The sequence below is a fragment of the Pseudoalteromonas sp. K222D genome (genome assembly GCF_017653575.1).
Lineage (GTDB): Bacteria > Pseudomonadota > Gammaproteobacteria > Enterobacterales > Alteromonadaceae > Pseudoalteromonas > Pseudoalteromonas nigrifaciens.
The window spans coordinates 55,548-138,615 of record NZ_JAGGDL010000003.1 but is presented as its reverse complement, the minus strand read 5'-3'; the positions used below and the strand labels follow the sequence as shown (position 1 = coordinate 138,615).

The following is an 83,068-nucleotide window of genomic DNA, read 5'->3' as shown; positions in this document are numbered from 1 at the left end:
AAAGAAGGCAAATGTGGCGAAGCTAAATGTGGCGCAGATGCAAAAGCTAAAAAAGAAGGCAAATGTGGCGAAGCTAAAAGTGGCGTAGATGCAAAAGCCAAAAAAGAAGGCAAGTGCGGTGAAGGTAAGTGTGGCGGTCATTAAAATTTATTAAAGTAGAATAACTTTACTTCAGGTTAAATACTTTAATACCATATAGAATAAAGGGCCGGTTGGCCCTTTTTGTTGGGAGTGGTTATGACACAAATTATAAATACTGACTTAGGTATGGTTGGTTTAGGCTTACGCAGAGAAATGCTTGACGAGTTACTAATGCATGTACCTAAACAAGTCGATTTTATGGAAGTTGCTCCAGAAAATTGGCTGAAATTAGGTGGGCGTTTTAAAAAACAATTTAAAGCATTAACCAGTGCTAATAGTTTTGCTTGTCATGGCTTATCGCTCTCAATTGGCTCAACTGCGCCAATTGATATTGAATTTGTAAAATCACTAAAAAAGTTTTTTGATGAACATGATGTAAAAATTTACAGCGAGCACTTAAGTTACTGCTCTGGCACTGGGCATATGTACGATTTAATGCCTATTCCGTTTACTTTAGAAGCGATTGCTCATGTAGTGCCGCGTATCAAACAAGTACAAGATATATTAGGGCGCCAAATTGCTATAGAAAATGTGTCTTATTACGCAGCCCCAGGGCAGAAAATGTCAGAGCTGGCGTTTACTAATGCTATTTTAGAGCAAGCTGATTGTAAGCTGTTACTCGATGTGAATAATATTTATGTGAACTCAGTAAACCATGGTTATGACGCCGAAGCCTTTTTAACCGGATTACCTACACAGCGCATTGCTTACGGCCATGTAGCTGGGCATTACAATGAAGCAGATGATCTAATTGTAGATACTCATGGTGCAGATGTAATTGACCCAGTTTGGCAGTTACTCGATAAAGCGTACCAAACTCACGGTGTATTTTCGACGTTGCTCGAGCGAGATTTTAATATACCGACCATTAATGTATTAACCAAAGAGCTAGATATTATTCATAACCTGCAAGCAAAATACCTTGATAAATCATTAATCAAACAGCGAGCTTAATAAGCATGTCTGAACCTAGAGTGCCTGCAAAAGGAGTATTTAGTTATGAGCTTTATTGAAATACAAAACGAATTTATGGCGCATATTCGCAAACCCAGCCAAAATAAAAAGCCGCAAGGGATTGAAGATAGACGCATGGCGATTTACCGCGATTTATTTTTTAATAATATTGTTGGGTTTATTTCGTCAGGTTTTCCGGTGTTAAAAACCTTATACAGCGATAAACAATGGCAAATGCTTATTCGCCGATTTTTTAGTGAATATGATTGTCACTCACCGTATTTTTTAGATATAGCAGGGGAGTTCATTAATTATTTATCAAGTAATTATGAGATGCAAAAATATGATCCGCCATTTATGCTCGAGCTTGCCCATTATGAATGGATTGAATTAGATGTAGCTATTACACAGCAGGCTGAAAATGAGCAACTCATAGCGTCTGATCAGGTTGCTTCTGCGCGTTTGTACTTATCAAGTACTGCACGTAATTTAAGTTACCAATTTGCGGTGCAAACAATAAGTACACAGTTTCAGCCGCAACAACCATCAGCACAGCCAAATTATTTTGTTGTATATCGCGATGGCGATGATGAAGTTCAATTTTTAACAACTAATGCTATGACAGCCTTGTTATTATCGATTATAAGTGAGCATGATGGTTTGATACTCGATACTATTTGCGAGCAAGTAACCCGCCATGCTGTGCAGTTTAGCGCTGCACAAATTGCCCAAGGCGCACTTGTTACTTTACGTGCCATGGCTGAGCTTGGGATTATAGTGACAAAAAATCAAGCTTAAGCTCTTTATAGATTATTTTACATCGTTTATTATGACGCCCTTATGTGTCGTGCTTAATAAAAGGTTGTAAAAATGTCAGATGATAAAGAATTTAAAGATCCGTTCAATGCAGCGTACTTTTTTGGCTTCGTAGCTATATTTGTAGGTATTGGTTGCTTAAATGCAATTGTTGGCTGGTTTGCTGTGTTATCTTAATTATTTATCTCAAGGCTGTTGTTACCAACAGCCTTATTTATAAAACTTCCCCTCGACTGAAACGGTTAAAACACCTTTTATAATAACGTCAAACTCGCAATCAAAGGTCACTTAAGGTTATAATCAGCTGCTTTGTAATATAAACCATTGAGCAGTTAAAATTATGACTCAAGTAACACCAGCAATTATCAAAAACAGCATAACTACTATTGCTGATTACCCTAAAACGGGCATTATGTTTCGCGATGTAACTACACTAATGGCAAACCCAGATGCATTTAAAGCGACTATCGATGCTTTTATTGCTGCATATAAAGATCAGGGCTTTACCAAAATTATTGGTACTGAATCACGAGGTTTTATTTTTGGTGCACCCTTGTCTTATGCTTTGGGTATTCCATTTATTCCAGTGCGTAAGCCTGGCAAACTGCCGCGTGAAGTTGTTCGTCAAGACTACCTACTTGAATATGGCGAAGACACATTAGAACTGCATGTAGATGCTATCGTTCCAGGTGACAAAGTATTGCTTGTGGATGACTTACTAGCAACCGGTGGTACTATTGAAGCAACCATTAAATTAGTGCAAAAATTAGGTGGCGAAGCCACTGATGCAGCATTTGTTGTTTCATTACCAGAGCTTGGTGGTGAAAAGCGTATCGCAAAAATGGGTATTAAAATCCTAAAATTGGTTGAATTCGAAGGCGAGTAATCGATGAGTTATCAGGTTCTAGCGAGAAAATGGCGTCCACAAACCTTTCATGAATTGGTTGGACAGTCTCATGTTAAACAAGCGCTGGTTAATGCGCTAACGCAAAATAGACTGCACCACGCTTATTTATTCACTGGAACCCGAGGTGTGGGTAAAACCACAATAGCGCGTATTTTTGCTAAAAGCTTAAATTGTGATGAAGGCATTTCGGCAAATCCGTGTGGTCAATGTAGTAGCTGTAAAGATATAGAAGCAGGACGTTACATTGACCTACTCGAAATAGATGCAGCTTCGCGCACTAAAGTAGAAGATACTCGCGAAATACTCGATAACGTACAATACGCGCCTACACGGGGCCGTTATAAAGTATACCTAATCGATGAAGTTCACATGCTTTCTAAGCACAGCTTTAATGCGTTACTAAAAACGTTGGAAGAGCCGCCTGAGCACGTGAAATTTTTACTTGCGACTACCGATCCACAAAAGCTACCTGTCACTATATTATCTCGCTGCTTACAATTTAACTTAAATGCGTTATCGCAAAGTGAAATAAAAACTCAGCTTGAACACGTACTGACGCATGAAAAACTGAACTTTGACGACGATGCTTTGCGTATTATTGCCAAAGCCGCAGACGGTAGTATGCGAGATGCACTTAGCTTAACCGATCAAGCTATAGCGCAAACTAATGGTGATATTAACAACCAAGCTGTACAAACTATGCTTGGTTTAATGGACACCCATTATAGCCAAAGTTTACTAGCCGCGTTACTTGCCCAAGATGGCGCAGCGCTAATGAAAGAAGTAGCTAATGTTGCTAGCAGAAATCCTAATTATGTGGCCTTACTAGATGATTTAATTGCATTAACGCATTTGACACAGTTAAGCCAATTAGTGCCTGAAGCTGCCGCCCTTGATGAAACAAATGCCGATTACATCACGCATGTTGCTCAAAATACAAATCCACAGCAAATTCAAATTTACTATCAGCTCCTGTTAAACGGTAAAAAAGATCTACAATGGGCGCCAGAGCCTCGTTTAGGCTTTGAAATGATTATGCTGAGGCTGTTAGCGTTTCAACCAATTGATACACAAAGTCAGCAACCAGTAGCTGTAAATACACAGCCGCTGCAAAGTAATACGACAAAGGCCAGTGCCTTACGTGATATTTTAAATAAAAGTAAACCGCTACCAAGCACAGCTCAAATTAATGATACAACGCAACCACAAATTATTGAGCCAAAACCAGCTGAGGTCGCTAAGCTATCAGAGCCGCAAAACGTAGCGCCCGATCCACTTAATAATAACTCTAGTACAACGCAGCAGGTTTCAACTGCGGTACCAGCAGTTGAGCAAGCAGTAGAGCCAACAATTGTGTCGGCTATGCCAAATGAAGCGGCGAGTGAGCAATTAGTAACTCAGCAACATCAGCATACAAATGACGTTACTGACGAGCAAGCCCAGCGTCAAAGCGAAGATGAAGCCTACTTACAGCAAAGTAATTTAGAGCACTCATTAGCTGCACAGTTTGATGATGTTATTAGTAGTGCGGTTGATCAAGGGTTTAACCCTGCAACAAATACGGCAGCGCAAGCTCAGCAAAGCCAAGCAACAGACACCTCAATTAGCGAACAAGAAGCGCGAGCGCAATCTGCTATTGCACGTATTTTAAGAGATAGAAATATATCGGGTGCGGGTAAGCTCTCAAATGCAAAAGAGACGGAGCAGCAAAATACAGCAAATTTAAGCTCTGCTAACACTCGCCCGAGTCGTTTTACAGCTAATAGCAGTAACAGCAATGAGCAAAATGTTACAACAAATAGCGATGCAATTAATCACAGTAGAGCTAACAATAATGCGCAGCAAACACACGCAGATAATCCGCCGCCGTGGCCTAATGATTTCGCAGGTGAGAGCGAAAAAAAGCCACAGCTCCCACTAGCGGGGAGCCAAAACAAGGCAGCAAGCCAAGCTCAGTTTGAGTCAAAGCCTGAGCGAAAAATAGACTTTAAAGCAAAGCACCAAACAATTACCGAAAATTTAGCCCCTGAGTTACTTGAGCAAATTAACCCGCAAAAAGTACCCGAAGTTGTTGTAGCGCAGCCTAGCATTCCAGCGCCTGATGATTTTCAGAGCCCAATAAGCGAAATTCGCTTTGCGCATCAGCAAGACGAGTGGGCATATTTAATTAAACGCATGGGATTAGGCGGGCGTATGCGCCAGTTTGCGTTGCACTCTATTTTTACTAAGCAAGGCAATAATTTGCATATAGATGTTGATGAATCACAAAAACATTTAGATACGCCCATGCTACGCCAAAGACTTGATGCGGCGTTATCCAGTATTTATGAGCACAATGTAACACTGAGTATTAATTTTGCTAAAGGGGTGATTGATTCGCCTTACTTAATTCAGCAAAAAATTGATGCAGGTCGTCATCAGCAAGCAATAGATGTGATCACCTCAGACGATAATATAGTACAATTTCAGCAGCTATTTAGCGCCGAAATTGACGAAAACAGCATTCAGGCATTGTAATTTATTACAACAGCCCTTATTTAGTAACCTAGTTAATGTATTAAAAAAGAAAGAGAGAAAGTTATGTTTAAAGGTGGAATGGGTAACATGATGAAGCAGGCGCAGCAAATGCAAGATCGCATGCAAAAAGCCCAAGACGAAATTGCAACATTAGAAGTTGTAGGCGAAGCCGGTGCCGGTTTAGTTAAAGTAACTATGCTAGGTAATCACAACGTTCGTCGCGTAGAGCTTGATGAGAGCTTAATGCAAGACGACAAAGACATGATTGAAGACTTACTTGCAGCAGCATGTAACGATGCTGTTCGCCGTGTAGCAGACGAAACACAAGAGCGTATGGGCAAAGTAACTGGCGGTATGCAATTACCACCAGGTATGAAAATGCCGTTTTAAGCCTATATGCAACTTTCAGCTAGTTTAACTCAGCTTATAGAAGCATTGCGTTGTCAGCCGGGCATTGGCCCTAAGTCAGCGCAACGTATTGCTTTTCACTTGCTAGAGCGCGACCGTAAAGGGGGCACTCAACTTGGTAATGCATTGACAAAAGCTATGACGGCGGTTGGTCATTGTGAGTCATGTCGCACCTTTTGCGAGCAGTCGCAGTGCGACATTTGTTTAAGTACTAAACGCCAAGACAGCGGCATATTATGTGTTGTTGAATCGCCAAGCGACGTACTTGCTATAGAGCAAACGGGTCAATATTTAGGGTTGTACTTTGTATTAATGGGGCATTTATCGCCTATTGATGGTATTGGCCCTAAAGAAATTGGCCTAGATGTTTTAGAGACAAAGCTGGCTCAAAGCGGTATAAATGAGGTGATTTTAGCAACCAACCCTACGGTTGAAGGCGAAACCACCGCACATTATATTGCCCAGCTTTGTCATAAATACAAAGTAGGTGCCTCGCGTATTGCCCATGGCATACCGGTAGGTGGTGAGCTTGACTTAGTCGACGGGACAACGTTAATGCATGCCTTTAGTGGCAGACGAGCGGTAACACAAGACTGAACTAGCACGGCTATTTGAATAACTAAATCAGCCCACATAACTTATGTTGTGTGGGCTGATTAATTTTCGCTTTAATTAATAGCATTATAACCGCGTAAGACGCTTAGGATAAATTCTGGTTAAGAGATTTACTCACGTATTGAATCATAGTTATATTTAAGTTTATTATCCGGAGCTCAGGTTACATAGGCTGACTAAGCAACCGCTGAGATTGGATTATAACTAGAGTGACGAACTATACGTTTAATAACTCTCTCTGTTAATAGCAGTGTATCGGTTAACGCGTAATGGTGACGACTTTTCACTTTGGCAATCTGCAAACCTTTAGCAGCAATCATTGCCTCATTAATCTTAGTAAACCCATCAGATTTACCCTGTATATCGCTTGTACGATATACATCGTAACCAAGTAAACTTGTTCCTGCTGCAATACGATCTGCATTTTTATCGATTACTTAACGAGAAAACCCTGTGATCTTTAGTCGCTGGGTAGTTCACCCCATATCCATATGCGCTGCTCGCATTAGCCGTGGCTGAAACTAACGCCACAACGATTGCTGCACTTAATAAGCTATCGTTTTTATCATTTTATACCTTAAGGCTCTATTAGGAGTGCTCAGTGTTTAATGCTTTATTGGTAGGTGCTATCTGGGATGTCATTCGCTTTTACTAGCTGAAAACCTCGAGTAATTTACTGTTTGAGTAAGAACTATACGCACAATGGCATTACGTTCTCGTGAGTAGAGTGTAACAGGCTATTTTTTATAATATTGATCTTTTTAATAATCACTTATAATTTCAGCTGTGTTTGCAAAAAAATTAGTGTAAACAACACCGATACCGTAAATAGCTTGGCTGGAATAAATTAATATCCGTTTAGCTACACAATAAAGATAACCAATTATTGTGGTTCTTTAGGTTTAACTGATGAGCTAGCTTAGCTAGTCGTCGCGTGCGGAGAAAGTTAAATGACTCGATATGGTTTGTCTTTACTATTACTTTTACTTAGTAGTTGTGTTTTGGCTGAGGTTGCCGTTGAAGGACGTATTAAGTTTCAACACATTGAAAATAATGAGCTCTCCGATACTGATTTATCAACCAACTTCGCTCGACTGCTACTTAAGGCAGATTTGCCACTTAGTAATAATAGCTTATTTTATCTCGAAACGATTGCTGCGTATGATTCCTCTTTTGCACAAGGAAAATATTCATTTGAGCATAATGAATTTGATCTGCATCAAGGCTATCTGAGTGTTACAAGCCCTAATCATGCTATTAAATTAGGTCGACAAGTTTGGTCAGTTGCAGACCAAAGGTTGTTAGGTAAGCGCGAAGGTACCAACGTAAGAAGACGCTTCGATGGCGTGATGTATCAAAATAACGTCCTTAACCAGCTGCAAATTAATGCATACCATGGCTATGCTGTGGTTAGCAAAGCAGGCGTGTTTGATGATAAACATTTATCTTCTGAAAGAATAACAGGTGTGTACTTGAGCACAGCTGAATTACTGCTGCACAGCATGTGGTACCGCGATACCACGGCAGAAAATAACGAAAGCAGACACACTATTGAAGCCCAATATCGTAAAAAATTAGGCCGTTTTAGTAGCACTTTTCACGTGGCTCATCAAACCGGCATAGTAAAGAGTGAGCATACTAAAGCATGGTTTGCACAGTTTTCTGGGCTGTATTCTCTCGCAAACTTAAAGTTTGGCCCTACTTTAAGTTATGCAACGGGCGGTGAGGCAGGGCATGAAGATGGATATTTTCGATCTTTATATGCAAAAGCGCCGTATTATTCTGAGGCAGGTATATTTTCTACCACAAATATCAAACATATAGGCGCAAAATTGCAAGCTCAACTTACTGATAAATTTGATATTAGTTTGGATATGCGTCGATTATTTAGAGTGAACGAACAGGGCGATATTTTTGGTCCTGGCAGGAGTCTATTTATTGCTAATGAGCAATTAAAAGGCGCTAAAATTGCCGATACTTATAGCTTAACAACACAGTATTTGTATACAAAAAAAATCTCTTTTGAACTGATTACCAGCTATATAAATATGAGTAACAGAGCGAATTTAGAAAAAGATCAAAGCTTTTTTGTTGAAGCTATGCTGCATTTTGCCTATTAAGTCACACTGATTAACCAATTCATGGGTTATTTTACAGCGACAAATGTTACTATCTGCTTTTAATAAATGGCCCTGTATCAAGTGTTATCCCTAGCAGAGCAGCTAATCAGCGCTCAGCTTTACCGGTGTAATTTACTCACTTTACTTTGAACCAGACACATGCCGCCTAGGTGGCGCTATGTGTTATTAGGAAGACTATGTCTGAATTTCATCACTTAACCCCCTGCGCTATTGATAACTTTGTCGCGCCGCAGTGTGATCAGAGCGTGCAGATTGTTTATCACGATGAAGACATTTTACTGATCAACAAACCCAGTGGTTTGTTGAGTTTGTCGGGTAAAAATCCGCTCAATTGGGATTCTGTGCATTATCGTTTGGTAAATGGGCAAACAGGTATTACGGCTGCGTACCCTGAGGCTAAGTTACCGCATAGGTTAGACTTAGGTACATCAGGCATTATGATTGTGGGATTAAACGCGGCGGCTTCTAAGCACCTAAATAAACAGTTTCAGGCGCGTACAATTAAAAAGCGCTATGTAGCCATGTTACACGGATGGTTAATTGACGACGAAGGGCAAATTAGTGCGTCGATAGCAAAAGATAAACTGCTTTTTCCGCGGGTTAAAATCTGCGAAACCACAGGTAAAACAGCCGTAAGTGAATATAAAGTGCTGCAGCGCCTAACGCAACCACAGCGAACCTTAGTGCAATTTACACCCATTACAGGGCGTACGCACCAATTGCGTATTCACAGCCAGTTTATAGGGCATCCTATTTTAGGGTGCGATTTATATAACAATGCACAAAGCGAGCATATGGCAGCGCGCTTACAGCTTCATGCAAGTGATTTGTATTTTCAGCACCCGGTAAGCAATGAACAAATTCATATGCAATGCGCTGGTACGTTTTAGTTTTAAGACAATATTGGTTAGGACTTTTTTTATTTTTTCCCTTGAAGTTCTAGCAGCTCCCCCCATATTAAGTGCATAACGCAGACACTTTGCAAATTGGAGATATATAAATGACTGCAGCACAAAAAGAAACATTAGGCTTTCAAACAGAAGTAAAACAATTATTAAACTTAATGATTCATTCTCTTTATTCTAATAAAGAAATATTTTTACGTGAACTTGTGTCAAATGCCTCAGATGCAGCAGACAAGTTACGCTTTTTAGCATTATCACAAGGTGATCTGTACCAAGGCGACGCTGACTTACGTGTGCGTATTAGCGCTGACAAAGAAGCTAACACCATTACTATTTCAGATAATGGTATTGGTATGACCCGCGATGAAGTAATTAGCTCTTTAGGGACGATTGCAAAATCGGGTACTGCTGAATTTTTCAAAAACTTAACTGGCGATCAAAGTAAAGACTCGCAGTTAATTGGTCAGTTTGGTGTTGGTTTTTACTCAGCATTTATCGTGGCAGACTTAGTAACGGTTCGCACCCGTAAAGCTGGCGAAACAACTGCTTACGAGTGGGAGTCTCAAGGCGAAGGCGAGTACACGCTGCAAGAAATTGAAAAAGAAGGCCGTGGTACCGACATTATTCTACATCTTCGCGAAGAAGAAAAAGAGTTTGCTGATGAGTGGCGCCTGCGCAGCATAGTGACTAAATACTCGGATCATATTTCGACCCCAGTACAAATGTACAAAGCAGAAGTGCCAGAGTCTGAAGGGGAAGATGGCGAAAAAATCCCAGCAGTACCAGGTGAGTGGGAAAGTATTAACCGTGCTACTGCACTGTGGACTCGTGATAAGTCAGAGCTTTCAGATGACGAATACAAAGAGTTTTATAAGCACGTAAGCCACGATTGGGAAGATCCATTAAGCTGGGCGCATAACAAGGTAGAAGGTAAAACTGAATACACTAGCTTGTTATACATCCCTAAAAAAGCGCCATTCGACTTATGGAATCGTGATCGCCAAAGTGGTTTAAAACTGTACGTACAACGCGTGTTTATTATGGATGACGCTGAACAATTCATGCCAAGTTATTTACGTTTTGTAAAAGGCTTGTTAGATTCAAACGATTTACCACTTAACGTATCTCGCGAAATTCTACAAGACAACAAAGTAACGCAAGCTATTCGTAAAGGGTGTACATCGCGTATTATTAAAATGCTTGAGCGTATGGCTAAAAACAAAGCTGACGATTACCAAGTATTTTGGAATGAATTTGGTCAAGTGATCAAAGAAGGCCCTGCAGAGGATGCAGCTAATAAAGAAGCAATTTGTAAACTATTACGTTTCTCTTCTACGCATACCGATTCAGCAACGCAAGATGTATCGCTTGAGCAATACGTTGAGCGCATGAATGAAGGCCAAGAAAAAATATACTACGTAGTGGCTGATACGTTTACTGCTGCGAAAAACTCTCCGCATTTAGAGATTTTCCGTAAAAAAGGCATTGAAGTATTACTGCTAAGTGACCGTGTAGATGAGTGGATGATGAGCCACTTAACTGAATTTGCTGATAAGCAACTACAATCAATCACCCGTGGTGATTTAGACTTAGGTAAGCTTGACGACGAAGAGACTAAAAAAGCGCAAGAAGAGTCTGAAAAAGAAGTTGCCGGTTTAGTAGAGCGTATTAAAACTGCGTTAGGTGATGAAGTTAAAGAAGTGCGTTTTACGCATCGTTTAACCGACTCTCCAGCATGTGTTGTTAGCGATGACAACGACATGAGTTCACAAATGCAAAAGCTAATGGAATCGGTTGGTCAAGCTGCTCCTGAAGCAAAACCTGTATTTGAGCTAAACCCAGAACATCAACTTGTTAAGCATTTAAATGATGAGCAAGACGAAGATAAGTTTGCACAGTGGTCGCATGTATTACTTGACCAAGCGCTACTTGCAGAGCGTGGCACACTTAAAGACCCTACAGGGTTTGTAACTCGCTTAAATAAACTTATGCTTGAATTAAGCAAATAAGTTTAAAAAATTAAAGATTAAGTTAAAAGGGAACCTAAGTTCCCTTTTTTATACGCTATAAGCCCGCTAATGACTTATCAATTAGTATAAGTTGCTTGAGTATCGGCGGCGCTTATGGAAGAATTCAGGCTTCAAAAAACAAACTATTACTAAGGGACAATGATATGCGCATTATTCTTTTGGGCGCGCCGGGTGCAGGTAAAGGCACTCAAGCTCAGTACTTGATGGATAAATACGGTATTCCACAAATTTCGACTGGTGATATGTTACGTGCAGCAATTAAAGAAGGCACTCCACTGGGTCTTGAAGCAAAAAAAGTAATGGATGCAGGCCAGTTAATTTCTGACGATATTATCATTGGTTTAGTAAAAGAGCGTATTACTAAAGCTGATTGCGAAAATGGTTTTTTATTAGACGGTTTCCCGCGCACCATTCCACAAGCAGATGCGATGAAAGAAAATGGCGTAGTGGTTGATCACGTTATTGAATTTGATGTTGCTGATGAAGTGATTGTTGAGCGTATGGGTGGACGTCGTGTTCATCCAGGTTCTGGTCGTGTTTATCACGTTGTTTATAATCCACCAAAAGTGGCAGATAAAGACAACGAAACAGGTGAAGAGCTTATTATTCGTGCAGACGATACTGAAGAAACAGTACGTAAACGCTTAGGTATTTACCATGAGCAAACTATGCCATTGGTTGATTACTACCAAGCAGAAGCTGCTGCGGGTAACACCCAGTATCATAAGCTAGATGGTACACAAGCTGTTGATGCTATTAGCAAACAGTTAGGTGAGCTATTAGGCTAATTTACAGTCCTTTATTAAATAAAAACCGCTAATGTAAAATTTAGCGGTTTTTTTGTGCAGAGTTTAGGTTAATTTAGAGTGCCTTTAGTTTTTCAATCACGCTGGCGTATTCAGGTTCAGTTGCAAGGTTACTCACTAATTGCTTATAAACCACGTTATGGTTTTTATCTAAAATAAGTACAGCGCGTGTTAGTAGCCCCATATCTTTAATTATAAATCCATACTTCTGACCAAAGTCGTGCCATACCGAATCAGAAAGCACAATTACCTTATCTATGTTCTCAGCTTTGCAAAAACGTTTTTGCGCAAAAGGTAAATCGCTACTAATGGTCAACATGGTTATGTTTGGAAATTGTTGTGCTACTTTTTCGTTAAAGTGTTTAGTTTGTAGGCTGCAAATACCGGTATCTAAACTAGGTACTACGCTAATCAAAACGGCTTGGCCTTTATACGCACTCAATGTAACAGGGGTAAAGTTAGCGTCGACCACTTTAAACTCTGGTGCGCTATCACCTATAGCAACTCCCTCACCTAATAAAGTAACAGGTTTGCCTTGTGCAGAGACTTTGCCTGCATCAAGCGTGTTTTCGGTATAATCGGCAGCAAAAGCCACAGAACTAAATGCACTTAATGCAAAAATTAACGAGCGAAACATAGGGTATTTCCTTTTAGATTCAGGCTGTAATAGCGTTAAGTGTATTATACTGCGAAGTGCTCACCAAGCAGAAGAAGTAGATGCTTTTATTTATTAATCAAAAATTGTAAACAAGGTATACTTTGATATAACATACATATGTAAAAAATATGTATATAAAAAACAATAATTAAACCTTTATTAATGCAATTTGATACCTATAACAGGGTCAAAATAGAGAGAGAATATGTCAACATCGGTACTAATATGTGATGATTCAAAATTAGCTAGACGCCAACTAGCTCGATCTTTACCAGTGGATTGGGATATTAAAATTGAATTTGCGCATGACGGTGTAGATTGTATAAACCAAATAAAAAAAATACAGCCAGAAATTCTTTTTCTTGATTTAAATATGCCGGAAATGGATGGTTATGAAGTACTCATAGCGATACGAGAGCTTGGTCTTAATGTGCTCACTGTGGTGGTTTCTGGCGATATTCAGCCGGCGGCACATGAGCGCGTATTAGAGCTAGGTGCAATTGATTTTATTCAAAAACCTTGCTCCGCAGAAAAGCTAGCCACTATTATTGAACATCATGGCATTAAAGACAAAGCAATGCGAGAGCGCCTTGCGCACTCGTTAGGTGAGCAGGTAGACCCTGATGTGCGAGATATATACCAAGAGCTTACTAACGTGGCCATGGGGCAAGCAGGCGACCTACTCGCAAGGTTACTTAATGTATTTGTTAAGCTGCCCATACCTAATGTTAATATTCTAGAAGTAAATGAGCTTGATATGGCGCTGCGCTCAATTGATAACAGCACCTCAACCTCGGGTATCTGCCAAGGCTTTATAGGCGGCGGTGTATCAGGGGAAGCATTACTACTTTTAAATGACTCGAGCTTTAAAGAAATAGCATCGCTAATGAACTACGACGGTGAGCTCAATGAAAAAGTAGAGCTAGAGCTGTTAATGGATATCAGTAATATACTTATTGGCGCTATTTTAACTGGACTCTCTAAACAACTTGATATGACATTTAGCCAAGGGCATCCCATAGTACTGGGTCAGCATAGAGATGTATCAGAGCTGGTTAAATCTAACAAACCACGTTGGCAACGTACCTTAGCAATCGAGATAAGTTACGGTATTGAAAACCACAATATAAATTGCGATTTGATGTTGTTATTTACCGAAGACTCACTAAAAACTTTGAAGTACAAAGTTGCCTACCTATTAGAAGATTAACGATTATGTCAGCTGATTTAAATATGAATGAAATCCATTGGTTAATGGATATGTTTAATACTGTTGATGTGGGCCTAGTGGTGCTCGACAGAGAATATAAAGTGTGTGTATGGAATGGTTTTATGGAAAATCATTCTGGATTACTGCCAAGCGCAGTTAAACACAAAGACTTATTTGATTTATTTCCCGCAATAGATGAAAAGTGGTTTAGAAGTAAATCTGAATCCGTGTTTGTACTAAAAAACCGCTCGTTTACAATTTGGGAACAGCAACCTTATATCTTTCGTTTTAAAAACTATCGGCCAATTACCGGCAAAGCTGATTATATGTACCAAAATGCCACCTTTATTCCACTAAAAAATACCCGTGGTGATGTTGAGCATATATGTATTATTATTTACGATGTAACAGATGTAGCCGTTAATAAAAAAGAACTCGAACAGTTAAATAAAAAGCTTGAGCAAGTTAGTCAAACCGATAGCTTAACGCAGCTAGCTAACCGAGGGCACTGGGAACATACGTTACGCCAAGAGTTTTTGCGTACTAAACGCAGTGGTGGTTGCAGTACTTTATTAATGTTTGATATTGACCACTTTAAAAAAGTGAACGATGAGTACGGCCACAGTTGTGGTGACGAGGCATTGCGTCATATTGCAAAATTACTAAAAGGCACATTGCGCGAAACAGATATAGCAGGGCGCTACGGTGGTGAAGAATTTGCTATCACCTTACTCGATACTGATAAACAAGGTGCGATGATAATAGCCGAGCGTTTACGTGAACTAATTGCGGCAACCCCGGTGGCTTACAAAGATCAGCTAGTGAGTATGACGGTTAGTATTGGCATTGCCTCTTATAGTAATGAATTTAAAAACCATGAACGCTGGATTGAGGCTGCCGATAAAGCACTTTATAATTCAAAACACAATGGTAGGAATAGTATTACTATGTTTGACGATATAAAAAATGACGCCTAAGCGTCATTTTTTATATCGGTTAGTTAACGCGAGTATGCAGCGTTGCTTAATAAATCTATTATCCATAACCTAGATTATTTACTCCGTGGTATGGCGATAATCATCTATTGGACATTGACTAAGAATAGAAACTTCACCGCTACTCGACTCTTGCTCTAGCTTTACTTTAAATCCCCATAAACGGTAAAGATGTTTAAGTACTTCATCGTGTGAGTTAGCGAGCGGAATATTATTGTGCGGCACATAACGTAATGTAAGAGATCTGTCGCCTCTAATATCAACATTATAGATTTGAATATTAGGCTCGTGATTACTTAAATTATATTGCGCCGATAACGCCTCTCTCACTGCTTTATAGCCATTATCATCATGAATAGCACCTATTTCTAAATGAGGGTTATTTGTATGATCAACAATAGTAAATAATTTAAAGTCACGGATCAGTTTAGGTGATAAAAACTGGCTTATAAAACTTTCATCTTTAAAGTTTTGCATAGCAAAGTGCAGCGTGTCGAGCCAATTACTGCCAGCATACTGCGGGAACCAGCGTTTATCTTCCTCTGTTGGCTGCTCACAAATACGGCGAATGTCTACCATCATATTAAAGCCCAGAGCATAAGGGTTTATACCCGAGTAATATTGGCTATTATAAGGTGGTTGATAAATCACATTAGTGTGGCTTTGTAAAAACTCCATCATAAATGAATCAGTCAATTTTCCTTCGTCATATAAGTGATTCAAAATAGTATAATGCCAAAATGTAGCCCAACCTTCATTCATCACCTGGGTTTGTTTTTGCGGATAAAAATATTGCGATATTTTACGTACAATCCGAATGATTTCACGCTGCCATGACTCTAGCAATGGCGCATTTTTTTCAATAAAGTATAAAATATTTTCTTGTGGCTCTTGTGGAAAATGACGCTCATGCTTTTTAGCTTCTTGTTGTTGAGCTGGAATAGTGCGCCACAACTCGTTTACTTGTGATTGTAGATAGTCTTTTCGTTCTTGCTGGCGCTTTTGTTCTTCAAATAATGAAATACGTTGCGGGCGCTTGTATCTGTCTACGCCGTAATTCATTAGCGCATGACAAGAGTCGAGCAGGGTTTCTACCTCAGTAATACCGTATTTTTCTTCGCAGCGGCTAATGTACTTTTTAGCAAACAGTAGGTAATCGATAATTGAGCCGGCGTCGGTCCAGGTTTTAAATAAGTAATTCCCTTTAAAAAAAGAATTATGCCCATAACAAGCATGCGCCATAACCAGTGCTTGCATGGGCAGGGTGTTTTCTTCCATTAAATAGGCAATACATGGATCGGAGTTAATGACGATTTCGTAGGCTAATCCCATTTGACCGCGTTTATAATTTTGCTCAGTTTGAATAAACTTTTTACCGTATGACCAATGGCTATAGCCTATAGGCATACCAACGCTAGAATAGGCATCCATCATCTGCTCAGCGGTGATCACTTCAATTTGATTAGGGTACGTGTCTAAGCGATAGTGCTGTGCAACACGGGCTATTTCATCACGGTACTGGGCCAATAACTCAAAAGTCCAATCTGGGCCATCACTTATATGTTTATCCTTCATATTTACTACCTCGCTTAGGCTATGCAGCCCCTTGCTGCTGACGACCTTTTTTAAATAGCTCTCTAAAAATAGGGTAAATATCCTCAACGCTTTGAATATGTTGTATGGCAAAATTAGCATGGCTTTGGGTTATGTCTTGATACTCGCGCCATAAACTTTGATGCGCCCGTGTGGTTATTTCTATATAGGCAAAATAGCGCACTGCGTTTAATAATTTATTACGCAAAATTTGTCCACATTGCGGTGTGTCGTCTGCCCAGTTATCACCATCAGACGCTTGCGCGGCATACACATTCCATTGTTCAGAGTTGTAGCGCTCTTTAATTATTTCGTCCATGAGTTTAAGGGCACTCGAAACAATTGTGCCGCCGGTCTCTTGGGAGTAAAAAAACTCTTGTTCGTCAACTTCTTTAGCTTGCGTGTGATGGCGAATATATACCACTTCAATGTCTTTATAGCTGCGTGTTAAAAACTGATATAGCAAAATATAAAAGCGCTTAGCCATGTCTTTTGTGGCCTGATCCATAGAGCCAGACACATCCATAATACAAAACATCACGGCTTTGCTGGTAGGGTGAGGGCGTTTTTCGTAATTACGAAAACGTAAGTCGTAATTATCAATAAAAGGCACTGCCTTAATTTGCTTTTTAATTAGTTCAATTTCACTACTTAACAGCACAATAGCAGCTTTATCAGGATGTGCTTGTGCAAGTAAAATAACTAACTGAGCTTCAAGCTCTGCTAATAAACGCTTTTTACCTGCGCTCATGGCCACACGCCGTGCTAACGAGCCTTTGAGTGAGCGTACAATATCAATATTACTTGGCATACCATCGCTGCAAAAACCAGCGCGATGAGTTTTCATTTGTACTAGTTTGTCGAGCTGATTTTCTTGCAAGTTTGGCAGCTCTAAATCCTCAAACAATAAATCTAAATATTCATCCTTTGAAATCGAAAATACAAATTCGTCTTGGCCTTCTCCCGAGTCGCTCGCTTCACCGCCTCCTGCGCCACCACCTTGCCCACCTTTAGGGCGCTCTACTTTATCGCCAGTAGAGAACTGATCGTTCCCTGGATGTATTTGTTCTCTATTGCCGCCTTTTCCTTGATGAAATGTAGGTTCGCTAATATCGCGTTGCGGAATAGAAATACTCTCTCCCGAACTTGCGTCGGTGACACTGCGTTTATTAATCGCATCAGAAACCGCTTCTTTAATTTGTTTTTTATAGCGCCTAATAAAGCGCTGGCGATTAAGCGTGCTTTTATTCTTTGCGTTTAATCGCCTATCTATAAAATGCGCCATTAATTACCTCCTAAACTACCAATATGAAGGTTATTGCGATTTTCTAACCCGTAAATACCATTCAGATAACAACCGCACTTGTTTTTGTGTGTAGCCTTTTTCGACCATACGATTAACAAAGTCTTCGTGTTTTTGCTGATCCTCGGCAGAGGTTTTGGTATTAAACGAAATAACGGGTAGCAAATCTTCGGTATTAGAGAACATTTTTTTCTCGATCACGGTGCGCAATTTTTCGTAGCTGGTCCACAGTGGGTTTTTACCATTATGGTGCGCTCGAGCCCTAAGCACAAAGTTTACTATTTCGTTACGAAAATCTTTTGGATTAGAAATACCCGCTGGCTTTTCTATTTTTTCAAGTTCTGCATTAAGGGCATCACGGTCAAATAGTTGGCCAGTATCGGGGTCGCGGTATTCTTGATCTTGAATCCAAAAGTCGGCGTAAATAACATAACGGTCAAAAATATTTTGTCCGTATTCAGAGTACGACTCTAAGTATGCGGTTTGCAGCTCCTTACCAATAAACTCCACATATTGCGGAATTAAATAGCCTTTTAAAAAGCTCAAATAACGCTCTTCGGTATCAGATGCAAACTGCTCACGCTCAATTTGTTGTTCTAACACATAAAATAAATGTACTGGATTCGCAGCAACCTCTAGGGTGTCAAAATTAAATACTCGCGATAAAATTTTAAAAGCAAAACGGGTAGAAAGTCCTGTCATACCTTCATCAACCCCAGCATAGTCTCGATACTCTTGATACGATTTAGCTTTAGGATCAGTGTCTTTTAGGGTTTCGCCGTCATACACTCGCATTTTTGAAAAAAGGCTCGAGTTTTCAGGCTCTTTTAATCGTGATAGCGTTGAAAACTGCGCTAAAATTTTAAGTGTTCCCGGGGCGCATGGCGCGTTGTACAACTCACTGTGTTGAAGTAGCTTATCGTAAATTTTAATTTCTTCGGTAACACGTAAGCAATAAGGAACCTTAACAATATATACCCGGTCTAGGAATGCCTCATTGTTTTTATTGTTTTTAAAAGTTTGCCACTCAGATTCGTTAGAGTGGGCTAGTATCATGCCGTTAAAGGGCAGAGCACTAATACCTTCAGTACCGTTGTAGTTACCCTCTTGGGTGGCTGTTAGCAGAGGATGCAGTACCTTAATAGGCGCTTTAAACATCTCAACAAACTCCATTAAGCCCTGGTTTGCTAAACATAAAGATCCAGAGTAGGCGTAAGCATCGGGATCATTTTGTGCAAAATGTTCTAGTTGGCGAATATCTACTTTACCTACTAGTGCCGAAATATCTTGGTTGTTTTCATCCCCAGGCTCAGTTTTGGCAATCCCTATTTGATTTAAAATAGAAGGGTAGCGCTTAACCACTTTAAATTGACTAATGTCGCCGTTAAATTCTTTTAAGCGTTTTCCGGCCCAAGGCGACATAATAGTTTTCAAATAGCGTGGTTTAATGCCGTATTCTTGTTCAAGTAATTTAGCATCTTCAATCGGATCGAATAATGACAGCGGGTGGTCGTTTACAGGGGAGCCTTTAATAGAATAAATGGGTACTTGTTGCATCAAGTATTTCAGTTTTTCGGCAATAGATGATTTACCACCACCAACCGGACCCAATAAATAAAGAATTTGTTTACATTCTTCTAGGCCTTGAGAGGCGTGTTTTAAATAAGAAACAATTTGTTCGATGGCATCTTCCATACCATAAAAATCAGCAAAGGCAGGGTAGCGTGCTACTACACGATTAGAAAATAATCGACTTAAGCGTGCGTCTGTTGCTGTGTCTATCATTTGTGGCTCGCCAATTGCCATTAGTAGACGCTCAGGAGCACTTGCGTAGGCAGATTTGTCGGTTTTACAAATATCTAAAAACTCAGCAATACTGTACTCTTCTTCTTGTCCAGCTTCATATCGTGCTTGGTAATGATCAAAAATCGTCATAAAGACCTCCAAAACCCACTTTAAAAATAGCTTAACTTCTTAAAGTCTAGTCACGATTTTGAATTTTTGTGCAATAAAATTAAAAATTTATATTAAAAATTATGATCTTGACTTTTTAATATAAGAGGTATTTGTACAAGGAGATGGTAATTTACCAAGCATAAAAAAAGACGCCGCAGCGTCTTTTTAAATTTAGCTTTTAAGGGCTAATTAAGCGAAGTTAGCGTTCGCGAATTCCCAGTTAACTAGCGACCAAAAACCTTTAAGGTAATCTGGACGAACGTTACGGTAATCGATGTAGTAAGCGTGTTCCCATAAGTCCACAGTTAGGATTGGAGTAACACCATCATCAGTTAATGGTGTAGCAGCGTTAGAAGTGTTAACTATGTCTAGTGAACCATCAGCTAGTTTAACTAACCAAGTCCAGCTAGAACCAAAGTTATTAACTGCTTTGTCGTTTAATGCTTCTTTAAATGCATCAAAAGAGCCCCATTTAGCATTGATTGCATCAGCAACCGCGCCAGTCGGTGCACCACCGCCATTTGGCGATAAACTGTTCCAGTAGAACGTATGGTTCCAGATTTGTGCAGCGTTGTTAAACACGCCACCGTCTGATGAACATACGATTTCTTCAAGAGATTTGTTTTCAAACTTAGTGCCTGGGATCAAACCATTAAGTTTAACAACATAAGTGTTGTGGTGTTTACCATGATGAAACTCAAGAGTTTCTTTTGAAATATGCGGCTCAAGTGCATCAATTGCATATGGTAGTGACGGTAGTTCAAATGCCATTTTTTATCTCCATCTTCTTTTAGTTAATAGTCCATTTAGTAATACGTAATGCCTGTTGGAACAGGCCAGTTATCTATACCAAACGGGAATATAGTGTTACTATAATTGTTGAGTATTCTACTCAAGTTTTAGCAAACAGCAATGCTATTGCTAAAGACTATTTCAATTGCGGCTTTATTTGCCCATTTTAAGTTATAGATCTATGGTCTCACTGAGTTATTTTCAAGGCCTTAGGTATATTAAATTATCGTCATTTTGAGGTTGTAGATGGAAACCATTGATAAAATTAAACAGCAAATTTCAGAAAACCCAATAATCCTTTTCATGAAAGGATCGCCTAAGTTGCCTAACTGTGGTTTTTCTTCACAAGCATCGCAAGCGTTAATGTCATGTGGTGAACCATTTGCATATGTTGATATTTTACTTAATCCAGACATTCGTGCTGAGCTTCCTGCTTATGCAAATTGGCCTACATTCCCACAGTTATGGGTAGATGGCGAATTAGTTGGTGGTTGTGATATTATCATCGAAATGTTTCAGCGTGGTGAATTACAACCATTAATTACTGAAACAGCAGCTAAATATAAAGAAGCTGACGCAGAATAATATCTCGATAAGCACGCTTTTTAAGGTGTATTGATACAAAATTTTGCTAAAACAATAAAACCACTTTTATAGTGGTTTTATTGTTTTTTATTAATCGTTTCTTATCGATAAATTAATCATTAAAAACTTACCAGCCAAACCAAATTAGACGTGCGTAAATGCTGCAACATTAGCTTTTAGACTTAAAAAGTTGAGTAGCTCAGCAATAAGATACCTACTAAAAGCCAACATCAAAGCACCACATTAAAACGCTTTACCCCACTGTAAGTACTTTATTTATTGCTTGAATAAAATACAGTAATACTTAGTCCATAGAAAAATGATCTAATGAGGGTCTGCCTTTTGCTTTTGCGCGTTTTACACTTAAATAACAGGCTAAATTACATAGTAATTGCAATGTAATTATTACCCCACAAATAATAATAAAATTGTTTAAAGTGGCTGTTGTATTATTCATTATAAAAACCAGCATGACCAATAACTGCCAAATCAATGCTGTATTTAAATAGCGCAATAAAATCTGCTTAAAGTGAGTATGTTTAAAGGTACTCAAAATCAGAAAAACAAGGCTAACTATTAACACTAACCAGCCCGCAGTTAAACAAAAGTAGGCAACTGTATTTTGCATTTTAATCCTTAACTCTTAACCCTACTAACCACATATTAAAATAAACGTATAAAAGTAATATTAAGCGTGTGCCATTATTAGCTCTTTAGCATTTGCTTTTGCTGTTTTACTTATATTATCACCCCCTAATAGGCGTGCTATTTCGTTAACTCTGCCATCTTTGTTTAAAGGCTGCATATGGGTAAAAGTTTCTCCATTTGCTATTTCTTTAGCAACAAAAAACTGTTGATGCGCACTGCTGGCTACTTGCGGTAAATGGGTAACACAAATCACTTGGGTAGACTTACCTAATTGACGCAATAACTTACCAACAGCATAGGCCGTTGGGCCGGAGATCCCCACATCAACTTCATCAAAAATAAGGGTAGGTGTTGTGACTTTTTGCGCAATAATTACCTGAATAGCTAAACTTATACGCGACAGCTCACCACCCGATGCAACCTTTGCTAATGGTTGTAATGGTTGTCCTGGGTTAGTTGATACTAAAAACAATACATTGTCGTAGCCTAAGCTATTTGGTGCGCGTTCGGTTTCTTGAGTTAGGGCAATTTCAAATATGCCGTTTTCCATTGACAGGTTTGCCATGCTGTTACTAATTAAGCGGTTTAGTGTATTAGCATACTCACGGCGGCTTTGGCTTAGCTGTTCACTAGCATGTTGATAATGGCTAAGTGTGTTTTCAATTTCAGATTCTAACTGCTCTAAGCGAGAGCTGTTATTGCTAATAGACTCGAGTTCTTGACTAATAGCTTGATGAAACTCAACCAATGCCTGTGGTTTAATATGGTGTTTACGCGCTAAATCCATAGCGCCGCTTAATCTGTTTTCTACCTCCACCAAGCGAGCAGGATCTAAATCGGCCTGCTCAGTGTAACTGCGCACTTCTCGGCTAGCTTCTTCTACTTGTACTGCGGCCTCTGCAAGCAATGTAGCTACACTTGCTAATGTTTCGTCATATTGTGCCAGCTCAGAAAACTGTTGCGCGCTGTGTTGCAATAACGAACAAGCATTTTGCTCATCACTTTCGTATAAATGCTGTAACTCACGCTGACACGTTTCTAAAATCGTTTGGCTATTACTTAACTTGTAATGCTCAGCTTCTATTTGTTCAAACTCACCTTCTTGTAGGGCAAACTCGTTAAGTTCTGCTACTTGGTATTCTAATAGTTGTTTTTGCGCAGCTTGCTGCTGCTGTTGTTGTTGTAAGTGTTTAAATTCTTTTTGTAAATTAGCAAATTGCTTATAGCTTTGGCTAACGCCACTGACCAAATTATGATGTCCGGCATAGGCATCTAGTAGCTGCAGTTGATGCTCGGCTTTTAACAAGTGTTGGTGGGCATGTTGGCCATGAATCGAAATTAAATACTGGCCAAGCTCTTTTAGTTGCGCTGCTGTTACAGCGCTGCCATTAATGTAGCTTTTGCTGCGGCCATTTTTACACACCACGCGGCGCAATAAACATTCGTTATCGGCGTTACTCAACATATTTTGTTCTAAAAAAGCATGAGCGAGGGGTAAATTACTTAAATCAAATTGCGCGCATACTTCCGCTTTATCTGTGTTTGGGCGCACAGCTGAGGCTTCGGCGCGCTCGCCTAAACATAGCGAAAGGGCATCAATAGCAATCGACTTACCCGCACCCGTTTCACCGGTAATTGCGGTCATGCCGTTTTGCCACTCTGTACTTAAATTACTTACAATTGCGAAATTTTTAATTTCTAAACCAATTAACATACTGTTTATCCATCCAGTCAATTGACTGTTAATTTATACAGTGTTTTGGTTTTTTGCAAATTAAATTTTTATGACTTACGCAATTTCTTCATCTTGAATAATTTTAGAATGGCTATTAGTTTCGCTTGTTTCGTCAGCATTATTAATATTATCAGCGAGTTGTTCTATGTCTTCTGTTTTAATATTAACAATAAGGGCGGGTAAAATAGTTTGATAAAAAGTCTTGTTATATAAAATACCTTGCAAGGGAAGTTCCGCTACAAAGTACTGGATATTATCGACTAAATTTTGAGAAACATTGCTTTGATAAGTTTTAATTAACTCGTTCGACAGTATATTAATAAGTAAATCGGCAGTACTTTCTAACTGGTTTAGGTTTTCATCCGTGTGAGCTTGCACCACAAAAAAATTGCTTACAATGGCTTGTATACGTGGCAGGTATTTGGGTCGGATAAGCTTAGCGTCAAGTAACTCATTGAGCTTTAGCTTTAAGCGAGTATTAACTTGTGATACTCGAGCATTAAAAAGCTTTTTTTTCGCTTCGATTGCTTTTTTACGGTTATTTTCAACAATTAAATAACTAGCTAATAATGTAATTAATAATAATAAAGCAAAAAAAACAATATAAGTCATTGCCGCACAATCCTGATTTGGTTAGCTATTTTATAAAAAATATATTTTGCTCTAAAGCACGATACTTAGCAATAAAATTAGTATAAACGACTGCCCCAATTGAGCTTTTGGCGTAATACGTTGTAATAAGAGTAATTTTTAGGATGAATAAGGCGCAGCTTTTTATCGGCTTTTTTAATGACTACCTCATCACCAGGTAAAACGGCGAGTACCACATGGCTGTCGCAGCTAACTTGCAAACTATCGGTGTTCTCAAGGCTTAGTTTTAAGCGTACTTCGTTATCGGCATCAACTACCAGAGGTCGGCTCGATAAAGTATGTGGAAACATAGGCACTAGCGCTATTGCGTTAAGCTCAGGAGTAAGAATAGGGCCGCCCCCCGATAGTGAATAAGCAGTTGAGCCGGTAGGGGTAGATACAATAAGTCCATCAGAGCGCTGAGAAAACACAAAGTCGTTATTTATAAAGGCTTCAAACTCAATCATATGCGCTACTTTGTCGGCATGTAAAACGGCTTCGTTTACAGCCGAGTTTGCACTTTTAAGTTCGTTATGACGATACACTTCTACTTCGAGTAAGAAGCGCTTTTCTTCAACATACTCACCGCTGAGTACCTGCTCTAAACTGGCTTCGAAACCCTCGGGGTTTAAATCGGTTAAAAACCCAAGGTTGCCTCGGTTTACACCTATAACGGCTATATCAAAGCGTGCTAATACACGCGCTGCGCCAAGCATATTGCCATCGCCACCTACTACAATGGCCAAATCAGCTTGTTCACCTAAGTCGACCAGTTTAACTAACTTATTTTTTGGTATATCAATAAGTTGGCTTCCTGTGCGTTTTTCTACAATAACTGTAAAACCAAGCGCAAGTAAAAATGTATGCAGGCGCTGCAAGGTTGCCGCCGCATCTGGATGATTTGGTTTACCAATAAGGCCGATAGTGCGAAAAGGAGAATCCATAATAAATACACAGCAAGTTTTAATATTTGTAGAGTAACCTAAAACAGAAGTGTTTGAAAATACAGATCGTTAGCAATACTGCAATGAATTAATCTTGCAGCTCATTAATTTACGTGCCGTGTAGCTAATCACTTGAAATTAAGAAGCTCTGCCCCGATATAAAGCACATGAGACAAGATGCAGTAACCATGAAACTAAACCCACGAGATCAACAAATTTTTGCGGCTGTAATGAGCACGTATTGTAATGGTGAAGGTTTACCTGTGCCATCAACAAAAATTGCCAAGCTAAAAGGTATGGCAGTTTGCTCAGCTACAGTACGTAATGCCATGGCACGTTTAGAGAAAGTGGGCTTGCTCTACTCACCCCACACATCAGCGGGGCGCGTGCCAACAGACTACGGATTTGATTATTGGTTTGAGGAATTTTTTGCACTCGCCGACATAGCTAATTACTGGCAACCTGCGCAAACACAATTAGTTGAATTAGCGCATGGTTTAAGTCAGCGTTATCAGGTGTGTTGTTGTGTTGGTTTGCCACAGGTACGCTCGCAACAAGTATTTAGAGTGGAAGTGCTCGATTTTGATTCCACGGATTGGTTAATCTTATTAATAGACAGAGCAGGGCAAAGTCATAACATTTGTATTAATAAGCCCGATGATGCAAGTGATACTGTGCGTTATCAGTTTGCCACGTGGTTAAATACGGTATTTAGCCAACAAACCTTAATAGAAGGCTTGTACCGTATGCAGGCAATGGCTAATACTGCACCGCGTAACTGTCATGATTCACTCAACCAATGGACGCGTGAACTAAGCCAAAAGCTTGGCTCTGATAATAGTATTGTGGTTGGTGAAAACTATTTGTATAAACAAATAGATTGCGAGCAAAGCCTAAACATTGGGGTGTCTTTTTTAAATTTTGTCGAAGACAAGCTAGTATTTAAAAATGGGGTGTCGGTACTTAATACTGAAAACCTGCCTTTTTCAGAGTGTAACGAATTGATTGTGATTAGCTTGCCGTACTTTCAAAATCAAGAATATCAGAGTCGTTTTTGTGTAATTTGTCCAAAATCAGCGCCAATCGAAAAAATAATCCAAGAATTTAAATTAATTGAGACATCTAACTCTTGAATCTTTTAATTCAATCCCCATAATTACCGCAGTTGTAAAGAATTGGAGCACATATTTATGTCTGAGCAGAGACAAAACCCAGAACAAGAAGTAGAACTAAACGAAGACCTAGCAAAAATGGAAGCTGATGTTGAAGCCGCTGTACAAGCAGCAGAAGAACACGCAGAGCAAGAGCAAAGCCCTGAAGCCGAAATTGCAATGTTATATGCAGAGCTTGAAGTAGCAAAGCAAACAATAGCAGATCAAAAAGACGGTGTAGTTCGCGCCGCTGCTGATGTTGAAAACATGCGTCGTCGTGCAGCACAAGATGTAGAAAAAGCACATAAATTTGCACTAGAGAAGTTTGCTAACGAATTACTCCCGGTTATTGATAACTTAGAGCGCGCAATTGAGTTTTCTGATAAAGAAAACGAAACGCTAAAACCTGTGCTAGAAGGTATTAGCATGACGGTAAAAAGCTTTAACGATGCTGTTGCAAAATTTGGCGTTGAAATTGTTAACCCACAGGGTGAGCAGTTTAATCCAGAGTTTCATCAAGCTATGTCAATTCAGCCAAGCAACGATGTATCGCCAAATACAGTATTAGCGGTAATGCAAAAAGGCTACACCTTAAACGGACGTTTATTGCGCCCAGCTATGGTTATGGTATCTAAAGCAGCTGACGCTTAAGTTGTTATTAATGATTTAAAAAATGCCTCAATTTGAGGCATTTTTTTTGCTATTTAAATAGTGAACCAATTGCACTAAAACAGTTAGTATTACAGCACCAAACATCAAGCTTGAAAAAGGCACGGCACTTTTAGCATGTAGTATAGCTAATAGGGGGCCGACCAAAGCACCGCTACCAAAGCGTAACGTACCAATAACTGCGGTTGCTGTGCCTGTATTTGCTTCAAACTTCATTAAAATAAGTGAGTCAGCATTACTGGCTATTATGCCTAAGCTCATCATAAGTGGTGCAATAGCACCAACAATAAAGTAAAGCGACAGCTGCATAATACTAAAAGTAAGTAACGCAGCGCCCGAAAGTAAGCCAAATATTAATCCGTAGTAGAGCATTTTACGAGAGCCAATTCGCGGCACAATACGAGTATTTAAAAAATTCCCAAACATGAGTGCTATAACGTTAAATGCAAACAAAATGCCAAATAACTGCTCTGATACTTTAAATAAGTCTAAATATACAAACGGTACTGAGGTTAAAAAACAAAAAAATCCAAACGATACAAACATAGAGCTTAAAATGTCGGCACGTGCATCTTTGTTACTCAGTATTATTTTATAACTATTAAAAAATAATGGCAGCCCTTTAAGGTCATTTTTAAAAATAGGAATGTCGATTAAATACACATGCACAAAAGCTAAAATAATAAAGCTGTAGGCCGCTAAAATTAAAAAGATGGTAGACCAAACAGAAAACCCTAAAATAAGCGAACCAATTGAAGGTGCAAGTAATGGCGCTACCATCATAATCATCGACACATAAGACATACCTTTGGCGGTGTTTTTTTGGTAAATATGCCTAATTATCCCAGGAACTACCACGGTTGCCGCTGCACCGGTAAATGCCTGTACGGTACGCAAGACCCAAAATGCATATATATCGGTAGTAAAGGCAAGTGCTAATGACGTTATACCAAATAAAGTTAAGCCAATTTTAGCCAATTTACGGCGACCAATTTGATCGGCAATAGGGCCAAAAAATAACATCCCTAATGCATAGCCCGCTAAATAAATACTTAACGATATTTGTACGTTAGGCATACTGGTTTGTAAGTCGCCCGCAATAACTAACATTGCCGGTAAATACATATCAATAGCTAAAGGCGTAATTGCCACAATACTAGCTAGTAAAGGCAATAAAATACGGGTGTTAAAAGACGAAGCCGATGCAGGCATGTATAAACTCAATCATTACTAAACAGGATGTATAGTGTAACAGGGCATGCTGATTGGATAAACTTAGTTTGCCTGCTAAGTTAATTGTAATGGGTAAATAACCTGAGATCCGGATAATAAACCTATCTCGAGCAGCTATTTTCAGCGCTAACTGCGTTGAATTTACTTGCAATAGGCCAGCTATTGACGCGTAAATTTGCCTTATTTTCACTGAAAATCTCTGGCTAGAGAAAATAAAATTAAATATAACTATGATTCAATACGTTAGTAAATCTCTTAACCAGAGTTCAGGTTAAATAAACAACAAAATTTTATTGTTACTTGCTAAAAAGCAATTATTTTAAACTGCGGTGGTATTTGCTATTCTAGCGCTAACAAAAAATATGATTTGAGGGAATATAATGAAAAAACTCGTGATAGCTATATTAGCTACTGCAGTGCTGGCTGGCTGTAAAACATCACCAACAGGGCGCACCCAAATTGCGCTTTATTCTGATCAACAAATGAGTGAAATGGGCACAGCCAGTTTTGCTGAGATGAAAAAAAATCAGCCAATCAATAAAAATCCACAAACTAACGCGTATGTAAATTGTATTGCCGAGCAAGTAGTGGCTGTTTTACCTAAGCAGTACGCTTCGCAAAAATGGGAAGTAGTGGTATTTGAAGACGACTCAGCGAATGCGTTTGCATTACCAGGCGGTTACATTGGTGTGCATACGGGGCTGCTAAAAGTGGCTACTAACCAAGACCAAGTGGCTACAGTGCTTGGCCATGAAGTAGGGCATGTAATTGCAGAGCATTCGAACGAGCGTGTATCGCAAAGCTCAATGCTACAAACCGGCATGCAAATTGGCGGTGCAGCTCTTGAAATGGGTAATGTTGGGTATCGTAACGAAATTATGCAGGGTTTGGGCTTGGGTGCACAATACGGTGTTGTATTGCCGTTTAGTCGTTCGCACGAATCAGAAGCTGACGAAATCGGCTTGGATTTAATGGCGCAAGCTGGTTTTGATCCAAAAGAGTCAGTTACTTTATGGCAAAATATGAGTAAAGCGGGTGGTGGCGCAACACCTGAGTTTTTATCAACTCACCCAGCACCAGCAAGCCGCATTAAAGACTTGCAAGCACAAATGAGCCAAGCTTTAGGTGAGCAAAAAACAGCAAGAGCACAGGGTAAAAACCCACAATGTAAGCTGTAATTTAGTTTAACTACAAATAAAAACCCTGTAAGTAATTTACTTACAGGGTTTTTATATTCAGTGCTAATCTTTATTTATTGAGTAAAGAGCTATTAGGGAGTCCATATAAGACCCTAGTTAAAGCTTAAAAAGTCCACTCAACATGAAGTTGTGGTACCGATTCTGTAACATCAGTGCCAAATTTGTTATGCCAATATTGCCACTCCATCCCTAGCAACAGAGTGTTTTCTTTCATTTCAAGGGCATGGCCTAAATCCCAGGTAATAATAGGCTGCGCTAAAAACCACGCACGCACATCTTGACCAAATTCATTTTCACGCTCAGCAATGTACTCAACATGGCCCTTTACATTAAACTTTTGCGTGCCGATCATAAAAGGGTAATCAAACGCAACATCAAACATCCAGCTATTAGTTTCTATAGGTGCACCACCTTTTGCTACGCCTTCACTGTCATCAATGTAGGCAGTTACCAATGTCTGAAAAAAGTTAAAACCAGGTACATCCCAGCTTAATTTAACACCCGGTAAATATTTCATTACCTTGGCGTCTCCTGCTACGTTAATACCGGCGGTTAAACCAACATCAATTAACGCGCCTGAACCAATCTGTTGGCCGGTAATAGCTGATAGGCTAACGGTTGAATACCATTCGCCATAAAAATCACGGTCTTGAAAACCGTCTTCAAGGTCGTCTTTACTGTAATCAATAAAGAAAAAATTATCGCCGTAATCATAACCAGATGCGTGCTGAATTGAATACACAGCGGTATCTGACTCTTGCTCTGTGAATGGATTTGTTTGCTCGCCATAATTAATGTGTAGAGCAGTACTGCTCCAGTTAGCAGCAATAGCTGAGGTAGATAAAGCGCAAGTGCTTAAACATAAAGCGGGAAGTAATTTTTTTAGTTTCATAATACTAATTAGTGTGACACGCGGGAGCGCTATTATAAGCAAAGGGGAGTGGTTTGTTAATTATTATATTACTGTGTTGTAGCTTAATCACTAAGCTACAACACAGTAACGTTAATTTATGCTTTATTTCTGCGCAGACAAATAACCGCAATAGCACTAAAAGCTAATATAAAACAGTAATAAGAAGAAGTTGATACTTCCCATGGGCTAATTTTAAATGTAGCTCCAAGTAGCAATGCTTGCGCGCCATAAGGCAGGGTCCCTTGCGTTACGCAGGCAAATATATCGAGCAAACTAGCCGAGCGTTTACCAGTAATATTACCATCATCAGCAAGTTTTTTAGCAATTGGGCCGGTAACAATAATAGACACGGTATTATTAGCAATACACATATTGCTGGCCATTACTAACGCCGCTATACCGAGTTGGTCAGCCACTTTTCGATGCCACTTAGCAATCACTTTAGTAATTGCTTGGATTTTTTGCGCTATGTAATCCAGGCCACCATTAAGGCGAATAAACTCAGAAAGACCACCTATAAACATCGACAGCAAAAATATTTCTTGCATGTCGGTAAAGCCTTTATAAATATCTTTTACAAAGCTGGCGCCTTCATAGCTACCAGTAAAGCCCATAAGTGCAGCAAAAACAATACCGCTAAGCAAAACTACAAATACGTTAAAGCCCATTACCGCAAGCACTAAAATAAAGGCATAAGGCAACACTAATAAAATGTCGTAATCTTTGGTTTCAACAACTTGTGCAGCGGGTGTTAAATATAACAACAACGCAATTGTAACAATGGCGGCCGGAATAGCTATTTTAAGGTTTTCTTTAAACTTATCTTTCATTTCACAGCCCTGAGTACGGGTGGCCGCAATAGTGGTATCTGAAATAATCGATAAGTTATCACCAAACATCGCGCCCGATACTATAGTACCGGCCATGAGTGCTGGATCTATGCCGGTTTTAACCGACACTGCATACGCTATAGGGCCAATGGCACCAATAGTTCCCATTGAAGTACCCATGGCGGTGGAAATTACGGCGGCAATTAAAAATAATCCAGGGAGCAATAAAGAAGGTGGAATAATTGACAAACCAGCGTTAACAACCGCATCAACGCCACCTGTGGCACCGGCAACAGCAGAAAACGCACCCGCTAATAAGTAAATTAAACACATGGTAATTATGTTGTTATTACCTACGCCTTTAATAAAGGTTTCGACGCTTTGGTTTATTGAGGTTTTATTTAAAATGAAAGCCAGAATAATGGCGGGTAAAATAGCAACAGGTGCAGGTAATTGATAAAAAGCGTAATCAACCCCTTGTGATTGTAAATATAAGCCTGAGCCTAAAAATATCGCTACAAAGGTAAGTAGGGGAAGCAAAGAAAGTATTGCTTTATTTTTGTTAAATGATGGCTGCATCATATTCCTCGTATTATTGAAAAAAGATCACAGCCAAAAACTCCTCTTTTAGCTGTGTTTAGCGAATCCTCCACTGTACTTAAACTAGGAGACCACTGCGCCCGCAAGCCAAAGACCAAATCGACGCTGAAAAGAAGTTTAAATGTATAGACGGCTAAAGTAAACTGGTATTATTACTTAAATTAAAAGTGTGACCTGACTATTACATGCTATTTAGGTAATATCTAGCCTAGTAAATAGTGTTAATTGACCAATAGTATCTTCGCGCGAGCCACAAGGTGCTGCAAATTAAAATATTAGGTAAGGTAATGACAAAAAATAAAATCGGTGTTTTTGGTGCCAACGGCAGAATGGGCTCAGCCTTATTAGAAGCAGCAAGTACAAAAGAGCATAGTGAACTTGCAGCCGCTTATGTACGCAGTAGTTCACCGTTATTAGGCATTAATGTTAATCAACTCAACAGTGCTGCAGATAAAACAGTAACCTTTAGCGATGAAGCTAATATTACGAATGTTGATGTATTAATTGATTTTACTTTGCCAGCCGGCATGCGCACACATTTACAAACAGCGGTTAAGCAAGGTGTCCCTATGGTAATTGGTACCACCGGGCTAAACGAAGCCGATATGACATTGCTACACGAGGCTGCAAACCATATTCCTATCGTATTTGCGCGCAATTATAGTGTGGGGGTAAATGTATTACTTAATTTAGTGCAAACAGCCGCTACAAAGTTTGGCGATGATATGGATATTGAAATTTTTGAAGCGCATCATCGCCATAAAATAGATGCGCCGTCGGGTACTGCGCTGGCCATTGGCGAAGCCATTGCAGATGCAAAAGGCTGGGATCACGACAAAGTTGCCGTATACGACCGCAGCAAAGTTGAGCAGGCTAAGTCGCAAAATGAAATTGGTTACTCGGTGCTCAGAGGCGGCGACATAGTAGGTGAACACACCGCATACTTCGCAACAATGGGCGAAAGACTCGAATTAACCCATAAAGCAAGCTCAAGAATGACCTTTGCATTAGGTGCTATAAGAGCTGCAGGCTGGTTAATAAATAAACCCGCAGGACTTTATGATATGCAAGATGTGCTAGATTTGAAGTAGTTAACTTGTTCTTTCAGCTGTTTGGGTCTGAATAAAGGTACAAGCAGTTATTTATTATAATTTACTAAATAGCGTTAGATCTAAAAGAAAACTTAATGTAAAATGCAGCCAATTTGCCAAAAATTAATAATCGCGTGTTTCCAATTATACCCAAGTGGCTTGAAAAAAGCGGGGTTCAGTGGGAATAAAGTCGTTTTAAGGCAAGAAAAAATGATTAAGGTTTAAAGCTCGTTATCGGCGTCATTTAACACTGTTTATAAAATAACTTTATCCACAAAAACTCGCTTTAACAATCGCCTGGGTATTGGCGGGGCGTTAAGCATTTTGCTTAGCCTCGTTTTTTACTGTTAGGAGGTTAATTTGACTAAATCCGCTCTGTTAGTCCTAGAAGACGGCACAGTGTTTCGCGGTACTGCAATCGGCGCTGACGGCATGTCAGTAGGTGAAGTAGTATTCAATACGTCTATGACTGGTTATCAAGAAATTTTGACTGACCCATCATACGCGGAACAAATCGTAACTTTGACGTACCCACATATAGGTAATACGGGTACTAATAGCGAAGACGAAGAAGCGAATCAAATATGGGCCAAAGGCCTAGTGATCCGTGATTTGCCACTGCTAGCAAGTAATTTTCGTAGCGAGCAATCGTTAGATGATTACTTAAAACAACGTAATATTTTAGGTATTGCGGACATCGACACCAGAAAGCTAACGCGTATTTTGCGTGATAAAGGCGCTCAAAACGGGTGTATTATAGCCGGTGACGAATTAGACGAAAACAAAGCGCTTCAAGCCGCGCAAGCCTTCCCAGGCTTAAAAGGTATGGATTTAGCAAAAGTAGTCTCAACCAAGGAAATGTTTGAGTGGCGCGAATCAAGCTGGACATTAGGCGAAGGTTTTAAAACCTTAAACGCGGCTGATGAAAAGTTTCATGTTGTTGCCTACGACTTCGGTGTTAAGCGTAATATTTTACGTATGCTTGTAGATCGTGGTTGTAAATTGACTGTAGTACCAGCGCAAACCTCTGCCGCTGACGTACTAGCATTAAACCCTGATGGTATCTTTTTATCTAATGGCCCGGGCGATCCAGCACCGTGTACTTATGCCATTGATGCAATTAAAACCCTTTTAGAAACCGAAATCCCTATTTTTGGTATTTGTTTAGGCCATCAATTATTAGCGCTTGCCTCAGGTGCTAAAACAGTCAAAATGAAGTTTGGCCATCATGGTGCCAACCACCCAGTTAAAGATTTAGAACGTGATGTAGTGATGATCACCGCACAAAACCATGGTTTTGCTGCCGATGAAACTACGCTACCTGATAACCTGCGTGCTACGCACACATCGTTATTTGACGGTACTTTGCAAGGTATTCATCGTACAGATAAGCCAGCGTTTAGCTTCCAAGGTCACCCTGAAGCAAGCCCAGGCCCGCACGATGCCGCCCCATTATTTGATCACTTCATCGATTTGATGCAAGCGCGTAAACACTAATTTAACCGGAGTAATAATGCCAAAACGTACCGACATAAAAAGCATTCTTATCTTAGGCGCAGGCCCAATTGTTATTGGTCAGGCTTGTGAATTTGACTACTCTGGTGCACAAGCGTGTAAAGCACTGAGAGAAGAAGGCTATCGAGTTATATTAGTTAACTCAAACCCAGCAACAATTATGACTGACCCTGATATGGCAGATGCGACGTACATCGAACCAATTCACTGGGAAGTTGTAGAAAAAATTATCGAAAAAGAAAAGCCAGATGCAATCCTACCGACTATGGGTGGGCAAACAGCATTAAACTGTGCGCTTGAATTAGACAAGCACGGCGTATTGGCTAAGCACGGCGTTGAGTTAATTGGCGCAACAGCAGATGCAATCGACAAAGCAGAAAACCGCGAACGTTTCGATACAGCAATGAAAAACATTGGTTTAGAATGCCCACGTGCTGAAATTGCTCATTCAATGGATGAAGCAAGAGACATCATTACTCGCATTGGCTTACCGTGTATTATCAGGCCTTCTTTTACTATGGGCGGCACCGGTGGTGGTGTAGCGTATAACTTAGAAGAGTTTGAAGAAATTTGTGAGCGTGGCTTAGACTTATCGCCAACGAACGAATTGCTAATTGATGAATCACTGATTGGTTGGAAAGAATACGAAACAGAAGTTGTACGTGATAAAAACGACAACTGTATTATTGTTTGTACCATTGAAAACTTTGACCCTATGGGTGTGCACACGGGTGATTCGATCACAGTTGCACCAGCGCAAACATTAACCGACAAAGAATACCAAATTATGCGTAACGCCTCTATGGCGGTATTACGTGAAATTGGTGTTGAAACAGGCGGTTCTAACGTACAGTTCGGTATTAATCCTGAAGATGGCCGTATGGTTATCATTGAGATGAACCCACGCGTATCACGCTCATCAGCATTAGCGTCAAAAGCAACGGGTTTCCCAATTGCTAAAATTGCTGCAAAATTAGCCGTAGGCTACACACTTGACGAACTACAAAATGATATTACTGGCGGTAAAACACCAGCGTCGTTTGAGCCGGCAATTGACTATGTAGTTACAAAAATACCTCGCTTTAACTTTGAAAAATTTGCCGGTGCGAACGACCGTTTAACCACGCAAATGAAATCAGTAGGCGAAGTAATGGCGATTGGTCGTAACCAACAAGAGTCATTACAAAAAGCATTACGTGGCCTTGAAGTGGGTGCAACTGGTTTTAACCCAATTGTGGCGCTTGACGACCCTAAAGCAAAAGAAATTATCATTCGTGAACTACGCGAGCCAGGTGCAGAGCGTATTTGGTATATTGCCGATGCAATGCGCCATGGTATGAGCGTTGAGGATGTTTACGAGCTGACAAAAATTAACCGCTGGTTCTTAGTACAAATAGAAGACATTTTAAAAGACGAAGCAAAAATTAGCGACGTAGGCATGGCAGGCTTAAATGCCGACTTCCTACGCAAGTTAAAGCGTAAAGGTTTTGCTGACCCACGTATTGCAGAAATTGCAGGCGTATCAGAAGCTGAAATTCGTAAAAAGCGTCATTTACTAAACATTCTACCAGTATACAAGCGTGTTGATACCTGTGCTGCAGAGTTTAGTTCAGACACAGCTTACATGTACTCAACTTACGATGAAGAGTGTGAAGCCAACCCAACAACCCGTGACAAAATCATGGTGATTGGTGGCGGTCCTAACCGCATTGGTCAAGGCATTGAGTTTGATTACTGTTGTGTACACGCTTCGCTTGCACTGCGTGAAGACGGTTATGAAACCATTATGGTTAACTGTAACCCTGAAACGGTATCTACCGATTACGACACCTCAGATCGTTTATACTTTGAACCAATTACCCTTGAAGACGTACTAGAAATTGTACGTGTTGAAAAGCCAGTGGGTGTAATTGTGCAGTACGGTGGTCAAACACCGCTTAAATTAGCGCGTGAACTTGAAGCGAATGGCGTGCCAGTTATTGGTACATCGCCAGATGCAATAGACCGTGCAGAAGACCGCGAACGTTTTCAACAATTAGTCGAGCGTTTAAATCTACTGCAACCAGAAAACGCTACGGTAACATCAACTGAAGAAGCAATTTTAAAATCAGTTGAAATTGGCTTTCCATTAGTAGTACGTCCATCGTATGTACTAGGTGGTCGCGCCATGGAAATTGTATACGACGAGCAAGACTTACGTCGCTACATGACCGAAGCAGTACAAGCCTCAAACGAAGCACCAGTATTACTAGACCGCTTTTTAGATAACGCGATTGAAGTTGACGTTGACGCAATTTGCGACGGCGAGCAAGTAATTATTGGCGGTATTATGGAGCACATAGAGCAAGCGGGTGTTCACTCAGGTGACTCAGCATGTTCATTACCGGCTCACACGCTATCGCAAGAAGTACAAGATGTAATGCGCAAGCAAGTTACTGATATGGCACTTGAACTTGGTGTTGTTGGTTTAATGAATACTCAGTTTGCTGTAAAAGATGGCTTAGTGTATTTAATTGAAGTTAACCCACGTGCTGCACGTACCGTACCGTTTGTATCAAAAGCAACCGGTGTTGCACTTGCAAAAGTAGCTGCACGTTGTATGGCGGGTCAGTCTTTGGCAAGCCAAGGTATAACTAAAGAAGTTATTCCTCCATATTACAGCGTAAAAGAAGTTGTTTTACCATTTGCTAAGTTTCAAGGTGTGGATCCAATCCGTGGCCCTGAGATGCGTTCAACCGGTGAAGTGATGGGTGTTGGTGATACTTTCGCCGAAGCGTTCGCAAAAGCACAATTAGGTGCAAGCAATACTTTACCACGCGGTGGTCGCGCGCTATTATCCGTGCGTGATAGCGATAAGCCACGTATTGTTGAACTAGCTAGAATCATGACAGACCTTGGTTTTGAAATAGATGCAACAGGTGGTACAGCTGCTGCACTTGAAAATGCTGACATTGCGGTTCGCCGTGTAAATAAAGTATTTGAAGGGCGCCCGCACATTCTTGATAGAATCAAAAGTGGCGAGTATAGCTATATTGTTAATACCACAGAAGGTCGCCAAGCGATTGAAGATTCGAAGGTGTTACGTCGTGGTGCTTTACAGCACAAAACCAACTATACTACGACCTTAAATGCGGCGTTTGCAAACTGTACAGCAAACCAAGCAGATGACCGTGGGAAGGTGACGTCAGTTCAAGAACTACACCTGCGATTGAACTAAGGAAATGTGCCAAGGCCGTTAAATTGCGGCCTTGGGATTAAGTGAGAAAAAGTATGCAAACAATTCCGATGACAGTTCGTGGTGCAGATTTACTGCGCAAAGAACTTACCGAATTAAAAACAGTTACCCGTCCTAAAATCGTCAGCGATATTGCAGTTGCACGAGAGCATGGTGACTTAAAAGAGAATGCTGAGTATCACGCTGCGCGTGAGCAACAGGGTTTTTGTGAAGGCCGAATTCAAGAAATTGAAGCTAAGCTTTCAAATGTACAAATAATTGATGTAACTAAAATGCCTAATACCGGCAAAGTTATTTTTGGTACAACAGTTACTATTGTCAACGTTGAAACTGATGTTGAAGTTAAATACCAGATTGTTGGTGATGACGAAGCAAGTATTAAAGATAATCGTATTTCGGTTAATTCACCGATCGCACGAGGTTTAATTGGTAAGCAAGCAGATGATGCTGTGAACATTGAAACCCCTAAAGGCACCGTTGAATACGAAATCATCGAGGTTGAGTATATTTAATAACTCACTTTACGCGTAAATAAAAGCCAGTGTATTAATACACTGGCTTTTTTGTTTTAAAGTGTTTAAAAGTGTTAAAACAGCCCTTATAAATTGGCCTTAAAAATTTTACTTTGTTACCATATACAGGCTGCAAATTAAGCAGTTTACTCGGAGATATTTATGAACGATACCGACCATCCCTCTAGATTGAGGGCAGAAAAATAACCCGTATTGGTATTTATCTTCTATAAATCTACCTAAGCGGTAGAGTAATTTTATTCTTTCCTATTTTTCTTCTCTCAGACACCTAGATATAAATAATGAAATTAGCCTTATTAAAGTGCTGATTATAGTTACTAGTACGCTGGTATATTAATCAGTCATATAGTTTCATTATTTGATGGTCGTTACCTTATGCTAATGTGTTTTACTCCTAATAAATGGCTATTAGCTAAGCAGTAGTTTTAACTGTTTGAACGCCATGTTATTAATTTAAATAAAATACAATTAGCCTAGCATTAGCCAATCGGGAGATTCGCCATGACGGTAATGAGCAAAAACTACGTAGAAAATAACCCACACTTTTCTCAAGCAGAAATAGGGGCGGCTAGAAAAGTGTTTTTAGCGCACAGCTATAATAAACAAGTGCACTTATTAACAATAATGGATGTTGAAGAAGCGGTTGCTATTTTACAGCACTGTTCAATTACTTATGTACAAGACTTAATAAGTCGTTTAGAAAAAGACGGTTACGACAAACTCGCTCGACACTATGCGCATCAGTTGGGTTTTATTCACTCAGAAGTTGAAACAGCGCAAAGTTATTTAAATACCTCGGCACTGGGGCATGTGCAGCAGCGTATTGGCTGGATCATAGTATTAGCGTTATTAGGTATAGTGTCTGGGTTAATTATTACTCAATACGAAGACACATTAAGCCAGTTAGTATTGTTGGCAGTGTACATGCCGGTTATTGCGGCTGCGGGCGGTAACACAGGCTCACAAGCGGCTACTTTGGTAATACGGGCGTTAGCAACAGGCGAGCTGAAAAAAAGACAATGGTTTGCTGTATTTCTTAAAGAAAGCCAAATTGCAGTGTGTCTTGCGTTAGCGGTGGCGGGCGTAATGGTTATTCGCATCTTATTTTTTAGCGATGTTAAATCTGCCGGTGGGTTCGATTTAAATATAATTGCGATGGCCATCGCAGTGGCATTGTTTATTCAGGTAACTATTTCTACTACGCTAGGGGGGTTATTACCTATTTTAGCGCGGGCACTTAAGCTAGACCCCGCGGTATTAGTGAGCCCTGTATTGGCATCAATTGTTGATATATCGGGGATGTGGATTTACTTTACCGTAGTTAACTATTTTTTAGAAATTGGTTAAATCAAAAATTTTAGGTTTATATGTTTTGCGCTAATCACTTAACACTCAGTAATTAGCGCAAAACTTAGTTTGAATTTATTCTTGCACATTTCCCCCTCTACCAATTACTTTTAACTAAAATTTCTTTAGGTTATTCATCTGCCATCAATTTGATCTATGCTGATATGGATCAATACGGTTTAACGTCCTCTCAAATAAGGATAAATAATGGCTAATATACTTTACCCGGCACCTTTAAAAGTAGGTTCTAAAATTGCGGTGTGTTCGCTTTCAGAAGGGATCGCGGCTAAATATCATGCTCGTTTAGAGAGTGTAATAAACGGTTTAAAACAGCGTGGCTATGAAGTAATTGAGGGGGCGTTTTTACGGCGCAGCGAAGCAACAGCAGAATTAGCTACCAAAGCCCATGCAGAGCAGTTAATGGGCTTTTTAGTTGACGATAGTATTGATGCAATTATGCCTCCCTTTGGTGGCGAACTTGCGATGGAAATACTGCCGCAACTTGATTTTAATGCTATTAAACAGGCTAAACCCAAATGGCTTGTGGGGTTTTCAGATGTGAGTACTGTGGCCTGTGCACTCACTGCTAAATGCCAATGGGCAACGCTGCATTGTGCCAATTTAATGCAATTGCACCCAAACGAAATAAGCCCGTATTGCTTACAAATATTTGAAACCCTAAGTTATGCAGCAAATAGTGAGTTTACACAGGCACCATCAACACATTATCAAAAAGTAGCCCCCGATTATGCACAGCACCCAGAAGCCTTATTTAATTATACCGAGACGACTCAGTGGCAATGCTTAAATTACTTTGATCAGCGTACTATCGAAATGTCGGGGCGTTTATTTGGAGGCTGCCTAGATACCGTGGGTTTATTACTCGATTCACCATTTTTAGACCTGCATGAATTTAAAAAGCACAGCGCGCCCGAAGGGCTAATTTTATACTTAGAAAATTCAGAGTTAACCCCCACTACTGTAGCGCGATTTTTACTGTCGTTAAAACTAGCCGGTATATTTGACGACATTAACGGCATAATTATCGGCCGCAGTGAAATTACACAAGGCAAAAACCCCGAATTTGACTATCGCCACGCATTAAATGTAGCGCTTGGGGGCTGTATGTTTCCGGTTATTATAGATGCAGATATAGGCCATATTGCACCTAACTTAAATTTAATTAACGGTGCTACTTGCACATTAATTGCCGATATAAACGAAGGCAGAGTAATAAAAGCGTCATTAAATACGTCGCTCTCTTAATTGGCTTTGAATAACGTGTCGGTACAGGGGTATAATAAGCTGGCTTTTATAATTCGTTATTTAAGTACATTCTCAGGGCGGGGCGAAATTCCCCACCGGCGGTATGTTTAATTACTATTTTAATTACATTTGTAGTGTTTAAATAAGCCCGCGAGCGCTTTGTTGTTTTATATAATATCAAAGGTCAGCAGATCTGGTGAGATGCCAGAGCCGACGGTTACAGTCCGGATGAAAGAGAATATGGCTTAAATATAGCGTTAATAGTGCGTGGCTTTTGGCTGTGTGCTATTTATGTTTTTTAATTTAAGTTATTGTTGGTACTTATACTTTAATGCTTTTAGAGTTTATTTTATCGATCCTTTCAGTGTCCTGAATCTATTTATTTTTAATCAGGAATATAATGATGATTCAGTCTCTACTTACTCAATTTGGCGAGCCGTTAACGCGCGTCGAAAATGCCATTACCGCACTACAGCAAGGCCAAGGCGTATTGGTTGTTGATGACGAAAACCGTGAAAACGAAGGTGACTTTGTATTTTCAGCCGAGCATTTAACCACCGCCCAAATGGCTGAGATGATCCGCGAAGGCAGCGGCATTGTGTGTTTATGTATGGGGGAGGAGCGCATAAAACAGCTCGACCTACCGCAAATGGTTACTCATAACACCAGTCAAAACAATACCGCTTACACCATAACCATTGAGGCCAAAGAGGGCGTAACTACAGGCGTTTCTGCAGCCGATAGAGTTACAACGATTAAAGCCGCCACAGCCGACAATGCTAAACCTGAGGATTTATCGCGCCCAGGGCATGTATTTGGCTTAAAAGCTAAAACGGGTGGAGTACTGGTACGCCGTGGTCATACCGAAGCATCTGTAGATTTAATGCAACTTGCGGGTTTAAAGCCGTTTGGCGTTATTTGCGAGCTAACTAACCCCGATGGCTCAATGGCGCGTTTACCTGAGGTGAGCGGTTATGCAAATAAGCATAATATGCCAGTGGTATCGATAGAGGATTTAGTGCAGTACATTCAAATTGCACAACAAAAAGTAAGTTAACTGCAATAAAAAACCCCTGTTTAATTTAATTAAACAGGGGTTTAAATTATTAAAAACGGGCGATAAACGCGATTATAAAACCTGAATTACTTGCTCAGCGTCTAAACGCGATTTAGGTAACTTAGCATTATAGTCCTCAGCGCTATCGTGATAGCCCAGCGCTAATGCGACATCACATACGTAACCATCTAATTCTTTCGCAAAAATTTCACCAAGTAACTGCGCATCTACGCCTTCCATTGGGGTAGAGTCAATGCCTAAACGAGCAGCTGCGTGCATGGTATTACCAAGTGCAATGTAAGTTTGCGCTTTAGTCCAAGTTGCATTATTGCCTTGCTCATCGGTATTCATATCTACAAACGCAAACGCGCCAAAAGCTTGTTCACGGTTTTCGCTTTGCGTGCGACCATTTTTAATATCTGTGTCTATAACGTGTGCGTAATCATCACGGGTATAGTTAGTTTTGTGAGCAAAAAGCACAATATGCGATGCTGTTTTTGCGTGCTTTTGATTAAACTGAAACATATTTGCAAAGCTGTCATGAAAACGTTGCTTAGCTTGATCAGACTCAATAACAATAAACTTCCACGGTTGTGAGTTAATTGATGAAGGCGATAAACGCATAGCTTCATAAATTACGTTAAGGTCGTGATCGCTAATACGTTTAGCTGCATCATAATGTTTGGCCGTGTGGCGTTTTTCTAAATCGCTAATAATAGGGTGAGTCATGGTTTTCTCCGGGTAAATTTAACTTTAAAACAATCATACTTAACAGATAAAAATTAACGATTGGTTAGAGTAATAAGTGCTTAGTGCGAATGGCAGCTAATATACGCTTTGCTTTGTGAAAAATAAACAGCATAATAATTGAAACATTATCAAATAAAAATAGATAATATGCAGATAGACGATCTTAAACTTATTTTAAAAGTTGCAGAATTTAGAAGCATTACTTTAGCCGCAGCAAAATGCGATATGCGCACCGCAACCGCGAGTGCTGCCATTAAACGTGTAGAGTTAGCCCTTGGCAGTGAGCTGTTTATAAGAACAACACGCCACTTACGCCTTTCGGCAGCGGGTGAGCGTTACATTCCTCAGTGTGAGCAAGCACTTGCAGTGCTAGAGCAAGCAAAACAAAACCTCAAAGGCGAACATGATGAAATTGAGGGAGAGCTGCGCGTTGCACTGTCATCAGATTTTGGGCGTAATTTAGTGATCCCCTGGATTGATGAGCTTATGGATAATTATCCTAAACTCAGTTTAAGAACGCATATAAGCGACAGTAACGTTGATTTTTATCGTGATTCGGTGGATATAGCGCTACGTTACGGATCTCCGAGCGATACTAATATGTATGGTTTTAAAATTTGTAACGTACCACGGCTCCTTTGCGCCACTCAAGAATACTTAATAGCACATGGTAGCCCCAATCACCCAGACGAATTGAATCGTCATCAGGGCATGTTTTATCAACTACAAGACATTATAAATAACAGCTGGGAATTTACCGACGGGCAAAGTAAGTTTAAAGTTAAAATGCAAGGTAAGCGTGCCTCTAACGATGGCGATTTAGTTAGGCGCTGGTGCGTTGCAGGTAAGGGGCTGGCGGTTAAGTCAGCGCTCGATATAGCAGATGATTTACTGGCCGATAGGGTGGTTACGGTGATGCCAAATTATCAACATGTTAGCGGTGAGTTATGGCTTATTTGCCCAAGCAGACAATCGATTACTCCCGCGGTGCGTTTACTGCGCGATGTGTGCCGTGAAAAATGCTGCACAATTTTAAAACAGTTAATTGCCAAAGGTATTATTGATAAAAGTGTATTGGACTAGCCATTTATTTACGCTTGATAATTTTAAGTGTAGGGTATAAATATAAGGCTTTAGTTTAAGGTGGTAAATATTAAGTCGGGCAGTTAAATTTAAATAAAGGACTTTTAATAAGGTGTGCTTATGGATTATTTAGTTGCAACCGTATTTTTTGCTGTATCAGCTTCGGTCACTCCTGGGCCAAATAACATCATGCTTATGACCTCAGGGGTAAATTTTGGCGTGCGAAAAAGCTTACCTTTACTACGGGGATCTGTATTGGTTTTGCCTTAATGATACTACTGATTGGCTTAGGCTTTGGGCAATTATTTGCGTTGTTCCCTAATTTGCATTTAATTATTAAGTGCTTAGGAACACTGTACTTGCTGTATTTAGCATGGCTTATTGCTAAATCTGGCAGTGTAAACTCAACAAACAGTCAAACCAAGCCGCTTACTTTTATAAAAGGAGCACTATTTCAGTGGGTAAATGGTAAAGCATGGGTTGTAGCCACTGGCGCTATTGCGGCGTTTACAACCGTTGGCGCAGGTTATTACGGACAAAGTTTTACATTAGCGCTGACGTTTTTGTTGGTTGCTTTTCCGTGTGCAGGAGTATGGTTGTTTTTTGGTACATTATTAAAGCAAGTATTAAAGTCTGAACGTTATAGACGCTACTTTAATTATACTATGTCGGCGTTACTGGTTTTATCGGTAGCACCTGTGGTGAAAGAAATTACGCTGCAGGTATTCTCCCAAGGCGTTTAAACAAAACACCCTGAGAGAAAATTTAAACAATAAGAAGTCAATGGGCCTAGGCTCGACCATTTTTAAAAGTCGGGCGCTACTTCAAACTCTAACTGCTGATGATTAATCGGGTGGCAAAACGATAAGTACTCGGCATGTAAATGTAATCTATTGGCTTTTTCACCGTAGTGATCATCACCAACTATGGGCATATTTAAGCCTAACTTGTGCGCGCAATGTACTCTTAGCTGGTGCGTACGGCCCGTTTTAGGGTAAAGGTGCAAGCGGGTAATATTATCTTTTCGCTCTAACACCTGCCAAGTAGTAAGGGATGCTTTACCGTGTTGATAACACACTAATTGGCGCGGTTTGTCATCAAAATCTAAGCGCAGAGGTAAATCAATTGTGCCACTATTTTCAACTACATTTCCGGCAACTAAAGCAACGTAACGTTTTTCTATGGTACGCTCTATAAACTGTTTTTGCAGGGCTTTATGCGCTCTTTTATTGAGTGCAATAATTAATAACCCTGACGTTGACATATCTAAGCGATGCACAATGAGCGGGCCGGTAGCGTGTGGAAATTGTGTTTTAATGCGCAAATAAACCGAGTCTTCAATATTAACCCCAGGAACGGACAAAAATTCAGCAGGTTTATTGATCACTAATATATCGTGATCTTGGTAAATAATAGTTAAATCTTTACCAATAGCAGGGTTGATCAATAATGGATTTTCTTCTACATGTAAGCCTTTGAGCATATGCCCTAAAATGGGTTGGCATTTACTATAACAAGACGGGTAGTAATGTTTATGATGCCTAATAGCTGATTTAGGCGCAGCGCCCCACCAAAATTCTGCCAAAGCTAAAGGTTTTAAATTATGTTGATACGCATATTGCAATAACTTAGGCGCGGCGCAATCTCCTGCGCCTGCTGGTGGCGTATGCTCAGGCAAGGGTGCAAAAATAGCGTTTAGATCTTTAGTTTCGTTATTAGCATTTAAAAATTGGTATTGCGCAAACAGCTTTTTTTGTAAGCTTTTAGAAAGTGTTTTACGACGTTTTTTTAAGTGTGCAATTTCATCAGTAATATTATTTAGAGCTTGCTGCAGGGTGTCGAGTTTACTTTGCCATTGCTGCTTTAGTGCTTGCAGTTGCTTTTTTTCGACAATACTTTGCCCAGCTAACTGAATTTTTAGCTGCTCAAAGTCAGTTGGGGATAACTGAGTGCTTGCATCAGTGCGTTGTTGTTTACGCATTCGGCGGCTAACTTGCATTACCGCTTGCTGCGCTTCTAACTGCTGCTGATAAGTGGCATTGGCTTGGTTAAATGCGTTATTAAGAGTGCTAAATTGCTCACTATTTTCTAGCTGCTCAATTTGGGCGTTAATATTATTAATAATGCTGCTTTGTGCTAAATACTCAGCATCGTGTAGCTGCATATCGGCCACGGCAGGTACAAAGTTAATTTTACTGCTTACGCTCTCAAGTTGCCCCGAGTAAGCGGCTAAATAACCAAGCTGTTGCTGATTATTTTGCACCACTAGTACGCCAAACATTTTACCCGACTCTTCATTATTAGCTGGGTTTGCCAAGTACTCTAACTGTGTTTCGAGCTGTTGTTGCAACTGCTCGGTTGCTGCTACAGCAATTGCTTTAGGCTCATAGTAAAAAGGAAAAGTAAATTTATCTGGTAGCGCCATGTGATTTACAGGCGCTGAAAATGGCGTAAAGCAAGTAGCAATATTTGGCATGGGCAATATAATAATGAAGTTTTTAACAAGATAATTAGCCAATATAATAACATAGTCGCTGCTATGTCACTAAGTGTGTTGTGTTATTAGTATGTGCCTTAATTGTTTGATGTAACGGGTTGCTGCAAAGCTTTAATTAAATGAGTAGCGCCATTATTTATCGTAATTCGTGTTAAAATATTAGCCCGTTAAAAAATCAATGTTTTAGTGAGCTAGGCTGGGCTTTAATTTTACAAAACGCTAAGCGTTAATATCGTGTGTGTAGCATCAACTAGATTACTAATAAGCAAATGCATTTAAACAGAGGTTATTATGAAAACACAGCCTATGGCGTGTCGGTTAGGCTGTGGGGCATGTTGTATTGCGCCAAGTATTAGCTCGCCCATTCCAGGAATGCCAAACGGTAAAAAGGCCGGAGAGCGTTGTATTCAGCTAGATGAGCGTAATTTATGTAAGTTATTTGGCGACGCTAGTCGGCCAAAAGTGTGCAGCGATTTTAGCGCCACACTGGATGTATGCGGTACAACTAACGCGCAGGCTTTAGCGCTTATTACTGAGCTTGAAGAGTTGACTTAATCCTCGTTTTTAATACACACATATTTACATTTATTTATAAATAAGTGTTTTAAATACTTGAATGCAAAAATTGAAAGCCGCGCTTTTCGCATCAGCAAGCTCAACGCTTACAATTAAAGTACAGGTTTGTGGCTGTTTTTGTAGATGCGAAGCTTGCTTGCGTGACGGGCAAAGCCTGTAAAGTGATTTACTTACAAAGAGGTTAAGAGACGCTGCGCTTTTAGAGAAAGAGATAGACCCGAAATAAGTCCTTATTATTCGAATTTAGGATTATATATTTACTCCCATTATCTGCTCTTTGTACAATAGTGTTTTACTTTAAATAATTGAACTGTGCTTTTCACGTGAGCAAGCCTATCATCTACAACCACCTGGTAAATAATAAGCTTGCTTGTGTAGTGCGCTACCAACTATACGTTGCGCTTAGCGTATATTGCTCGCCCCGTCCAGGAGTGCCCGGGATCTCTTGAAACGATTCATTCCACAGGTTATCTGCGGCCAATGTAATAAATAAGTTTTTAATCTGCGGCGGCATTATTTTTAAGGTTAAATGAGTAAATAACGCATCATCATCGCCACTGCGCAGCGTATTTTCATGTTGTTTGCGCCATTCGTTATCTATACGAAACTCTAAAATATCTGTTGGGTTCCAAATAGCCGCAAGGGTTAGCCTGTGGTCTGGGTAGTTTAATGCGTAAAAGCTGGCATCTATATCGGCTGCGCCATAATTCTCTGATTTTTTTAAAAAGCTATAACTGGCAATAATTTCTGCGTTATCAAAATGCTTAGTTGCAAGAAACTCAACCCCCGAGGTATTAATATCTACCGGATTGGCAAAGCGGGCAGAAGTGGCATCAAAACTATAAGTCCAATCGGTTAAGTTATCATCTTGGCGATAAAAAACAGCAGAGTTAAAGCGCCAACTTTGTCGTTCTAATAATAAGCCCAGCTCGAGGTTTTTAGTACTTTCGCGCTCAAGGTTATAGTTACTTCTAAACAAACCGCCAGTGTCACTGCCGCCAATTGCGGTATAGCCTGCTACTTGGCTTGCCTGTGCATACGATAAATAAACAGTGCGCTCAGTGCCGTCGCTATTTTGTGTATTTAAAGTTATATCACCAATAAGTGAAATTTCAGAATCGTCACGATTGGTATCGTCAAAAGCCGCACCAAGGCGAATAGTAAGGTGTTGATCGCTCTCAAGTGCCATTTGGTACTCTGGCAGCACACTTACTTTATAATAATTACGTGAGGTAAAATTATTTTCAAGCGTGGTCGATTCAATCGAATCATTAATAAATTGCGCAGAATAATTGAGAGCAAAAGACGTGCTGTGCGCATGGCGCCCTGAAAGTGCTAGTGATTTAACGTCGGTTTGATGAAACGCTTCGAACGACATTGGGTTTTCACGAGAATACACATAGTGATCCTCGTGTTTACGATAATATGTAGATACTTCAAACGAGCTCTCGGCGCTATAGTTTTGCTTATGGTTGAGCATAAATAGCTGAGTTTTAAGATCTTCAGTTTCGTTAACCCCAAAAGGAGTATACAAATTTGGCCAACCAAAAAACTTTTCTTGAGAGCCAAAAAACAGATCGGTTTGTGAGTCTGGCCCCACTAATTGAACACGGCTTGAGGCGCGGGTAAAGTCATGATCGCCATAATCAATAGAGCCATCACTTTGTGAGTGAGAAAACTCGCCTTCCACACCCAGCTGCCAATCGGTAATACCATCTAATGGTATATTCACGCCCGCATGCAGGCTTTGTAAATTAAAATCATTGCTACCAACCCCAAGTGATACGCTACCACCTGTACTAATTGGCTTCCAAGCAAACGATACTGTACCAACTGAACTGTTAACGCCATAAAGTGCATTATCTGCTGCGGTGAATATAGCTGGGCCGCGCAGCATTTGCGGCGCTATAGGAATTTCGGCAAAATAATGTCCCGACTGCGGATCGAACAAAGTGGCGCTGCCAACCCTAAAACCAGTATTTTCGAAAATACCACCACGAATGGTTACATCTGCTTGTGCTTCGGCCATATTACGCGATTGCACATCAACACGCGGATCATACTCTAAATTAGAAACCGGTGAGTCGAAAGTGCCCACGGGTTCTTTATTTGCAGTAGGGGAGGCTTCAACCGTTATTTGCTCTATTGCAGTGGCATTTTTAGTTTGCACTTCAGCGTAGGCAAAGTCAGTAACACTGCATAGCAATGTAGGTAATAATACGGGTAATATAAGGCGCGGGGCACGATTCATGTTTTTCTCATTTTTGTATATGTAATTGTGCTAACAATTAAATCCGAAACACCCTGTTAAGGCGTGATAAAGTAGTCAAATAATTGTAATTTGGCTTGGTATTGTATATTAATCTTAAAAAATTGCATTTGATAATCATTCGTAAAGTAGGGTAATTGATTTTATGAGCACAGTACAAACAAACGAAAATTCGCATCTAGAAAGTATTTACTTTGCCGGAGGCTGCCTTTGGGGTGTACAAGAGTTTATTAAGTACTTACCCGGCGTTGTTACCACTGAGGCTGGGCGAGCTAATGGCACAAATAATAATACACAAGGTGAATACGACGGTTATGCCGAGTGCGTGAAAGTAACCTTTGATATAACAGCCGTGACACTCTATAAACTGATTGAATACTTTTTTGAGATTATTGACCCTTACAGTGTTAATAAGCAGGGTAACGATGTTGGTTTAAAATACCGTAGTGCTATTTATAGTAAACAGCAATGTCACTTAACAATTGCAAACGACTATATAAATCAACGCGCTGATGCAGATAAAATAGTGGTACAAGTTCAGTTGCTAACCAATTATGTTCCCAGCGATGCAGAGCACCAAGACCGGTTAACTAATTTTCCCGATGACTATTGTCATATCCCACCTGAGTTATTACATAAATATAAATCGAAATAAAGTTAAAGTCTGCTATATCAATTATGCTAAGAGCAACTGTTTCTCTCATCAGTAAGCTCTGTGGCTATAGTAAAACTTTAATAAAAAACATTCAGCCACAAAAAAGCTCACAAATTGTGAGCTTTTTATGTGCTTTAAAACCTGCCGCTACTTTTGTGGCGGGAAGTTATTTAAAATTTTAGCGACTGTTTTTCTAACCGACAGTTCACGTTGCTCAGGAGATTGGTTTTTCTTTAATCGACCATCTTCAGCGCCGCGCCATACTAACTGGTTTGATTCACGGTCAATAATATCAATAACTAAAGTACCTACTTCGTATTCACGAGCAGATATATCGTTTTGATACCCTAAACCCCACGAGCTCCAACGAGCGCCGTAGCCAATATTAAAAGAACTTACGTCTAGCTCTTTATCTACCGATGCATGGTAGTTTACCAGCACGTCTGCTTGAGCAGGATCGGCTAAGCTCATGCCCATTTTTTGATTAAGCTCACTGCTTATTGCGCTGCGTACACGTTTTTCCATTAACGCATTAATTTGATAATTATTGGTGTCTTTTGTTAAATCTGCATTTTCTACCCACGCAAACGTTTTATAGTTAGCAAAGTTTGCTGACTTGTCGTAATCCCAATCTGCGGTTTGCGTACAAGCAGTTAAAAACGCAAGTGCGGCTACAATAAAAATATTTTTCATACAGTTTACTCCTAATCTTTTTTATAAAATAACACACATTGTTAGGCAGTGTGATATTTAAGCGCTTAACAACAGTTTAGCTGTTATAGCTGAACCATTGATTAATTACTTAATGTTCAACTTCTATCCAGTCTTTTTCGTCTACCCAGTTTTGTGCACCGTCTTTAACTGAGCGAATTGGCACAATATAATCGCAGCTTGTTTGCGGTTTAACTGAGGCAAATATAGGGACGAAGCCAAAGCTAAGCGCGGTTTCAATAATTGCCTTTTGATTTTGCGGATCAATGTCGGCGGCTTCATCTATGTATATAGGTATACGGTATAAATTTTGTTCTTGTGAGCTTAACAAATAGCGAATAAACAACATACCACATAATAACTTAATAGTTATGCGCGTACCGTTTGAACCCGCCGAGTCTATTTTGTCAAAGTGTTCGGTATCGCCTGCGCGATTGACTACTTCAAAACGAATATCAAATAAATCGGTGAGGGTAAGGCCAGCTTTGTCGGAGGCGAGCTTAATTAAATGATCTTTCGCCTCGTTTACTGCGCTTTCGCTATACGGTTCTTGGCTGAGTAAATCCAGCGTGTCCCCTTGCTCAAACTGATGCGAGGTACTAATTATAGTATCTATACTATCAACTAACATTTTGCGCGGTATTACATTAATTTTAAATGCTTGCAGGTTCGAAATACGATGCTGGCTAATGCCTTTATTAAAGCTGTTCATTTCGCGGCGCAGGCGGTCTAAATCTTCGCGTAGGCCTTTAATGGTTGCGGCTACTTCTGTTAGGGCCACACGGCCTTGACGCTCAACGGCATCGCGTTCGTTATCAATGTTATGAAACGCACTAATGAGTTTTTGATACTTACTAAACTCATCGTTTTCGTTATCAAACTTGGTAATACCGGCATTATAAATATGCAAATAGGTATTGCGTACGTTTATCTCAAAGTTACGCAGCTCTTGGCAGTCTTTATTAAAGTGGTGCACTAGGTCGCTTAAATTATCAAAGTCTATTGTTACCTCTATCATGTAAGGGGTAACTTTGCCGCTGTATAAATCAAGCGTGTGATCAATTCGTTCGCTTTTCACTTGGCGCAGACGATCTGATTGGCGATTAATTTGCGCCTGTTTTGATTTAATAATTGAGCGTCTGTCGCTAATTGAGCCGCTATTTTTTTGAATGTCTTGTAGGTAGTCGTCAACCTGATCGCGCTCAGCTAACAACTGCTCTTTTAGCATGGTTTGTGCTTCAGCCGATTGCAGCATAGTGTCAAACTGCTCTAAACGTTTAAGGGCGGCCTCGGCGCTCATTAGTTCATCGTACAAGGTGTCTTTTTCTTTTTGCTTATCGGCCACATTTGCAGCTACATCTCGCTGTTGCTTAAACTCTTTTAAAGCATGCTCAAGGGCACTTAATTGAGCGGTTAGCTGCTCTTTATTTTCGCCGCTTTGCATTTGTACAGGGGAGAGCTTTTTAAGCTTAATACTCGCGCCAGGTAAGCTAAGCACGCCGCCTTTTACGTTTTCGCTTAAGTGCGATAAAAACGCACTAAATGCGTCTTCGTCATCAATGCTTATGTCGCCATTGCTGGTGGTTGCAAACGAGAGCATGTCGGGGTTTAAAATGCGCGAAATTTCTTCCACTTCTTTTAACGACAGCTCTTCGCGCATGCGGGTAAATAAATTAAACTCCAAGTTTTTAAGTTGTAGCTTTAAGCTCTTAATTTGTTTTTGGGTTTCGCTAATACGGTAGTCAAGTGTATGCAGGCTTTGCCCTTGTGCGCTGGTAATAGAGTGTGAAAGCGACTCGTAGTCTTGCTTTAACTGGGTAAGGCTCGTTTTAAGCGTGGCTTTGTTAACCAGTTCAAATTCGTTTTTAAGTGCGTTAAAATCTAAAAACCATTGCTCTATTTGCGTTTGCCTGCGCTCTATATCGCGCGACTGTTGTACGTACAAACTTTGCTTTTGTTCAAACTCGTGTTTTTCGTGTTCTATGTTTTCAAGTGCTATTGCTAGCTCTTCTAGTTGCGACTCTTGGTAGTTGTCAAAATCAATCAGTGCTTGGTCAATTTTTGGCGCATAAGCCGCTAATTTACCTTTTAGAACGGTTTGGTTCTCTAGCATCGACTCAAGCGCCGCTATGGGCTCTTGCATCGATTCAAGGGCGTGCAATTCACGTTTACTACGGTTTACTTTATCGAACGAGCGACGCCACACTTCATAAAAGTCGACCTTAGAGTTAGACATGTGGCGCTCAAATACACGTAGCATAAAGCGTTTTACATCGGCGGCACCGAGTTTATGTAAGTTAAGAATACGGCGAAATATTTCTTTATAAATAGTCGAATCTTGAACGTTATTAAGCGGGATCATTTTTAAGTTGATCTCGTCGTCAAACGGGGTTGCGCCGCCGGTGAGTAGGGCGTTTAGTTCTTGCGCTTTTAACTCTATGGGGTTGTAACCAAGCTGTTTTAAATGGCTGAACAGCTTAGTGTATTTAATAATGGTTTTACCTTGGGTGTACTGCTCTAAATCAAGCTTGCCTTGGTAGCAAAAATATTGATGCGCATAACCGGCAATTTTCCCCAAACCCGCTACACCAATCACTACTGAGCCATGGGGCAAATTTGCTTCAAGCAAAATGTAGGATTGATCTGACGAAAAATAAAACTTTCGGGTTTCGTCTAAATCGTGGCCATCCCATTCGGTTAGGCGTAAATCGTTAATAAGCGGAAATTGCAGGGCATTTATTACTGAGCTTTTACCCGTATTGTTGGGCGCGCAAATAGAGCTGCTTTTATCCAGCGGGATCACACACTTTGCGTAACCTGCGGTATTGAGTAGGGCGAGTTTACTTAGTCCGTATAAATTTTTCATTGCTCGTCCTCTGTTAGGTAGGTTTCTTCGTTTACTTCCATTAAGGCATCTATATAGCGATGGATAGGGGCTTGTAGCATAAAGCCTGCTTCTACTTCGCGTGCCAAACCTAAGCGTACCATGCGCAGGTACACGTCTTTGCGCAGATCTGAACCCGAAAATATCTCTAGTTGATCAAACAAGTGTTTGTTAATTTGCACTAAGGTTTGCATTAACTCTAAATCGTTTACTTCGTCGAACAAGGCGCGCATTGGGTCTTTGCCGGTGTTGGCGTAGTGCTCAATTAAAATATAAATAGTGAGCGCAATAGCACGGGATATTTTGCCCATATTGGGTGTACTTTCGTCGCTGCTAAAGTAATAAAAGCCACGGCTGTCGTGTTTTAGCTCATTACCTAGGGCGCTAAATAGCGCGCTGTACGCGTCTATGTTTTGATCCAGCTCTTGCCACATTAGGTTGTCTTGTTCGCAAATATGATAACCCGCCACTAATTTTTTATTAATTGCTTGTAAGTGGGTAAGCTCGTTTAAGTTTATTTGTGTCATGGTGATTACTCATCTGCCTTACTAGGTGTTTGCGGCTGTGAATTATAGGGATAAAGAGAAAAATACTGACCGGCAATTTTAAAGCGCGCTTTTTCATCGCTTTGGCTTTTTTCAAGCTCGTTGTCACTCACTAATTTTTGATACAAAAACAGCATTTCTTCGGCATCTAAATCGGGGTAACTTTCGTCTAAAAATTGCAGCAATGGTTGCGGCTTTTTACGTTTTGTATTGAAGCGTTTTGCAAAGCTGCTTTTAACATCGTTGTAATCGGGAATATTTGGCGTTTGAAAAGGCGGTACATCTTGCTGATCAGGCAATTGATATTCTTGATGCTCAAACTCAACCAAACTTGCCATATAGGCAACTATATGGCGTTGTTGCCCCAGCGAGTAACGCTGTGCGTCGCTCACAAAATGCGGTTGCACCGCAGTTAGCATGTTGTCTACGCCATTTTTACGCACTAACCCAAGCACTTTTGCAGCTTGGCGGGTAATTAAGTTATTACGGCGTAGTTCTTCACGCAGTGGCATAAGCATGTCGGCACTTTTACGCAGGCTTTCGCGGCCGATTAAATGCATTTCGAGAATACGGGTACGTAATTGCTCTAGCATGCGTTTGTCGGTATATGCTTTACCCGATTGCTCAATACGCTCTATTTGTGTACTAATTTGCTGCTCTATAAGGTTAAAGCAGGCATGAAAATCGCCTCGAATATCAACCATTTCTAGCATTGGCTCTATGTATTCGTCAAACGCTTCTATTACCGCTTTATAACGCTTTTGCAGCGATTGCACCGCGTTATTAGATTTAGCTTGCTCAACAATATTTAAAATGGCGTTTTCGTTGTGTGCGTACAGTTTCATTATTTTGCGCACCCGATCATCCATAATACGGCTAAAACGGCGTAAGTCGTCAAAGTCTTCCACTTCGCCCGCGTTAGCTAAGCGATCGCCAAGGCGGGCTAAATCCTCTACTAATACGCTAATTTCTTGTGCTAAACCTAAATGTTCTTCTTGCAGTAAAAATGTAGCAAAGTCGGCAATGGCACGGTTTATTTCAAGCTGCGAAGATTTCGCTAAAGGAATTATAATATCTTGATTTAACAAGCGATTAGTTTCTTTATAAATACGCTCGTTATGCCATGTAGGTTGTTTTTGTTTAATGGCATTTTGCAAATCTTTAATACTAAAGTCTGCCATTTTAAAACGTTTAAATAATAGCTCTAGCACCCCCCAATGTTCGCTAAGGGTATTTAATAGCTTTTTAGCTGGGATCATAAGGCGTTTATACATCCTAGTATGTTGTTAAATAAGTAGCTAAATAAGCTAGTTATTCGTAATTTTAATAGCGCTGATAGCTATATGGTATTCGTTTTTACAACGATTTAATAATAGTTTTTACCAGGTCATAGTGATAACATCCGCACCGAAAATAGGCACACGAAATGTGCGGCTCTATTTTCTTCATAGGTTCAATTTTTACATTATTCCAAAGGTTGTTCAATTATCATGGTTTCCTCTATTATCCTGACTTTAATAGCGATTGCATTTTTGCTGATCGTTATTGAGGATATAATCCACGTAAACAAAGCTAAAACGACACTTTTTTTTGGTACGCTCTGCTGGATTATCTCTTTTATCTTCCCTATTAATGGGCAAAGCCCTGATACGATTCAATCACTCCTTAATCATAATATTTTAGAAATTGCCTCCTTATGGTTGTTTTTAATGGCGGCAATGACCTTTGTTGCCTATTTAAACTCAAAAGGGTTTATCGAAAATATTGTTAACCGGATTATGCCAAAACGAATTAGCGAACGTAAGTTAATGTTTTTGGTTGGTGTTTTTGCATTTATATTCTCTTCTATTTCCGATAACGTAACCGCTACGCTTATATCTTTAGCGGTGGTTTTATCATTAAAACTTGAAGCCAAAAAGCTAATTAGATACGCCACGCTGATTATCTTTGCGGTTAACTCCGGTGGTGTGTCGTTAATTACCGGCGATGTAACCACGTTAATGATATTTTTAGATGGCAAAGTAACTATTAGCAATTTGTTATTGTTAATTGGGCCAGCATTTGTAAGTGTGATGCTGTTAGCAGCACTATTATCAATAGGCTTAAATGGCCAGCTCGACTTTACTAAAACGAAGCAAAAACGCATTGAAAAAACCGATATTACAATTGCAGTTATCTTCTTATCTACGGTTATTGCTACCTTAACACTGAGTGTTTTATACAGTGTACCGCCATTGCTTACCTTTTTGTTTGGTTTGTCTATGATGTTTTTAGTAGCGCAATTTTTAATGCGCAAAAAAGACATAAACAAAGACATGATAGATTTCATTCGTGAAATAGAATACGACACCTTGTTGTTTTTTGTAGGTGTATTATTACTGGTAGGAGCGCTAAAAGAAGTTGGTATGTTAAGCCACTTTAGCGACCTGTACACAATAATGGCACCTGAATACGCAAACTATTTAATGGGTATATTGTCGGCAGGCGTTGATAACGTACCACTTACAGCCGCGTTATTAAAAGCAGATATAGTAATGACACAACAGCATTGGCTGTCGTTTACCTATGCCACAGGCGTAGGGGGCTCTATGTTAATTATAGGCTCAGCGGCGGGTATTATTGCCATGAGTAAAGTTAAAGAACTGACCTTTATGAACTACTTACGTTTGTCGTTTTATTTATTAATTTGTTACACCGTAGGCTATACCGGCTCCTATTTTATGGCTGGTTTTGTTTAATATTAGTTATTAAAGTGCTTGACAGCTAGATGTCTAAACGATAACTTTCAAAGCCCCAGTAAAGTATTGAGCTTTTCAATATATTGCTGGGGTTTTGTTTTATTAGTGATTGCTGAAATAGCCATTAATACAACATTCAGAAGAGGTGCGATACTTAGGTATTTAATGTGAGGTGACGAACGCCGTTGAGCATTAAAGAGGGAAGTACTCGCCGAGAAAAATAACACGTCGTCGTCGTTATTTTTCGGTTTATGGGGCTGAATCCTCAAAACTGTCACCAATATAGGTGGAGAGCTTCTGGCAGTGAATTTTCTTACCTTATATTTGCTGCCAAGTTCTTCTTGTTTTATTACGGTTTGGATGCCGTGAAAGGAGACGAAATGACAACCCAATCAGTGCCACATGTAGTATTAGGCAACAAATCAAATTATACCGTTGCTAAATTTGGCGGCACCAGCGTAGCTAACTTTGCAGCTATGGATCACAGTAGTAAAATAATAGTAGCAGATAAAAGCGTGCGTATTGTTGCACTAAGCGCCAGCGCAGGAGTCACTAATCATTTAGTTGAGCTGTGTAATAGCAGCCTTAGCGAAGATGAGCGCCAAGCGCATATTAACGGTGTGCTAGCGATTCAGCAGGCTATTTTAGCTGAATTGAGTTTAGATACCGATTTAGAGCAGGGCTTTGCCCAGACGTTAGCGGCATTTGAAAAACTAGCCAGCCAAACGTTACAAACAAAAGCGCTACATGACGAGCTATTAAGTTTTGGCGAGCGATTATCAACTTATTTATTTACCCAAGTGCTGCGCTCAAAAGGTTTAAATGCAATACGCTTTGACGTGCGCCAAGTGCTTAAAACCGACAGTCAATTTGGTAAAGCAACTCCTAATGTTGCAGCTACTGCACAAGCAGCAAGCGCATTACTTATTCCGCTGTTAGACGATCAAGTAATTGTTACACAGGGCTTTATTGGCAGCGACGAGCACGGCCAAACGACCACTTTAGGGCGCGGTGGATCAGACTACAGCGCGGCATTATTGGCCGAGGCTATTCATGCCAAAAGTGTACATATTTGGACTGACGTAGTGGGTATTTTTAGTACCGATCCGCGTTTATGCGTAAAAGCCACGCCTATTGCACGCCTCAGTTTTGATGAAGCTGCCGAAATGGCTACCTTTGGTGCAAAAGTATTGCATCCGGCAACTATTTTACCCGCCAGCCGCAGCCATATTAATGTGTTTGTAGGGTCGAGCCGTGAACCTGAGCGTGGTGGTACTTGGATTGAGCGTGAAAAGTCGCAACTGCCAGGAATTCGCGCAGTAACACAACGTAAAAACCAAATATTACTTACACTTAAAAGCCCAGAAATGCTATTAGCTAGTGGCTTTTTAGCACGAGTATTTACTATTTTAAGTGAGTTTAATATTTCGGTAGATTTAGTGACCACCTCTGAAATTAGCGTAGCAATAACGCTTGATAACGCGCCTAATGCATCGCGCCCAGAGCTTGATCAGGGGTGTTTAGATAAACTTGCTGAGTTTTGCCATGTATCGGTAGAAAATAACTTAACTTTAGTGGCGCTTATTGGCTCAGAAATACAGTTACGCCAGCATGAAATGAACTTAATGCAGGTATTAAGTGACTTTAATATACGGCTAATTTGCCACGGTGCAAGTAAGCATAACTTGTGCTTTTTGGTCGAGCAAGGCGAATCCGACAACGTAGTGCAAGCTATTCATAGCCGACTATTAGAGAGCGATTGCGCGGCCTAATACAGCTAAATTAATAAGAGAGCACTGCCAGTCAGTGCTTTTTTCACTCACTACACTTATATCAAACTTACCCACCACAGCACTGCTGGCATTAAGCTGCGCGCAAGTTAATTCAGTAAACACATTAGGGCTTAGCAACTTGGCAATAGGGCGGCTGGTGGCTTTAGCGAGCGCTTCTTTTAAGGTCCAAATTCTAAAAAAGTGTTTAGCTTGATCCTCTGCATTGGCAGGCTTGGTGATCAGCGCAATTTCATCGGTATGATAAAAATGCTTTGCGAGCTTTTCAAATGGGCGCTTTGTGCTTATTTTTTCAATATCGAAACCAAACTGGGCTTTTGTAGGGTTAAGTGCAGCGCCAACAAAACCATTAGAATGCGATATACAGGTATTAATAACGGTGTGGCTGTTATTAATGTGTAGCGCTAATTTACTTGTTTGTAGGTTAAACTCTGAACTTATATTACACGGCTTAATGCCCGCCATATTAGGGTGCGAGGTTATAACTAAATACTTAAGTAATAATCGCGTGGCTAAATATTCTTGCTTGGCCGATACGCTTTTACGGCGGTTTATTATTTGCAGCTCAAAAGGGCTTAAATAATCAGGAAAATTATATTGGCTTATATCGAGCGTTTTAGCGTCAAACAATAAAATAGGGCTTTTATTGTTACTAAAAGGCTGATTAATTTGCAGGGTGTTTTTAAAGTAAAGTGAACTCATAAACGCTCAAAATAATAATAAAATTTAATACCGATTACCTGCTTGTATGCATAAGCTGAACATATAGTGAGCGGTTGTTAGTTGTTGTGCGCGCTAGGTACATTTTTATTACTAAGGCGCGATGAAATATGGTTTAATTCACAACAGCTAAAATAATAACAGATTTGTAGGTGTATGACACAAGTGCGTGATGGTTTTCAAAGTCGACTTGGTTTTGTATTGGCCGCCGCTGGCGCAGCGGTAGGTTTAGGTAATATATGGGGTTTTCCTACGCAGGCTGCTAATCATGGTGGCGGTGCTTTTTTACTGGTTTACTTTATTGTTATATTTTTACTTGCTTTGCCGGCTTTATATACCGAGCTGTATTTAGGGTATTACGCCCAAGCTAATCCGGTAAAAGCACTTAGGCAAGCATGGCAAAATAAAGCCCCTAAAGTAGGCGCGGCTGCAGGTTATATTGGCCTTGGCGGCGCTATTGTAATGCTTAGCTTTTATTCAATAGTGGCGGGGTGGATGCTGTCGTATGCTATTGAACCCGTAACTACATTTTTAGGCTTTAGCGGCGCTAGCGAATTTTTACACAGCGACTCTGCGCTGCGTAATTTTGTGTTTACCCCACTTATGCTTATTTTAACCGCGAGTATTATTTTAAAAGGGGTTAAATCGGGTATTGAAACCTGGTCACGGCGTTTAATGCCGGTGCTACTAGTATTGCTAATTGGTTTAATTATTTATATTGCAACGCTAGATGGTGCAAGTGATGGCTTTGCAGCGTATTTAATACCTGATTTTAGCCAAATACTCGACCCTAACTTAATTATTGCAGCTATGGGGCAAGCCTTTTTCTCCTTATCGCTAGGTGTGGGCTGTATGATGATTTACGGCTCGTATTTAAAACCCGGTGCTAACTTACCAAAACTGACTGCCAGCGTAGCACTACTCGATACCAGTGTGGCCTTTTTAGCTGGTTTACTCATTGTGCCTGCTATTTATGTGGCGCAGCACAACGGCGTAGAAGTGTTTAGTAACGGTAAATTAATTGGCGAAGGGCAGCTTATTTTTGCCATTTTACCAGCGTTATTCAGCACCATGGGCGATATTGGCTTATTGGTTGGTTTATTGTTTTTTGTATTAATGTCGATAGCCTCGGTTACTTCTACTATATCAACCACCGAAATTCCGGTGGCGTTTTTAGTCGAAAACCACGGCGTTGATCGCACTAAAGCTACGTGGCTGGTTAGTGGCGTAGTGCTAGTGTTTGCCAGCTTAATAATACTTAATTTTGATTGGTTATTTGGCTTGGTTATTATGGTATTTACCCAGTACCAATTACCGTTAATGGGGCTGTTTTACTTTGTTACAGTGGGCTGGTTATGGCAGCGCGGTAACAAATTACACCAAGCAACTAGCGGCGCGCATTACTGGTTTGCTCAGTACATACGTTTTGTTTGCCCAATATTAATGACCTTGGTATTTGCCAATGTGGCATTTAGTAGTTAAGCATTACTGCACGTTATAAATAAAACGGGAGCTTTTGCTCTCGTTTTGCTTTGTTATTTAGCTGTTAGCAATAACTGATTTTCAATTGCCTGCTTTAATGTTTCTGGCTTGGTGCGCGGCGCATAACGAGAAACAAGTTGGCCTTGCGAATTAATTAAAAATTTAGTGAAGTTCCACTTTATTACTCGTCCTTGCGAAATGCCTCTGGTGTGCAGCTTTAAGTAATTAAATAAGGGGTGAGCTTCTGGGCCGTTTACCATTACTTTGGCTAATATTTCAAATGTAGTATTAAATTGCGCTTGATAAAAGCTGTTAATGGCTAAATTATCAAGCGGCTCCTTTTGGCCAAATTGATTGCACGGAAACGCTAAAATGGTAAATCCACTGTTTTTATACTGCTGATACAGCTTTTCTAAAGCGGTTAACTGCGCCGAAAAATGACATTCACTGGCAATATTTACAATAAGTAGCGTTTTGCCTTTTAACTGCTTAAAAGAAAAAAGCGCCTTGTTACAGCATTCTGCATTAAATTGATAAATACTATCCATAGATCACCTACTTAAATTCCTATTAAATAAACTTTATAAAGACTTCATTCGCTTTTTTATCAACCGATTGACATAATCAGGCATGGTTTTTAAGTTATCAGTTTAATAGGTCATTTTTATGTCAATGAAAGTAGCATTTATAGGTTTAGGCGTAATGGGTTACCCAATGGCGGGGCATTTAGCAAAAGCAGGGCACAGTGTGTGCGTTTATAACCGTACTCAAGCTAAAGCTCAAAAATGGGCTAATGAATTTAGCGGCAGCTTTGCAGCCACTCCACGCGAAGCTGTAAACGATGCCGACATTGTATTTATGTGTGTGGGTAACGACGACGATTTACGCTCGGTAGTATATGGCGCAAATGGGGTGTTAGCCGGTATTAAAGCGGGCAGTATTTTGGTCGATCATACTACTACTTCAGCAACTGTGGCACGCGAAGTGGCAGCAAAAGCAGCGTTATTAAAAGTCGACTTTATTGACGCGCCAGTATCGGGTGGCCAAGCTGGCGCCGAAAATGGCGTGCTTACAGTAATGGCTGGTGGCAGCGAAGCTGTATTTGCCAAAGTGCAGCCTGTTATGACGGCATTTAGTCGTTTTAGCCAATTGTTAGGTGGCGTAGGCTCAGGGCAATTATGTAAAATGGTTAATCAAATTTGTATTGCGGGTGCAGTACAGGGCTTAGCCGAAGGCTTACATTTTGCAAAACAAGCAGGGCTTGATGGTGAAAAAGTAATAGAAACTATTTCTAAAGGCGCAGCCGGTTCGTGGCAAATGGAAAACCGTTACAAAACCATGTGGGCAGGGGAATACGACTTTGGTTTTGCAGTTGATTGGATGCGTAAAGACTTAGGCATAGCGCTTAATGAGGCTAAAAATAACGGCGCAACGCTAGCAATGACAGCCACAGTAGATGGGTACTACGCCGACGTGCAAGCATTAGGCGGTGGCCGCTACGATACATCAAGCTTACTTGCACGCATTGAAGCACAGCATAAAAAATAACGTTTACCTTGAGTATATCGTTGTAGACGCCAAGCTTGCGTGATGTGCAAAGCCCGTAAAGTGATTTATTCACCAAGAGGTTAAGAGGCGCTGCGCTTTTAGAGAAAGTGATAGATCTAAAAAGATCATTGTTGGTTTTATGTCTTCTCATTTACTTAAAACAAAAAACGCGACGCTTTAGTTATAAAGCGTCGCGTTTTTGTATGCCTTGTACCAATAAACTTAAAGCAAGCTACATGCTTTGTGCGTAGTTATATAAGGCTTTTAAAATGGTTAGGTTTTTTTCACTGTCGTCGTGCTCATGGGCTAAATTTTCAAGTGTGATCATAAAGTCTTGAGCGTTAATTGAGGGTTGATCTTCCCCGTGCATTAACTTGTTTTGACAATACTGACGCCATTGATCCAGCTCTTGCTGGTTAAGCGTTTGCGGCCAGTTACGAGCGCGGTATCTAAACAATAAAGTATTAAACTTTTTATTTTCAAAATCGAGTTTTAAATCGGCTAAGTCTTCGGGTTTTGCATCGCGAATAATCGCAAATTTAGCTTTATCAGCATGGCTAGTAAAACCATCGTAAAGTAAATAGTCAACGTTAGTTGTTGCGCTGTAATCGCCTTGTTCGTTAAACACCTCAGTTACTTTATCGCGCAACTCGCTATTGGCTTTTAACACCGCCAAGTTTTTTAAACATTGCTCGCGGTCAATGCCTAAACGCGCTGCATTTTCAGGTAATAACGTTTTAGCAGGTGCTAAAATAGGGCACTTGTTTAAATGCACTAGTTTTAATCCTACTGGTAATTCGTCTTCAGCTAAATCAATGCGCTTGGTATATAAACGTTTACGTAATTGCTCAACACTTAAATCAATAAGTACTTGTGGGCTTTGAGTTAAATCAAAACAAATTACGGCATTTTTATTTACCGGATGAAAGCTCATAGGTGCAACCCAGCTAGTACAGCCTTGGGTGGCTGGAATACGTGAGCTGGTATGCACAAGCGGGGTCATGTTAAATACATCAACCAACTCAGCTAAGGCTTTTTTACCACGTAAACTAAAAAAGAAGTTATACAGCTTTGGCTGCTTGTCTTTTATTAGTTTAGCCAGTGCAATAGTAGCGGTTACATCGGACAGTGCATCGTGCGCCGCAGCGTGTTCAATACCGTTGGCAACGGTTAAATGCTCTAACTTAAAGCTTGGGCTGCCGTCTTCTTTTAACGGCCATTCAATGCCCTCTGGGCGCAGCGCATAACAAGCACGTACTAAATCAATAATATCCCAGCGGCTATTGTTGTTTTTATATTCGCGCTCGTACGGGTCGTAAAAGTTACGGTAAAAGCTATAGCGGCTTACTTCGTCATCAAACCGAATACTGTTATAACCGGCAACACAGGTATTTGGCATACTAAATTGTGCATGAATTTTTGCAATAAACTCAGCCTCAACCAAGCCTTTTTTCATCGCCACTTGTGGCGTAATACCGGTAATTAAACACGCCTCAGGATGCGGCAAGTAATCCGCCTGCGGTTTACAGTATTCAATAAGCGGCTCACCAATAATATTCAAATCAAGATCGGTACGAACACCCGCAAACTGGCTCGGCTTATCCTTTTGCGGACTAGCCCCCCAAGTCTCGTAGTCGTGCCAATAGATTGTTGCTTGATTTTGCTCTTGATATGCCATGCGTAAAACCTTGAGTAGTTAACTTTAAAGCGCAAAAAATAGCGCCAAGTTACTAAAATTATGAATTATTTAGATTATGGCATATGGGCGGGGGAGTTTATAGTTTTGGGTGAAAAATGATGTGCTTGCTTTTTAAGCATAAGTGAAGCAAAAAGTAAGTAGAGGGGCTACGACAACTAGATAAATTATATGAGAGTAAATTAATGAATCATCACTAGACTAAAGTCTATAGGTTAGTTTTATTCACCTATCGAGTTTATTTTAATCGTTTGTCGATTTTGTGTTAATTCTCTAAAGTTCAGTTGTCGGCAACAAGCACGACTTAACTAATAGGACTATGACCATGAAATTAACACTTATCAAAACTATCGCTCTTAGCTCACTACTTACATGTTCAGCTGCTGCAATGGCTGAGCAAAGTGATTACAAATTAATGGTTATTGAAACCGCAACTGCACCACAGCAATTAGAACAGTCGTTTAACAGCTGTGCGCTTAACGTTAAGTCAAAAAATTACGCTGAAGCTGAAGCCGTGTGTACACAAGCAATAGCACTATTAAATAATGCACAAGGCTCTAAATTTAAACTACGCCAGCTTACATCGTACGCGTTAAGTAACCGTGGTGTTGCACGTTTAAAAGCAAATAACGAGACTGCTGCAATCGCTGATTTATACGAGGCAGTGCAGCTTAATAAAAACGCACTTGTATCACATAACTTAACGCGCGCTAAACAAGAGCTATCTTTATAAGAAGCATTAAATAGCAAAGATTAAAAAGGGCGATGCCTTTATAAAGTATTATTATTAATTGTGAACAACAAAAAATGCCGCTCATTTTACTGAGCGGCATTTTTGTATTACTAATTTATGTGGTTGCTAGTTTAACCAGCAACGGGTGTACTGCCTGTTGGAATGTCTTTCATGCTTTTAATTAGCATGTAAATACAGGTGGTGGCTAAGCAGCCGCCTAAATAAAGTAAAATACCATCGCTTGCATCAGAGAAGTTGGCTGCAAGCATTGGGCCTAGCACAGAGCCTAGGCTGTAGCTTAAAAGCATGATTTCGGTTGCTGATACAATTTTAGCCATAGGCAAAGAGTCGCAGGCGAGCGTAATGGCAATAGGATAAAGTGCAAAACTTGCTGCCCCTAACACTAAATAGCTAACAACTAAGCCGCTAAAGCTGGTTGTTTGCAATATACCTAACACGCTTGCTGCACCTAAAAAGCAAAACATTGCCATGAGTAAGTTTTTACCCATACGAGTAGATAAGTAACTTACAAGTGGCTGTACTAACATGCCGCCAAGAATAATAATTGCCATTAACAAACCTGTATATTGAGCTTGCTCGCTTTGTGCTGCGATATATACAGGCATTAATCCGTAAATTGGCCCCAGTAATAGCCCCGACGCTAAGCAACCTAATATTGCTGGACGGCTAAGGGTTTTAATTTCTTTTAATGGCAGTTTTTGTAGTTCTTGGCTATCTGGTTGGCCTGATGTAATTAATAACGGTGCTAAAATTGCTAGCAATAATAAACCAACTACAAATAAGTAGGGCACAGCACCTACCGTGCCTAGCGGTGCTATAGCAAGTTGGCCTACTGCGCTGCCGCCATAAAGCGAGGTCATGTAAAGGCCTAAACGTTTAGCACGAGCTTTAGGCGTGTTGGTCATTAATAACCACGATTCAACCACCACAAATACACCTGCAACGGCCATACCGGCAACAAAACGCGCCATTAACCAAACCCCAGCTTTAGGCATAACTAGCTGAGCAAGAACACTTAAAATTAATAAACTAAGAAATAAAATAAAAGCAAACCTGTGGCCTATTTTTACCACTATGCGTTCAATGCATGTAGCGCCAATAAGTAAGCCAAAATAAAATACACTCGCTAGCCATGGGGCAAGATCTACATCGAGTTTAAATGCCGATAGCGATAGCGGGATCAGGCTCATTAAAAAGCCAGAAGCTATAGCAAAAAAAGACAAACCGATAACAGGTGCTAACGGGTTATTTGACTTGCTAGTAGCAACGAATTCTATCATTAGAATTATCCGATTTTAAGGTCATAAATAAACGCTGTTTACCGACTCTGTTTAAGGCGATTATTTAATGTTGGTTGATTTTGCGGCGAATGTAGGACTCTTTTGAAAGGAAGTAAAGTGATTTTTTATTAATCAATGAAAATAAATTTTTAAGTGCACAATTACGTAAAATAAGCGCACAATTGCGACGTGTTTGTGTTTTAAACGTATTAAAATTGTATGGTTTTTGTTATTTTATTTGCTTGGTTTAATGCGATAAGAGCAATAAATTTAAGCTATTGAGCAAACCATTAGTAAGTGTTTTTAAGTTATAAACAGTTGCGGCACAACAAATAAAAGTAACAGCCTTTAAAACGATTACTTTTATGTGTTGTAAACGAGCGGTTTTAATTTATGCAGCTGAGTTAAAACTAAACGTTTGATTACTGCATTAGCAGCGCTAATTGATGATACAAACCAATACCTATTAAAACATTAAACGGAAAGGTAATACCTAAAGAGCACAGCATAGCAAGGCCAATATTCGCTTCTGGAATAGCGGCTTTTATGGCTGCAGGCGCTGCAATGTATGAGGCACTGGCAACTAGGCTCCCTAAAACTACAATTGAACCCATTTCCAGGTGTAAAAGTGTACCGACTGCTACGCCAAGCGTGCCCAAAAATAAAGGGGTAATAATAGCAAATAAAGCTAACTTCCAATGATGCCAAGGCACAGGGCGCAAAGTTTGCGCTGCGGTTAAACCCATTTCAAGTAAAAATAATGCCAGTACAACCTTAAAGCCGTTAGTTAATAAGCTGGTAACTTGGCTACCTTGTTGCGTGCCATACATTATGCCAATAATTACACCGCCAACGAGTAAAATAACGCTTTTATTGGTTAGCGCTTCGTGCCAAACCGCTTTTAAAGACAGCTTTTTAGCTGGCGCACTTTCTTTATTAAATTTTCTATATATTAGCAGGCCAACAATAATGGCCGGCAGCTCTAGCATCACTAAATACAAAGTTACTTCAGCGCCTACAACCAAACTAGACGACTCTGCGTAGGCAAGCGCAACAGCAAATGTACCCGCACTAACAGAGCCATAATGCGCCGCAATACTGGCACTATTAGCATGAGAAAGTGTAATAACGTACTTTAAAATAGGGTACAGCATTAAAGGAATAAGCCCCCCAAGCAGCATAATGGCCCCCATTTCAGGGAGTAGCTGCCAATTTAAATTACCGTGTAAAACCATACCGCCTTTTAAACCAATAGTAAGCATTAGCAGTAAGCTTAGGGTTTCGTAAGTGGCTTTGGGTATAGCAAGATCAGAGTGTATAAGTCCGGCGATTAAACCTAATATAAAAAACATAACAACAATATCGGGCACGGTGTTTCCTAGCTATAAAATTAAGTGGCGCTATTGTAGAGAAAACTTTGTATAGTAAATAATAAAATGAACAGTGGTTATGTATAGATAACTATCTATGAGGTGGGTATGGATTTAAGGCATATATCGTTTAGATTACTAGAAGTGTTTATGAGTGTAGTAAAAACCCGCTCGTTAAGTGAAACAGCAAGGCAGCTTTATTTAACGCAACCTACTGTTTCACTTCAAATAAAGCGCTTACAAGAAGAAATAGGAGAGCCACTAATAACTATGCAACAGCAAAAGTTACAGGTAACCGAGGCTGGCCTTGAGCTATTTAGAACCTGCAAGCAGGTGTTTGCTCATTTTGAAGATTACCAAGATTTTTTAGCCGAATTACGTGGAGGCGAGCGAGGCCGATGTAAAATTGCCATGGTAAATACGGCGCAATATATTTTACCTAAATTACTCGGCCCTTATAGTAATTTGCATCCGCATGTAGAGTTACCGCTGGAAATTGGCAATCGCGAAGAGGTATTAGCTCGCTTTGAGCGTGGAGAAGACGACATTTACGTTTTTAGCCACCCACCATCGTTAGAGCAAGCCCAAGCTGCTCGGTTTTTACATAATCCATTAGAATTTATAGTGCCTAATAATCATCCTCTATTGAATAAAAAAAACGTAACGTTGGCGGACTTAATGCCATATCGCTTTTTACTGCGTGAAAACGGATCTGCCACACGTATGCTATTTGAAAGTGAGCTACAAAGTAGGGGCTTAGTACTTAGCGACGGCGTTAAAATGGCGAGTAACGAAGCCATACGGGTTGCAGTGTCGTCGGGTATGGGAATTAGCTTGCTGTCGCATCATGTTTTACCAAAAGATGATAATAGCTATACAAAACTGCATGTGATCGACACCGATATAGCCAGCCAATGGTACTTTGTAATGCGTACCGACAGACACATTTCGCACGCAGCGCGCAGCTTTTTAAAGTTTGCCCAAGCTAATTTAGAGCACTACCTTGATACAAAATGGGTACGCAATGAACTTCATAGATTACATTTAGAACCTAAAAGTTAAATTTTAAAAATAGTAGTTATGTTGCAATATAACTACTTATAATAGTTATATTGCTATCAATACATGGTTATAAAAACACCCATAATACTTAGCTCTAACTATTTATTATTTTGCTTTTATTTTAAATAAAGCTAAGTAAGGTTTAAGTTTAGATTTTGTTAGGGCTCTTTTACTTAGTTGGAACCAAAATTGCTGCATAGCTTGTAACGCAACAATGGGTTTTGAGCTAATGACTACAATAACGTTTAAAAATCAATACAGTAACTATAATTCCTCTAGTGTAAATAAAGCGGCAAGCCCAAGCGAAGTTGCGGCAACCAATCCCCCTATTGATGAAAAAGCAGGTGATGTTAAAGGCATAAACTCAGCCCCTAAAGAGCAATCATTTTTAGAAAAAGCCGAAGAAGCGCTTGTTTATCAGCGTTTAGGTGTAAATAAAGACAAAATAGACGAGCTAAAAGCGGCAATAGAGGAGCTGACTAAAGAGTTACAAGCGCAAGGCGCTGATCTTGATGTAATTGCAGATAAAATTAACGAACTTGAAAAAATGCTTGAGCAAGAATACCAACAAGGGCGCGATCGAATGGATATGAAACCTCAGCATGAGCCGGGAAAAATAATTTTTGCACTTATTTAATTTACATAATATTGAATAGTTTACATTGTTATTGTGCTTACTTTTGCTAAGGTAAAAACTTATAACAAAAATAAACAAGGATTACTAATGAAAACCCTGCAGCAGCAACTAGGTAACTACGGGCTTTATCACCGCTCAAAACGCAATGTACTCACCCACCTGTTAGGCATTCCGCTAATTGTATTTGCCGTATTGTGCTTATTGGCGCGCATTCAGATCCCGTTGGGAGGCCTTGTTATAGATGGCGGACAACTTATTGTATTTGTATCAGTTGTGTATTATTTAATGTTGAGTGTGTCGTTGGGCCTTATTATGGCTGTGCTATTAACTATATTACTTGTGGGCGCGCAACCTATTGCAGCCATGGCATTTACTCCTTGGTTAACGATTAGTGTAGGGCTGTTTGTATTTGGTTGGATTTTACAGTTTGCTGGCCATTATTTTGAAGGTAAAAAACCCGCGTTTATAGATGATATATCGGGGCTTATTATTGGCCCTTTGTATGTAACTGCAGAGCTATTATTTATGTTGGGCTGTTATAAAAAGCTAGAGCAGCAAGTAACCGATATTGCCGGCCCAACCAAGCCATAAACACAATAACTAACGTGCTGTAACTAAAGCATAAAAATACGGTAACAAAGTATGAATTATAATAATAAAACAGTGTGGATCACCGGTGCGTCATCGGGCATAGGTAAGGAGCTGGCAATACAGTTTGCAGAGCTAGGTGCTAGCGTTATTTTATCGGCGCGTAATGTTGAAAAACTGACAGCGCTTAAGGCTGAACTAAAAGGAGAAGGGCATTTAATATTGCCACTCGATTTAGCAAAGCCCGAAGAAGTATTAAGTAAAGTTACCGCGGCAATAAATGAGTTGCCCGCAATCGATATTTTAATTAATAACGGTGGCATATCGCAGCGTAGCTTATTTTTAGAAAACGACTTTAAAGTGTACCGCCAATTAATGGAGGTTAACTATTTTGGTTTAGTGGCATTAACTAAAGCGGTACTGCCCTCTATGGTTGCAAGAAAAAGTGGCTCGGTTGTAGCTATAAGTAGTGTGGCAGGAAAGGTAGGCTCTAAACTAAGAACCGGTTACTCAGGCACTAAATTTGCTGTGGTGGGGTTTATGGATTGCCTGCGCGCAGAAGTAAAAGAGCATAACATTCATTGTTTAACAATTTGCCCAGGTTTTATAAAAACCGCGATTGCGCACAACTCATTAAACCCGCAAGGTGTTGCACAAAATAAATCTGAGCAAGCTATAGAAAATGGCATGGATGTTAAAGTAGCCGCATCAAAAATGATTAACGCTATTAATAGCAAAAAAGATGAAGTGATTGTTGGCCAAGGCTTAAGTGGTTGGGCTCCTACCATTAAACGCTTTTTTCCGCGTTTATTTAACCGTTTAACAGCTAAAGTTAACTTTAAATAATACCAAAATTCAAGAAAGCTATAGTTGAGTATAAAAATGATAATAAAGTATATATGGCTCGGATTATTTTTTAGCGTGCTGATCTGGTCGGGCATAAACCCAAAAGATCAATTTACTTGGTTTTTAGAAGTGCTACCAGCCATTATTGGTGTGGTAATTATGCTTGGCACCTATAAACAATTTAAGTTAACCCCTATTTTATATTGGTTTATTTTAGCGCATTGTATTGTGTTGATGGTAGGCGGCCATTACACCTATGCTGAAGTACCGCTATTCGATAATTTATTTAGCAGTGAGCGAAATAACTACGACAAAGTAGGGCATTTTTTTCAGGGCTTTGTACCTGCATTATTAGCACGCGAAATTTTACTGCGTAAAAATGCAGTTAATGGCAAAGGGTGGCTCATTACGTTTATTATTTCGATATGCTTAGCCTTTAGTGCTTTTTATGAGCTACTAGAGTGGTGGGTGGCATTGTTGAGCGGCGAAAATGCCGAAGCGTTTTTAGGCACCCAAGGTTATATTTGGGATACCCAATCAGATATGGGATTAGCACTATTAGGTGCTATTTGCTCGCTGTTAGTACTTTCTAAAGTACACGACAAGCAGCTAAAACAGCCTAAAAACGATTTGTAATAATCTTTCTTCAACGCTAAGAAGTATATTACTTTTCAGCGTTTATTTTTTCTATTTCACTCCAAATTTTTTCGGCCTCGGCGCTTAACATAGCGTAGCTTTTAATATCGCCTTTACGCTGTGCCTGCATGCCTTGCTCTAATTTTGCGTCGTACTCTTTGCGTAGTTTTTTGCTTGGATCTGATTTAAATATCGAAAACATGCTTACTCTCTTAATTACTTTTAATGTATTTGCTTGATTGAGTATACATACGATGCCGCGTGGAAAATCGATTATTAAAGTATAAATTAGTCCTGCAGCTAAATATTGAATAATTACTCTAACAGGGTTGAAATCACAAATATTGAGCGTACACTTGTGCGCTGAAAGTTTGGGCGCACACGTGTAAGCCTAAAGTGTTTTGAATCGCAATAGAGAATTAAGTGCTTATGATCACGCAAATATTAGATCAATTTTCAAAATGGTTTTTACACCATCAAAGTTTTGCCAGTTATATAGAGCCAATTATGCAGGTGTTTAAACCCGCATGGCGCGCTGGGCAATATAGAGCGCAAGTAGTTGACGCAGTTAGCCTTAATGGGAGTTTTTTAAGTGTGCAACTTAAGCCAAGTAAACAATGGCCTAAGCATACTGCTGGGCAGCATATAAGTTTAACCCTTGAAATTAACGGGCGATTATTAACGCGTGTTTTTACTGTGGCTTCAAGCGCTCAGCAATTTAAAAACACAGGCTTAGTGCGTTTACTAATCAAAACGAATCCACAAGGGCGCTTTACAGGCTTACTAAATAACACCTTAAAAGCGGGTTTGTGGTGCAGTATTTCTGCGCCAAACGGCGACTTTGTATTTAAAAGCACACATACACCGGCCACTTTTATTGCTGGTGGGTCGGGCATTACTCCCATGCTGGCTATGCTTGATGATTACCTAAGCCAAACAACGCAAAAGGTGTTGTTAGTGTATTACGCAAAAGTAACTGAGCATCAATGTGTTGATGAGTTGGGTGAACTGGCTGCACGGTTTGAGCATTTTTCGTTTTTATTATTAACGCGCGAGCAATCAAGCGACATAACCAGCAATATTAAACCATGGGAAAACCCCGATATTTATTGCTGTGGCCCTGCAGCCTTTATGCAAACGGTGAGTGACTTTGCTAAAAAGCATGATTTAAATTACTACCAAGAGGCATTTGGTTTAGCGTTGCAGCGCTTAAAAGACGACAGCCAATTTAATGTAAAAATTAACAGTGGCGCGCATGTGGTATTGGGCAACGATGTTTTGCTAACTCAGTTTGAAGAAAAAAAGCTACCCGTTAAACGCGGTTGCGGCATTGGTATTTGCCATCAGTGCCAATGTATTAAAAAGTCAGGCGTGGTACGCAATTTAAAAACCGGTGAATTGAGTGATAGCGGCGAGCAGTTAATTCAACTTTGCGTAAGCCAAGCGGTAAGTGATTTGGAGCTACAATTATGAAAACCATTAACTTTGAGCAATTAGAAAAAGAATTAAATGCCATAAAAATGGACACCCTTGGCAAAGTAGGCCAGCAAGATGCTGATTATATTCGCGCTGTTGTACGTAAACAGCGAGTATGCGAATGGAGCGGGCGTATTTTACTTATGCTTGGTTTTATTGTGCCATTACTGTGGGTTGTGGGTGTGCTGTTACTCGCCCTTGCTAAAATTTTAGATAATATGGAAATTGGCCACAATGTAATGCATGGCCAGTACGATTGGATGAACGACAAGCAACTTAATTCACAAAACTATGAATGGGACATAGCCTGCGATGGACAAAGTTGGCACCGAGTGCATAACTTTGAGCACCACACATACACCAATATTATAGGTAAAGACCGCGATTTTGGTTATGGCTTATTAAGGTTAAGTGACGATTTTAAATGGCGTTTAAAAAACACGTGGCAATTTATAACCTATTTAAATTTAAGTGTGCTGTTTCAATGGGGAGTGTCGTATCACGAACTGGCAGGCGAGCGCGTGTTTATAGGTAAAAAGAAGCCACACCGCGATGGAGCCGTGTTGCATAGCACCTTAAAGCAGCGCTTTTTTAGTAAAGGCGCGCGCCAATTAATTAAAGACTATGTGATATTTCCGCTACTTGCTGGACCATTATTTTTGTGGGTATTAACGGGTAACTTAGTGGCAAATTTAATCCGTAACTTATGGACGTCGACCATTATATTTTGTGGTCACTTTACTGAGCAAACCGAAACCTTTAAAGAACAAGACTGTGTAAACGAAAGCCAAGGGCAGTGGTATTACCGCCAAGTATTGGGCTCGTCAAATATTAAAGGGCCGCGTTGGTTTCATGTATTAACCGGGCATTTGAGTTTTCAAATTGAGCATCACTTATTTCCAGATATGCCTTCGTCGCGTTATCAAGAAGTGGCACCGCAAGTACAAGCAGTATTGCAAAAACAAGGGATTGCTTACAATACTGGTGGGTTTTTTAGTCAATATGCCTCGGTGTTAAAGCGTATATTTCGGTATTCTTTTAAATAATGATTAATAAAGTAGCTGTAACGGTAATGCCTGCATTAAATAATCGGTTAGCGTAAAGGCGTTAGCTGATTATTGCATTAAAGTGTTGAAAATGGCTTTTTTGATTAAATAACCATCACTACATGCAAAAAATTCTTCTAATTAATTAAAAAACAGGCCATTTTGCTATGGTTAAGTAGTAGTTGGTTGTCATACAATGGAGAAAAATAGACCACACAAGAGAGATTAAAATGGCCGCATTTGGTACTGTGTTTATGCCGCAGATGATTCAAGCTCGTTTTTCTGATAATAAATGGAGCGAAAGCTCAATTGTCCCTTCTGATAAGCTTGAACTGCATCCTGGCGCTCACGTTTTACATTATTCAAGCACATGTTTTGAAGGCTTAAAAGCCTTTCGCCATGAAGATGGCTCAGTCTATATTTTTAGAATGGATGCAAACATTGCGCGCATGCAGCAGAGTTCTGAATTGCTTAGTTTACCAAGTGTTGATGGCGAGATGCTAAAAACCATGATTATTGATATTGTGCGCCAATATGCAGATGAAACGCCTTTACCACCGGGCTCTATGTATATTCGCCCAACGCATATTGGTACTGAGGCCGCAATTGGTAAAGCCGCTGCGCCTTCAATGAGCTCATTGCTATATACCTTGTTATCGCCAGTAGGTGATTACTTTAGTGGCGGTGCAACGGCACTGCGCGTATTACTTGAAGAAGATGGTATGCGCTGTGCGCCGCACATGGGCATGATAAAAAGTGGTGGCAACTACGCCAGTGCACTAGGACCAATCTCAGCAGCACGTACTAAGCATCAGGCTGATCAAATTTTATTTTGTCCAGGCGGCGACGTACAAGAAACCGGTGCAGCTAACTTTATTTTAATTGATGGCAACGAAATTATTACTAAAGCGCTCGATAGCACGTTTTTACATGGCGTTACCCGTAATAGTATTTTAACCATAGCTAAAGACTTAGGTATGACGGTAAGCGAGCGCAACTTTAGCGTTACTGAGCTTTTAGAGCGCGCAGCTAAACCGGGCACTGAAGCAGCACTTTCGGGTACTGCGGCAGTATTAACACCAGTGGGCACGTTTATTCATAATGATAAAGAATACCAAGTTGGTAACGGCGAAGCTGGCCCAACTACGGCGCGCCTGCGCCAAGCATTGAACGATATTCAATGGGGTAAAACTGCAGATACACACGGTTGGTTAACTAAAATTTAGTTTTTAATTTAACCCACTAAAAAGCCACCTAATTAACTTTAATTAGGTGGCTTTTGTATTTTTGCTATTTAATTAGCGCTTAGGTTAAATAGCTTTACACCTTAGCGGATTAAAATCTCATTTCTATTTTGCCGTAAACGTAGCGGCCATTAAAACCAAATGGCGAAAAGCTTGAGTACGAAAATAAGCGTGAGAATGTAGTTACGTCATCAACTAGGTCGCGGGTTGGATCTGGGTATACATCAAAAATATTATTAGCACCTAAGCTTACCGATACATTGTCAGTTACTGCGTAGGCTACATCTAAATCGGTGATCCATTTAGGTTTTAAAACTTCGTTACGCTGTGCAATATCCGATGGATCTTGGGTTTCGCCGTAGCGAGTGTTTCGTAGGGTGGCACGCCAATCATCCATAGTCCAAACCGCGCTTAAGTTATATTTATTACGCGGGGTACTTACTTCAAAGCGACGTAGTTCGTTACCAGAAAATAAGTTGTCTTGATCAAACCCAGCGCCTTGCAGCTCTGAAGGTGGGGCAATAATGTCTGTTACTTGGTTTTTGCCATAGTTAAAGCCTAAATTAAATGCTACATCGCCGTAGTTATCTGTAATTAGGTTATATGAAGCAACCACATCAACACCGCGAGTTTTACTATCAATAGCGTTTAAGAAAAATCGTCCTTGATTAGCCCCTGTACCTTCGAGTAAATCGGCAATAGCAGCGCCAGATAAGTTATTCGACAGTACAATACGGTCATCAATAAGTATTTGATAGTAATCTACCGATAAGCTGAAATTAAAGTCGGTTGACCAAGTAAAGCCTATTCCATAGTTGGTGGCTTCTTCGGCATCTAGGCCAGGTGATCCGAGTGCTTTTGCAACGTTACTGCTGGGTGCAAAAGTACCGGTTTGTGTGGGTTCACCATCAACAAATACAGTAGCAACTGAAGTAAAATGTTGTTGCTGTAGCGAAGGCGCTCTAAAACCGGTTGATACTGAGGCGCGCAGCGCTAAATCTTCGGTTAGTGTATAACGTGTGGCAATTTTACCGTTTAAGGTATCACCAAAGTCAGAGTAATCTTCGTAACGCGCTGCAACGGTTAAGTTCCAGTTGTCGGTAATGTAGGCTTCTAAATCTACGTATAAGCTTACATTATGGCGGCTGTTATCGCTTGCCGATTCAGGGGTAAAGCCAGGGAACACTTGCGAGCCTGCTGAACCAAATGGGCCGTTCACTGGATCGGTTACTGCACCACCAGGGCCAAATGTACCTTGGGCATAAGAGGCTTCTTCGCCTGCTTGAATTTCGTAGCCTTCGCGGCGGTACTCAGCACCTACAGCAATGTTTAAGCCGCTGGCTAAAAAGTCGACATCAACCTCGCGGCTAAAATCAACATTAAGCGTAAGTTGGTCGTAGGTAAGTGTACCGGCATCAAAACGTGTTTGGCTGCTTGGCCCATACGAGGTATTTACGCTATCTATTACACCAAATTCAAAGTCATCTAGCCCGTATACGGCAGATACATCGTAATTCCACTCACTCACAAAGCCTTTAACGCCCAATGCGAGAGAAAAGTCATTTATATCAGAGGTGATAACCGGTAAAAAGCCGTCGGGGTAAATTTCGGTGACGTTACGATCATCTTGCGCGCGGCGGTAAAAACCTCCACCTTCGCCTTCACGTTTACTATAAGAGCCAAAAGAATACAGTTCAGCGTTATTTGTTAGCTCATATCCTGCGTTATAAAAAACAGAAAAGTCTTCTACATTACCATTACCAAAATTATGATTGTAGCGATCCCAGGTTAACTCGCGTGGATCGAGTGCGCCATTTACGGAGCCATCATCTAAACGAGCGTAGTTTTCACGTTGGTCGTAGTCAGAGCGATTGGTTGAATGACGATCGCGATATTCGGTAGATATATTTAAAAAACCGTTATCGCCTAGCTCAAATCCCATATTGCCTTGCAGTGTTAACGTTTGACCATCGGTTAATGAACGGTCGCTCCCTTCGTTAAAGGCTAAATTACCATTGGCATCTTCTGATACCGATTTAAGTTCAGGCACGCCATCCATTTCGGTCATGTTTGCGCCATATATAGCCGATACAGAACCGCCACTACTGGCACTTTTAAGTACAATATTAATAACCCCGGCTATTGCGTCGGATCCATACTGCGCAGCAGCGCCATCACGCAGTACCTCAATTCGGGCAATAGCATTGGCCGGAATAGCATTTAAATCAACCGATGATGAGCCTCGACCCGTTGAGCCATTTAAATTAAGTAGTGCATTACTATGGCGGCGCTTACCATTAACAAGGACTAAGGTATGATCGGGTGCTAAACCACGCAGTTGAGCTGGGCGCACATGGTCACTACCATCGGTAAGTGATGCTTGCGGAAAGTTAAAGCTAGGCAGTAAGCTACTAAGCAGGGCGTTGGTTTCGGTTTGGCCTGAGTTTTTAAGCGAATCGGCACCAATAATATCAATTGGAACTGGGCTGTCCTCTACAGTTCGGCCTAGTCGGCGCGAGCCAATAACACTAATTTGTTCAATATTTTCCTCGGCTTGGGTGTCTTGCTCAGCAGCAGATGCGTACATAGAGCCCAGTAATGCCGCCGATACGCTTAGCGCGCACACAGTGAGTGGCGTTGATTTTTGCAGTTTTAATAATAATTTATTATTCATGTTGATTCCCTCATTCAAAAACGCAGTAAATTAGTTCAGTTAAATTTGCAGTAACAATTGAGCTAATTAAAATTACATCTTTTAACATATACCCAAGCAGCAAAGGCAGTCAATTGAATAACATTCAATAAACATAATGTTTACTTTAAAGTGAGGGGTTAATGATAGAAATTTATTTTATTAGCTATAACTCACTACATTGTTTACTAGATATAACTCACCACTTTATTTTTCCAATGAGCATATCTTTAAACATAACCCAGTCGCCCCACAAACTGTAAAAAGGGTGCTTGAAGGTAGCGGGTCTGTTTTTTTCAAAAAAGAAATGCCCAACCCAGGCAAAACCATAGCCAATTACAGGTAACAACCACAATAAACGGTATTGCGATTTAAGCACCGCTACGCCAATAACAAAAAGTACTAAAGTGCTGCCAATAAAGTGCAAGCGTCGGCACGTAATATTGCGATGCTCTGTTAAGTAGTAGGGGTAAAATGCTTTAAAGCTATTAAATTTAGGGCTGGGCATGTACTGCTCTTATTTATTAATGCTGTGTAATCTTATTAAAGCCTAAGTTTACACTTGTTTACAGCGACAAGTGGTATTGAACGTATCTAGCTAGACAAACTTGCTTAAAGTTAATAACTTAGGCCTACTATTAAAAATCAATAATAATGGAACGATAAATGTTTAAACAAACCCTAGCATGTGCTGTTCTTGTAGCACTTAGTGGCTGTTCAGAGCCAACAAATACCGCAACTAATAAAGAAGTTAAAGCACCTATGAGCCAAGCAAATTCAGTGAGCTACCCAGTAACTAAAAAGGGTGAGGTAGTAGATAGCTACTTTGGCGAAACACTGGCCGACCCATATCGCTGGTTAGAAGATGATATGAGCGCAGAGACTGCCAGCTGGGTTAAAGCACAAAACAAGGTAACCTTTTCGTATTTAGAGCAAATTCCTTATCGCGATAAGTTAAAGCAACGTCTTGAAAAGTTAATGAACTACGAAAAAATAGGCGCTCCCTTTACCGAGGGCGATTACACCTACTTTTATAAAAACGATGGCCTGCAAAACCAGTATGTTTTATATCGCAGTAAAGAGGGTGGTGACGTTGAGGTGTTTTTAGATCCAAACACGTTTAGCGACGATGGCACTACGTCTATGTCGGGGTTGTCGTTTTCAAAAGATGGCTCATTACTCGCGTATCAAATATCTCAAGGTGGCAGTGATTGGCGCAAAATTATTATTATAGACACGTAAACTAAAGAGCAAGTGGAGCAGGCTTTAGTTGATGTGAAATTTAGTGGCATAGATTGGTTAGGCAACGAGGGTTTTTACTATTCTAGCTACGATAAACCTGAAGGCAGTGAGTTGTCGGCTAAAACCGATCAGCATAAAGTGTACTATCACACTTTAGGATCTGATCAAGCAACCGATAAACTGGTGTTTGGTGCAACCGATGAGCAAAAACATCGTTATGTAGGAGCAGATGTAACGCATGATGGCCGTTATTTACTTATTTCGGCTAGTACTTCTACTTCGGGTAATAAGCTATTTATTAAAGACTTAACTCAAAAAGACAGCGAGTTTGTGACTATTGTAGGAAACACTGACTCAGATACATCGGTTATTGATAACGAAGGTAGCAAGCTGTTTTTAGTGACTAACTTAAATGCCCCAAATCAAAAAGTAGTGACGGTAGATGCAGCTGATCCTGGCCCGCAAAACTGGCAAGACTTTATTCCCGAAACCAAAAATGTATTAAAACTGACTAAAGGCGGCGATACCTTTTTTGCAAATTACATGGTTGATGCTATTTCAAAAGTGAAACAGTACAACAAAAAGGGGGAGCTAATTCGCGATATTACCTTGCCGGGTGTGGGCACAGCGGGTGGCTTTAGTGGCAAAAAAGAGCAAACAACGCTGTATTACTCTTTTACCAATTACAAAACCCCAGGAACGACCTATACGTTTGATGTAACTACAGGGGAGTCGGGTGTTTATCGTAAATCTGGCGTTGATTTTAATAGTGACGATTACACCTCTGAGCAAGTGTTTTATAACTCAAAAGACGGCACTAAAGTACCTATGATAATTACCTACAAAAACGGTATAAAGTTAGATGGTTCAAACCCAACTATTTTATATGGTTATGGTGGTTTTAATATTAGCTTAACGCCAAGCTTTAGCCCAACCACTGCCGCTTGGCTTGAACAAGGCGGTGTGTATGCGGTGGCCAATATTCGCGGTGGTGGTGAGTATGGGAAAGAGTGGCACAATGCAGGCACTAAATTACAAAAACAAAATGTATTTGATGATTTTATTGCCGCAGCTGAGTATTTACAAAGCAAAAAGTACACATCTAAACAGCGTTTAGCTCTGCGTGGTGGCTCAAATGGTGGCTTATTGGTAGGCGCAGTTATGACCCAGCGACCTGACTTGTTTCAAGTAGCGCTGCCGGCTGTAGGCGTACTCGATATGCTGCGTTACCATACATTTACTGCAGGCGCAGGCTGGGCGTACGATTATGGAACCAGTGAGCAAAGCAAAGAAATGTTTACTTATATAAAAAACTATTCACCGCTGCATAATGTAAAAGCGGGCATAGAATACCCTGCAACTATGATAACAACAGGGGATCATGACGATAGAGTAGTGCCTTCGCACTCATTTAAATTTGCTGCGCAGTTACAAGCTAAACAAGCCGGTGCAAACCCTACGCTTATTCGTATTGAAACAAACGCCGGACATGGTGCAGGCACACCAACGAGTAAAATTATTGATTTGTACGCGGATATGTATGGCTTTACGCTTTATAACATGGGAGTTAAGTCACTTTAATTACGACCTTTTAAAAGTGAAGTAACCACAAAAAAACCGAGTAAATTAACTTACTCGGTTTTTTATTAATCGTTTATAAGCCACTCATTATTGAACGGGTGAAAACAGCCGTTGATAGGTTTTATAGGCGTATTCATCACTCATACCACTGAGGTAATCGCAAATAATACGCATACCTTGGTTTTGTTTTTGCGCCTCTATGTACTGGGCTTGCGTGGTTTCGGGTAATAACCGCAGCGGATCGCTGGCAAAAGCGGTAAATAATTCAATCAGTAGGTTTTGCCCTTTAAACTCAATTTGTTGCATTTTAGGGTTGCGAATTAAGCGCTGAAACACAAAGTGTTTAAGTATTTGCAGTACACTCTCGTACTGAGTTTCTAGCTTGGCTGTGTATTTTAAAATAGGGCATTCGAACGCTTCGTTTTGCACATCTAAATGAATATGAATGATAAAGGTATTAACCAGTTCGCCTATGGCATCTTTGCGCTCAAAATCATGCTTTGAAAACAGTCGTAAAGTGAGTGATTCAAGCATATCGTTTAACCAGCTAAAGTTAAGCGCCTGCAGTTGTGGTAAAGCATGGGTTTGCCAATCATCAAGAGTAAGTACTTTGGTGGCTATGGCATCTTCTAGGTCGTGTACCGCATAGGCTATATCGTCGGCGCGCTCCATTATGGCGCTATCGAGCGACTTATAGCTGGTTTTAGCGCGGTACTTATCTATTGCCGTGTGGTTACTTAACAAGCTTTTATCGTTTTGACTCAAGGGCTCTACTATCCAATTGAATATAGCCGCATCGTCGTTATATAAGCCTTTAGCTGGTCGCCAATCGTCTGCTTTAATAAATGCACGCTCAGGGTTTGCTTTAGGGATAGTGTGCCAAAGCTTATTTATAAATGCAGGGTATTTTATAAAGCCCAATAAGGTGCGGCGGGTAAGGTTCATACCATGGCCGTCGCTGTATGGTTCAAGCTTGGCAACAATACGCAGCGTTTGCGCGTTGCCTTCAAAACCACCGTGATCGCGCATCATATAATTAAGTGCAATTTCGCCGCCATGACCAAACGGCGGGTGGCCAATGTCGTGGGCTAAGCATAGGGTTTCTAGTAATCCGGTTGACGGAAAATGGCTAAAGTCGCTGTGTTGTACTTTTAAATGGCGCAGTATGCCGGTGCCAATTTGCGACACTTCTAATGAGTGAGTAAGGCGAGTACGGTAAAAGTCGTTTAAGCCAATACCCATAATTTGGGTTTTAGCTTGCAGACGCCTAAACGCAGCAGCATGAATAATACGTGAGCGATCAACCTGCCACGGTGAGCGATTATCATTAGGGCGGTGTTTATATTGTTCTATAATTCGGCTTTGCCACTGTTTGTCCATACTACTGACTCGTAATTAGTTAATAACGTTAGAATATACCCATGAACTATAAATTGCGAGTGCACACGTTGTACGGTATTTGCGCAGTTAGTGAAAGTTCGCCTTTATAAAGTGGCTTAGGTATAATAACGCTTCGTATGTATGTGCATTACCCATACATAATTTAAAGTTTTATTGAGAGAGTACATGTTAAAAAACATTATAAAGTTTATATTAGCCGCACTTTTTATTTGGGCACTGGCGTTTCCTTTTTTACAAAGTGACGAGAGTGGTTCAGATGAACAAACAAGTTCAGAGCAATCTAAAAAGCAAAAGAAAAAAGAAAAACCGCTGCACAGTGTAACGCTACCAAATTTTTCTGAGTTTGCGGATGTAAAAGATAAAAAGCGGGCATTTTTTAACTTTATTAAACCGCATGTAGAAGCCGAAAATAAAAAGATTTTACAACAACGCGCTAATTTAGAAATTGCTCGAATGATGCTTGAAAACGACTTACCGTTAGATGAAAAACAAAGCAATGATATTGTTAAAATATTAAAGTCGTACGACCTACCCACAACAATAGATAGCTTTACGCTTAAACAAGCACTTCGCCGTGTAGACGTGATCCCTAAAGAACTAGCCCTAATGCAAGCTGCTAATGAGTCTGCGTGGGGAACATCGCGATTTGCACGTATTGGCCTGAACTTTTTTGGCCAGTGGTGTTATTCAAAAGGCTGCGGTATGGTCCCTGGTAGACGTGATACCGGTGCTGCACATGAAGTGGCTGCGTTTAAGTCGGTGCGTGCTGCGGTTAGTTCTTACTTTAAAAATATAAACACCCATAATGCTTATAAAGAGCTGCGATCTATTCGCGAAAACCTACGCTTAGAACAACAACCCATAGCAGCAACATTATTAACTCAGGGTTTAATGTCGTATTCAGAGCGTGGTGAAGCGTATATAGAAGAGCTAAACACTATGATTAACCAAAATAGAGCCTACTTTGATGAATAAAAGTGTATTAAATATAATGACAGCACTGTCGTTAACACTACTGAGTGTTACCGCATTAAATGCCTCTGCTAGAGAGTTTGTAATGTCGTACGATGGCTTTTACGATCGCTTAAAAGTGGTTAATAAAGGTGATTTTCAATATGCGCGAGTTAATTTTTATATTAGCGATATTGGCACTAACGAAGCCTGTGCAATTAAAAGTGGCACAATTTTAACCGAAAATAACGAATACCCGCTCAATTACACCGAACAAGCACAATTATTACTGCCTTTTGATAAGCAACTTGATACAGATAAAGCGGTTATTGTGGTGCAACCGCAAAATCCGGTACATGACTGTCAGTTAAAATTACAAATAGAAGCGAA

Annotated in this window: 69 protein-coding genes, 2 pseudogenes and 2 riboswitches (1 of these 73 running past the window's edge); of the genes and pseudogenes, 44 read left to right on the top strand and 27 right to left on the bottom strand. The window is 40.2% G+C overall.

Features of this window, described 5'->3' with window-relative positions; genetic code table 11:
• Window positions 1-267 precede the first annotated feature (267 nt).
• From J5X91_RS03295 to adk, 11 genes are all read left to right on the top strand, one after another.
• A complete protein-coding gene (locus J5X91_RS03295; protein ID WP_089368945.1) occupies window positions 268-1,095 on the top strand; it encodes a DUF692 domain-containing protein in 828 nt (275 codons plus the stop codon).
• Between the two features lie 45 nt (window positions 1,096-1,140).
• Window positions 1,141-1,893, top strand: coding sequence for a putative DNA-binding domain-containing protein (locus J5X91_RS03290; protein WP_011327882.1), 753 nt, complete (start codon window positions 1,141-1,143; stop codon window positions 1,891-1,893).
• Window positions 1,894-1,965: 72 nt separating this feature from the next.
• Window positions 1,966-2,088 carry a hypothetical protein gene (locus J5X91_RS18150; RefSeq protein ID WP_011327883.1) on the top strand — a complete coding sequence of 41 codons (123 nt, stop codon included), beginning with the start codon at window positions 1,966-1,968 and terminating at the stop codon, window positions 2,086-2,088.
• A 163-nt stretch (window positions 2,089-2,251) separates the two neighbouring features.
• Window positions 2,252-2,797 (top strand): adenine phosphoribosyltransferase, encoded by a 546-nt coding sequence (apt, locus tag J5X91_RS03285; RefSeq protein ID WP_208834057.1) that lies wholly within the window; start codon window positions 2,252-2,254, stop codon window positions 2,795-2,797.
• 3 nt (window positions 2,798-2,800) lie between these two features.
• A complete protein-coding gene (gene dnaX / locus J5X91_RS03280; protein WP_208834056.1) occupies window positions 2,801-5,335 on the top strand; it encodes a DNA polymerase III subunit gamma/tau in 2,535 nt (844 codons plus the stop codon).
• 63 nt (window positions 5,336-5,398) lie between these two features.
• The gene (locus tag J5X91_RS03275; RefSeq protein WP_011327886.1) at window positions 5,399-5,725 is read left to right on the top strand and encodes a YbaB/EbfC family nucleoid-associated protein; all 327 of its coding nucleotides are present in this window, start codon (window positions 5,399-5,401) and stop codon (window positions 5,723-5,725) included.
• Between the two features lie 6 nt (window positions 5,726-5,731).
• Entirely contained in the window at window positions 5,732-6,340 is a 609-nt protein-coding gene (gene recR, locus J5X91_RS03270; protein ID WP_182679204.1) for a recombination mediator RecR, read from the top strand.
• 968 nt (window positions 6,341-7,308) lie between these two features.
• Window positions 7,309-8,478, top strand: a complete 1,170-nt coding sequence (locus J5X91_RS03265; protein ID WP_208834055.1) for an alginate export family protein — start codon at window positions 7,309-7,311, stop codon at window positions 8,476-8,478.
• 197 nt (window positions 8,479-8,675) lie between these two features.
• A complete protein-coding gene (locus J5X91_RS03260; RefSeq protein ID WP_011327890.1) occupies window positions 8,676-9,389 on the top strand; it encodes an RluA family pseudouridine synthase in 714 nt (237 codons plus the stop codon).
• 110 nt (window positions 9,390-9,499) lie between these two features.
• Entirely contained in the window at window positions 9,500-11,413 is a 1,914-nt protein-coding gene (gene htpG, locus J5X91_RS03255; protein WP_086993345.1) for a molecular chaperone HtpG, read from the top strand.
• A gap of 164 nt (window positions 11,414-11,577) precedes the next feature.
• A complete protein-coding gene (gene adk / locus J5X91_RS03250) occupies window positions 11,578-12,222 on the top strand; it encodes an adenylate kinase (protein WP_011327892.1) in 645 nt (214 codons plus the stop codon).
• A 73-nt stretch (window positions 12,223-12,295) separates the two neighbouring features.
• On the opposite strand, the gene tpx is transcribed toward adk, so the two are convergent.
• Window positions 12,296-12,877, bottom strand: a complete 582-nt coding sequence (gene tpx / locus J5X91_RS03245; protein ID WP_208834054.1) for a thiol peroxidase — start codon at window positions 12,875-12,877, stop codon at window positions 12,296-12,298.
• A 226-nt stretch (window positions 12,878-13,103) separates the two neighbouring features.
• Here tpx and J5X91_RS03240 point away from each other — a divergent pair, with 226 nt between their 5' ends.
• Together J5X91_RS03240 and J5X91_RS03235 are read left to right on the top strand one after the other, a co-directional pair.
• Window positions 13,104-14,108: a response regulator gene (locus J5X91_RS03240; RefSeq protein ID WP_011327894.1), complete on the top strand. Its 1,005-nt coding sequence runs from the start codon at window positions 13,104-13,106 to the stop codon at window positions 14,106-14,108.
• Between the two features lie 5 nt (window positions 14,109-14,113).
• Window positions 14,114-15,085, top strand: coding sequence for a diguanylate cyclase (locus tag J5X91_RS03235; RefSeq protein WP_208834053.1), 972 nt, complete (start codon window positions 14,114-14,116; stop codon window positions 15,083-15,085).
• A 78-nt stretch (window positions 15,086-15,163) separates the two neighbouring features.
• On the opposite strand, the gene J5X91_RS03230 is transcribed toward J5X91_RS03235, so the two are convergent.
• From J5X91_RS03230 to J5X91_RS03215, 4 genes are all read right to left on the bottom strand, one after another.
• Entirely contained in the window at window positions 15,164-16,678 is a 1,515-nt protein-coding gene (locus tag J5X91_RS03230; RefSeq protein ID WP_041454394.1) for a SpoVR family protein, read from the bottom strand.
• Window positions 16,679-16,697: 19 nt separating this feature from the next.
• Window positions 16,698-17,981, bottom strand: a complete 1,284-nt coding sequence (locus J5X91_RS03225) for a YeaH/YhbH family protein (RefSeq protein ID WP_058373133.1) — start codon at window positions 17,979-17,981, stop codon at window positions 16,698-16,700.
• Between the two features lie 30 nt (window positions 17,982-18,011).
• A complete protein-coding gene (locus J5X91_RS03220) occupies window positions 18,012-19,934 on the bottom strand; it encodes a PrkA family serine protein kinase (RefSeq protein ID WP_011327898.1) in 1,923 nt (640 codons plus the stop codon).
• Window positions 19,935-20,144: 210 nt separating this feature from the next.
• The gene (locus J5X91_RS03215) at window positions 20,145-20,726 is read right to left on the bottom strand and encodes a Fe-Mn family superoxide dismutase (protein WP_011327899.1); all 582 of its coding nucleotides are present in this window, start codon (window positions 20,724-20,726) and stop codon (window positions 20,145-20,147) included.
• Between the two features lie 267 nt (window positions 20,727-20,993).
• Between J5X91_RS03215 and J5X91_RS03210 the strand changes: the two genes are divergently transcribed.
• Window positions 20,994-21,332, top strand: a complete 339-nt coding sequence (locus J5X91_RS03210) for a Grx4 family monothiol glutaredoxin (RefSeq protein WP_004335359.1) — start codon at window positions 20,994-20,996, stop codon at window positions 21,330-21,332.
• 688 nt (window positions 21,333-22,020) lie between these two features.
• Here J5X91_RS03210 and recN read toward each other — a convergent pair.
• The 3 genes from recN to nadK all read right to left on the bottom strand — a co-directional run bounded on the left by recN (window position 22,021) and on the right by nadK (window position 25,289).
• The gene (gene recN, locus J5X91_RS03205) at window positions 22,021-23,694 is read right to left on the bottom strand and encodes a DNA repair protein RecN (RefSeq protein ID WP_208834052.1); all 1,674 of its coding nucleotides are present in this window, start codon (window positions 23,692-23,694) and stop codon (window positions 22,021-22,023) included.
• A gap of 75 nt (window positions 23,695-23,769) precedes the next feature.
• Complete coding sequence (locus tag J5X91_RS03200; RefSeq protein ID WP_089368105.1) at window positions 23,770-24,327, bottom strand: hypothetical protein; 558 nt, start codon at window positions 24,325-24,327, stop codon at window positions 23,770-23,772.
• Window positions 24,328-24,404: 77 nt separating this feature from the next.
• Window positions 24,405-25,289 (bottom strand): NAD(+) kinase, encoded by an 885-nt coding sequence (nadK, locus tag J5X91_RS03195; RefSeq protein WP_011327903.1) that lies wholly within the window; start codon window positions 25,287-25,289, stop codon window positions 24,405-24,407.
• Between the two features lie 167 nt (window positions 25,290-25,456).
• Here nadK and J5X91_RS03190 point away from each other — a divergent pair, with 167 nt between their 5' ends.
• Together J5X91_RS03190 and grpE are read left to right on the top strand one after the other, a co-directional pair.
• On the top strand, window positions 25,457-26,422 hold the full coding sequence (locus tag J5X91_RS03190; RefSeq protein ID WP_041454395.1) for an HrcA family transcriptional regulator: 966 nt from the start codon (window positions 25,457-25,459) through the stop codon (window positions 26,420-26,422).
• A gap of 57 nt (window positions 26,423-26,479) precedes the next feature.
• Window positions 26,480-27,091: a nucleotide exchange factor GrpE gene (grpE, locus tag J5X91_RS03185; RefSeq protein WP_011327905.1), complete on the top strand. Its 612-nt coding sequence runs from the start codon at window positions 26,480-26,482 to the stop codon at window positions 27,089-27,091.
• Between the two features lie 27 nt (window positions 27,092-27,118).
• On the opposite strand, the gene J5X91_RS03180 is transcribed toward grpE, so the two are convergent.
• Window positions 27,119-28,321 carry a Bcr/CflA family efflux MFS transporter gene (locus tag J5X91_RS03180; protein ID WP_182677029.1) on the bottom strand — a complete coding sequence of 401 codons (1,203 nt, stop codon included), beginning with the start codon at window positions 28,319-28,321 and terminating at the stop codon, window positions 27,119-27,121.
• A gap of 401 nt (window positions 28,322-28,722) precedes the next feature.
• Here J5X91_RS03180 and J5X91_RS03175 point away from each other — a divergent pair, with 401 nt between their 5' ends.
• Window positions 28,723-29,520 (top strand): M48 family metallopeptidase, encoded by a 798-nt coding sequence (locus tag J5X91_RS03175; RefSeq protein WP_011327907.1) that lies wholly within the window; start codon window positions 28,723-28,725, stop codon window positions 29,518-29,520.
• 124 nt (window positions 29,521-29,644) lie between these two features.
• On the opposite strand, the gene J5X91_RS03170 is transcribed toward J5X91_RS03175, so the two are convergent.
• Window positions 29,645-30,433: a nucleoside-binding protein gene (locus J5X91_RS03170; protein ID WP_182683246.1), complete on the bottom strand. Its 789-nt coding sequence runs from the start codon at window positions 30,431-30,433 to the stop codon at window positions 29,645-29,647.
• Between the two features lie 116 nt (window positions 30,434-30,549).
• The gene (locus J5X91_RS03165) at window positions 30,550-31,863 is read right to left on the bottom strand and encodes a Na+/H+ antiporter NhaC family protein (protein WP_011327909.1); all 1,314 of its coding nucleotides are present in this window, start codon (window positions 31,861-31,863) and stop codon (window positions 30,550-30,552) included.
• A gap of 308 nt (window positions 31,864-32,171) precedes the next feature.
• On the opposite strand from J5X91_RS03165, the gene dapB reads away from it, so the two are divergent.
• The 7 genes from dapB (at window position 32,172) to ribB (ending at window position 41,928) form a co-directional block, all read left to right on the top strand.
• Window positions 32,172-32,975, top strand: a complete 804-nt coding sequence (dapB, locus tag J5X91_RS03160; protein ID WP_011327910.1) for a 4-hydroxy-tetrahydrodipicolinate reductase — start codon at window positions 32,172-32,174, stop codon at window positions 32,973-32,975.
• Between the two features lie 360 nt (window positions 32,976-33,335).
• The gene (carA, locus tag J5X91_RS03155) at window positions 33,336-34,472 is read left to right on the top strand and encodes a glutamine-hydrolyzing carbamoyl-phosphate synthase small subunit (RefSeq protein ID WP_041454397.1); all 1,137 of its coding nucleotides are present in this window, start codon (window positions 33,336-33,338) and stop codon (window positions 34,470-34,472) included.
• Window positions 34,473-34,488: 16 nt separating this feature from the next.
• Window positions 34,489-37,707: a carbamoyl-phosphate synthase large subunit gene (carB, locus tag J5X91_RS03150; protein WP_011327912.1), complete on the top strand. Its 3,219-nt coding sequence runs from the start codon at window positions 34,489-34,491 to the stop codon at window positions 37,705-37,707.
• 53 nt (window positions 37,708-37,760) lie between these two features.
• On the top strand, window positions 37,761-38,237 hold the full coding sequence (gene greA / locus J5X91_RS03145; RefSeq protein WP_011327913.1) for a transcription elongation factor GreA: 477 nt from the start codon (window positions 37,761-37,763) through the stop codon (window positions 38,235-38,237).
• Window positions 38,238-38,759: 522 nt separating this feature from the next.
• A complete protein-coding gene (locus tag J5X91_RS03140; protein ID WP_011327914.1) occupies window positions 38,760-39,605 on the top strand; it encodes a magnesium transporter in 846 nt (281 codons plus the stop codon).
• Between the two features lie 207 nt (window positions 39,606-39,812).
• The gene (locus J5X91_RS03135) at window positions 39,813-40,871 is read left to right on the top strand and encodes a S66 peptidase family protein (RefSeq protein WP_208834051.1); all 1,059 of its coding nucleotides are present in this window, start codon (window positions 39,813-39,815) and stop codon (window positions 40,869-40,871) included.
• A gap of 64 nt (window positions 40,872-40,935) precedes the next feature.
• Window positions 40,936-41,115, top strand: a riboswitch (FMN riboswitch).
• 159 nt (window positions 41,116-41,274) lie between these two features.
• Window positions 41,275-41,928: a 3,4-dihydroxy-2-butanone-4-phosphate synthase gene (gene ribB, locus J5X91_RS03130; RefSeq protein WP_011327916.1), complete on the top strand. Its 654-nt coding sequence runs from the start codon at window positions 41,275-41,277 to the stop codon at window positions 41,926-41,928.
• Between the two features lie 72 nt (window positions 41,929-42,000).
• On the opposite strand, the gene J5X91_RS03125 is transcribed toward ribB, so the two are convergent.
• Window positions 42,001-42,657, bottom strand: a complete 657-nt coding sequence (locus tag J5X91_RS03125) for a nitroreductase family protein (RefSeq protein ID WP_086993412.1) — start codon at window positions 42,655-42,657, stop codon at window positions 42,001-42,003.
• Between the two features lie 168 nt (window positions 42,658-42,825).
• Here J5X91_RS03125 and J5X91_RS03120 point away from each other — a divergent pair, with 168 nt between their 5' ends.
• Together J5X91_RS03120 and J5X91_RS03115 are read left to right on the top strand one after the other, a co-directional pair.
• Window positions 42,826-43,761 carry a LysR family transcriptional regulator gene (locus J5X91_RS03120; protein WP_208834050.1) on the top strand — a complete coding sequence of 312 codons (936 nt, stop codon included), beginning with the start codon at window positions 42,826-42,828 and terminating at the stop codon, window positions 43,759-43,761.
• Between the two features lie 120 nt (window positions 43,762-43,881).
• A pseudogene (locus J5X91_RS03115) lies at window positions 43,882-44,504 on the top strand (LysE family translocator).
• Window positions 44,505-44,566: 62 nt separating this feature from the next.
• Here J5X91_RS03115 and J5X91_RS03110 read toward each other — a convergent pair.
• The gene (locus J5X91_RS03110; protein WP_208834049.1) at window positions 44,567-46,237 is read right to left on the bottom strand and encodes an RluA family pseudouridine synthase; all 1,671 of its coding nucleotides are present in this window, start codon (window positions 46,235-46,237) and stop codon (window positions 44,567-44,569) included.
• A gap of 312 nt (window positions 46,238-46,549) precedes the next feature.
• On the opposite strand from J5X91_RS03110, the gene J5X91_RS03105 reads away from it, so the two are divergent.
• The gene (locus tag J5X91_RS03105; RefSeq protein ID WP_011327924.1) at window positions 46,550-46,813 is read left to right on the top strand and encodes a YkgJ family cysteine cluster protein; all 264 of its coding nucleotides are present in this window, start codon (window positions 46,550-46,552) and stop codon (window positions 46,811-46,813) included.
• Window positions 46,814-47,216: 403 nt separating this feature from the next.
• Here the strand turns inward: J5X91_RS03105 and J5X91_RS03100 are convergent, their stop codons facing one another.
• The gene (locus tag J5X91_RS03100; RefSeq protein WP_208834048.1) at window positions 47,217-49,085 is read right to left on the bottom strand and encodes a TonB-dependent receptor; all 1,869 of its coding nucleotides are present in this window, start codon (window positions 49,083-49,085) and stop codon (window positions 47,217-47,219) included.
• 163 nt (window positions 49,086-49,248) lie between these two features.
• Between J5X91_RS03100 and J5X91_RS03095 the strand changes: the two genes are divergently transcribed.
• On the top strand, window positions 49,249-49,758 hold the full coding sequence (locus tag J5X91_RS03095) for a peptide-methionine (S)-S-oxide reductase (protein WP_089368112.1): 510 nt from the start codon (window positions 49,249-49,251) through the stop codon (window positions 49,756-49,758).
• Between the two features lie 147 nt (window positions 49,759-49,905).
• Here the strand turns inward: J5X91_RS03095 and J5X91_RS03090 are convergent, their stop codons facing one another.
• From J5X91_RS03090 to J5X91_RS03075, 4 genes are all read right to left on the bottom strand, one after another.
• Complete coding sequence (locus tag J5X91_RS03090) at window positions 49,906-50,451, bottom strand: DUF4136 domain-containing protein (RefSeq protein ID WP_011327927.1); 546 nt, start codon at window positions 50,449-50,451, stop codon at window positions 49,906-49,908.
• Between the two features lie 109 nt (window positions 50,452-50,560).
• Entirely contained in the window at window positions 50,561-53,335 is a 2,775-nt protein-coding gene (locus J5X91_RS03085; protein ID WP_011327928.1) for an ATPase, read from the bottom strand.
• The gene (locus tag J5X91_RS03080) at window positions 53,332-53,880 is read right to left on the bottom strand and encodes a hypothetical protein (RefSeq protein WP_058373159.1); all 549 of its coding nucleotides are present in this window, start codon (window positions 53,878-53,880) and stop codon (window positions 53,332-53,334) included. The genes J5X91_RS03085 and J5X91_RS03080 overlap by 4 nt, the downstream gene beginning before the upstream one ends.
• A gap of 5 nt (window positions 53,881-53,885) precedes the next feature.
• Entirely contained in the window at window positions 53,886-55,157 is a 1,272-nt protein-coding gene (locus tag J5X91_RS03075; RefSeq protein ID WP_208834069.1) for a hypothetical protein, read from the bottom strand.
• A gap of 231 nt (window positions 55,158-55,388) precedes the next feature.
• Here J5X91_RS03075 and nhaD point away from each other — a divergent pair, with 231 nt between their 5' ends.
• Window positions 55,389-56,636 carry a sodium:proton antiporter NhaD gene (nhaD, locus tag J5X91_RS03070; RefSeq protein WP_182677040.1) on the top strand — a complete coding sequence of 416 codons (1,248 nt, stop codon included), beginning with the start codon at window positions 55,389-55,391 and terminating at the stop codon, window positions 56,634-56,636.
• 132 nt (window positions 56,637-56,768) lie between these two features.
• Window positions 56,769-56,941: riboswitch (Lysine riboswitch) on the top strand.
• 75 nt (window positions 56,942-57,016) lie between these two features.
• Window positions 57,017-58,408 (top strand): lysine-sensitive aspartokinase 3, encoded by a 1,392-nt coding sequence (gene lysC / locus J5X91_RS03065; protein ID WP_181949559.1) that lies wholly within the window; start codon window positions 57,017-57,019, stop codon window positions 58,406-58,408.
• Here lysC and J5X91_RS03060 read toward each other — a convergent pair.
• Complete coding sequence (locus tag J5X91_RS03060) at window positions 58,385-59,128, bottom strand: 4'-phosphopantetheinyl transferase superfamily protein (RefSeq protein WP_208834047.1); 744 nt, start codon at window positions 59,126-59,128, stop codon at window positions 58,385-58,387. The genes lysC and J5X91_RS03060 overlap by 24 nt on opposite strands.
• A 174-nt stretch (window positions 59,129-59,302) precedes the next feature.
• Here J5X91_RS03060 and J5X91_RS03055 point away from each other — a divergent pair, with 174 nt between their 5' ends.
• Entirely contained in the window at window positions 59,303-60,628 is a 1,326-nt protein-coding gene (locus J5X91_RS03055; RefSeq protein WP_011327935.1) for a sodium-dependent transporter, read from the top strand.
• A 53-nt stretch (window positions 60,629-60,681) separates the two neighbouring features.
• Here the strand turns inward: J5X91_RS03055 and J5X91_RS03050 are convergent, their stop codons facing one another.
• Window positions 60,682-61,176, bottom strand: coding sequence for a glutathione peroxidase (locus J5X91_RS03050; RefSeq protein WP_208834046.1), 495 nt, complete (start codon window positions 61,174-61,176; stop codon window positions 60,682-60,684).
• 118 nt (window positions 61,177-61,294) lie between these two features.
• On the opposite strand from J5X91_RS03050, the gene J5X91_RS03045 reads away from it, so the two are divergent.
• On the top strand, window positions 61,295-62,176 hold the full coding sequence (locus tag J5X91_RS03045; RefSeq protein ID WP_208834045.1) for an NAD(P)-dependent oxidoreductase: 882 nt from the start codon (window positions 61,295-61,297) through the stop codon (window positions 62,174-62,176).
• A 232-nt stretch (window positions 62,177-62,408) separates the two neighbouring features.
• Here the strand turns inward: J5X91_RS03045 and sbcB are convergent, their stop codons facing one another.
• On the bottom strand, window positions 62,409-63,854 hold the full coding sequence (sbcB, locus tag J5X91_RS03040) for an exodeoxyribonuclease I (RefSeq protein ID WP_208834044.1): 1,446 nt from the start codon (window positions 63,852-63,854) through the stop codon (window positions 62,409-62,411).
• A 343-nt stretch (window positions 63,855-64,197) separates the two neighbouring features.
• Between sbcB and J5X91_RS03035 the strand changes: the two genes are divergently transcribed.
• Window positions 64,198-64,605, top strand: coding sequence for a hypothetical protein (locus J5X91_RS03035; RefSeq protein WP_011327941.1), 408 nt, complete (start codon window positions 64,198-64,200; stop codon window positions 64,603-64,605).
• Window positions 64,606-64,736: 131 nt separating this feature from the next.
• Here J5X91_RS03035 and J5X91_RS03030 read toward each other — a convergent pair whose 3' ends face one another.
• On the bottom strand, window positions 64,737-65,906 hold the full coding sequence (locus tag J5X91_RS03030; protein WP_089368155.1) for an MFS transporter: 1,170 nt from the start codon (window positions 65,904-65,906) through the stop codon (window positions 64,737-64,739).
• Between the two features lie 422 nt (window positions 65,907-66,328).
• Complete coding sequence (locus J5X91_RS03025) at window positions 66,329-67,276, bottom strand: sodium-dependent bicarbonate transport family permease (RefSeq protein ID WP_011327943.1); 948 nt, start codon at window positions 67,274-67,276, stop codon at window positions 66,329-66,331.
• A gap of 108 nt (window positions 67,277-67,384) precedes the next feature.
• Here J5X91_RS03025 and J5X91_RS03020 point away from each other — a divergent pair, with 108 nt between their 5' ends.
• From J5X91_RS03020 to J5X91_RS03000, 5 genes are all read left to right on the top strand, one after another.
• Window positions 67,385-68,338 carry a LysR substrate-binding domain-containing protein gene (locus J5X91_RS03020; RefSeq protein WP_011327944.1) on the top strand — a complete coding sequence of 318 codons (954 nt, stop codon included), beginning with the start codon at window positions 67,385-67,387 and terminating at the stop codon, window positions 68,336-68,338.
• 229 nt (window positions 68,339-68,567) lie between these two features.
• Entirely contained in the window at window positions 68,568-68,975 is a 408-nt protein-coding gene (locus J5X91_RS03015; RefSeq protein ID WP_208834043.1) for a hypothetical protein, read from the top strand.
• An 87-nt stretch (window positions 68,976-69,062) separates the two neighbouring features.
• A complete protein-coding gene (locus J5X91_RS03010) occupies window positions 69,063-69,566 on the top strand; it encodes an Mpo1-like protein (RefSeq protein ID WP_011327946.1) in 504 nt (167 codons plus the stop codon).
• Between the two features lie 51 nt (window positions 69,567-69,617).
• Window positions 69,618-70,409: an SDR family oxidoreductase gene (locus tag J5X91_RS03005; RefSeq protein WP_089368159.1), complete on the top strand. Its 792-nt coding sequence runs from the start codon at window positions 69,618-69,620 to the stop codon at window positions 70,407-70,409.
• Between the two features lie 42 nt (window positions 70,410-70,451).
• Window positions 70,452-71,045 (top strand): DUF2238 domain-containing protein, encoded by a 594-nt coding sequence (locus J5X91_RS03000; protein WP_208834068.1) that lies wholly within the window; start codon window positions 70,452-70,454, stop codon window positions 71,043-71,045.
• A gap of 28 nt (window positions 71,046-71,073) precedes the next feature.
• Here the strand turns inward: J5X91_RS03000 and J5X91_RS02995 are convergent, their stop codons facing one another.
• On the bottom strand, window positions 71,074-71,247 hold the full coding sequence (locus J5X91_RS02995) for a DUF6435 family protein (protein ID WP_182677052.1): 174 nt from the start codon (window positions 71,245-71,247) through the stop codon (window positions 71,074-71,076).
• Window positions 71,248-71,474: 227 nt separating this feature from the next.
• Here J5X91_RS02995 and J5X91_RS02990 point away from each other — a divergent pair, with 227 nt between their 5' ends.
• The 3 genes from J5X91_RS02990 (at window position 71,475) to J5X91_RS02980 (ending at window position 74,793) form a co-directional block, all read left to right on the top strand.
• Complete coding sequence (locus J5X91_RS02990; RefSeq protein ID WP_208834042.1) at window positions 71,475-72,518, top strand: FAD-binding oxidoreductase; 1,044 nt, start codon at window positions 71,475-71,477, stop codon at window positions 72,516-72,518.
• The gene (locus J5X91_RS02985) at window positions 72,515-73,567 is read left to right on the top strand and encodes an acyl-CoA desaturase (protein WP_208834041.1); all 1,053 of its coding nucleotides are present in this window, start codon (window positions 72,515-72,517) and stop codon (window positions 73,565-73,567) included. Before J5X91_RS02990 ends, J5X91_RS02985 begins: the two co-directional genes overlap by 4 nt.
• Window positions 73,568-73,791: 224 nt before the next feature.
• Window positions 73,792-74,793 (top strand): branched-chain amino acid aminotransferase, encoded by a 1,002-nt coding sequence (locus tag J5X91_RS02980; protein ID WP_254910712.1) that lies wholly within the window; start codon window positions 73,792-73,794, stop codon window positions 74,791-74,793.
• 109 nt (window positions 74,794-74,902) lie between these two features.
• Here the strand turns inward: J5X91_RS02980 and J5X91_RS02975 are convergent, their stop codons facing one another.
• A complete protein-coding gene (locus tag J5X91_RS02975) occupies window positions 74,903-77,485 on the bottom strand; it encodes a TonB-dependent receptor (RefSeq protein ID WP_208834040.1) in 2,583 nt (860 codons plus the stop codon).
• Window positions 77,486-77,702: 217 nt separating this feature from the next.
• On the bottom strand, window positions 77,703-78,011 hold the full coding sequence (locus J5X91_RS02970; RefSeq protein WP_058373217.1) for a DUF962 domain-containing protein: 309 nt from the start codon (window positions 78,009-78,011) through the stop codon (window positions 77,703-77,705).
• Between the two features lie 158 nt (window positions 78,012-78,169).
• Between J5X91_RS02970 and J5X91_RS02965 the strand changes: the two are divergent.
• Window positions 78,170-80,326: pseudogene (locus J5X91_RS02965) on the top strand (prolyl oligopeptidase family serine peptidase).
• Between the two features lie 87 nt (window positions 80,327-80,413).
• Here J5X91_RS02965 and J5X91_RS02960 read toward each other — a convergent pair.
• Window positions 80,414-81,706, bottom strand: coding sequence for an anti-phage deoxyguanosine triphosphatase (locus J5X91_RS02960; RefSeq protein ID WP_208834039.1), 1,293 nt, complete (start codon window positions 81,704-81,706; stop codon window positions 80,414-80,416).
• Window positions 81,707-81,892: 186 nt separating this feature from the next.
• Between J5X91_RS02960 and J5X91_RS02955 the strand changes: the two genes are divergently transcribed.
• Together J5X91_RS02955 and J5X91_RS02950 are read left to right on the top strand one after the other, a co-directional pair.
• On the top strand, window positions 81,893-82,702 hold the full coding sequence (locus tag J5X91_RS02955) for a glucosaminidase domain-containing protein (protein ID WP_182683263.1): 810 nt from the start codon (window positions 81,893-81,895) through the stop codon (window positions 82,700-82,702).
• Window positions 82,695-83,068, top strand: partial view of a DUF2987 domain-containing protein gene (locus J5X91_RS02950; RefSeq protein WP_041454402.1) — the 5' portion only. The gene runs 295 nt beyond the window's last position; 374 of the gene's 669 nt are visible here — the first part of the coding sequence; it begins with the start codon at window positions 82,695-82,697; its stop codon lies off the right edge, out of view. The genes J5X91_RS02955 and J5X91_RS02950 overlap by 8 nt, the downstream gene beginning before the upstream one ends.

Excerpts from the sequence above, each read along its gene's own strand:
- J5X91_RS03295 (WP_089368945.1), top strand. The coding sequence starts at position 268 with ATGGTTGGTTTAGGCTTACGCAGAGAAATGCTTGACGAGTTACTAATG.
- J5X91_RS03290 (WP_011327882.1), top strand. The coding sequence starts at position 1,141 with ATGAGCTTTATTGAAATACAAAACGAATTTATGGCGCATATTCGCAAA.
- J5X91_RS18150 (WP_011327883.1), top strand. The coding sequence starts at position 1,966 with ATGTCAGATGATAAAGAATTTAAAGATCCGTTCAATGCAGCGTACTTT.
- apt (WP_208834057.1), top strand. The coding sequence starts at position 2,252 with ATGACTCAAGTAACACCAGCAATTATCAAAAACAGCATAACTACTATT.
- dnaX (WP_208834056.1), top strand. The coding sequence starts at position 2,801 with ATGAGTTATCAGGTTCTAGCGAGAAAATGGCGTCCACAAACCTTTCAT.
- J5X91_RS03275 (WP_011327886.1), top strand. The coding sequence starts at position 5,399 with ATGTTTAAAGGTGGAATGGGTAACATGATGAAGCAGGCGCAGCAAATG.
- recR (WP_182679204.1), top strand. The coding sequence starts at position 5,732 with ATGCAACTTTCAGCTAGTTTAACTCAGCTTATAGAAGCATTGCGTTGT.
- J5X91_RS03265 (WP_208834055.1), top strand. The coding sequence starts at position 7,309 with ATGACTCGATATGGTTTGTCTTTACTATTACTTTTACTTAGTAGTTGT.
- J5X91_RS03260 (WP_011327890.1), top strand. The coding sequence starts at position 8,676 with ATGTCTGAATTTCATCACTTAACCCCCTGCGCTATTGATAACTTTGTC.
- htpG (WP_086993345.1), top strand. The coding sequence starts at position 9,500 with ATGACTGCAGCACAAAAAGAAACATTAGGCTTTCAAACAGAAGTAAAA.
- adk (WP_011327892.1), top strand. The coding sequence starts at position 11,578 with ATGCGCATTATTCTTTTGGGCGCGCCGGGTGCAGGTAAAGGCACTCAA.
- tpx (WP_208834054.1), bottom strand. The coding sequence starts at position 12,877 with ATGTTTCGCTCGTTAATTTTTGCATTAAGTGCATTTAGTTCTGTGGCT.
- J5X91_RS03240 (WP_011327894.1), top strand. The coding sequence starts at position 13,104 with ATGTCAACATCGGTACTAATATGTGATGATTCAAAATTAGCTAGACGC.
- J5X91_RS03235 (WP_208834053.1), top strand. The coding sequence starts at position 14,114 with ATGTCAGCTGATTTAAATATGAATGAAATCCATTGGTTAATGGATATG.
- J5X91_RS03230 (WP_041454394.1), bottom strand. The coding sequence starts at position 16,678 with ATGAAGGATAAACATATAAGTGATGGCCCAGATTGGACTTTTGAGTTA.
- J5X91_RS03225 (WP_058373133.1), bottom strand. The coding sequence starts at position 17,981 with ATGGCGCATTTTATAGATAGGCGATTAAACGCAAAGAATAAAAGCACG.
- J5X91_RS03220 (WP_011327898.1), bottom strand. The coding sequence starts at position 19,934 with ATGACGATTTTTGATCATTACCAAGCACGATATGAAGCTGGACAAGAA.
- J5X91_RS03215 (WP_011327899.1), bottom strand. The coding sequence starts at position 20,726 with ATGGCATTTGAACTACCGTCACTACCATATGCAATTGATGCACTTGAG.
- J5X91_RS03210 (WP_004335359.1), top strand. The coding sequence starts at position 20,994 with ATGGAAACCATTGATAAAATTAAACAGCAAATTTCAGAAAACCCAATA.
- recN (WP_208834052.1), bottom strand. The coding sequence starts at position 23,694 with ATGTTAATTGGTTTAGAAATTAAAAATTTCGCAATTGTAAGTAATTTA.
- J5X91_RS03200 (WP_089368105.1), bottom strand. The coding sequence starts at position 24,327 with ATGACTTATATTGTTTTTTTTGCTTTATTATTATTAATTACATTATTA.
- nadK (WP_011327903.1), bottom strand. The coding sequence starts at position 25,289 with ATGGATTCTCCTTTTCGCACTATCGGCCTTATTGGTAAACCAAATCAT.
- J5X91_RS03190 (WP_041454395.1), top strand. The coding sequence starts at position 25,457 with ATGAGACAAGATGCAGTAACCATGAAACTAAACCCACGAGATCAACAA.
- grpE (WP_011327905.1), top strand. The coding sequence starts at position 26,480 with ATGTCTGAGCAGAGACAAAACCCAGAACAAGAAGTAGAACTAAACGAA.
- J5X91_RS03180 (WP_182677029.1), bottom strand. The coding sequence starts at position 28,321 with ATGCCTGCATCGGCTTCGTCTTTTAACACCCGTATTTTATTGCCTTTA.
- J5X91_RS03175 (WP_011327907.1), top strand. The coding sequence starts at position 28,723 with ATGAAAAAACTCGTGATAGCTATATTAGCTACTGCAGTGCTGGCTGGC.
- J5X91_RS03170 (WP_182683246.1), bottom strand. The coding sequence starts at position 30,433 with ATGAAACTAAAAAAATTACTTCCCGCTTTATGTTTAAGCACTTGCGCT.
- J5X91_RS03165 (WP_011327909.1), bottom strand. The coding sequence starts at position 31,863 with ATGCAGCCATCATTTAACAAAAATAAAGCAATACTTTCTTTGCTTCCC.
- dapB (WP_011327910.1), top strand. The coding sequence starts at position 32,172 with ATGACAAAAAATAAAATCGGTGTTTTTGGTGCCAACGGCAGAATGGGC.
- carB (WP_011327912.1), top strand. The coding sequence starts at position 34,489 with ATGCCAAAACGTACCGACATAAAAAGCATTCTTATCTTAGGCGCAGGC.
- greA (WP_011327913.1), top strand. The coding sequence starts at position 37,761 with ATGCAAACAATTCCGATGACAGTTCGTGGTGCAGATTTACTGCGCAAA.
- J5X91_RS03140 (WP_011327914.1), top strand. The coding sequence starts at position 38,760 with ATGACGGTAATGAGCAAAAACTACGTAGAAAATAACCCACACTTTTCT.
- J5X91_RS03135 (WP_208834051.1), top strand. The coding sequence starts at position 39,813 with ATGGCTAATATACTTTACCCGGCACCTTTAAAAGTAGGTTCTAAAATT.
- ribB (WP_011327916.1), top strand. The coding sequence starts at position 41,275 with ATGATTCAGTCTCTACTTACTCAATTTGGCGAGCCGTTAACGCGCGTC.
- J5X91_RS03125 (WP_086993412.1), bottom strand. The coding sequence starts at position 42,657 with ATGACTCACCCTATTATTAGCGATTTAGAAAAACGCCACACGGCCAAA.
- J5X91_RS03120 (WP_208834050.1), top strand. The coding sequence starts at position 42,826 with ATGCAGATAGACGATCTTAAACTTATTTTAAAAGTTGCAGAATTTAGA.
- J5X91_RS03110 (WP_208834049.1), bottom strand. The coding sequence starts at position 46,237 with ATGCCAAATATTGCTACTTGCTTTACGCCATTTTCAGCGCCTGTAAAT.
- J5X91_RS03105 (WP_011327924.1), top strand. The coding sequence starts at position 46,550 with ATGAAAACACAGCCTATGGCGTGTCGGTTAGGCTGTGGGGCATGTTGT.
- J5X91_RS03100 (WP_208834048.1), bottom strand. The coding sequence starts at position 49,085 with ATGAATCGTGCCCCGCGCCTTATATTACCCGTATTATTACCTACATTG.
- J5X91_RS03095 (WP_089368112.1), top strand. The coding sequence starts at position 49,249 with ATGAGCACAGTACAAACAAACGAAAATTCGCATCTAGAAAGTATTTAC.
- J5X91_RS03090 (WP_011327927.1), bottom strand. The coding sequence starts at position 50,451 with ATGAAAAATATTTTTATTGTAGCCGCACTTGCGTTTTTAACTGCTTGT.
- J5X91_RS03085 (WP_011327928.1), bottom strand. The coding sequence starts at position 53,335 with ATGAAAAATTTATACGGACTAAGTAAACTCGCCCTACTCAATACCGCA.
- J5X91_RS03080 (WP_058373159.1), bottom strand. The coding sequence starts at position 53,880 with ATGACACAAATAAACTTAAACGAGCTTACCCACTTACAAGCAATTAAT.
- J5X91_RS03075 (WP_208834069.1), bottom strand. The coding sequence starts at position 55,157 with ATGATCCCAGCTAAAAAGCTATTAAATACCCTTAGCGAACATTGGGGG.
- nhaD (WP_182677040.1), top strand. The coding sequence starts at position 55,389 with ATGGTTTCCTCTATTATCCTGACTTTAATAGCGATTGCATTTTTGCTG.
- lysC (WP_181949559.1), top strand. The coding sequence starts at position 57,017 with ATGACAACCCAATCAGTGCCACATGTAGTATTAGGCAACAAATCAAAT.
- J5X91_RS03060 (WP_208834047.1), bottom strand. The coding sequence starts at position 59,128 with ATGAGTTCACTTTACTTTAAAAACACCCTGCAAATTAATCAGCCTTTT.
- J5X91_RS03055 (WP_011327935.1), top strand. The coding sequence starts at position 59,303 with ATGACACAAGTGCGTGATGGTTTTCAAAGTCGACTTGGTTTTGTATTG.
- J5X91_RS03050 (WP_208834046.1), bottom strand. The coding sequence starts at position 61,176 with ATGGATAGTATTTATCAATTTAATGCAGAATGCTGTAACAAGGCGCTT.
- J5X91_RS03045 (WP_208834045.1), top strand. The coding sequence starts at position 61,295 with ATGTCAATGAAAGTAGCATTTATAGGTTTAGGCGTAATGGGTTACCCA.
- sbcB (WP_208834044.1), bottom strand. The coding sequence starts at position 63,854 with ATGGCATATCAAGAGCAAAATCAAGCAACAATCTATTGGCACGACTAC.
- J5X91_RS03035 (WP_011327941.1), top strand. The coding sequence starts at position 64,198 with ATGAAATTAACACTTATCAAAACTATCGCTCTTAGCTCACTACTTACA.
- J5X91_RS03030 (WP_089368155.1), bottom strand. The coding sequence starts at position 65,906 with ATGATAGAATTCGTTGCTACTAGCAAGTCAAATAACCCGTTAGCACCT.
- J5X91_RS03020 (WP_011327944.1), top strand. The coding sequence starts at position 67,385 with ATGGATTTAAGGCATATATCGTTTAGATTACTAGAAGTGTTTATGAGT.
- J5X91_RS03015 (WP_208834043.1), top strand. The coding sequence starts at position 68,568 with ATGACTACAATAACGTTTAAAAATCAATACAGTAACTATAATTCCTCT.
- J5X91_RS03010 (WP_011327946.1), top strand. The coding sequence starts at position 69,063 with ATGAAAACCCTGCAGCAGCAACTAGGTAACTACGGGCTTTATCACCGC.
- J5X91_RS03005 (WP_089368159.1), top strand. The coding sequence starts at position 69,618 with ATGAATTATAATAATAAAACAGTGTGGATCACCGGTGCGTCATCGGGC.
- J5X91_RS02995 (WP_182677052.1), bottom strand. The coding sequence starts at position 71,247 with ATGTTTTCGATATTTAAATCAGATCCAAGCAAAAAACTACGCAAAGAG.
- J5X91_RS02990 (WP_208834042.1), top strand. The coding sequence starts at position 71,475 with ATGATCACGCAAATATTAGATCAATTTTCAAAATGGTTTTTACACCAT.
- J5X91_RS02985 (WP_208834041.1), top strand. The coding sequence starts at position 72,515 with ATGAAAACCATTAACTTTGAGCAATTAGAAAAAGAATTAAATGCCATA.
- J5X91_RS02975 (WP_208834040.1), bottom strand. The coding sequence starts at position 77,485 with ATGAATAATAAATTATTATTAAAACTGCAAAAATCAACGCCACTCACT.
- J5X91_RS02970 (WP_058373217.1), bottom strand. The coding sequence starts at position 78,011 with ATGCCCAGCCCTAAATTTAATAGCTTTAAAGCATTTTACCCCTACTAC.
- J5X91_RS02960 (WP_208834039.1), bottom strand. The coding sequence starts at position 81,706 with ATGGACAAACAGTGGCAAAGCCGAATTATAGAACAATATAAACACCGC.
- J5X91_RS02955 (WP_182683263.1), top strand. The coding sequence starts at position 81,893 with ATGTTAAAAAACATTATAAAGTTTATATTAGCCGCACTTTTTATTTGG.